Annotated in this window: 103 protein-coding genes and 2 pseudogenes (1 of these 105 running past the window's edge); 50 read left to right on the top strand and 55 right to left on the bottom strand. The window is 63.8% G+C overall.

Annotated elements, in window-relative coordinates:
- From AC57B1_RS25225 to AC57B1_RS25210, 4 genes are all read left to right on the top strand, one after another.
- Nucleotides 1-819, top strand: partial view of an FAD binding domain-containing protein gene (locus AC57B1_RS25225; protein WP_496419033.1) — the 3' portion only. It extends 405 nt beyond the left edge of the window; the window shows 819 of its 1224 coding nt (coding positions 406-1224); its start codon lies off the left edge, out of view; its stop codon occupies nt 817-819.
- Between the two features lie 72 nt (nt 820-891).
- Nucleotides 892-1254: a DUF485 domain-containing protein gene (locus tag AC57B1_RS25220; RefSeq protein ID WP_408184251.1), complete on the top strand. Its 363-nt coding sequence runs from the start codon at nt 892-894 to the stop codon at nt 1252-1254.
- On the top strand, nt 1251-2900 hold the full coding sequence (gene actP / locus AC57B1_RS25215) for a cation/acetate symporter ActP (RefSeq protein WP_496419032.1): 1650 nt from the start codon (nt 1251-1253) through the stop codon (nt 2898-2900). Before AC57B1_RS25220 ends, actP begins: the two co-directional genes overlap by 4 nt.
- A gap of 37 nt (nt 2901-2937) precedes the next feature.
- Nucleotides 2938-4071 carry an amidohydrolase family protein gene (locus AC57B1_RS25210; protein ID WP_496419031.1) on the top strand — a complete coding sequence of 378 codons (1134 nt, stop codon included), beginning with the start codon at nt 2938-2940 and terminating at the stop codon, nt 4069-4071.
- Here AC57B1_RS25210 and AC57B1_RS25205 read toward each other — a convergent pair.
- Nucleotides 4068-4553, bottom strand: coding sequence for a DUF3331 domain-containing protein (locus AC57B1_RS25205; protein WP_496419324.1), 486 nt, complete (start codon nt 4551-4553; stop codon nt 4068-4070). The two genes, AC57B1_RS25210 and AC57B1_RS25205, sit on opposite strands and share 4 nt — an antisense overlap.
- 57 nt (nt 4554-4610) lie before the next feature.
- Complete coding sequence (locus AC57B1_RS25200) at nt 4611-5603, bottom strand: MBL fold metallo-hydrolase (RefSeq protein WP_496419030.1); 993 nt, start codon at nt 5601-5603, stop codon at nt 4611-4613.
- 282 nt (nt 5604-5885) lie between these two features.
- On the opposite strand from AC57B1_RS25200, the gene AC57B1_RS25195 reads away from it, so the two are divergent.
- The 3 genes from AC57B1_RS25195 to AC57B1_RS25185 all read left to right on the top strand — a co-directional run bounded on the left by AC57B1_RS25195 (nt 5886) and on the right by AC57B1_RS25185 (nt 10101).
- The gene (locus tag AC57B1_RS25195; RefSeq protein WP_408353624.1) at nt 5886-6848 is read left to right on the top strand and encodes a LysR family transcriptional regulator; all 963 of its coding nucleotides are present in this window, start codon (nt 5886-5888) and stop codon (nt 6846-6848) included.
- 188 nt (nt 6849-7036) lie between these two features.
- Nucleotides 7037-7951, top strand: a complete 915-nt coding sequence (locus AC57B1_RS25190; protein ID WP_496419029.1) for a helix-turn-helix domain-containing protein — start codon at nt 7037-7039, stop codon at nt 7949-7951.
- Nucleotides 7952-8265: 314 nt separating this feature from the next.
- On the top strand, nt 8266-10101 hold the full coding sequence (locus AC57B1_RS25185) for an ATP-binding protein (protein WP_496419028.1): 1836 nt from the start codon (nt 8266-8268) through the stop codon (nt 10099-10101).
- Here AC57B1_RS25185 and AC57B1_RS25180 read toward each other — a convergent pair.
- The 12 genes and pseudogenes from AC57B1_RS25180 to AC57B1_RS25125 form a co-directional block, all read right to left on the bottom strand.
- The gene (locus tag AC57B1_RS25180; protein WP_091803400.1) at nt 10091-10912 is read right to left on the bottom strand and encodes an alpha/beta fold hydrolase; all 822 of its coding nucleotides are present in this window, start codon (nt 10910-10912) and stop codon (nt 10091-10093) included. The genes AC57B1_RS25185 and AC57B1_RS25180 overlap by 11 nt on opposite strands.
- Before the next feature lie 178 nt (nt 10913-11090).
- Nucleotides 11091-16676, bottom strand: a complete 5586-nt coding sequence (locus tag AC57B1_RS25175; protein WP_496419027.1) for an ATP-binding sensor histidine kinase — start codon at nt 16674-16676, stop codon at nt 11091-11093.
- 1 nt (nt 16677) lies between these two features.
- Nucleotides 16678-17064 (bottom strand): response regulator transcription factor, encoded by a 387-nt coding sequence (locus tag AC57B1_RS25170; protein ID WP_408353616.1) that lies wholly within the window; start codon nt 17062-17064, stop codon nt 16678-16680.
- Between the two features lie 289 nt (nt 17065-17353).
- Nucleotides 17354-19075: an FAD-dependent oxidoreductase gene (locus AC57B1_RS25165; protein WP_496419026.1), complete on the bottom strand. Its 1722-nt coding sequence runs from the start codon at nt 19073-19075 to the stop codon at nt 17354-17356.
- A 99-nt stretch (nt 19076-19174) separates the two neighbouring features.
- The gene (locus tag AC57B1_RS25160) at nt 19175-20644 is read right to left on the bottom strand and encodes an alginate export family protein (RefSeq protein WP_408353612.1); all 1470 of its coding nucleotides are present in this window, start codon (nt 20642-20644) and stop codon (nt 19175-19177) included.
- Between the two features lie 34 nt (nt 20645-20678).
- Entirely contained in the window at nt 20679-21626 is a 948-nt protein-coding gene (locus tag AC57B1_RS25155; protein ID WP_496419025.1) for a VOC family protein, read from the bottom strand.
- Between the two features lie 84 nt (nt 21627-21710).
- Nucleotides 21711-21953, bottom strand: a complete 243-nt coding sequence (locus AC57B1_RS25150) for a DUF1427 family protein (protein ID WP_408353608.1) — start codon at nt 21951-21953, stop codon at nt 21711-21713.
- A gap of 28 nt (nt 21954-21981) precedes the next feature.
- Nucleotides 21982-22623: an HD domain-containing protein gene (locus tag AC57B1_RS25145; RefSeq protein WP_496419024.1), complete on the bottom strand. Its 642-nt coding sequence runs from the start codon at nt 22621-22623 to the stop codon at nt 21982-21984.
- Between the two features lie 189 nt (nt 22624-22812).
- Nucleotides 22813-24285, bottom strand: a complete 1473-nt coding sequence (locus tag AC57B1_RS25140; RefSeq protein WP_408353604.1) for a mechanosensitive ion channel domain-containing protein — start codon at nt 24283-24285, stop codon at nt 22813-22815.
- A gap of 39 nt (nt 24286-24324) precedes the next feature.
- Nucleotides 24325-26193, bottom strand: coding sequence for an amidohydrolase (locus tag AC57B1_RS25135; protein ID WP_496419023.1), 1869 nt, complete (start codon nt 26191-26193; stop codon nt 24325-24327).
- A gap of 71 nt (nt 26194-26264) precedes the next feature.
- Nucleotides 26265-26954 carry a hydrolase gene (locus AC57B1_RS25130; protein WP_095422423.1) on the bottom strand — a complete coding sequence of 230 codons (690 nt, stop codon included), beginning with the start codon at nt 26952-26954 and terminating at the stop codon, nt 26265-26267.
- A gap of 365 nt (nt 26955-27319) precedes the next feature.
- Nucleotides 27320-28236 (bottom strand): annotated as a pseudogene (locus tag AC57B1_RS25125) (LysR family transcriptional regulator).
- Between the two features lie 118 nt (nt 28237-28354).
- Between AC57B1_RS25125 and AC57B1_RS25120 the strand changes: the two are divergent.
- From AC57B1_RS25120 to AC57B1_RS25090, 7 genes are all read left to right on the top strand, one after another.
- Nucleotides 28355-29008 (top strand): DsbA family oxidoreductase, encoded by a 654-nt coding sequence (locus AC57B1_RS25120; RefSeq protein ID WP_496419022.1) that lies wholly within the window; start codon nt 28355-28357, stop codon nt 29006-29008.
- On the top strand, nt 29005-30153 hold the full coding sequence (locus AC57B1_RS25115) for an FAD binding domain-containing protein (protein ID WP_496419021.1): 1149 nt from the start codon (nt 29005-29007) through the stop codon (nt 30151-30153). The genes AC57B1_RS25120 and AC57B1_RS25115 overlap by 4 nt, the downstream gene beginning before the upstream one ends.
- Nucleotides 30154-30190: 37 nt before the next feature.
- The gene (locus AC57B1_RS25110) at nt 30191-31405 is read left to right on the top strand and encodes an MFS transporter (protein WP_496419020.1); all 1215 of its coding nucleotides are present in this window, start codon (nt 30191-30193) and stop codon (nt 31403-31405) included.
- Between the two features lie 146 nt (nt 31406-31551).
- Nucleotides 31552-32694, top strand: a complete 1143-nt coding sequence (locus AC57B1_RS25105) for an alkene reductase (protein WP_496419019.1) — start codon at nt 31552-31554, stop codon at nt 32692-32694.
- 75 nt (nt 32695-32769) lie between these two features.
- Nucleotides 32770-34053, top strand: coding sequence for a c-type cytochrome (locus AC57B1_RS25100; protein WP_496419018.1), 1284 nt, complete (start codon nt 32770-32772; stop codon nt 34051-34053).
- Nucleotides 34050-34562 (top strand): (2Fe-2S)-binding protein, encoded by a 513-nt coding sequence (locus AC57B1_RS25095; protein WP_408353590.1) that lies wholly within the window; start codon nt 34050-34052, stop codon nt 34560-34562. The genes AC57B1_RS25100 and AC57B1_RS25095 overlap by 4 nt, the downstream gene beginning before the upstream one ends.
- Complete coding sequence (locus AC57B1_RS25090) at nt 34559-36823, top strand: xanthine dehydrogenase family protein molybdopterin-binding subunit (RefSeq protein WP_496419017.1); 2265 nt, start codon at nt 34559-34561, stop codon at nt 36821-36823. Before AC57B1_RS25095 ends, AC57B1_RS25090 begins: the two co-directional genes overlap by 4 nt.
- Before the next feature lie 18 nt (nt 36824-36841).
- Here the strand turns inward: AC57B1_RS25090 and AC57B1_RS25085 are convergent, their stop codons facing one another.
- From AC57B1_RS25085 to AC57B1_RS25050, 8 genes are all read right to left on the bottom strand, one after another.
- Entirely contained in the window at nt 36842-36970 is a 129-nt protein-coding gene (locus tag AC57B1_RS25085) for a hypothetical protein (protein WP_408353586.1), read from the bottom strand.
- Between the two features lie 2 nt (nt 36971-36972).
- Complete coding sequence (locus AC57B1_RS25080) at nt 36973-37500, bottom strand: DsbA family protein (RefSeq protein ID WP_496419016.1); 528 nt, start codon at nt 37498-37500, stop codon at nt 36973-36975.
- Entirely contained in the window at nt 37497-38009 is a 513-nt protein-coding gene (locus AC57B1_RS25075) for a peroxiredoxin (RefSeq protein WP_496419015.1), read from the bottom strand. The genes AC57B1_RS25080 and AC57B1_RS25075 overlap by 4 nt, the downstream gene beginning before the upstream one ends.
- Nucleotides 38010-38351: 342 nt before the next feature.
- Nucleotides 38352-39458: a trypsin-like serine peptidase gene (locus AC57B1_RS25070; RefSeq protein ID WP_496419014.1), complete on the bottom strand. Its 1107-nt coding sequence runs from the start codon at nt 39456-39458 to the stop codon at nt 38352-38354.
- A gap of 439 nt (nt 39459-39897) precedes the next feature.
- Nucleotides 39898-40176, bottom strand: coding sequence for a hypothetical protein (locus AC57B1_RS25065; RefSeq protein WP_091808875.1), 279 nt, complete (start codon nt 40174-40176; stop codon nt 39898-39900).
- Nucleotides 40177-40392: 216 nt separating this feature from the next.
- Nucleotides 40393-42315 (bottom strand): putative bifunctional diguanylate cyclase/phosphodiesterase, encoded by a 1923-nt coding sequence (locus AC57B1_RS25060; protein WP_408353578.1) that lies wholly within the window; start codon nt 42313-42315, stop codon nt 40393-40395.
- On the bottom strand, nt 42312-42842 hold the full coding sequence (locus AC57B1_RS25055; protein ID WP_496419013.1) for a YfiR family protein: 531 nt from the start codon (nt 42840-42842) through the stop codon (nt 42312-42314). Before AC57B1_RS25055 ends, AC57B1_RS25060 begins: the two co-directional genes overlap by 4 nt.
- 1 nt (nt 42843) lies before the next feature.
- Entirely contained in the window at nt 42844-44886 is a 2043-nt protein-coding gene (locus AC57B1_RS25050; protein WP_496419012.1) for a TonB-dependent receptor plug domain-containing protein, read from the bottom strand.
- A gap of 375 nt (nt 44887-45261) precedes the next feature.
- Between AC57B1_RS25050 and AC57B1_RS25045 the strand changes: the two genes are divergently transcribed.
- A complete protein-coding gene (locus AC57B1_RS25045) occupies nt 45262-45528 on the top strand; it encodes a hypothetical protein (RefSeq protein WP_091803471.1) in 267 nt (88 codons plus the stop codon).
- Between the two features lie 102 nt (nt 45529-45630).
- Here the strand turns inward: AC57B1_RS25045 and AC57B1_RS25040 are convergent, their stop codons facing one another.
- From AC57B1_RS25040 to AC57B1_RS24970, 15 genes and pseudogenes are all read right to left on the bottom strand, one after another.
- Nucleotides 45631-46293: an ankyrin repeat domain-containing protein gene (locus AC57B1_RS25040; protein ID WP_496419011.1), complete on the bottom strand. Its 663-nt coding sequence runs from the start codon at nt 46291-46293 to the stop codon at nt 45631-45633.
- A gap of 15 nt (nt 46294-46308) precedes the next feature.
- Nucleotides 46309-46929, bottom strand: a complete 621-nt coding sequence (locus AC57B1_RS25035; RefSeq protein WP_408353655.1) for a c-type cytochrome — start codon at nt 46927-46929, stop codon at nt 46309-46311.
- A 2-nt stretch (nt 46930-46931) separates the two neighbouring features.
- The gene (locus tag AC57B1_RS25030) at nt 46932-48665 is read right to left on the bottom strand and encodes a pyrroloquinoline quinone-dependent dehydrogenase (protein WP_496419010.1); all 1734 of its coding nucleotides are present in this window, start codon (nt 48663-48665) and stop codon (nt 46932-46934) included.
- Between the two features lie 271 nt (nt 48666-48936).
- The gene (locus AC57B1_RS25025) at nt 48937-49890 is read right to left on the bottom strand and encodes a vWA domain-containing protein (RefSeq protein WP_408353568.1); all 954 of its coding nucleotides are present in this window, start codon (nt 49888-49890) and stop codon (nt 48937-48939) included.
- The gene (locus tag AC57B1_RS25020) at nt 49887-50471 is read right to left on the bottom strand and encodes a tetratricopeptide repeat protein (protein WP_496419009.1); all 585 of its coding nucleotides are present in this window, start codon (nt 50469-50471) and stop codon (nt 49887-49889) included. The genes AC57B1_RS25025 and AC57B1_RS25020 overlap by 4 nt, the downstream gene beginning before the upstream one ends.
- Nucleotides 50468-51455 (bottom strand): annotated as a pseudogene (locus AC57B1_RS25015) (vWA domain-containing protein). Before AC57B1_RS25015 ends, AC57B1_RS25020 begins: the two are co-directional and overlap by 4 nt.
- The gene (locus AC57B1_RS25010) at nt 51452-52288 is read right to left on the bottom strand and encodes a calcium incorporation protein MxaA (RefSeq protein WP_496419008.1); all 837 of its coding nucleotides are present in this window, start codon (nt 52286-52288) and stop codon (nt 51452-51454) included. The pseudogene AC57B1_RS25015 and the gene AC57B1_RS25010 overlap by 4 nt, the downstream one beginning before the upstream one ends.
- A gap of 119 nt (nt 52289-52407) precedes the next feature.
- Nucleotides 52408-53271: a DUF58 domain-containing protein gene (locus AC57B1_RS25005; protein ID WP_408353560.1), complete on the bottom strand. Its 864-nt coding sequence runs from the start codon at nt 53269-53271 to the stop codon at nt 52408-52410.
- Nucleotides 53272-53274: 3 nt separating this feature from the next.
- Nucleotides 53275-54294, bottom strand: a complete 1020-nt coding sequence (locus tag AC57B1_RS25000; RefSeq protein ID WP_408482352.1) for an AAA family ATPase — start codon at nt 54292-54294, stop codon at nt 53275-53277.
- A 210-nt stretch (nt 54295-54504) separates the two neighbouring features.
- On the bottom strand, nt 54505-55089 hold the full coding sequence (locus AC57B1_RS24995; protein WP_496419007.1) for a DUF3280 domain-containing protein: 585 nt from the start codon (nt 55087-55089) through the stop codon (nt 54505-54507).
- A complete protein-coding gene (locus AC57B1_RS24990; RefSeq protein ID WP_408353556.1) occupies nt 55086-56048 on the bottom strand; it encodes a LysR family transcriptional regulator in 963 nt (320 codons plus the stop codon). The genes AC57B1_RS24995 and AC57B1_RS24990 overlap by 4 nt, the downstream gene beginning before the upstream one ends.
- Nucleotides 56049-56063: 15 nt before the next feature.
- Nucleotides 56064-56837, bottom strand: a complete 774-nt coding sequence (locus AC57B1_RS24985) for a hypothetical protein (protein ID WP_496419006.1) — start codon at nt 56835-56837, stop codon at nt 56064-56066.
- Nucleotides 56834-57745, bottom strand: a complete 912-nt coding sequence (locus AC57B1_RS24980; protein ID WP_091803502.1) for a substrate-binding domain-containing protein — start codon at nt 57743-57745, stop codon at nt 56834-56836. Before AC57B1_RS24980 ends, AC57B1_RS24985 begins: the two co-directional genes overlap by 4 nt.
- Nucleotides 57746-57775: 30 nt before the next feature.
- Nucleotides 57776-58195 carry a c-type cytochrome gene (locus AC57B1_RS24975; RefSeq protein ID WP_091803505.1) on the bottom strand — a complete coding sequence of 140 codons (420 nt, stop codon included), beginning with the start codon at nt 58193-58195 and terminating at the stop codon, nt 57776-57778.
- A gap of 171 nt (nt 58196-58366) precedes the next feature.
- Entirely contained in the window at nt 58367-60184 is a 1818-nt protein-coding gene (locus AC57B1_RS24970; RefSeq protein WP_408353552.1) for a methanol/ethanol family PQQ-dependent dehydrogenase, read from the bottom strand.
- 423 nt (nt 60185-60607) lie between these two features.
- On the opposite strand from AC57B1_RS24970, the gene AC57B1_RS24965 reads away from it, so the two are divergent.
- The 9 genes from AC57B1_RS24965 to AC57B1_RS24925 all read left to right on the top strand — a co-directional run bounded on the left by AC57B1_RS24965 (nt 60608) and on the right by AC57B1_RS24925 (nt 68600).
- The gene (locus AC57B1_RS24965) at nt 60608-61006 is read left to right on the top strand and encodes a 4a-hydroxytetrahydrobiopterin dehydratase (protein ID WP_091803514.1); all 399 of its coding nucleotides are present in this window, start codon (nt 60608-60610) and stop codon (nt 61004-61006) included.
- A 179-nt stretch (nt 61007-61185) separates the two neighbouring features.
- Entirely contained in the window at nt 61186-62214 is a 1029-nt protein-coding gene (locus AC57B1_RS24960; protein WP_496419005.1) for a beta-ribofuranosylaminobenzene 5'-phosphate synthase family protein, read from the top strand.
- Nucleotides 62215-62329: 115 nt separating this feature from the next.
- Entirely contained in the window at nt 62330-63271 is a 942-nt protein-coding gene (locus AC57B1_RS24955; protein WP_408353546.1) for an NAD(P)-dependent methylenetetrahydromethanopterin dehydrogenase, read from the top strand.
- Nucleotides 63272-63314: 43 nt separating this feature from the next.
- Nucleotides 63315-64517, top strand: coding sequence for an ATP-grasp domain-containing protein (locus tag AC57B1_RS24950; protein WP_496419004.1), 1203 nt, complete (start codon nt 63315-63317; stop codon nt 64515-64517).
- The gene (gene mch / locus AC57B1_RS24945) at nt 64492-65532 is read left to right on the top strand and encodes a methenyltetrahydromethanopterin cyclohydrolase (RefSeq protein ID WP_496419003.1); all 1041 of its coding nucleotides are present in this window, start codon (nt 64492-64494) and stop codon (nt 65530-65532) included. The genes AC57B1_RS24950 and mch overlap by 26 nt, the downstream gene beginning before the upstream one ends.
- Entirely contained in the window at nt 65529-66563 is a 1035-nt protein-coding gene (locus AC57B1_RS24940; RefSeq protein WP_408353541.1) for an ATP-grasp domain-containing protein, read from the top strand. The genes mch and AC57B1_RS24940 overlap by 4 nt, the downstream gene beginning before the upstream one ends.
- Nucleotides 66556-67494, top strand: coding sequence for a triphosphoribosyl-dephospho-CoA synthase (locus tag AC57B1_RS24935; protein WP_496419002.1), 939 nt, complete (start codon nt 66556-66558; stop codon nt 67492-67494). Before AC57B1_RS24940 ends, AC57B1_RS24935 begins: the two co-directional genes overlap by 8 nt.
- A gap of 101 nt (nt 67495-67595) precedes the next feature.
- Entirely contained in the window at nt 67596-68105 is a 510-nt protein-coding gene (gene fae / locus AC57B1_RS24930; protein ID WP_091803533.1) for a formaldehyde-activating enzyme, read from the top strand.
- Nucleotides 68106-68192: 87 nt separating this feature from the next.
- A complete protein-coding gene (locus AC57B1_RS24925; RefSeq protein WP_496419001.1) occupies nt 68193-68600 on the top strand; it encodes a hypothetical protein in 408 nt (135 codons plus the stop codon).
- A 79-nt stretch (nt 68601-68679) separates the two neighbouring features.
- Here the strand turns inward: AC57B1_RS24925 and AC57B1_RS24920 are convergent, their stop codons facing one another.
- On the bottom strand, nt 68680-69204 hold the full coding sequence (locus AC57B1_RS24920; RefSeq protein ID WP_408353535.1) for a dihydroneopterin aldolase: 525 nt from the start codon (nt 69202-69204) through the stop codon (nt 68680-68682).
- 439 nt (nt 69205-69643) lie between these two features.
- Here AC57B1_RS24920 and AC57B1_RS24915 point away from each other — a divergent pair, with 439 nt between their 5' ends.
- The 3 genes from AC57B1_RS24915 to AC57B1_RS24905 all read left to right on the top strand — a co-directional run bounded on the left by AC57B1_RS24915 (nt 69644) and on the right by AC57B1_RS24905 (nt 73781).
- Nucleotides 69644-71734: a sigma-54-dependent Fis family transcriptional regulator gene (locus tag AC57B1_RS24915; protein ID WP_496419000.1), complete on the top strand. Its 2091-nt coding sequence runs from the start codon at nt 69644-69646 to the stop codon at nt 71732-71734.
- The gene (locus AC57B1_RS24910) at nt 71731-72309 is read left to right on the top strand and encodes a flavoprotein (RefSeq protein WP_091803545.1); all 579 of its coding nucleotides are present in this window, start codon (nt 71731-71733) and stop codon (nt 72307-72309) included. The genes AC57B1_RS24915 and AC57B1_RS24910 overlap by 4 nt, the downstream gene beginning before the upstream one ends.
- 89 nt (nt 72310-72398) lie before the next feature.
- Nucleotides 72399-73781, top strand: coding sequence for a DUF6513 domain-containing protein (locus AC57B1_RS24905; protein WP_496418999.1), 1383 nt, complete (start codon nt 72399-72401; stop codon nt 73779-73781).
- Between the two features lie 22 nt (nt 73782-73803).
- Here the strand turns inward: AC57B1_RS24905 and rpe are convergent, their stop codons facing one another.
- The 8 genes from rpe to AC57B1_RS24865 form a co-directional block, all read right to left on the bottom strand.
- The gene (gene rpe, locus AC57B1_RS24900) at nt 73804-74523 is read right to left on the bottom strand and encodes a ribulose-phosphate 3-epimerase (protein WP_496418998.1); all 720 of its coding nucleotides are present in this window, start codon (nt 74521-74523) and stop codon (nt 73804-73806) included.
- A gap of 29 nt (nt 74524-74552) precedes the next feature.
- On the bottom strand, nt 74553-75590 hold the full coding sequence (gene fba, locus AC57B1_RS24895; protein ID WP_496418997.1) for a class II fructose-bisphosphate aldolase: 1038 nt from the start codon (nt 75588-75590) through the stop codon (nt 74553-74555).
- 64 nt (nt 75591-75654) lie between these two features.
- The gene (tkt, locus tag AC57B1_RS24890) at nt 75655-77709 is read right to left on the bottom strand and encodes a transketolase (protein WP_496418996.1); all 2055 of its coding nucleotides are present in this window, start codon (nt 77707-77709) and stop codon (nt 75655-75657) included.
- A 46-nt stretch (nt 77710-77755) separates the two neighbouring features.
- Nucleotides 77756-78628, bottom strand: a complete 873-nt coding sequence (locus AC57B1_RS24885; RefSeq protein WP_091803556.1) for a phosphoribulokinase — start codon at nt 78626-78628, stop codon at nt 77756-77758.
- A 64-nt stretch (nt 78629-78692) separates the two neighbouring features.
- The gene (locus AC57B1_RS24880; RefSeq protein WP_496418995.1) at nt 78693-79820 is read right to left on the bottom strand and encodes a class 1 fructose-bisphosphatase; all 1128 of its coding nucleotides are present in this window, start codon (nt 79818-79820) and stop codon (nt 78693-78695) included.
- A 26-nt stretch (nt 79821-79846) separates the two neighbouring features.
- Nucleotides 79847-80896 (bottom strand): CbbX protein, encoded by a 1050-nt coding sequence (gene cbbX / locus AC57B1_RS24875; protein ID WP_408302604.1) that lies wholly within the window; start codon nt 80894-80896, stop codon nt 79847-79849.
- Between the two features lie 55 nt (nt 80897-80951).
- Entirely contained in the window at nt 80952-81380 is a 429-nt protein-coding gene (locus AC57B1_RS24870; RefSeq protein WP_496418994.1) for a ribulose bisphosphate carboxylase small subunit, read from the bottom strand.
- 109 nt (nt 81381-81489) lie between these two features.
- On the bottom strand, nt 81490-82989 hold the full coding sequence (locus AC57B1_RS24865; RefSeq protein ID WP_408302600.1) for a form I ribulose bisphosphate carboxylase large subunit: 1500 nt from the start codon (nt 82987-82989) through the stop codon (nt 81490-81492).
- 469 nt (nt 82990-83458) lie between these two features.
- Between AC57B1_RS24865 and pqqA the strand changes: the two genes are divergently transcribed.
- From pqqA to AC57B1_RS24850, 3 genes are all read left to right on the top strand, one after another.
- A complete protein-coding gene (gene pqqA, locus AC57B1_RS24860) occupies nt 83459-83533 on the top strand; it encodes a pyrroloquinoline quinone precursor peptide PqqA (protein ID WP_013342881.1) in 75 nt (24 codons plus the stop codon).
- 101 nt (nt 83534-83634) lie between these two features.
- Nucleotides 83635-84234, top strand: a complete 600-nt coding sequence (locus AC57B1_RS24855; protein WP_408302598.1) for a DUF447 domain-containing protein — start codon at nt 83635-83637, stop codon at nt 84232-84234.
- A 26-nt stretch (nt 84235-84260) separates the two neighbouring features.
- Nucleotides 84261-85004, top strand: a complete 744-nt coding sequence (locus AC57B1_RS24850) for a (5-formylfuran-3-yl)methyl phosphate synthase (RefSeq protein ID WP_496418993.1) — start codon at nt 84261-84263, stop codon at nt 85002-85004.
- A gap of 100 nt (nt 85005-85104) precedes the next feature.
- Here the strand turns inward: AC57B1_RS24850 and AC57B1_RS24845 are convergent, their stop codons facing one another.
- The 3 genes from AC57B1_RS24845 to AC57B1_RS24835 form a co-directional block, all read right to left on the bottom strand.
- Nucleotides 85105-85695, bottom strand: coding sequence for an amino acid kinase family protein (locus AC57B1_RS24845; RefSeq protein WP_091803572.1), 591 nt, complete (start codon nt 85693-85695; stop codon nt 85105-85107).
- 152 nt (nt 85696-85847) lie between these two features.
- Nucleotides 85848-86987: a hydantoinase/oxoprolinase family protein gene (locus AC57B1_RS24840; protein ID WP_496418992.1), complete on the bottom strand. Its 1140-nt coding sequence runs from the start codon at nt 86985-86987 to the stop codon at nt 85848-85850.
- Entirely contained in the window at nt 86984-88048 is a 1065-nt protein-coding gene (locus AC57B1_RS24835) for an ATP-grasp domain-containing protein (RefSeq protein ID WP_496418991.1), read from the bottom strand. The genes AC57B1_RS24840 and AC57B1_RS24835 overlap by 4 nt, the downstream gene beginning before the upstream one ends.
- A gap of 14 nt (nt 88049-88062) precedes the next feature.
- Between AC57B1_RS24835 and AC57B1_RS24830 the strand changes: the two genes are divergently transcribed.
- From AC57B1_RS24830 to AC57B1_RS24775, 12 genes are all read left to right on the top strand, one after another.
- On the top strand, nt 88063-88821 hold the full coding sequence (locus AC57B1_RS24830; protein ID WP_496418990.1) for a HisA/HisF-related TIM barrel protein: 759 nt from the start codon (nt 88063-88065) through the stop codon (nt 88819-88821).
- Nucleotides 88822-89107: 286 nt separating this feature from the next.
- A complete protein-coding gene (locus AC57B1_RS24825) occupies nt 89108-90484 on the top strand; it encodes a formylmethanofuran dehydrogenase (RefSeq protein ID WP_496419323.1) in 1377 nt (458 codons plus the stop codon).
- On the top strand, nt 90481-92181 hold the full coding sequence (locus AC57B1_RS24820; RefSeq protein WP_496418989.1) for a formylmethanofuran dehydrogenase subunit A: 1701 nt from the start codon (nt 90481-90483) through the stop codon (nt 92179-92181). The genes AC57B1_RS24825 and AC57B1_RS24820 overlap by 4 nt, the downstream gene beginning before the upstream one ends.
- A 21-nt stretch (nt 92182-92202) precedes the next feature.
- A complete protein-coding gene (gene fhcD, locus AC57B1_RS24815; protein WP_496418988.1) occupies nt 92203-93162 on the top strand; it encodes a formylmethanofuran--tetrahydromethanopterin N-formyltransferase in 960 nt (319 codons plus the stop codon).
- Entirely contained in the window at nt 93159-94004 is an 846-nt protein-coding gene (locus AC57B1_RS24810; protein WP_496418987.1) for a formylmethanofuran dehydrogenase subunit C, read from the top strand. The genes fhcD and AC57B1_RS24810 overlap by 4 nt, the downstream gene beginning before the upstream one ends.
- Nucleotides 94005-94082: 78 nt before the next feature.
- Nucleotides 94083-94649, top strand: coding sequence for a cytochrome b (locus AC57B1_RS24805; RefSeq protein ID WP_091803597.1), 567 nt, complete (start codon nt 94083-94085; stop codon nt 94647-94649).
- The gene (locus AC57B1_RS24800) at nt 94646-95659 is read left to right on the top strand and encodes an alpha/beta fold hydrolase (protein WP_496418986.1); all 1014 of its coding nucleotides are present in this window, start codon (nt 94646-94648) and stop codon (nt 95657-95659) included. The genes AC57B1_RS24805 and AC57B1_RS24800 overlap by 4 nt, the downstream gene beginning before the upstream one ends.
- Entirely contained in the window at nt 95656-96576 is a 921-nt protein-coding gene (pqqB, locus tag AC57B1_RS24795) for a pyrroloquinoline quinone biosynthesis protein PqqB (RefSeq protein WP_408302582.1), read from the top strand. Before AC57B1_RS24800 ends, pqqB begins: the two co-directional genes overlap by 4 nt.
- 78 nt (nt 96577-96654) lie before the next feature.
- Entirely contained in the window at nt 96655-97407 is a 753-nt protein-coding gene (pqqC, locus tag AC57B1_RS24790) for a pyrroloquinoline-quinone synthase PqqC (protein WP_408353500.1), read from the top strand.
- Nucleotides 97404-97694, top strand: coding sequence for a pyrroloquinoline quinone biosynthesis peptide chaperone PqqD (gene pqqD / locus AC57B1_RS24785; RefSeq protein ID WP_408302580.1), 291 nt, complete (start codon nt 97404-97406; stop codon nt 97692-97694). Before pqqC ends, pqqD begins: the two co-directional genes overlap by 4 nt.
- Before the next feature lie 4 nt (nt 97695-97698).
- A complete protein-coding gene (pqqE, locus tag AC57B1_RS24780) occupies nt 97699-98913 on the top strand; it encodes a pyrroloquinoline quinone biosynthesis protein PqqE (protein WP_496418985.1) in 1215 nt (404 codons plus the stop codon).
- 2 nt (nt 98914-98915) lie between these two features.
- Nucleotides 98916-99578, top strand: a complete 663-nt coding sequence (locus AC57B1_RS24775; RefSeq protein WP_091803612.1) for a response regulator — start codon at nt 98916-98918, stop codon at nt 99576-99578.
- Here AC57B1_RS24775 and AC57B1_RS24770 read toward each other — a convergent pair.
- The gene (locus tag AC57B1_RS24770) at nt 99548-100558 is read right to left on the bottom strand and encodes a histidine kinase (protein ID WP_408184191.1); all 1011 of its coding nucleotides are present in this window, start codon (nt 100556-100558) and stop codon (nt 99548-99550) included. The genes AC57B1_RS24775 and AC57B1_RS24770 overlap by 31 nt on opposite strands.
- 219 nt (nt 100559-100777) lie before the next feature.
- Between AC57B1_RS24770 and AC57B1_RS24765 the strand changes: the two genes are divergently transcribed.
- A complete protein-coding gene (locus AC57B1_RS24765; protein ID WP_496418984.1) occupies nt 100778-103144 on the top strand; it encodes a TonB-dependent receptor in 2367 nt (788 codons plus the stop codon).
- Between the two features lie 53 nt (nt 103145-103197).
- Here AC57B1_RS24765 and AC57B1_RS24760 read toward each other — a convergent pair whose 3' ends face one another.
- Entirely contained in the window at nt 103198-104328 is a 1131-nt protein-coding gene (locus AC57B1_RS24760) for a YVTN family beta-propeller repeat protein (RefSeq protein ID WP_496418983.1), read from the bottom strand.
- A 215-nt stretch (nt 104329-104543) separates the two neighbouring features.
- On the opposite strand from AC57B1_RS24760, the gene AC57B1_RS24755 reads away from it, so the two are divergent.
- The 5 genes from AC57B1_RS24755 to gph all read left to right on the top strand — a co-directional run bounded on the left by AC57B1_RS24755 (nt 104544) and on the right by gph (nt 108222).
- Nucleotides 104544-105317: an energy transducer TonB gene (locus AC57B1_RS24755; RefSeq protein WP_496418982.1), complete on the top strand. Its 774-nt coding sequence runs from the start codon at nt 104544-104546 to the stop codon at nt 105315-105317.
- A 27-nt stretch (nt 105318-105344) separates the two neighbouring features.
- Nucleotides 105345-106148 (top strand): MotA/TolQ/ExbB proton channel family protein, encoded by an 804-nt coding sequence (locus AC57B1_RS24750; protein WP_496418981.1) that lies wholly within the window; start codon nt 105345-105347, stop codon nt 106146-106148.
- On the top strand, nt 106139-106561 hold the full coding sequence (locus tag AC57B1_RS24745; RefSeq protein WP_408353486.1) for an ExbD/TolR family protein: 423 nt from the start codon (nt 106139-106141) through the stop codon (nt 106559-106561). The genes AC57B1_RS24750 and AC57B1_RS24745 overlap by 10 nt, the downstream gene beginning before the upstream one ends.
- A gap of 165 nt (nt 106562-106726) precedes the next feature.
- Complete coding sequence (locus AC57B1_RS24740) at nt 106727-107491, top strand: HAD family hydrolase (RefSeq protein WP_496418980.1); 765 nt, start codon at nt 106727-106729, stop codon at nt 107489-107491.
- A 29-nt stretch (nt 107492-107520) separates the two neighbouring features.
- On the top strand, nt 107521-108222 hold the full coding sequence (gene gph, locus AC57B1_RS24735) for a phosphoglycolate phosphatase (protein ID WP_496419322.1): 702 nt from the start codon (nt 107521-107523) through the stop codon (nt 108220-108222).
- 173 nt (nt 108223-108395) lie between these two features.
- On the opposite strand, the gene AC57B1_RS24730 is transcribed toward gph, so the two are convergent.
- The gene (locus AC57B1_RS24730; protein ID WP_408302565.1) at nt 108396-108686 is read right to left on the bottom strand and encodes a DUF1330 domain-containing protein; all 291 of its coding nucleotides are present in this window, start codon (nt 108684-108686) and stop codon (nt 108396-108398) included.
- 281 nt (nt 108687-108967) lie between these two features.
- Here AC57B1_RS24730 and AC57B1_RS24725 point away from each other — a divergent pair, with 281 nt between their 5' ends.
- Complete coding sequence (locus AC57B1_RS24725) at nt 108968-109873, top strand: LysR family transcriptional regulator (RefSeq protein ID WP_496418979.1); 906 nt, start codon at nt 108968-108970, stop codon at nt 109871-109873.
- A 116-nt stretch (nt 109874-109989) separates the two neighbouring features.
- Here AC57B1_RS24725 and AC57B1_RS24720 read toward each other — a convergent pair whose 3' ends face one another.
- Nucleotides 109990-111582 carry a methyl-accepting chemotaxis protein gene (locus AC57B1_RS24720; RefSeq protein WP_496418978.1) on the bottom strand — a complete coding sequence of 531 codons (1593 nt, stop codon included), beginning with the start codon at nt 111580-111582 and terminating at the stop codon, nt 109990-109992.
- Nucleotides 111583-112579: 997 nt separating this feature from the next.
- Here AC57B1_RS24720 and AC57B1_RS24715 point away from each other — a divergent pair.
- The gene (locus tag AC57B1_RS24715; protein ID WP_496418977.1) at nt 112580-112852 is read left to right on the top strand and encodes a hypothetical protein; all 273 of its coding nucleotides are present in this window, start codon (nt 112580-112582) and stop codon (nt 112850-112852) included.
- Between the two features lie 686 nt (nt 112853-113538).
- Here AC57B1_RS24715 and AC57B1_RS24710 read toward each other — a convergent pair.
- Together AC57B1_RS24710 and AC57B1_RS24705 are read right to left on the bottom strand one after the other, a co-directional pair.
- Nucleotides 113539-113814, bottom strand: coding sequence for a GlsB/YeaQ/YmgE family stress response membrane protein (locus AC57B1_RS24710; protein ID WP_408184180.1), 276 nt, complete (start codon nt 113812-113814; stop codon nt 113539-113541).
- 29 nt (nt 113815-113843) lie between these two features.
- Entirely contained in the window at nt 113844-114125 is a 282-nt protein-coding gene (locus AC57B1_RS24705; RefSeq protein WP_496418976.1) for an ElaB/YgaM/YqjD family protein, read from the bottom strand.
- Between the last annotated feature and the right edge of the window lie 93 nt (nt 114126-114218).

The raw sequence follows: 114218 nt of genomic DNA, 5'->3' as shown, positions 1-114218 counted from the left end.
CTCGGCGACGGCACCCTGCTGCACGCCGATCTCGTGATCGCGGCGGACGGTTTCAAGTCGCCGATTCGCGAGCGCTTGCTGCCTGACGTCAAGCTTCAATACGCGGGCTATGTGGCATGGCGCGGCCTCGTCGAAGAAGCCGCGTTGTCGCGCGAAACCCGCGACGCGCTGTTCGACAGGTTCGCCTTCTGCCTGCCGCCGCGCGAGCAGATTCTCGGCTACCCGGTTGCCGGCCGCGGCAACAGCACGACGCCGGGCGAACGCCGCTACAACTTCGTCTGGTATCGCGCGACGAGTGAAGACGTGCAGTTGCCTAACCTGCTCACCGATGCGGCCGGCAAGCGTTGGGAAGGCGGCATTCCGCCCACGCTGATCCGCGAGGACGTGCTCGCCGATATGGAAGACGCGGCGCTCACGCTGCTCGCCCCGCAATTCGGCGAAGTGGTGACCAAGGCGACGCAGCCTCTGTTCCAACCGATCTTCGACCTCGAAGTCCCGCAGATGGCATTTGGCCGGATCGCGCTGCTCGGCGATGCGGCGTTCGTCGCGCGTCCGCATTGCGGCATGGGCGTGACGAAGGCGGCAAGCGACGCGATGGCGCTCGTCAAAGCGTTGCACCAGCACAGCAGCGTGCAGGACGCGCTCACGGACTACAGCCTCGAACGCACCCAGGCGGGTGCGGCGATCGTGCAGCACGCGCGTCATCTCGGTGCCTACATGCAGGCGCAACTAAAGAACGACGTGGACCGTGAAATGGCCGAGCGCTATCGCACGCCTGACGCCGTGATGCGCGAGACCGCGGTGCCCGCACGCTTCTGATATCCGTGGCGGTTGCGGCGAATCCGAACCGCTGCGCAAGCACGGCAAAAAGTCGTTTCGAAAGGAGACAAAGTGGAACATAGCGCCCCAACCTATTCGCTGAGCGCGCAATACGCCGCCACCGAAGCGCCGCCCGCGGCGAATCCGCTACTCGACGATCCGCGCTTTCGCGCGCTCGTGCGCGAGCGGCGCGCTTTCTCGTGGCTGCTCACGATCCTGATGCTGGCGGTGTACTTCGCCTTCATTCTCACGCTCGCGTTTGCCCCGGCGCTGCTCGGCCGGCCGATCGTGGAAGGCTCTCCCGCAACGTGGGGAATTCCGGTCGGCTTCGGCATGTTCGTCTTTACGTTCGTGCTCGTCGCGGTCTATGTGGCGCGAGCCAATACCTTCCATGACCGCGCCGTGAACGAAATCCGGCAAGGAGCACGGCAATGAAACGCATCTTTCTCCGGCATGCTCCGCTCATCGGCGTCATGCTGACGAGCGCGCTGCCCGCCGCTGCCGCCGAAACCGCGGCGCCGACACGTTCGCACAACCCGATCGCGATCGGCATGTTCCTGCTGTTCGTCGCGTCGACCCTGCTCATCACGCGCTGGGCCGCGAGGAAGAACAACAGCGTATCCGACCACTACGCGGCGGGCGGCAAGATCACCGCCTTCCAGAACGGCTGGGCGATCGCCGGCGACTATATGTCCGCCGCTTCGTTGCTGGGCATTTCCGCGCTGGTCTTCACGAGCGGCTATGACGGCCTGATCTATTCGATCGGCTTTCTCGCCAGCTGGCCGATCATTCTCTTTCTGATCGCCGAGCCGCTGCGCAACCTCGGCCGCTATACGCTCGCCGACGTGGTGTCGTACCGGTTGAAGCAGCGGCCGATTCGCGCCTTCGCCGCGACGAGTTCGATCGTGATCGTCCTGCTCTATCTCGTCTCGCAGATGGTCGGCGCCGGCAAGCTGGTCGAACTGCTGTTCGGCTTCAACTACACGGTCGCGGTCGTGATGGTCGGCGTGCTGATGGTGGTGTACGTGTTCTTCGGCGGCATGCTCGCCACCACGTGGATTCAGATCATCAAGGCGGCGTTGCTGCTGGCGGGCGCGGCTTTCATGGCGTTCATGGTGCTCAGCCGCTTCGGCTTCAGCATGAATGCGTTGTTCGCGCAGGCGATTCTCGCGCACCCGAAACACGCCGCGATCATGAGCCCCGGCGGCCTCGTATCGGATCCGGTGTCCGCCGTTTCGCTGGGCCTCGCATTGATCTTCGGCACGGCCGGACTGCCGCACATCCTGATGCGCTTCTTCACCGTGGGCAACGCGAAAGCGGCACGCAAGAGCATTCTGTACGCGACGGGAATCGTCGGCATTGGGTACGCGCTGATCATTATCATCGGCTTCGGCACGATTGCGCTGGTGGCGACCGATCCGCAATATCACACGGCCTCGGGCGCGGTGACGGGCGGCGTGAACATGGTGGCGATCCATCTGGCGCACGCGGTAGGCGGCAACGTGTTTCTCGGCTTCATCTGCGCGGTGGCGTTCTCGACCATTCTCGCGGTGGTCGCGGGCCTGACGCTCGCCGGTTCCTCCGCGGTGTCGCACGATCTCTACGCGAACGTGATTCGCCGCGGCGCGGCCACGGACCGCGAGGAAATGCATGTGTCGCGGATCACCACGCTCGTGCTTGGCGTGCTCGCGATCCTGCTCGGCATCGCCTTCGAAAAACAGAACATCGCGTTCATTGTGAGCCTGACTTTTTCGATCGCCGCCAGCTCGAATTTCCCGGTGCTGCTGCTGTCGATCTACTGGCGCGGGCTGACCACGCGCGGCGCGGTGCTCGGCGGCTCGCTCGGCCTGGTCTCGGCAGTGACGCTGACGATTCTCAGCCCGACCGTGTGGGTTCAGGTACTCGGCCATGCGCATGCGATCTATCCGTACGAATATCCCGCGCTGTTCTCGATGATCGTCGCTTTCGCCGGCGTGGTGTTTTTCTCGATCACCGATACCTCGGCGCGCGCCGCCCGCGAACGCGCGCTGTACGGCAACCAGCTCGTCGACTGCGAACTCGGCATGGTCAAACGCGGATAAAACCCGACACTCAAATCATAAACAAGGAGACTGAAGCATGGATTGCAGTTGCTGCATTTCACCGAAGCGCCGCCGCCTGCTCGGCACGATGGCCGCACTCGCCGGCGGCCTCGCCTCGGGCGTGCCGGCCACGGCCGCCACCGCCAACCCGGCCGCGGGAACGACCAGCACGGCCGACGCTCTCCGCAAAGGCCGCTCGATCGACATTCACGCGCACTACTACCCCGAGAGCTATTGCGAACTGGTAGGCAGCGAAGGCCAGAAGTTCGGCGGGAAGTTCACCTGCGACGCCAGCAGCTTCAGCTTCCAGACGCCGGCGGGCGGCCTTGGACCGCTGCCGCTCAAGTTCATCAACATCGACGAACGGCTCGCCGACATGAACGCGTCCGGCGTGGACATGCAGGCCTTGTCGTTGAGCGTGCCGATGGCCTACTGGGCCGACCGCGACTTCAACGCGAAGCTGGCGAAAGCGTGGAACACAGCGGCCTCCGCTGTCCACGTCAAGCATCCGGACCGCTTCGTCGTGCTCGCGACACTGCCGATGCTCAATCCGCACGACGCGATCGACGAACTCGAACGCGCGTCCGAATTGCCCGGCGTGCGCGGCGTGTACATGGGGACCAACATCAACAACCGGGACCTCGACGATCCCCTGTTCGAACCGGTCTTCGCACGGATCGAACAGCTGGATCTGCCGGTGTTTCTCCATCCGCAACAGACGGTCGGCGGTGCGCGGCTGGGCGACTTCTATCTGAGCAATCTGCTCGGCAATCCCTTCGACACCGCGATTGCCGGGTCGCATCTGATCCTCGGCGGCGTGATGGACCGGCATCCGAAACTGAACATCACGCTGCCGCACGCCGGTGGCGCGTTGCCGATCCTGATGGGCCGTATCGACGCAGGCTGGACCGTGCGCCCCGAAACGCGGCGGCTGGCGCAGAAACCGAGCAGCTACCTGCGCCGTTTCAACTACGACACGGTCTCGCATTCCGGCCCGGTGCTGGACTTTCTGATCCAGAACATCGGCATTGACCGGCTGGTGCTCGGCAGCGACTACTGCTTCGACATGGGCTACGAGCAGCCGGTCACGTTCCTGGATCGCCTCACGCTGCCGCCCGAGCAAAGAAATCTGATTCTCGGCGGCAACGCGGCGAGGTTGCTGAAGATCTAAAGCAAATCGCCCGCTGTCACCATAGCGGGCATTTGCTCGACCACCGAGGCGAGGATCATCGCGGTGGCGTTGGCCGGTATGCTCGCCCGCACTCTCGGCTTATAGATCAGATCGTCACGACGGATCACGGTTCCGCTCAGCGCACAGTAACCCTTCAGACGCGCGCGGCAAACGATCCAGACCTGGTCGTCGTAGCGGCAGCGGGTTGCATCCTGCCAGAGCACCGCGACCGACGTATCGGACAGACGCTCGATGACTTCCACCTGCACGTGCGGCGACGGCACGCAAGCGGCCATGCGGGACGTCCGCCGCGCGCGGGACGCGTCGCCGCCCACGCTGCGATAGCTCGGCAACAGCCCGTGGATCACGTGGTCCCACACGGAGGCGGGCCCGTCCTGAGTCGTGCGGGTCTGCTCGGGCGGCGCGCAACATGCTTCGCGGCTCGTCTCGACGCGTCGCTTCAAGTGGGTTTCGCTATGCATCATGCTTGCTCCCATCGCTTGCTCCCATCAACTGACCGTGGGCACCGCGAGCCGGCTTCAATGCCCCGGCTCGGCTTCGTAGTTGACCGGCACCCAGTCGTACGCGTTACCGTTTTTCCTGACATGCCCCAAGCCTGGAAAAGCAATATGCGCGGCGCCCACGAGATAGCGTTTGTCCGCTGCGAGCTTGAGTGCATAGCGCCGCGAGCGTTGCGCCGCGGCGGCATCGGTGTCGTATTCGACGGATGCCGTGGGGTTTTGCAACTGGATCGCCGCGACATGGATGACGTCGCCCCACACGAGCAGATCCTTCAAATCGCTCTGCACGAGATACGCGGTGTGGCCCGGCGTATGACCGGGGAGCGTGACGGCGCGAATACCCGGATCGAGTTCGACGTCGCCGCTGAACGGCCTGAAGCGGCCGGCCGCGACATACGGCGCGACGCTAGCGCTCGCGGCGTCGAAAAATGAACTGAGGAAAGCGGGTGCCGTGGATTTGTTTGCCGGATTCAGCCAGTAATCCGCTTCGGCCTGGCTCACCCGCACGACCGCGTTGGGAAACGCCATCGCCCCGTTCACGATGACACCGCCGACATGGTCCTTATGCAAATGGGTGAGCAGAATTTCGTCGACCTGTTCGGGCTGGTAGCCCGCGGCGCGCAAGTTACCGGTCAGCCGGCCACAACAGTCGCCATAGAGCACGCCCGCGCCGGAGTCGATCAGAATCAGCTTCGAACCGGTGTTGATCAGGAACGCGTTGATCGATCCCTGCACCGGTGCTTGCAGAAAGTCGCGCGACAGGTCGTGCTCGATTTCGGACTTCGGTACGCCTTGAACGACGGTATCGATCGGAAAGGGATGCGTGCCGTCGAGCAATGCGGTCACTTCGAAGTCGCCGACCATGATCCGGTAAAAGCCCGGCCCCTGCGTCTTGACCTGCGGCGCGGCGGCCAACGCGGCGTGCGGCCCTATCGCCGCGCAAACGCTCAGGATGAGTGCGCACCACCAGCCAAAGTGCGTGAGCGATATGCGCCGAATCAGTGCCAACATTCCGTTTCCCGTGCCAGTTGCGATCATGAAAAAAGCATACGACGGCGCGTTCGAAACCGTTGCTAATTTTTATTAATTGTCCTGAGTGGACGGTGCTCAGGGCCGCGCCCTGCATGTCCACAGGCATTGCATGCGCTCATACGAGCGGATTAGAGGCGTGAATGCATGGATGAACGCGCCACCCGTATGTAGGGATGGCGCGAGCCTGCCGCGGGTCGTATTGTTTCCACATCAGGCAAACCGTGTTGCCGGATTCAACCGGATCAAGAGGTCACAGCGGCTATGGACAGAATCTTCAGCATGCGCGTGTTTTCGCGAGTGGCGGAAACCGGCAACTTCAGTGAAGTTGCCAAACATATGAAACGCAGCGCCGGCAATATCTCGCGAGCGGTGGTGTCGCTCGAAGAACATCTGCACACGCGGTTGCTCCAGCGCACCACGCGCAGCGTGTCGCTCACCGAGTGCGGCGAGCGGTACTACCGGCGCTGCAAGCAAATCCTCGCCGATATCGACGAAGCCGACGCTGAAGCCAGCGACGCGCACACGCTGCCACGCGGCAAGTTGAGGGTTCACGCCGTGCCCGACATCGGACTGAAACAGCTGACGTCCACCATTGTCGAATACCGGCATGCGTATCCCGCGGTCTCCGTCGACCTGAAGCTGCTGCCGCACATGGCGAATCTGATCGAAGACGAGTTCGACGTATCGATCGTGTCCGCCTCGTCGTTGCCGGACTCCCGCAATGTGAGCAGGCTCATCGGCCGTTGCGAGCGCATTCTGGTCGCCTCGCCGGACTATCTCTCGCGGCATCCCGTGCGCAGCGTGGAAGACCTGCCGAACCACACGCTCATGCAGACCAGTTCGTCGTTCGACCCGCCGTCCGAACTGGCGGGCCGGGCCGCGCGCAATCCGGAGCAGTCCGGCCATTTCGTCGTCAACACCATGCAGGCGCTCAGAGTCGCATTGCTGGCGGGCGCGGGCGTAGGCGCCGTGCCGACCTATTCGGTCGCGGACGAACTCCGGGAAGGCAAGCTGATTCCTCTGTTTCCGGACTACCCCCTGCAAACGACCAACGTGTTCGTGGTTTATCCCTCGCGCCGATTTGTCGATGCAAAAATAAGAACGTTCGTTGAATTCCTTATAGTGACACTGAAACAGAAACTCGATTTGCGTATTGCGAATCTGGCGTTGACCGACCGACCCGCGGTCCCGTCAGAACGGCCTCAAGCGGTGCATCGAGCTTGAGCAGCGCGACCCTTATTCAGCCATCTGGTTAATTTTTCGCTTGCAACGCTCAAACCTGAACGAAAATTAATATTCAACGAAAATAATTTCCGAGATAATCGCGCCACTCCGCCGGTTATTGACATCTCTTGATTTTGGCAACGCGAACGGGCATGCGCATGTACCGCGACGACCAGAGGTGACGGATCATGTTGAACCAGACTGAAATTGCCTCCCCTACGGCAGCTCGCAAGAAGGATTCGCTCGGCTGTCTTTCGAACCAACTGCACAAGGACCTCGAACTCGAAGCCGGCGACTTCACGTTTTATCGCAAGTGCCGTCGCCAGGAAAAGACCAGCGAAGTGGTCACGCCCGCGTCCGACCGCGGCGTCCTGATCGGCGTGTCGCTCGGCACCGGCCATCGCCGGCGCATTATCTCGGGCAGCCGCTCGGCCATGCACGAGTTCGACCGCGACTCGGTCTACATTCGCAATTTCGAAGAGGACTACCGCGCCGACCTGCACGGCGCATTCGATTTCGTGCTGGTGGAATTTTCGCGCGCGTTCATCGCGAACACCGGCTACGAACGAAGCGGCACGAACATGACCGGCTTCTCGGCACGGCCGGGCCTCAAGGACCCTATCTTCGGCCACCTCGCGCAGGTGCTCGCGCTCGCGCTGGATCGTACGAGCGAGGCAAGCCCGTTGTTCATCGAGCAACTCGGCGTCGCCATCGGAACGCATCTGGTCGATCGGTACGGCAGAGCGCCGGCGCAATCGGTCAGGTCGGGCCGGCGACTCTCGAGCCTGCAAGAGGCGCGTGCCAAAGACATGCTGCTCGCGAAGACCCAAGGCAGTGTTTCGCTCGAAGAGATCGCGAACGCCTGCAACCTGTCGCGCAGCTATTTCATCCGTGCGTTTCGCGAGACCACGCATCGCACGCCGCATCAGTGGCTGCTGGAGCAGCGTATCGAACGCGCTCGCCAGCTGCTTCGCGGTTCCGATTCGTCACTGTCGGAGATTGCCATCGCCTGCGGCTTCGCCGATCAGAGCCACTTCACGCGCACCTTCACGCAACTGGTCGGCACGCCGCCGGGAAGCTGGCGCCGACGCGCCGGCAACTGAGCGGATCGCGGGGCGCCCGACTCGCGCAAGGGGCGACTGAGCCGGGTGGTCATTGGGCGCGGGTGCAGCCGCGGCCACTGGCGCAGCCTTAGCCTCAGTCACCGCCGCAGCCGCAGCCTCAGCCGCAGCCTCAACCACATCCGCACCAATAGACTTTCCTACAAACCATCGCACTAACATGCAAGACACGCGGGCCAGGGGCGCGGTACCTTCCCTCCTACCAGCCCCGGCGCATGCAACCCCTCTCCCCTATCTCCGCCGGCCCATCGACGTCGCCTCCGTACCTCGCTCGATATCCTCAACCGGTCAACGCCATGATGGAAATAGGCAGCTTTCAGATCGATCTGGAAATGCGCACTTTGCGGCGCAACGGCGAAGTCGTGCGTCTCGGATCGCGCGCGTTCGACATTCTTGTCGTGGTCGCTTCGGCGGGCGGCCGTCTCGTTACGAAAGACGAGTTGATGAACGCTGTCTGGCCCGACACCATCGTCGAAGAGAACAACATTCAGGTCCATCTATCGGCACTGCGCAAGGTGCTCGGGACGGAGCGCGACCTGATCCTCACCGTGCCCGGGCGCGGCTATCAGTTGGTGCCGCGCAAGAAAAACGCACTGCTCGATGAAGCCCGTTCGCCGACCGCCTGTGGCCGCCGCCTTCCCCCGTCCAAGTCCGGCTTGCTGGGGCGCGACGCCGAGATCGAACTGATCCGCTCGATGCTGCGCCGGGCGCATGTATTGACGCTGGTCGGCGCGGGCGGCATCGGCAAGACCCAGCTTGCGATCGAAGCAGCTCGCCATAGCGCGGCCGAGTTTGCCGACCCGGTCTGCTTTGTCGAACTCGCTGCGTTGACCACGCCGGAAGCCGTGCTCTGCGCCGTTGCCGAAAGCTGCGGACTGGCTCTCCCCAGTGCGCAGATCGACGTGAGGCGCGTGGCCGCGGCGCTTGCCGGCAAGCCCAGGCTTCTTCTGCTCGACAACGCGGAGCATGTGGTGGGCGCCGTGGCGCAAATCGTCGACGCGCTGGTGGCCGGCAACCCGGACCTGCGTGTGCTCGTCACGAGCCGGGAGCCGCTGCGCATCATGGCCGAGACGTTATTCCGGGTCGAGCCGCTCGATGTGCCGCCGCCGGATGCCGGCGACGCGGACATCCTGCGATGCGCCGCGGTCAGCCTGTTCGTTCTGCGCGCCAATTCCCTGCAGAGGACCGTCGCCACCGATAGCGCGGAGCTACGCCTCGTCGGCGAAATCTGCCGCCGCCTGGACGGCATTCCGCTCGCGATCGAACTGGCCGCCGCACGCGTCGTCGCACTCGGTGTGGAGGGCGTGTGCCGCCGGCTCGACGACCGCATGGCGATTCTGGCGGGCGGTTATCGCACCGCGCTGCCGCGCCATCAAACCTTGCGCGCCACGTTCGACTGGAGCTTCGCGCTGCTCGACCCGGTCACGCGGGCCGTGTTCCGCCGTCTCGCGCTATTTAGCGGCACGTTTTCTTTCGAGTCGATGTGCGCAGTGGTGTGCGACGAGGAACATACAACGGCGAATGCGATCGGCGGCATCACCGAGCTGGTGGCGAAGTCGCTCGTGAGCGTCGAGTTCGCCGGGGCCACGGCGAAATACCGGCTCTCGGAATCGACCCGGGCCTACGCGCTGGAGCAGCTCAAGGCCGAGGGCGAGCTGCGGGAGATCATTGCGCGCTACGCGTACCACGTGTCGCGCCGCTGTCAGGCCAAGTTGCCCGGTGGGATGCGAAACATCAAAAACGAGCCCGCTACTTCCCCGGATCGACAGCAAATGTTCGAGGATGCGCGGATCGCTTTCGACTGGGCGTTTTCCGCCGACGGCGACCTGCGCGTCGGGATCGAGCTGGCGTCGAATCTGGTCGATGCACTGCTTGACGCCCGACTGTTCGAAGAGTGCTGCGCACGCGCCGCACAAGCCGTCGATGCATTGGCCAGGCTACCATCGGGAACAGTGAGCGCCGCCAGCGAGAAACGCTTGCGCGCCGCGCTAGCCTCGGCTTCGCGGGCTGTTCGCGAGCCGCCGCCGGCGCCCGCGAAACCGGCACGCGCAGCGCAGGCGGCGAGGAAGCCGGTGCCGCACGCGCCGACGGCCGCCGCAACAGCGTCGCCGGCCTGCTCCATTACGACTTGATGAACTCCAGCAGGTCCGCATTCACGCGGTCCGCATGCGTCGTGCACATACCGTGCGGCGCGCCTTCATACACCTTCAGCTTCGCGTTCGGCATGATCTTCGCCGACAGCTTGCCGGAATCGTCGAGCGGTACGATCTGATCGGCATCGCCTTGCAGCACGAGCGCGGGCACCGTCACCTTCTTCAGGTCTTCATTGAAGTCGGTTTCCGAGAACGCCTTCACGCAGTCGTACAGGCCTTTGATCGAACCCAGCATGCCGATCTGCCAGAACGAGTCGATCGTGCCTTGCGAGACTTTCGCGTCCGGGCGGTTGAAACCGTAGAACGGCACGGCCAGATCCTTGAAGAACTGCGAACGGTTATTCTGCACACCCTCGCGAATGCCGTCGAACACCGACATCGGCAGGCCGCCCGGATTCGCTTCCGTCTTCAGCATGATCGGCGGCACGGCTGCGATCAGCACCGCTTTGGCCACACGCTTCGTGCCATGACGGCCGATATAGCGAACCACTTCGCCACCGCCGGTCGAATGGCCGACCATCACGATATTGGTCAGATCGAGTGCTTCGATCAGTTCGGCGAGATCGTCCGCATAGGTGTCCATTTCGTTGCCGTTCCACGGCTGCGACGAACGGCCATGGCCGCGACGGTCATGCGCAATCACGCGGTAGCCCTGTTCCGCGAGGAACAGCATCTGCGCATCCCAGGCGTCCGCATCGAGCGGCCAGCCGTGGGAGAACGTGATCGGCTGGCCCGTACCCCAGTCCTTGTAATAGATCTGCGTGCCGTCTTTGGTGGTGATATAAGCCATCGCTGTTGCTCCATTCGAGGTGATTGACCGGCATGTGCCGGCTTCCGATGCGTCAACTGAGTATTGCTGTTCTTCAGTTTTCGCCTCTTTCTGATTGCCCACATTTTTCAGATTCGCACGGCCGGCTACGCGGGCTTGTCACTCATTCCTTTTCGGTGATGCAGACGATAAGCCCATGCTAGCCGGCGACCGGCAAACTGAAAACGAACACCGTCCCGCGCGGCTCACCCGGCGCGGCCGACAACGTGCCGCCGTGCGCTTCGACAATCGATCGGCAGATGGCGAGCCCCATGCCCATGCCGGTCGACTTCGTTGTGAAGAACGCATCGAAAATACGCGGTGCGATATCCTCGCTGATCCCGCTGCCGTTATCCTGCACGGACACGATCACCACGCCCCGATCGTCGACGGAAGACGTGACGGCAAGCAGGCGCTGGCGCGCGTCGAGATGGCTCATCGCATCCGCGGCGTTCATGACGAGATTGAACAGCACCTGTTGCAATTGCACCCGGTCGGCCAGCACCGAACGGTTGGCGGCCAGATCGAGCCTGACCACGAGTCTGCGCTGTTCAATTTCAGCCGCCGCCAGTTCGAATACTTCGCGCACGACGTTGTCGACATAGGTCGGCACGAAGCTCGGCTTGGCCTCCTTTGCAAGCGACTGCAACGCGCGGATGATTTCACCCGCGCGCTTGCCGTCTTTCACGATATCGCGCAAGCCGCCCAATGCTTCCGGAATGTCCGGCACCGGCCGGTTGAGCCAGCGCACGCCCGCGCTCGCGTTCGACACGATCGATGCGAGCGGCTGATTGATCTCGTGGGCGATCGAGGCGGCGAGTTCGCCCATCGTGGAGGCGCGCGAGGCTTTCGCCAACTCGAGCTTGGCATTCTGCAACGCCAGTTCGGTGGTATGCCGGTCGGTGAAATCCGTGACCACGCCGACAAAGCTGCTCACGCCCGAGGGCTCGCCGAGCACTTCGAGATATTTGACCGTACCGTCCGGCACGACGACGCGGAACTTCTGCCGGAACGGCGTGCGATCGCGCGCGGCCTGCTCGACGGTCTGCTGATAGAAGGCGACGTCTTCCGGATGAATCCGCTCGAGGATCGCCTGGGTGCCAGGCCCCACGTCTTCCTGCGGCAGGCCGAACACGTTGTAAAGCTCTTTCGACCAATACCGTTCGCCCGTCAGACTGTTCCAGATGTAGCTGCCCGAGCGGCTGATCCTTTGTCCGAGCGCGAGCGCCTCTTCGCTCATGCGCAAAGCCATTTCGGTTTCCTGGCGGCGCCTGTTTTCCTCCACCAACTCGGCATAGAGGCGCGCCGTTTCGAGCGAAATGGCCGCTTGCGACGCCAGCATTTCGAGCACCGACGTGCGGGTCTCCGTGAACACGCCCGCGCTCAGGTTGTTCTCCAGATACAGCGCACCAATGGCATTACCCTGCTTGACGAGCGGCAGACAGCATACGGAACGAACCAGCCGCTTCGAAAAGGCCACGTCGAACGAAAAGCGCGCATCGCGTTGCGCGTCTTCCACCACGACCGGCTTGCGCGTGCGCAACGCCGTGTAGTACACCGAGGCGGGCAGATCCTCGCGCGTGAGCCTGTCGCCGCCCAACGTCACCTGAACGCCGTCCGCCGTATCCCGCCCGCTCGCCTCGATGACCGGCACATTGCCCTTCGACAGGATCAGCATGCCGTTCTGCGCGCCGGCGTGAACGATGGCCAGTGTCACGAGCGTGCGGATGAGTTTCTCGAGCACGATCTCCTCGGACAACGCCTGCGACGACTTCAACACAGCCACGAGGTCGAACTGATGCTGGGCATCGGCGATTTCAATCGAGGGGCGCGACGCTACCGGCTGTTCGGCCGGGAGGCGCGCCGGACCATCGCCGCGTTCGAGTTGCTCGACCTTGGCGAGCGCGCCCCAACGCGTGTAGCTTTCGATCGCGCGCCGGCGGTGGTGACGCGCCGCGCTGACGAGGCCGTTCGCCTCGCAGCATACGGACGCCAGTTCGTGGGCGAGCGCGTTGCTGTGATTGAAGCCGCTTTCGGAGGCCGCCGCCGCGGCCTGTTCGTAGAGCGCCATCGCCGCGAGCGGCGCGCCGTTCAGACGCGCCACCTCGGCCTCGATCAGCAGCAGCTTGTCCTGGAAGGTCGCGGGATTGAGGCGCGCCCAAATTTTCAGTTTCGCGAGATGCGGTTCGATGCGTGCGACGGCGCCGGCTGCATCGGCATCGCCCGAGTAGACCTTGGCGAGATTCAGCGCCGTGTAGAAGTGATAGTCCAGCAGATGGATATGCGCGGGGGTCGACCACTTCAACTCGCCAGCTTCGGCAAGGCAATAACGCGCGTTCGGGTAGTCACCGTGGGAATAGCAGGAGATGCCCTTGAACAGCCAGATCCAGAAACGCAGCGTCGTCATCTGGGTGTCGAGCAGATCGGCGTCGAACGTCATGCGGCCGTCCACCACGACGCCGAAGTTGCCCGGCAGTCCAGGGCCGCCCGTCAAACTGTGAACGTAGCGCTTCTGCAGTTCCAGAATGTCTTCCACGTCCTTGAAACGCACGCGCCTCGCGAATGACAGGCCGAGATCGATTTCCCTGTCGACCTGTTCCAGCGGCGCGCCGATCGTCAGCAGATCCGACACGATGTGGTTGCACGAGTAGCAGCTCATGGTCAGATCGCCGCTCGGGCGCGCCGATTCGAAGGCATCGCGCGCGCAGTCCAGCACGTAGGGCAGCGGCTGCGTCCAGACGGCGACCGTGTCGAGCGCGACCAGCACGCTCGTGGCGACTGTGTTGAAGCCGCGCTCCTTCACCAGCGTGCGCGCGAGCCGCGAGAACTCGAAGCCTTCCTCGTAGCGGCCGAAAAATTCCGCCACGCACACACCGAACCACGATAGACAATGCGCCGAAGCCGCGGTGATGCCGTGATCGACGGTGAGCTGCACCATCCGGCACAGATGCAGGAAGCCCAGACGTTCGTTCACGAACGATGCAGGCGCATAGACGCTCGCCAGCAGATTCATTTCCGATTCGATTTTCTCGTCGCGCAACCTCGGTAAATCCGCGAGCGAGGCGATGCTTCGCGTCTTGAGCGATTCGTTGAGCCGGCTGTATGCGGCTTCGACATCGGCGGCTTCGGGATAGCGCGGCAGATACGTGCCGAAGAGCTTGACGCCTTCGAGCGCGGTCTCGACAGCTGCTTCATAGTCCGACAGATGCTGCTGCATGTCGACCTTCAGCTTGTAGACCGATACGCGAGCGACGACCGACAGGTCCTGGCGCAGCAGCCTCGCGATCTCCGCGCCGGCGGCATCAAAGTTCGCATTCAGGATGTGGCACTGCACCCGCAGCACCCCGATCTCGTAGCCGAACGACTGCGCGTAGTCCACCTCGCTCGCGTCGAGCAGTGTCTGCGCGACGTCGAGATAACTCAGTGCGGACTGGATGGCGATCGCTTCTTTTGCGTGGCGCGCCGCCTGCAGACAGATCTTCGCGAACCCAGCCGTTTCGTCCGGATCCAGGCCGCGCAGCGCGCCGGCCGCCTGAGCCCGTTCGATATGATGCGCGATGTCGAAGGCCGACTGGCTCATCGCCCGCGCGTCGAAATCTTCCGTCAGAATGGCGGCGATGCGGGCATGTTCGATACCGCGCCCGTCAGCGGGAGTCAGCGCGTATGCGGCTTCCTGAACCCGGTCGTGGGCGAAAGCGAAACCGGTCCGGTCGGATACCACCAGGCCGGCCTCGATGGCCGGTTGCAGCCGCCGCTCCAGTTCCGCGCCACCGTCATGATCGATCCGCGTCAGCGTCGAGCGGTCGAGCCGGCGGCCCATGAACGCCAGCAGCCTGAGCACGGCCTGGGCCTCGCGCGGCAAGCGCGACAGCCGCGCCACCATCAGATCGACCACGTTATCGGACGATTCGTACTCGCCGATCCGGTCGATATCGTAGGTCCAGCGCCCGGCCATGCCGTCATAAGCGATCAGTTGGTGATCGGCCAGCGCGAGCAGCAGTTGCTTGATGAAAAACGGATTGCCCCCGGTCTTCTCGTGGACGATCACCGCCAGCGGATAAACCTGCGCGGCGTCGCAATGCAGCGCGTCGGCGAGCAGCGCCATGACATTCGCGATATCGAGCGGGCCGACGGCGAGCGTGGCGACGTGCGCAGCGGCGCTCGGCAGCGAGTTGAGAAATGCCTTGAACTTCGGCGACCGGTCCACCTCGTTATCACGATAGGCGCAGATCAGCAGCACATGGCGGATCTCGACGGTCGCCAAGAATTGCGCAATGAACTTCAACGTGGCGTCGTCGAACCAGTGCACGTCGTCGAAGAACAGGACCAGCGGATGCGCCTGCGTCGCGAACACGGACAACAGGCGCGTGATCAGCGCCTGGAAACGCAGTTGCGCTTCGACCGGCGGCAGATCCGGCACCTCCGGCTGCTCGCCGAGCACCAGCTCCAGTTCCGGAATGAAGCTCACGATCAGTTTGCCCTGCGCGCCGACCGCCTCGCGCAGCACGTCGCGCCAGCGCGCGAGTTCGCTGTCGCTCTCACCCAGAATGCGCTGGAACAGCGAGCGTATCGCCTGCATCAAGGGCGCGTAGGGAGCGTTCTGCCCGTACTGTTCGAGCTTGCCCGAGGCGAACAGCGTAGGCGTTTGCGCGGTCGCACGGTGCACGCTTCGCACGAGTTCGGACTTGCCCGCGCCCGAGTAGCCGGACACGAAAATGAGCTGCGCCGCGCCCTGCTGCGCATTGCGCTCGAAGGCTTCGAGCAGCGCGTTATATTCGTGCGCACGGCCGAACAGGCGATGCGTGACAGCAAGGTTCCTGACGTTGTCTTCCGCGGCCGGCTCGAATGGCGCGATGTGCTGCATCTCGTTCCAGTCGGCCAGACAACGCCGCAAATCGGCTTCGAGACCCGACGCGCTTTGATAACGATCCGCCGGGCTTTTCGCCAGCAGCTTGAGGACGATCGAACTCAGCACCGTGGGCAGCGACGGACGAAACTGCCGCGGATCGGCGGGCTGACGGGCGACGTGGTTGTAGACCCATTCGAGCGCATCCGCTGCTTCGAAAGGAAGGCGGCCGGTCAAGAGTTCGTATAACGTCACGCCGAGTGAATAGAGATCGCTTCGCTCGTCGGCCTGGCCTTCGGCGCGCCTCGCCTGCTCCGGCGACATATAGGCGAGCGTGCCGTACAGGATATCCGGCGACTCGGCGCAAGGATCCGCCGCGAGATGGAAGGCGTCGCGAAATCCCAGCAAACGAACCGTACCGTCAGGGCCTTCCAGCAGATTGGACGGCTTGAGGTCGCGATGCAAAACGCCGCGCCTATGCGCGAGCCGCAGAGCACGCGCGGCACCGACCGCGATGCGCAGGAAACGGCCGAGCGCGATCGTGCCGTCGGCAGGCGGCAGAAGCAGCGCGCCGCCATTGTCTTCGTACACGAGTATCGGGCCGCGCGCGAGCTGGACGAGCGCGAGTGGTCGAACGCCCCACGCCGAGTCGAGTTTGTCGGCCGGCGCGAACTCCTGCGCGAGACGCCGGGAGACGGCCTCGGAGGGCGCATCAGCCGGCACCGCGACCAGCCACGACTGCGCGCCGTCCTGCCTGCTCGCGCGATAGCGCACGATATTGCCGTCGACCAGCAGCGCTTCGAGCATGAGCTGATCGAACCAGACCTGGTCGAAATGCGCCGTGGCGCCGGCATCAGGCGACACTGCACGCAATCCGTCGGCAAATGCCTCGGTGCTCAATTCACTTCCCCTTCCTTCTAATGGCTAGCTGGATCAGCTCTAGCAGAGTGTCATCCGCAAACGGTTTGCGCACGAACCCGACGGCGCCGCGTTGCATCGCACGCCGAACGGTTTCGTCGTCGCCATGCGCCGACATGAGCACGACGGGAATTTGCCTATGATCCTCTTGCAGTCGACGTTGCACGTCGAGACCCTGCATGCCCTGCATTCTGAGATCGAGCAACACGCACAACGCGTCGTCGACCACCGGCGAGGCGAGAAATGCCTCGCCCGACGCAAACGTCATTGTCGTGTAGCCCACCGACCTGAGAAGGTTGCCGAGAGCGCTGCGTAACGACGCGTCGTCGTCGACGATGCAAATAAAGCTCATAGCTGCGGATACCCACATTGCACCAACGTCATGCCGCCACTCGATTTCTGGCGCGAACTTCAATGTTTCAGGTGCGCCCCGCCCGGCGTCATGCTGACCTTGCGCCGCGCTTGCACGCGACGCACGAGCAGAGGCACGATCCCATTCCTTTGCATGTTAGGGGCCGGCCGGCGCTTCGCACTATCACACTTAGGTATGACGCCGTGATGCACGCCGGCGCTCCCGGCCACGTCCTGCATCGGCTGTTCCGTCATCCGCATGCTGGCTGGCATCGCGCTCGCGAACCCTTCCATCTGAACCGTTTGCCTCAAGCCGCCACCTTCGTGAGCTGGCTCAGATACGCGTGAATCTGACTCACTACGGCAGCCCCGTCGCCCACCGCCGCCGCGACCCGTTTCGCGGACTCCGATCGCACGTCACCAACCGCGAACATGCCCGGCACACTGGTTTCGAGCGGATAGCGCGCGCTCGACTCGGAGAAGCCGTGCTCGCTGCGCGCGAAGCCGGTCACGACGAAGCCCCGGTTGTCGAGTTCCACGCCGCTCGAACCGAGCCAATCCGTTTTCGGGTCCGCGCCGATGAAAAGAAACAGGTGGCGCGTGGAAATCACTTCGTCCGCGCCCTCATCCTCATGGCGGATATGCACCTCGGTCAGTCCGCTTTCGTCGCCGCCGAGTTCGCGTAGCACGCAGCGCGTGCAAAGCGTCACATTCGGCAAGGACCCGATCCGGTCGATCAGGTATCTGGACATGCTCGCGTTGAGATCCGCGCCGCGTATCAGCACGCGAATGCTGCGCGCGAAGTTAGCCAGAAACACGACCGCCTGGCCCGCGGAGTTGCCGCCGCCCATCAGCACGATGTCTTGCCCTTTCACGAGCTTGGCCTCGATTGTCGATGCCCAGTAGAACGTGCCGCGCCCTTCGAAACGGTCGAACCCGGGCACCGTCGGCTTGCGGTACGCCGCACCGCTCGCCACCACGACGGTGCGCGCGCTGATGCGCTGCTCGTCCTCCAGCGTGAGCATGAAGATGCCGTCATGGCGGCTCACGTCCATGACCTTGCCGGGAATCGCCAGATGCGCGCCGAACTTCAAGGCCTGCTGGAACGCGCGGGCCGCGAGCGCCTGGCCCGAAATGCCGGTGGGAAAGCCCAGATAGTTCTCGATACGGGAACTCGCGCCGGCCTGGCCGCCCGGCGCCCGCTGGTCGAACACGGCGACCGACAGGCCTTCGGTGGCCGCATACACGGAGGCGGCCAGTCCCGCCGGTCCGGCGCCGACGATCGCCACGTCATAAACGCGCGATTGCTCGAAGGTCGGCACAAGGCCGAGGCACGACGCGAGCTGCGCCTCGTCCGGCGCGCGCAGCACGTAGCCGTTCGGACAGAATACCAGCGGGAAATCGCCCGGACCGGTCGTCATGCCGCCCAACAGCTTCATGGCTTCGGGATCGGTGCGGGCGTCGATCACCATCGCCGGATAAGCATTGCGGCGCAGGAAACCTTGCAGCCGGATCAGCCGCGCGTCGTCGCCATTGCCGACGATCACCGGTCCGAGCCCCTGCTCGATCAACCCGAGCCGCCGCAGAATCAGCGCGCGCATGATGTGCTCGCCGAGTTGTGCATCGGCGACGATCAGCGCGCGCAAGCGCTCCGGCTCGATCACGAGCGTCTCGACGTCCGTCAGCGCGATGCCGTCGATCAACGCCGGCTTGCCGGAGAGCTGCGCCATTTCCGCCATGAAGTGGCCGTCGTCATGTTCGGTGACGACGGTCGAGCGCCCGAAGCTGTCGCGCGACTCGATCCGCACGCGGCCATGCAGCAGCACGAACAGGCCGAGCGCCACCTGCCCGGTTTCGAAGATCAGTTCGCCGGCCCTGAACGACATCGGCCGCGCGAAGCGCCGCAGGCTAGCGATCTCCGCGGCGGAAAGACGGGGGAACATCTGATGCCTGCGATATTCCAGCGAGGAATACGGAAACTCGAGTTCCGAGGGCGTGGTTGCGTCGACGGAGATGTCCGGAGTGCTCATAGCTTGACCTCATCTGGCCCGTTGCCGTAGCGACGGTTTGCCGATAGCGCGTGCGCTACCGCTTGCTGTTCAATACCCTCTTGCTGCTGCCCAATACCTCTACCAGCCGAACTTGAGTTCGGCGCCCACGTAGTCGGCGTTGCGCGCGCCCAGATCGCGCAGTGACGGACCGACCTGAAAATGCACGGCTTCCAGCGCCGCCGCAAGATTGGCGGCAACCGCATAGTCGGCGCGCAGTTGCGTATAGAAACCGGTCCACGGGGTGCCATGCCCCGCCGTCCCCGGCACGACCGACGACCCCTGGCCGTACACTGCGTCCGCGGTGGTCTGACGCCATTGCAGGCCGACGCCGGCCAGCAGCGTGAGCTTGCTGCTCGGCTTGAGGATGAGCGTCGGCTTGACGTGCACCAGATTCGTGTAGCCGGTGTAGCCGGCCAGCGCGAAGTAGTAGCCGTTCGGAAAGAGCGGATTGAAGGTGCCGATGCGCCCGTCTCCCGGATGACTATCGCCCGAAGCGGCGTCCACCTGAATGCCGAGGCGCGGCGTCCACGGCAACGAGGTCAGCGTATAGCCGGCCAGCGAGCCGACCGCCCACGCGCCGATGGTCTTGCTGCCGACATGTCCGGACTGATACATCGCCTCGACGTCCCAGTCGATCGGCGCGACATTGCCGGCGTAGCGCGCGTCGAACACGTCGCGGTGTTCGTCGCCACTCGCGTCGAGGAACTTCGCGTTATTGCGGTTGTAGCGCGAGTAATACGCGGACAGATCGCCCGGCCCGACGTTCTTGCGCTCCACGCGCACGCCGCTGAATGTCAGATCGCGATTGGAGACGTCGTCGAAATCCGAGTTGTCGCGGTATTGGACCGGCTGCGTTGCGTAGGCGATCCAGCGCCACGGGCCGGTTTCATAGTCGGCCCAGATCGCGTCGAACGCCTGACGCACGTTCGGGCCGTCACGCACGGACACGAAACGCTGCAAGTCGAACGCCATTTCCTGGCGGCCGACGCGAAACTTCACCGTACCGGGCCCGAGTGGCTCGGTAATCGCCACGAACGCCTGGCGCAGATCCAGCGGGTTCTTGTCGACCGGCGTAACGACATCCTTGCCGTAAGGCCGCGCGTCTTCGAATTGCGTGAAGATCTGCACATGAGGGCCGAGGCGCACGTCCGCGTGAACTTCGAGCCGCTGCAGCAGGTAGGTGTCGTCGTGCGCCGCGCCGAGGCCGAACAGCGGCGCGTCGTTGATTTCGAGCCGTTCGCGCAGCACCATGCCGAGCGAAATATACGCGTCCGGATTGCCGAACAGCGGAATGTACTTCAGCGAATCAAAGGGCTTTTTCGGCACGCAGGGATTGGCCAGCGCCGACCAGTTTTCCTGCCAGCGATTGAACATGATCGCGGGCCGCGTGCACGAGGTTGCGGCAGCGCCGGCTGCGGTCGTCGCGGCCGCCGTGCTGCCGGTCGTGGACGTGTCGTCCGCGCCGCCGAGCGCGGTGTCCGCAGCCACAGCCGGCAGCGCCGCCGCCAGCCCCGTGCTGATCAGCAACGCGCGGATGGCGCGGCGCATGCGCCGCACTCTGAACGGCGCCACGACGTTTGCCTCACTTGCCATCATGCACTTCGGCAATGTACCCACCCGGGAATTCGAGCATCGCGGTCTTGCCCGCTCCGCTCGCATACGCCGGGTACACCACCTTCGCGCCGGCCGTTTGCGCGCGCTCCAGCGTCTGCGCCACGTCGGCGACGCCGTAGCCGGTGGTTTCACGCCCGAACGGGAACGGCAGCTTGCCGTCCGTCACGAACACGACCATGCGGCCGAAGCCCGACGTGATACGGATCTCGCGCACCGTCTCGCCCGGGCGGCCGATCACGCCGGCATCCGCGCGCGGGTTGTCCGACACCACCTTGCCGTGCGAGAAGTGCAGCCAGCGGCGCACGAAGTTGTTCGCTTCATAACGCGACACGTACACGCGGTTGTCGGGCACGCTTTGCAACGGCGCGTAATTCGGCGCCTTGGTGTGCCAGTAGAGCTGCATCGTCAGGCCGCCCGGCCATTGAATGATCGCGTCCTTGCCGATCGGATCGTCGAACGGCTCGACCAGCACGTCGGCTCCGGCCGCGCGCGCCGCTTTCACGCCCTGGTCGATATCCGTGACGAGGTAGCCGGTGCGCTCATTGCCGAACGGATAGGGAACCGGCGTCTCGAAGCCGAACACCGACAGCATGCCGACCGGCGTCTGCACGTATTGCGAGGCCGTCTTGCTCGGCGTCGGCGTCACGGTGAAGACCGCGCGCGGCGAGGCCTTGCCGCCGAAGGTCGCGAGGAAACTGTTGACGAACGCGTCGAGGTCGGCGGAGGCGACGTACACATGCGTGGTGTCGTACTGCGAACCGACCGACACGTCCGGGTGTTTCACCAGCGCGGCCTTGCTGCCTGGCACTTCCGGCGGCCCCGCATCGGCGAGGGCTGACGAAACCGGCGTGAACCCGACCAGCAGCGCGGCGCACACGAGCGCAATGGAACGGTAACTATGAAGCGACTTGAACATTTGACTATCCGTTTGAGTGGGCAAAAATTTGAGTGACGGTCCCCGCACGGCACCCCGTCTGGCGAACTGCACGCGCCTCGCGCATCAACCGCCTTCCTTGCTCGCGTCAGGCTTTTGCACGGCGGCGCCCTTGAGCGGTTCGGCGAGCTGCGCCGTGGCCGTCTGCGTGAAGAGTTGCGCCTTGACGACCGGGATCGCGTGCTCGCCCAGCACCATGCCGAGCAGGCCCGCAAGCGCGATCAGCGGCGGCGCCGGTGACTGAACCTTGAGCAGCCAGTAGAGGAGCCCGATGCCGAAGCCGACTCCGAGTGAAATGATGTAGCCCATGCCTGTCTTCCTTTCTGTCAACCATTCATCAATTCGGCCAGTCGGATCCCAGCACCAGTCCGCAGAAATTCAGGCGGCGATAGTTCGGATCCCACCGGTCCAGTACGTCGGCATTCACGGTCCCGAAGGTCGTCTCGGGCCGATGCGCCATGCCGTGCGCGTATGCGTCGATCAGCTTCTTCTTGAAGCCGGATTCGCGCGGATACGCCTGGACGATTTCGTCGCGCTGATGCGCGGTGAATTCGTCGTATCGCGCGCCCCGCACGTCCATCTGTACGCCGGCGCTGATGAGCGCAACCAGCGCCGACAGGTGTTCCGGAATGCCCGGCGTGGTGTGCAAGGCGATCCCCACCCACACTTCTTCGATCTCGCGCTCGGCCACGCGGTGCTGGCGCAGAAAATCGCGCGCGGCATTCGCGCCGTCCACCTCGAAGCGGTATGGCGAGCGCTCATACTTCGCGTTCAGGCCCACGTTGTGAAACATCGCGCCGACATACAGCAGTTCCGCGTCGAAGGTGAGGTTCTCGCGGTGTCCAATCAGCGCGGCGAACAGGAAGGCCCGCAGCGCGTGATGAAACATCAGTTCGGACTCCGTGCCGCGGATCAGGTCAGTTGCCGCCTCGGCCATGACACCGTCTGGGATGTCAACACCGGCAATGCGCTTCTTCATGTCAACTCCTCCGTGTCAGCCCCTTTCCCGACGCGTCTTCACGCATGCCGACCGGACGTCGCGACCCGCCCGCGTGGCGAATCGATGAGAGTCCAGGGACTATCCACCGCAGCGTAGCGAAATAAATCTATAAAGACTTTGGGGGATTCTTAAAAACCCTTAATCGCTACGCTACTTATGCGAATCTGCTCACAGCGTCAGTTCGTGGAAGCGCCGCACGCCATCACGAATCCATTTCAGCAGGCCGCCGCCGCTCTCATCCAGATTCGACGGCGAGGCCAGCAGCATTTCCTCCGTCGCATGGTGTTCCGACAGCAGCCGGCACATCTCCTTGACCACTTCCGGCCGCTGTGTGAGAACGGGCGTCAACGCGCTCTTGTCGAGCCGGAAGACCGTGGCGCGCGTCAGCGCCCGCACCACCACCGCAGTCTTGACACCCGCAAGAATCCCCGACTGACCGATCGAGTCGCCCGGCGCGAGCCTGCGCAGTTCGATCTCGCCACCGTCTTTCTGCACGACCACTTTGGCCACGCCCTGCGCCAGAATGTGCAGCTCGTGGCCGCTTTCATCCGCCGCGGTGTAGATCGTGTCGCCGGCATCGAACTCGTGCTGGGTCAGCTTCGTGGCCAGTTCGGCGAGTTCGTCGCGCGCCAGCGTCTGGAAGATCAGCACGTTGCGCAAGAGCCGCAGCTTCTCGTCGGCGGTGCCGCCCGTCACGGGTTCGGGCACCGACAACGGCCGCAACACCACCCCGCGCGAAAGCAGATGGCGGTGTGCGAGATCGAACAGGTCGTTGCGCACGGTGATTTTCTTGGCCAGCTCGCTGACGAAACAGACGATCTCGTACTCGATCGCGTCGTTGGTGGCGCGCCGCACGCTCACCACCGGCTTCGGATCGTCCAGCACATCGCGCGAACTTTCGGCGGCGCTCGCGAGCGCCTCCAGCACGAGCGCCGGCCGGATCGACGGCTTGATGGGCAGCACCACGCTAATGCCGTGCGTATGCGACGGTTCGTTGGCGTTGACGATGTGCGCGCGCGCCGCCACGCTGTTCGGAATCACGACGATGTTGCCCTGCCCGTTGAGCAGGCTCGTTGCGCGCCAGTTGCTCTCTACCACCTTGCCTTCCACGTCGCCGATCGTCACCCAGTCGCCGAGGCGAAATGGCTCGGTCGCATTCAGCACGACGCCGGAGAACACGTCGTTGAGCGTGCTCTGGATCGCGAGGCCCAGCACGACCGCGAGCGCGCCCGAGGTGGCAAGCAGGCCGCGCACCGGCAACTGCAACACGAAGGCAATCGCGCCGACTGCGGCGGCGAGAAACACCAGCGCGCCGAACACGTCCTGAAACAATCGCTCCTTGTGCCATGCCTCAGGCAACACCACACGATCGAGCAGAATCGTGACAAGCCGCGCCCCTTGCAGCCACCACACGATCTCCAGCACCTGCGCGAGCAGATGACGCAGCGGCTCGTCCGGCCACGGCGCCGCGCGCAGCGGATTCATGCCATAGCTGAACAGCACGTAGCTCGACAGAGCGAACATCAGCGCGCGAAACGCGAGCCGGGTCTGGTCGCTCTTGCGGCTCATGAAACGCCACGCGAGAAAATCGAGGACCAGAATGACCAGTCCAAACAGCACGCCGTCGGTCAGGGTCGGCATAAAGGTCCTCGCTCGCGTGGTGCCACGAAACGGGCGTGATCAGAACGCGAAGCAGCTACATCCCAACGCGCCCCAGAAACCATTCGAATCGCTGACCGGCACGTTCTTGCGCCACGCCCAACCGTGCGCATGCGCATGCACGCCGCACAGATTCACGCAGCCGTCCACGCATGCCACCGCCGTCGGCTTGTAGCGGCTATAGCCGCCGAATTCCGCCACCGGTGACCATGACGGGCTGACCGGCAGATCCGGCGGCGCGAGCGGCGCGAACTCATCGTCCGCGTAGACGACCTTGCCGCCCACCACCGTCATGTTCGAGGTCAGGAACTTGATGCGGCTCTCGTCGACGGTGAAAAAGTCTTCGCTCAACACCGCGAAGTCCGCGAATTGACCCGGCACCAGCGCGCCCTTTCTGTCATCTTCGTTCGAGAACCAGGCGCTGCCCACCGTATAGCGGCGCAATGCCTCCATGCGATCGAGTTTGTTCTCGCTGCCATACATCGCGGTGCCGCCGACCGTTTTGCCCGACACCATCCAGTACAGCGACACGAACGGATTGAAACTCGCGACGCGCGTGGCGTCCGTGCCCGCGCCGACCGGCAGGCCGGCGTCGAGCATGTGGCGGATCGGCGGCGTGCGCTTCACCGCCTCTTCGCCGTATTGATGAATGAAGTACTCGCCCTGATACGCCATCCGGTGCTGGATCGCAATGCCGCCGCCGAGCGCCTTCACCCGATCGATGTTCTTCTGCGTGATGGTCTCGCAGTGATCGAAGAACCAGCGCAGGCCATTGAACGGAATATCGGCGTTCACGCGTTCGAACACGTTCAGGAAGCGCTCGATCGATTCGTTGTAAGTGGCGTGCAGACGGAATGGCCAGCGGTTCGCCACCAGCAGCCTGACGACTGCTTCCAGTTCGGTCTCAAGCGACTCGGGCAAGTCCGGGCGCGGTTCGAGAAAGTCTTCGAAGTCCGCGGCGGAGAACACCAGCATCTCACCAGCGCCGTTCACGCGCAGGAAATCGTCGCCTTCGCCGGGCTTGGTCATCTTCACCCATTTGGCGAAGTCCTCGATTTCCTTCTTCGCGTTCTGCGTGAACAGGTTGTAGGCAATGCGCACGGTCAGTTCGCTGTGCTTCGCCATTTCCATGATGACCGCGTAGTCATCCGGATAGGCCTGATAGCCGCCACCGGCGTCGATTGCGCTCGTCACGCCGAGGCGGTTCAGCTCACGCATGAAATGGCGTGTGGAGTTGCGCTGGTCTTCCAGACCGAGCTTCGGCCCCTTTGCGAGCGTGGCGTACAACAAGCCGGCGTTGGGACGGGCGATCAGCATGCCGGTCGGGTTGCCGCGCTTGTCGCGCTGGATCTCGCCGCCCGGCGGGTTCGGCGTGTCTTTGGTGTAGCCGACCGCGCGCAGCGCCGCGGCATTGAGCAGCGCGCTGTCGTACAGATGCAGGATGAACACCGGCGTGTCCGGCGCGATCGCATTGATTTCTTCGAGCGTCGGACCGCGCCGCTCGGCGAACTGGAATTCGTTCCAGCCGCCCACCACCCGCACCCATTGCGGCGCCGGCGTGCGGGCCACCTGTTTGCGCAGCATGTCGAGCGCGTCGGCAAGCGACGGTACGCCGTCCCAACGCAACTCCATATTGAAGTTCAGGCCCCCGCGGATGATGTGCAGATGCGAGTCGTTGAGTCCGGGAATGACCGTGCGCCCTTTGAGGTCGACATGGCGCGTGGCGTCGTTCGCGTGACGCATCACGGCCTCACGCGAGCCCGCAGCGAGGACGCGGCCGTTCGCGACGGCGAGCGAATCGGCGAATGAACGCTTGTCGTCCTGCGTGGCGATCTTGCCGTTGAAGAACACGACCTCGGCCGGCGTCGATTCGGAAGTACTGGAATTCATGACGATCCTCATAGGGAGCGCTCCGCTCTCAAGCGCGGAGCTATTCATGGGAAGCGGGCGCTCGTCGCTGCTTACTTCTTTGCAGGCACCGGAGCCAGAACCTCATGCGTCCCCGCCGCGCGCTGGGGAGCCTTGTGCACCATGGTGTAGGCATAGTCCACGCCCATCCCGTACGCGCCCGAATGCTCTTTGGCAATCGCCATGACTTCGTTGTAAGTCTCCTTGTGCGCCCAATCGCGTTGCCATTCGAGCAGCACCTGTTGCCAGGTCATCGGAACCACGCCGGCCTGAATCATCCGCTGCATCGCGTAGTCATGCGCGTCCTTCGAGGTGCCGCCCGACGCGTCGGCGACCATATAGATTTCGTAGTCACCTTCGGCCATCGCGCACAGCGCAAACGTGTTGTTGCAAACCTCGGTCCACAGACCTGCCACCACTACCTTTTTTCGGCCATTCGCAGCAAGCGAGTCACGAACCTTCTGGTCGTCCCACGAGTTCATGGACGAGCGTTCGAGCACCTTGTGCTCCGGAAATACGTCCAGCAACTCCGGGTACGTATAGCCGGAGAAACTTTCGGATTCCACGGTCGTGATAGTGGTAGGGATGTTAAACACCCGCGCTGCCTTCGCGAGTCCTACTACGTTGTTCTTGAGTACCTGACGGTCAATGGACTGGACGCCAAAAGCCATTTGCGGCTGTTGGTCGATAAAGATGATCTGCGAGTTTGCAGGCGTGAGGACTTCGAGTTTCGGATTTGCCATGGCGTTGTACTTCCTAAAGGTTTGGTGAACATGGGAGGACAGGCCGCACTCGCTTGAAGTGCGAGAAAAGCTGGAGCCCATTCTAGCCACGGGTTTTTGCCGAGTCCTTGGCGAACGACCTTAATAGTTCTTAAACAATATGGTCGGCCAGGCGCGTTCCGGCGCGCACGCCCGCGGCGCGTTCACACCGGCGCGGCCGAACGCCGGCACCCGCTCAGAACATTTCATGTTTTCTGCAGGACTTTATGGGCGCGGCATTCCTACACTGCAATCAGCCTTGAATCACCCTTTCGCGACTTCGATCAGTCAGACCGACGCAACGCACGGTGAACGACGCACTGAGTCAGCGCGACGCGCGCAACTGTTCAACCTTCGAGCGACACGCGAAGGCGCGTCTCGAGAAACTGAACCAGCGCGCGCACTTTGCTGGACTGGCGGCGGTTGGGTAGATACGCGGCGTAGACGACGGCGTCGCCCGCATGAGGACTCGCGTCGAAGTGTTCGAAGAGGCGCAGCAGGCGGCCCGCGCGAATTTCGGCCGCCACCTGCCATTCGGGTAGCAATGCGATGCCGCGCCCGGCCATCACCGCTTCGAGCAGGATGTCGAGATTGTTCGACAGCAGATGGCCGTGCACGTCGACGCGTTGCTCCACGCCCTCGCGCTGGAAAGTCCAGGCCTGGCGAGTGCGGTAGCCGCCGCCATAGGCGAAACGCAGGCACTCGTGGTCAGTGAGTTCCTGGGGTGTTTGCGGCGTGCCGCTGCGTTCGAGGTAGTCGTGGCTCGCCACCACGTAGCGCGGATTGTCCGCCAGTTTTTTGACGATCAGGTTGGCGTCGCGATCGGCGAGACCGATCCGGATCGCGACGTCGATCCGGTCGAGCGCGAGATCGGCGAAGTGATCGGCGACCACGACGTCGAGGAACACCCGCGGATTGTCGGAGAGAAAGGCGGCGAGATGCGGCGCGAGGCGCAGGCGGCTGTAGGTGGACGGAACCGAAATTCGCAGCGCGCCGACCGGCGACGCGCCGCTGTCGAACACGCTCTCGTCCGCCTCGGCCAGATCGTCGAGCACCTTGGCGACCTGTTCGACATAAGCGATGCCGGCGTCCGTGAGGCTGACCTTTCGCGGCGTGCGCGTCAGCAGCGCGGTGCCGAGCGAAGCCTCCAGCGAGTCCATCAGGTGACCGACGAGGTCGCCACCCCGAGACGTTGCGCGGCCTTCGAAAAGCCACCGGCGTCAGCCACTTCGAGCAAGGTTTTGACGGCGAGGAATTTGTCCATGTTCGGCCTGATTGACGGTTTGGTTGCAAAAAACGCAACGTCAGCTTGCATTTTATCCATATTCAACAACGATAACGCAACGGATAAGCTGCATGCGTTACCTAGTGAGGGAAGCGACATGCAAGCCATTCAGGTCGAAGTCAATTACGACTTCATTTGTCCGTGGTGCTGGATCGGCCAACGGAACCTCGCGTCGGCGCTGACCGAGGCCGGCGCGGACACGGTTTTTTCGATCCGCTATGTGCCGTTCGAATTGAATCCGGCCATGCCGGCCGAAGGGATGGACCGGCGCGCGTACCGCAGCGGGAAATTCGGCAGTTGGGCGCGCTCGCAGATCATGGATGCGCAGGTCACCGCCGCCGGCCTGGCGGCCGGCGCGCGCTTCCATTACGACAAGGTGCTGCGCACGCCGAATACGCGTCTTGCGCATCGTCTGATGCAGTTCGCGCAGCAGCGCAATGACCCGCGCGCGACGGCCGCGTTGTATCAGGCGATCTACGCCGCTTACTTCTCCGAAGGCCGCGACATCGGCTCGCTCGACACGCTGGTCGCGCTTGCCGCTCAGCACGGCTTCGACGCGGACGAGGCGCGCGCGTATTTGCTGAGCACCGCAGGCAATCAGGACATCGACGCGGCGCGCGCGCGGGCCGACAGTTTGGGCGTTCAGGCCGTGCCGACCATTCGCATAGACGGCGACGTGATCAGCGGCGCGCAACCGCCCGTGGTCTTCATCAACGCGCTGCGTTCGGCAGGGCAAAGGAAAGCAGCATGAGATCGCTCGAAAGACCGCGTGCCGTCGTGATTGGCGGATCGCTAGGCGGCTTGCTGACGGCCAATACGCTGCGCTCGGCCGGCTGGGACGTCGACGTGTTCGAGACCTCGCCGAACCAGCTCGAAAGCCGCGGCGGCGGCGTGGTGCTTCAGCCGGACGTGCTGGACGCGCTCGCCTTCGCCGGCGTCGAACTGCCGGACCCGCCCGGTGTGGCCTCGGGCGATCGCATCTACCTGGACCGCGAGGACCGGGTGGTCGAACAACTCCACATGCCGCAGATGCAGACCTCGTGGAGCCTGCTCTACCGCGCCATGAAGAACGCGCTGCCCGCGTCTTACCTGCATGCGGGCGAGACCTTTACCGACTTCCACATGGAAGGCGAGCGAATCGTCGCGCTGTTCGAGAGCGGTCGCAGCGAACAGGCCGATCTGTTGATCGGCGCCGACGGTATCCGCTCGACGCTCAGGCAGCGCCTGTTGCCCGAAGTCGCGCCGCAGTATGCGGGTTATGTCGCATGGCGCGGCCTCGTCGACGAAGCCGATCTGCCGTTGCATGCAGCGGACATGCTGCGCGGGCGCTTCGCGTTTCAGCAAGGCGACGGGCATTCGGGGCTCTCCTATCTGATTCCGGGCGAGAACGATTCGACCGTAGCCGGCGAGCGCCGCTTCAACTGGGTGTGGTATCGCAAGTACAGCGCGGCAAGGCTCGAAGCGTTGCTGGTCGATCGTCACGGCATACGGCGCGCGTTCTCGCTGCCGCCCGGCTCGACCAAGAGCGCCGACATCGCGCAGCTCCGCGAAGACGCGCAGGCGTCGCTTGGGCCGACGTTCCGCGCGCTGGTCGACGCCACCGACGCGCCCTTCATGCAGCCGATCGTCGATCTGCGCTCGCCGAAGATGGTGTTCGGCCGCGCGGTGCTGCTCGGCGACGCCGCTTCGGTGCCGCGCCCTCACACGGCGGGCAGCACGGCGAAAGCGGCCGCCAATGCCCATGCGCTGGCGCTCGCGTTGTCCTCGACCTGGCAAAGCGGCGCGACGATCGATTCAGCCCTGAAACGTTGGGAGAACCAACAGTTGCAACGCGGCAGGCTGATGACCGATCTGGGCATTTCACTCGGCGACCGCGTGATGAACCTCGCGCGCTGAGTCCACGTATTCCGTTTCTTTTCTTCAAGGAGTTGTCATGTCAACCCAGGCATCCACCTCGGCGGCCGCCAACAGCCCCGTCAAGCTGACACGCGGACTGATCGCGTTGTTCGCGTTCTGCTGCGGCGCCATCGTCGCGAACCTGTACTACGCGCAGCCGATCACCGAACTGATCGCACCGGCCATCCACATGTCCGGTGGCACCGCCAGCCTGATCGTCTCGCTCACGCAGATCGGCTATGCATTCGGCCTGTTCTTTCTGGTGCCGCTCGGCGACCTGCTGGAAAACCGCAAGCTGATGATCACCACCGCGCTGGTATCGATCGCCAGTCTTGCCGCCGCGGCGTTCGCGCAGCAACCGGCCGTGTTTCTCGGCATCTCGCTGCTGGTCGGCTTCAGTTCGGTTGCCGTGCAGATCCTGATTCCGCTCGCCGCGCATCTCGCGCCGGACGAATCGCGCGGCAAGGTGGTCGGCACCATCATGAGCGGCCTGCTGCTCGGCATCCTGCTGTCGCGGCCGATCTCCAGCGTGGTGGCCGGGCACTTCGGCTGGCGCGCGGTATTCGGTTCCGCCGCCGTGCTGATGGCGATCGTCACCAGCGTGCTCGCGCTGACCATTCCGCGCCGCCAGCCCGATCACCAGGCCACGTACTTCGAACTGATCGGCTCGCTCGGCCACCTGGTTCGCACGATGCCGGTGCTGCGTCACCGTTCGTTTTATCAAGCGCTGATGTTCGCTTCGTTCAGCCTGTTCTGGACCGCGATTCCCGTCGAGCTGACCCGCCAGTTCGGGCTCTCGCAAACCGAGATCGGCATCTTCGCGCTGGTCGGCGCGATCGGCGCGACCTCGGCGCCGGTGGCGGGCCGACTCGCCGATGCCGGCCATACGGTGCGCGCGACGCTGATCGCACTGGTGGTAGGCGCGTTCGCCTATGCGCCCGCACTGATCCATCCCGCGTGGGGCGTGCTCGGGCTTGTCGCGACCGGCATCGTGCTCGACTTCGCCGTGCAGATGAACATGGTGCTGGGTCAACGCGAGATCTATGCGTTGCACGCGGCGAGCCGCAACCGTCTGAACGCGCTGTATATGACGAGCATCTTCGTGGGGGGCGCGTTCGGTTCGGCGCTCGCCAGCCCGCTTTACGAACACGGCGGCTGGCCGCTCGTCGCCGCGGTCGCCACGGCCTTCCCGATCGTCGCGCTGGCGCACTACCTGGTGATCGGCCGTCCGTACGCCGCCCGCCACGCCTGATACACGCATTGCTTCGCAACCGGACGGTTCGCTGTCCGGATTAACAACATTTCAGCGTGGCTTCAGGAAATTTCGCGGGCTCGGCGATACGCTGACCAGCAGAGTCATTCACCTGAACGACGCTCGATTGCTCACAAGGAATCACCATGTCCTCCCTTTCGCCCCTGCTCGACGGCTACAACCTGTCGGGATTGAGCTTGCCGAACCGCGTCGCGATGGCGCCCATGACCCGCTCGCGCGCGCCGTTGCGCGGCCGGCCGACCGAAATGATGGCCGAGTACTATGTGCAGCGCGCGTCGGCCGGCTTGATCATCACGGAAGCCACCAATGTCAGTCCGGCCTCGGCGGCGTTCGACCTGACGCCCGGCATCATCACTGCAGAGCAGATCGACGGTTGGCGTCATATCACGAGCCAGGTGCATGCCGCGGGCGGCCGCATCTTCATGCAGTTGTGGCATGGCGGGCGCGTCAGTTCGTTCGCGCTGCTCGGCGGCGCAGCACCGCTCTCCCCTTCGGGCGTGAATGACGACCTCGAACAGCTGCAGGTGTGGGCGCAACTGCACAACGGCCAGTACACCAAGATTCACGCCACGCCGTCGCGCGCCATGTCGCTCGACGAAGTGAAGCTCGCCGTCGACGCGTTCCGCCAGGGCGCGGCCAACGCGATCGCCGCCGGTTTCGACGGCGTGGAAGTGCACGCGGCGAACGGCTATCTGCCGCATCAGTTCCTCTCGTCGACCACCAACACGCGCAATGACCGCTACGGCGGCTCGGTGGCGAACCGCGCGAATTTCCTGCGCGACATTCTCACGGAGATCGGCTCGGTGATCCCGCTCGACCAGGTCGGCGTACGTATCTCGCCGTACGCGCACTACAACAACGTGCGCGACGCGGACCCGGACACGACCTACGACTACGTCGGCAAGATGCTCGACGAGTTCGGCGTCGCCTACGTGCATGCCGCGGATACGAACGGCTGGAGCGGCCAGCCGGATTTGCCGCGCATTATCGAACGCATGCGCCGCGCGTTCTCGGGCACGTTGATGGTCAACGGCGGCATTTCCGTCGAGCATGCCGAGACCTTGATTCGCGGAGGCCAGGCCGACCTCGTGGCGTTCGCTCGCGCGTATATCGCGAATCCCGATCTGGTCGAACGGATTGCGGCCCACGCGCCGCTCGCGGCCCCGAAGCCCACTGGCTGGTATGCAGGCGACGCGGCCGGCTATATCGACTATCCGTTCCACGGCAGCGCCGGCCAGGGCGTAGAAGCAGGCGCGGCACGAGCATGACGCGATCGATGCGGCAAACGTCCGGCGCGAACCACGCGGCCGGTTCGCTCCAGGACTTTGGTGAGAGGTGCGCGAATGACTCGCAAGTCTAGACTGCTGGCGGGAGGCGGCGTGGTTGTCGTGGCCGCGCTGGCCGTCGCCTTCCTGCTGATGTGGAAGCCCGCCATCGCGCCGGTCAGCCCGCCCGGGCCGACCTCGTTCGACGCGCAGACGAGGCTCGCGGGTGCGCGTGTCGTCGCGTTGGGCGACTGCATCGTGTGCCACACCGCGAAGGGCGGCAAGCCATTCGCCGGCGGCCTGCCGCTCGCCACGCCGTTCGGCACGATCTACGCGACCAACATCACGCCGGACGCCGACACGGGCATCGGCAACTGGTCGCTCGAAGCCTTCACGCGCGCGCTTCGTCATGGCGTCGCGCGCGACGGGCATCTGCTGTATCCGGCGTTTCCGTACATTCACTTCACGCGCATGTCCGATACCGACATCTCGGCCGCCTACGCGTATCTGATGACACGTGAACCGGTCAACGCGGTCGCGCCCGCCAACGAACTGATTTTCCCGCTGAACTTCCGGCCGCTGCTGGCCTTCTGGAACGTGCTGTTTCTGCATCCCGGCGCGCAGCAGCCGGATGCGTCGAAGGACGCCGAGTGGAACCGCGGCAAATTGCTGGTGGATGGCCTCGGCCACTGCGCGTCGTGTCATTCGCCGCTCAATCCGATCGGCGGCGAGAAGTCGGGACACGCATTCGACGGCGGCGTGGTCGACGGTTGGGAAGCGCCCGCGCTCAATGCGCTCGGCGCGGCGCCCAAGCCGTGGACCCAGGACCAGTTGGTGACGTATCTGCGCTCGGGCCGCGCCAGCGAACACGGCGCCGCGGCCGGGCCGATGCTGCCCGTCACGCGCGATCTCGCCACCGTGCCCGTACAGGACGTGCAGGCCATCGCCACCTATCTGCTGTCGATCCAGAAACCGCAGCCGGCCCCGGCGAGCGTGTCCACTGCCAACCAGGGGGTCCAGTCCGCCGAGGCGCAACGCGGCGCGACCCTGTTCGCCGCCTCCTGCGCGCAATGCCACGGACCCGCTGCGCCGATGCAGTCGATCGGCGAGCGCCCCACGCTTGCGTTCAGCACCGCCGTCAATGCCGCGACGCCGCGCAACGCGGTCCAGATGATATTGAGCGGCAACGGCTGGCATGGCGAAGACAGCGAGAACTACATGCCCGCCTTCAGCCAGATCTACGACGACCAGCAGATCGCCGATCTCGCTGCCTACGTTCGCGCGACCTATTCGCAGCGCGGCCCGTGGCAGGACGTCGAGACGATGGCGGCCAAGGTCAGAAAGGAGAACAACGCGCGATGATCAATCTAACCGTGAATGGCGTGCAGCACGCGCTCGATATCGATCCTTCCACGCCACTGCTCTACGCATTGCGCAACGACCTGCAACTGCATGGCGCGAAATTCGGCTGCGGCCTCGGACAATGCGGCGCCTGCACCGTGATCGTGGATGGCAAAGCGGTGTTCTCGTGCCTGGTTCCGGTCTCGTCGATCGGCAAGCGGCCCGTGCGCACGATCGAAAGTCTCGGCACGATCGAACACCCCGGTGCGCTGCAAAAGGCGTTCATCGATCACCAGGCGGCACAGTGCGGGTATTGCATCGCCGGCATGATCATGCGCGCGCAGGCGTTGCTCGATCGCAATCCGCGGCCTACCGAGCGCGAACTGCTCGATCATATGGAACCGAACCTGTGTCGCTGCGGCACGCACACTCGCATTCTCGCGGCGATTCGCGAAGTCGCGCACCTGCCGGCAAGTGACGCGACGGCGGCGAAACCCCAAGGCGTGGCAAGCCACGGAGGCGCGCAATGACCGTCAAGGAAGAGGAAATCAACGAAGGACGCCGACGGTTTCTGCTGTCCGGCGCGCTCGTCGTGAGCTTCAGCATGGTTCCGGGCGTGAGCGCGATGGCGCAGGAAGTGATCGCGGACGAAGGCGCCGCCGTGCATATCGGCAAGGCAACCCAGACGCTTGCCGGCAGCCTGAAGACCAACCCGTACCTCGATTCGTGGATCAAAATCGATCGGGCAGGCAACGTGACCGTCTACACCGGCAAGGTGGAACTGGGCACCGGCGTGCGCACCGCGCTGTTGCAGATCGCAGCGGAGGAGCTGGACATGGCGCCCTCGTTGATCACGTTTCTGACCGCCGACACGGGCGCGTCGCCCGATGAAGGCCTCACCGCGGGCAGCCACACGATCGCCGACAGCGGCAGTGCGCTGCTGAACGCTTCGGCTCAGGTGCGCGGGCTGCTGGTCGATGCCGCCGCCCAGCACTTCGGCGTCGCCAGCACGGTGCTGAGCGCGCGCAACGCGGTGATCAAGGCGCCGGATGGCCGCAGCATGACTTATGGAGAGGCGGTGGGCCTCGTCGACCTGCATCGCATGGCCTCGCCCGTCTCGCCGTTGAAGAACCCCGCGACGTTCGACATGATCGGCACCTCGTTGCCGCGCGTGGATATTCCCCGCAAAGTGACGGGCGGCGTGAGTTATGTGCAGGACATGATGATGCCGGGCATGGTGCACGCCCGTGTGGTGATGCCGCCCGTCTACGAGGCGCGGCTTGTGCAAACGAACACGCCCGAGATTCTGAAGATGCCGGGCGTCCTCAAGGTCATCAGAAACGGTAGCATGCTCGCCGTGGTTGCCAAAGGCGAGTGGCAAGCCGTGCAGGCGCAACGCGCGCTCGCCGCGGGAAGCCAGTGGACGGCCGGGCGCGCGCTGCCCGATCCCGCCACCGTGCATCGCGATCTGAAGACGATCTCCACCCAACACATCGAAATCGCCAACACGCATACCACCACCGGCACTGCCGTGAAAACGCTCGGCGCGAAATACACCAAGCGTTACATGATGCACGGCTCGATCGGGCCGTCCTGCTCGGTTGCGCTCTTCAAGGACGGTGCGCTGACCGTCTGGACCCATTCGCAAGGGGTCTACCCGTTGCGTGACGGGCTTGCCGAAATGCTCGCCATGCCGAAAGACAAGATCCGCTGCGTTCATGTGGAAGGATCGGGTTGCTACGGCCACAACGGCGCGGACGACGTGGCCGCGCACGCCGCGTTGATCGCGCGCGAAATGGACGGCCAGCCGGTGCGCGTGCAATGGATGCGTGAACAGGAGAACACGTGGGACCACTACACGCCCGCGATGGTGACCGAAGTCAGCGCCTCGCTCGACGCGAGCGGCAGCATCGTCGACTGGAACTACGCGCTGTGGAGCAGTTCGCACAACGAGCGCATCGTCAACGCCGGCCGGCTCATTCCGGCGCAGTTGCTGGAGCAGCCATTCGCGCCCGCGCCCTCCGTGCCGATGGTGCAGCCCGAAGGCGGCGGCGATCGTAACGCGATCCCGCTGTACGCGTTGCCGAACATGCACGTGATGAACAACTTCTCGCCGACCATGCCGCTGCATACGTCGGCCATGCGCTCGCTCGGCGCGCACATGAACATCTTTACGATCGAGACGTTCATGGACGAACTGGCCGCCGCTGCCGGCAGCGACCCCGTGGCGTTTCGGTTGAAGCACATGCAGGACCCGCGTGCCCGCGACGTGATCAAACTCGCCGCCACGAAATTCGGCTGGCCGCGTGCGCCGCGCAAGCGCAATCACGGTGTCGGCTTTGCGTTCGCGAAGTATAAGAACCTGATGGCGTATGTCGCGATTGCCGTCGAGGTATCCGTCGTGCCCGAAACCGGTCAGGTGATTCTCGAACACGCAGAAGTCGCGGTGGATTCCGGACAGATCGTCAATCCCGACGGCATCCGCAATCAGATCGAGGGCGGCGTGATTCAGTCGGCAAGCTGGACGCTGTATGAACAATTGCAGTTCGATACGAAGCGGATTCGCAGCTTCGACTGGAGCAGTTATCCGATCCTGCGCTTCTCCGCGGCGCCGCGCAGCGTCAATGTGCATTTGATCGACCGGCCGGGCGCACCGTTTCTCGGCGCGGCGGAAGCGTCGATGGGACCGACCGCGGGCGCGCTCGGCAATGCGCTATTCGATGCTACCGGCAAGCGCCTGCGCGACATGCCGCTTGCCGGCGAAAGCCTGCGCAAACTGATCGACGTTTGATCGAGGTTTGATCGACGTTTAACGGGTTGGGGAATCCGTCATCCGCATCGCGCCGAGCGTGCGGATGACTTTTGTTTCCGACGCTTTCGCTTGCTCGTGAAAAAGGGCGGCAAGGTTGACCTTGCCGCCCTTTTCTTCTATCCACACACTCACACGTGACGGGCAACGGCGCGCAGCGCTTCAAGCAGAGTTTCGGCGTCGTGCTCGCCGTCATAACGCTGGCCGTTGATGAACAGAGTGGGCGTGCCGTTCACACCGCTACGCAAGCCACTGTCGAAGTCATGCTGGATACGCTCGTCGTAAGTGCCTTCGAACGCCGCGGCCAGATCGCGCGCATGCAGGCCGAGTTGCGCCGCATACCGCGCCAAATCCGTATCGCTCAGTGCCGTCTGATTTTCATACAGGATGTCATGCGCTTCCCAGAATTTCCCTTGAGTCGCCGCAGCTTCCGAAAACTGCGCGGCGTGCAGCGCGTGGGCGTGCATATCCGTCAACGGGAAGTGCCGGAAAACGAATCGCAGTTGTGGTCCCATGGCTTGCTGCATCGCTTTGATCACACCGTACATCGCCCCGCAATAAGGGCATTCGAAATCGCCGTATTCGATCAACGTGACGGGCGCGCCGAACGCACCCTCGATATGGTCCAGAGATCCGACGGGCGCGGAGAGATGGCTCATGGTGTGTCCTGTTGCGTGGAATTGTTCATTTGTTCGAGTGCGCCGAGTATTCCGTCGACGCCCGGGTTCACGGTGATGGGAGAAACATAGGCCCACCGCACAATGCCGTTCCCATCGAGAACGAACAACGCGCGTTCGCAAACACCCTCCTTTGCGCGGTACACACCATAGCTTCGTGCGACTTCACCCTTCGGCTCGAAGTCCGAGAGCAGCGGAAAGTGAAGCTTGCGTTGTGTTGCATATGCCGTGTGCGACCACGCGCTATCCACGGAAATGGCGATCAGCTGCGCCCCCAACCGGCGGAATTCACCGAGCGCGGCGTTGAAAAGACCGAGTTCGTCGCCACACACAGGGCTCCAGTCGGCCGGGTAGAACGCGATGACCACCGGCGTGCCGCGTAACTCGGACAGGGTGATCCTCTGGTCGGGTGTGGCTTGCAACGTGAAATCCGGCGCCGGCATGCCGGCTTCGAGAACGGGAATGGCGGGGCGAGAAAGCGGTACGGTCATGTCGGATAATCTCCACTCGAAGCATTTCGGGCCACGACTTCGCTGCGGCTCGTTGTGTTCAGCAGAATAGGCCGGATGGGATCGCCGGAATAGTTATGCGTTGGGATCGGCGGATCAGAGAAAGGGAGGTGTGGGTCACACCTTTGTATGGTGGGATTTCAAGCGAGGGGAGTTTGATTCGGGCGGCCGGCGATTCGACGCCGATGGCCAGATGCCGGGACTGCTGCTGAAAGACCATTCCCGTGTTTCCAGGCAATTGATGCGGTTCTATCGAAAACGGGTGGCCGCTCGTCATACTGCCCCGAGCCACCCGGATCCGGATTGCCTCGCGCATTTAGCGCCCTACAACGGCCAATTCGCTCGCGCCCAGTCAACCAGGTTGACCAGATTGTCTCCGCCGCTGACCGAATTGTCCGCGTCGCCGTCGAAACTCACTTCGCTCGACACTACGCCGCACGCGCGAACCTGACTGCCGTTTTCGAACCATGCGAAGAACGGGCCACCGGAGTTGCCGTGGTTCAGGCTCGCCTCCGTTTCCAATGTCTGTCCGTCATCGTCTTCATAGTCGTCTTCGAAGGATTGCCAGCTTTGCACCGCGGGTCGCTCCCCACCCGCGACATCGAATGGGTAACCCACGTTCTCCCATACGTTCAGCCATCTCCAGCCGTCGTCGAAACTCGTCGTGCCGATATAGCCTAACCGGTTGCCCAAGGGCTCATATAGCCGTAATACCGCATAGTCGTGCGACAGGTTGAAGTCCGTGTCGTCGGTCCCATAGTGGCGGGCGTCGCTGACGTAAGACGACCCGAATGGCTCTGTACCGTCAAAATAGTACGGCGTGAATTTCATCCACCAGTTGCCGGTTCCGATGCTATTCCAAGGCATGACGTGGCGTGCTGTCAGAACGAGGCGATCGCCGATCAGCACGCCCGAACCGGATGTGCCGTCGCTCGTAACGATCTTTCCCGTCAGCAACCATGGCCAGCTTGTATCGAACAGAACCTGGCGTGCATCGCCGGGAAAGACCGTGAGTGGTTTGACCTTGCGCCCTTTTCCGTCTCGCATCTGCGGCTGCGGGCGGCGGATGCCGGTTTTGGGAATGAATCGAACGTCCATCCATTCTGGCCGGAACGACGGGTGGCCGGATATCTGTCCCATCGTATCGGTTTTTTCGTGCCTCTGAACCGTGCAGCCCATGGGCAGTCCGGGCGTCGAACCGGCGCTCATCTCGACGCCGATTTTCCACAGGCTCTGACCATCCGGGCGCATATCAACTCGCTCGCTTTTCACTTTTGGCGCTAGCTCCACGCCGGGGGGCACAGTCACGTAGGTAGCAGACCAGATGGATTTCGCGGTCACACGCAGGTTTTCTCTGGTTGCCTTGAGAGGACTGAGGACTTCCAGTTCCGCACGGGTCAACGGCCGCTGACGGTTCGCATGATAGGGCATCACGACTCTCCTGAAATAGTCGAGGGGGCTGGAGCAAAGAGACCATTGCGTATCGCTTCCATCACACCTCAGCAACTCGGCGTGACGGGTGCCTTCCACTCAATTGTCCCGCCGCGTCCTGTGCTTCTCAGGGCGACCGGGGAAAGTCTGCTCTGTATCTAGAACGAACCGTACGCTTGCGTTTCAAGTACGGAAGGTGAAGCCGGGAAATCCGGTCTTTTTCGGGCCCTGCTCTCTAGCCGCTCATCCATTCACGCGCCATTCGAAGGCGCGCGCGTGCATGCAACCCGTGACGAACCAAAAAGCACGACGGCAGGCCGTACGCGAACGTACGGTGCCTGCCGCCGATAATGGTAGACGCGACGCGAGCGAATCTACACTTTGTTCATCCACATCCATGTCTCTGGCGGAGCGCCAGAGACATGGATGGTTGCGCGGTTCAGCATTCGCCCTTCTTTGCGTGTCCGGGCGGGCAGTGACCGTCCTTATGTCCGTGATGATGGTGGTGTTCCTCCCATTCGTCGCGATCCCAATAGCGGTGGCCGTCCCAATAGCGGTCGCCGTGCCATCCAGGCGACACGACAACGACCGGGGCCGGCGCGACCACGACAGGTGGCGTACCGATGTTAATGCCGACGCCAATATCCGTCGCATGCGCAAATCCCGATGCGGTGATGCCCATACTCACCAGCGCTGCGCCAACGAAAAAACTTTTCATCTCACCCCCGATTCTGCGACGCTCGCGCCGCGTGTCGGCCGCGTCGTTAGCGGCCACTATTCAAGATCGCAAGCAGCGCGATTCGGTACTTTGACGCGATCAACGCCAATTCGTATCGAATCGTTTTGCAAGCCCTAACTCCATCTCCTGCACATGGATGATACTGAAGCTGCGTCAGGACTAAGCCTGAGAGTCGCAACGTGAAGTTACATGTTTCTACGCGACGGGTCCAGCCGACTCAGTGCGCTCGGCGGCGAGGAAATGCTCGCGCTCTTCCTCCAATGCCTCCATCAATGCGGTAAATGTCATTGGCCGGCCCGTGAGATAACCCTGAACGAAGTCGCACCCGCTATCGCATAGCCACGCCAGTTGCGCCGGATATTCAACCCCTTCCGCGACGACAGTGAGCCCAAAACTGTGCGCCATCGAAATGATGGCGGTAACAATTGGCTGCCCCGAATAGGGTAACGCCTTCACAAAGCTGCGATCGATTTTCAGTTGATTGAGCGGAAACGACTGCAGGTACGACAGGGACGAATAGCCCGTGCCAAAGTCGTCGATCGACAGGCGCACACCTCGTGCACGCAGCGTTCTCATGACCTCCGCCGACACCGTGACATTCTCCATCAACAGGCTCTCGGTCAGTTCAAGTTCAAGCAACTCCGGTCGCAAACCGGTCTCCTGCAGTGTTGCAAGCACGTCGGCACCGAAAGTGTGATGCCGGAGCTGTCGGGCCGATACATTCACCGAGACGCTAACAGACGTCGCCGCATCGCTATTCCAGCGCACGGCATCCTGACAGGCTCGGGTCAGAATCCATCGGCCGAGTGACAGAATCAAGTCGCTACTCTCCGCAATCTGCACGAATTCGGCGGGAGAAATAGCCCCTTGTGAAGGGTGATCCCAACGAGCAAGCGCTTCCACGCCGACTAACCGCCCGGTGCGACAATCGAATTGCGGCTGATAGGCAATGTCCAGGCCATCGCGCTCGACCGCTTCGCGCAGATCGCGCTCAAGCGACGCACGCCGCTGCGCCTCTGCCGTCATTTTCGGCCGGAACTCGACCGCAAGATTTTTACCGCCGCCTTTGGCCGCATAGAGCGCAATGTCCGCGCTACTCAAGAGGGACGCAATATCGCCGGCGTCATCCGGATACCGCGAAAAGCCCACGCTCACGGTGACGGGCACCATCGTCCCTTCGAGTTCGAACGACCGTCCAAGGCTGCGCACGATTTTCTCCGCGGTCCTTCGGCTCTGGATCCGGTCGGTATCCGAAGTTGCCAACACCGCGAATTCGTCACCGCCGATACGGCTCACGACGTCCCGTTGCTGAACAGTGCCCCGCAGGGTGTGCGCTACCGCGCGCAGTAGTTCGTCCCCGGCACCGTGTCCGAGCGTATCGTTGATCTTTTTGAAATCGTCGAGATCGATCAGGACAAGCGTCACCTGCGGGGAAACACCAGCAGCCGGACGCAGACAGCCAGCCAGTTCGTCATAGAAGGCGCGACGATTGGGCAGATCAGTCAGCGGGTCGGTCAGAGCGAAATACTCCAGTTGTCGTTCTGCCTCCACGACGCGCGCTCTGGTACGCGACATGACGAACGACGCAATCCATAAAGCACACGCGGACGCTAGAAGCAGGAAGCAGGCATAGCGCATGAATTCCGCCTTCATCCCCTCCGTCGTCGCAACGAGAACCACGCTGCCGACCCGCGCGCCACCCTGAACCACGGGTGCGGCGACGACGACGTCCTTGAAAGAAAGGCGCTCTTGTGTCCGCGCCGCGGCCTCAGTGCCTTCGTCCTGCTCAGATTCCGATAACCCTCGCTGAATGTAGCGGGCAAAGCGGCCGCCCTTCGCATCGAAGACCGCAACGCTCTCGATATAGGGGAGATTGCCCAGGTGCCCCAACACTTCGCTCGCCACCTCGCTGTCACGGAAAAGCAGTGGGGCCGACATATTTTCCGCGACCATTGCGGCCTGAAGCCGGGCGTTGTCCGCAAGCGCGCCTCGAAGCGAAACCGCCTCATAGACGAGCAGGACAACGCTCGAAATCACCAGAGCGACCGCCACTCCGATGATGTTGACCCGTCCCAATGCTCGCGTCAAACTCGGCTTGTTGCGTTCGATCTCGCTCATAGGACAGTCCTTGCCAGTTGAAGCAGCTTCGAGCTGAGCGAAAGATGTCGCCGAGCCGCCTCGCGGTTGTTGATATCGAAACGCAAATGGTTTCCGTCCGTGACCAGGCGAATCACCGTGTCTTGTGTATCCAGCGTGGAATTGGTGATGACGAGTACGGGCCTGTCGGAGTTGAGCACTTCTCTCGTTTGCTTCGACAATGGCTTACCTTCTTCGACGAGAACGACGTTGCATCCTGACGGACCATCACCGTGGCTCAGCGAGCCGAAAGTCCACGCGCGTCCGCTCACCATCTTTCCGTTGAGACTGGCGAGCGCTATTCCCAGCGCGCTCTCACCGTTCGCGCAGACGACCAGCTTCGAATCGGAGAGCCCTCCTGCCGGCCAGGTGGTGAACTGGGTAAAGTTGTAGATGTATGCTGCGCTCAGCATCGCTTCGTCAACCTGTGCGTTCGACGGCCCGGCAATTACCGCGAGGACTAACGAGCCCAACACGGTGAATGAGCGGAGTGTGCGATTGAACCGCATACTAGAATCCGTACACCATTTTGACGAGGAAGGTGCGGCTTTGCTGCGCAATGACCTCCTGCGTATAGCCGGGGCCCGCCGGATCCGCATACTGTGTGTTGGCTACGTTGTACACCGAGAACGACACGTCGGCATGCTGGATCAGGCGCGTCGAGCCGACGGACAGATTGCCCAGGCAGTACCCTGCTGCGTGGCCACTTTCGGCGAGTCGGCTTGATACACAGCGCAGTTCGGTGGCGAGCCGCGCCGCATTGCCAAAGAGCGGCAGTACCAGATTGAGTTTCGCGAGATGCCGCGGTGAATTTTGCAGAATGTCTCCGGTGGCGCCGTCTCGGGCGATCTGCCACGAATAGCTGGCCCGGACTCGGGTTTCACCGAATCGTTGCTCATAGCTTATTTCAGCGCCGTTCGCTTTCGCCCGGTCGAGGTTCTCGAAAACGTACAGCCCGGCCGGCGAAGTCGTTTCCGAGATCAGGTCGCGAATGTCGTAATGGAACAGAGAAAGTGTCGCGCGACCCGTCGCGCCAAACTGTCTCTGGTAGATCAGTTCGGTGGTCGTGATGTGCTCAGCCTTCAATGAAGGATTCGCGGACTGTCCACCCACCCCCGGTACAGCGTAATAGAGTTCATAGGCGTTCGGTGCGCGATAGGCGCGACCGTACACCAGTTTCACTGTGTCGCTGTTGGTCGGCTTGTAGGCGAGCGCCACGCGTGGACTCACGTTGCCGCCTGCCGCTGTCTCCACGTCGTAACGAAGTCCGACATTGAGCGAAAAATTCGCGGGCAATTGCAGTTCGTCTTCGCCGTAGATTCCAGTGCGGTTACCGGAGCGCCGGTCGTCGAGAAAACTCTCGTAGGGTTCGACGTTGAAGTTGTACTGATCGCGATGAGCGTCGCGCGTATAGTCGAAACCCAGCACGACTCTATTTTTCGGAAGGGACGTGAACGTGGTGTGAACGTCGACACCGTACCAGAGCGCGTGGTCGCCATCGACGTTCTCCACCGGCCCTGGCGCATAAAGACTCGGACTGCGATAGTCGTAACGTCCCCAGTACGCGCTCGACGCCAGTTGTATGCCTTCCGCGATTGTGTGCTGAAAAGTGCCGTCGATAAAACTATGCGTATCGGTCGTGCTGAACGGCGCGTTGAATATCGCGCCATACGGCGCGGTGGGGACGCCCTTCGTCCGGTTGCCATAGCCCATGCTAAGGCCGAACTCGCCGTACGTGAACTTGGCGAGCAACTTCTGACTGCGATCGTAGTCGAGTCCTTGTGCCACGCCATTGTTCTGGTCGGGCGTATCGAACTCCGGATAAAACAGGCTCTGCCCGTTGCTGACAAAAGAACTCGCCGACAGCAGTACGTCCGCGCCATTCGTGCCATGCCAGCCGTAAGTTGCGCGCGCCTGCTTCTCGCCAAAACTCCCTGCTGCGACTGCGACCTGAGCACCGCGGAGACTTTCGCCGGTCTTTGTAATCACGTTCACGACGCCAAATAGCGCGTTCGAACCGTACACAGCCGATCCTGGACCGGGCACATACTCAATACGCTCGACAAGATCCAGGTCTACCGGAAAATCGGTGCCAATGGCAGCCTGGTCGAATACCGAGTCGTTGGTTCGTACTCCGTCGATCAGCAGCAAAAACCGGCTGTTGTAGTCGCCCGGGCGCTGAAAGCCCCGTGCGCCGAGATACGAATAGGTCCGGTCGTAGGTTGTGTAGAGTCCGGGAAGCGACGCGAGCGCATCCGCGAGGGTCTTCCATCCGAAATCGCGGATATCGGCGGCCGTCAGAATGAAGACCGCGGCCGGTGCGTCGGATATCGGCTGGGCAAGCCGGCTGGCGCTACTCACCGTGACCTGCATCAACGCCTCCAGCGGTAGCGCGGTCAGATCGTCCGGCGCATGCTCGCTCGTGGATATCTCCGGCTTCGCCTGCGCGGCCGCTCGAACGTTGTGTGCTGGGATAACAGCAGACGCTGCGGCAAGTAATGTGAGGCGCAACGTGCACTTAACACCGCGCGCAAAGTTACGCAAATCGGACATGGGAGTAAAACTTACTAACGTAGCGCAGGAAATGGTGCATTCATCCAGCTTCTTATCGGCTTTTCCGGCGCAAACTTGAATCGGGCGCAAAGCGCCGCGTTCAGCCGTGGGCCCGTTATGACAAGCGCTAAGGGTTGATACTGATGCCGATATCCGATCGGTAACTTCTTCGCGCGTGAATTCGCTGACGAAGAAAAATGTGCACCCTGATTTCTGGCCTCCGGTTTTAGAGGGGGCACGTCATGTCTGCTCTATTCCGCTCCCTTAAGATTTCCTTCAGCATTTCCCCTTAAATTCGAGGTAGACCGTTTTCCCGGTTCGCATGAACGGACCTAAAAAGGCCTGCGGTCGGCCCACAAAAAAAAGAGAGATTAGATGGCAAGGGGAAAAATTAGCGCGGCCGTCGGGAATGCTCGCTCTGCGTATGCGCTCGAGCTTGCAAGAGGGCGCTCATACATTGGCAGTACGCTGACGCCGGCGACACGCAGCAATGCCATTACCGAAGTATTCGCCGAATTCGTCGAACTATATGGAGATCGAGAATTAGCCTTGTTTCAAAAGCTTCTAGCGGAGGATCTGCAACGGCAAGGTCAGCCCGACGCTTCGTTGGCCGTGCTTGAATTCAAGCTCCGTATTCGGTGAGCGAGCGCTTCGTTCGAGCGATGAGCGCCGCCTAACTTCAGCGTCAACGCGCTCACTCTTCTCAACGCATGTGCGTCCGCTCATGCCGGACTCATTCCCGCACTATCCGGCAGATAACAGACGAGCCACCTGGTCCGACTTCGTCTGCACCGCGATATCCTTCGCCGTCAATCCCCGATTATCCTTCATCGCCCGATTCGCGCCGCGTGCGATCAGCAGCCGGACAGTATCCGCGCGATCGTATCCCGCAGCCCACATCAGCGCAGTGAGGTCGTTCTTATAAGGACGATTCACGTCGACCCCGGCATCGAGCAGTTGACTCACCACTTTCGACTGTCCCTGGCCGGCCGCATACTCCATCGCAGTCTTGCCGATGCGATCCGTGGCAAGCGGATCGGCGCCGTGCGCCAGCAGCAGCGCGACGATTTCATCAAAGCCGCCGTACGCCGCGGCCATCAACGGTGTGACGCCCGGCGCGTTGGCGTGCTGGACGTTCGCGCCGTGTTCGATCAGCATGCGCGCCGTTCCCAAGTCGCCTTTTTTGCACGCGGTAATTAGCGCAGTGTCGCCGATGCGGTTCATGGCATCCACTGCGGCCCCGCGCTGAAGCGCCGCGAGAGCCGACGGCTCGTCTCCGTCTTTCGCGGCTGCAAGCAGTTGCCTGTTTGTTTCTCCGTCGCCTTGCGCATGCGCGGACATGCATGCGCCGAATGCGCCAGCAAGCAACACGACAACAGCAGTGGTACGGATGAGAGTTTGTTTCACGGCATCGCCTCCCTGCTACTGGAGATTGTTGATGTATGCGGCGAGATTGCGAATGTCGTCGTCTGTCAGATTGCGGGTCACACTGGCCATGTTGCCGGCGTCGTTGGTCCGCGTATGCGAACGGAAGTCCTGCATTTGCTTGACGATGTACGGATACAGTTGACCCGAGACGCGCGGAATCTCGTTCTGACCAGAAAAGCCGCCCAGGTGGCACATCGTGCATAACACCTCGGCAGCTTTATTCTTTCCGGCTTCGATGCTGGCGCTATCCGCCTTGAATGGAACGGACACCAGCTTTTGCGCGGCGAAGTAGTCGGCGAGATCCTGCATGTCGTCGCGCGAAAGGTTCGCCGCCATCGGCGACATGCGCGGGTCGCTGCGCCGCCCTTCCTTGAAGTCCTTGAGTTGCAGATAGAGATAGCGCGCGCTCTGACCCGCGAGAATCGGATAGTCCGGATTCGTCGAATTGCCCATCGGCCCATGACAGGCCACGCACACCTGCGCTTTCGCCTTGCCCGCCTCGGCGTCGGCGTGCGCGTTCAACGGCAGCCATGCGGCGGCGAACCAGCCGCACAGCCATGCCGTCCATGAGCGGCTCGCCGCTCCCCGGGTTCCCCGTAGCATCGGCATGCGCATCGTCATGGCAGCGCAAAAACCACCACGGTGTTGCCGCGCTTGAAGTCGAGCTGGGTATTGCCGCCCGCCGCGACCGCGACGTATTGCTTACCGTGCACCATGTACGACACCGCGGGCGCATTGACGCCGGCGCCGCACTGGAACTCCCAGAGCTTCTTGCCGGTGGCGGAATCGAATGCGCGGAACAGGCCGTTGCCTTCGCCGTTGAATACGAGACCGCCCGCCGTCGCCAGCACGCCGCCTATCAGCGGTTGTTCGGTCTTGAAGTCCCACGCCACCTTACCCGTATCGACGTTGACCGCGGAGAGCTTGCCCCATTGCTGTTCGGCCGCGATCGTCTTGAACGCGCCGCCCAGCCAAAGCTTGCTGCCACCCGGATAGGCCGCGTCCTCGACCTGATACGTCATCGGTTGATGCAGATTGGCCGCATACACGAGGCGCGTTTGCGGATCGAACGCCATTGGCGACCACTCGACTCCGCCGTTCGCGCCGGGCAGCATCCGCGCGCCCGCGGCTGTCGGCAACGTCCACATGTTCTCCTGGGGAATCATCGCCTGCGAATAGCGGATCAGCCGCCCGGTGGCCCGATCGTGAACGTACACGTGGCCGGTCTTGCCGCCGTGCACCACGCCCGGAATCATCTTGCCGTTGGTGTCGCGCACGTCGATCAGCATCGGCGGGCTCACGGCGTCGAGATCCCACACGTCATGCGGCACATACTGGTAGTGCCATTTGTACTTGCCGCTGTCCAGATCGATCGCGACGAGTGAATCCGTATAGAGGTTGTCTCCCGGGCGGATTGCGCCATACAGGTCCGGCGAGGGATTGCCCACCACGAAGAACACCGTATGCGTTTGCCGATCGACGGCGGGCGCCATCCACACACCGCCGCCGAGCGTTTTGTAGAAATCGCCCCCCTTCGCGGCGAGCTGTTTTTTCTCCGCGTCGATATCGCGTTTCTCGTCGCGGCCAGTCGCATCTTTCGTGGCCCACACGCCTTCCTGCCCGGTTTCCGGAATCGTATAGAACGTCCACAGCAATTGACCGGAGTTTGCATCGAACGCTTTGAGGAACCCGCGAATGCCATATTCGCCGCCGTTCGTGCCAATCAGCACCTTGCCGTCGACGACCGTCGGCGCCATCGTTTCCGAGTAGCCCTGATCGGGATCGGCAATTTGCGTTTGCCACAGCACGTTGCCGGTTTTCGCGTCGAGCGCGACGAGTTTCGCATCGAGCGTGCCCATGAAGAGCCGGTCGCCGGCTATGGCAACGCCGCGATTGTTGGGCCCGCAACAAAACGTCGTGACCGAGCCCATCTTGTGCTTGTAATGCCAGAACTCTTTACCCGTGACCGCGTCGACCGCATACACGTGGTTAAACGAGGTGGTAATGAACATCACACCATTCGATACGATCGGCGCCGTTTCCATCGACTCGTTGACGGCTGTCTGGAAGATGAAAGCCGGTCTGAGTTTCGCCACGTTCGTCTTGTTGATTTGTGCGCCGCGGTAGTAGCGCGTCTGCTCGTAGGAACCGTTCGAAAGCAACCAGTCGTTCGACGTGGTGGCCGCCTTGTCGAGTTGATCCTGACTCACGGGCTGCAGCGTCGACGGCACGGGTGAGCTCGTCGTAGTCGAAGTGTTCTGAACTTCGTCGGCGGCAAAAGCAGAAGGTAGGCCGAATGCAATGGCGAGCAGGGAAAGACCAATAGCATCTGGAATGCGAACGAATGGCATGAGCGTCTCCTTGGCTTTTTATTGTTCAAGAATTTCAGCGCTGGAGTGCGGCATTCATCCACGCCAGCAATGGCGTAGAAAAGCAGGATGGCACAACCCTCTCAAACAACAAAAGCGTACGATTTAGAACCGTTGATTGCTTTGTCAGAATGGGTCGGCTGCGCACAGACGGGCGAAGGTCATGCCCTCGCCCCAAAAGGCCGGCTCGCTTAAGCGTAGGCGATACGCTCCAAATTTTCCAGACCCTCGACAGGTATTGAGCAGAGCGGATTTACCCGTATGACGAGTTCGCACGTCCGGCGCTCACGCGACGCGTGGCCGAGTGAAACTCCGGTGCGAATCGCCAGGCGAGCAACAGCAGCGCAAGCAGCGCGGGACACCAGCGCAAATCCGTCGGCACCGGTTCGCGGTGAGCGAATCGCGCATCGAGCAGGGCCTCGCTCAAGGACGCGGTGCTCGACAGGCGGCGATATCCGAAGCCGATCTGTTCGGCCACGGCGGCAAGGTAATGCCCGTGCAATTCGGACAGCTCCTCGTGGCTTTCCGCCCGCGTTTCGGATCCCGGCCGCGTAGGTACCTGAATCACGTCCTCTGCCTGCCAGTAGCCGTCACGCCGGCCGTCGGAATCGGTGCGCGGAATGGGCGCGGCCTGATCGCCACCAACGCCGATCAGCCAGCCCTTGACCTGAGCGGGGTTGATGTCCCGCGCCGGCGCATCCGAAGGCAGGATTGGCGGCGCCTCCTGTCCATCGGTGACGAACACGACAGCCGCGCCATGACCGATGTCCTGCGCCACGCGAACCGCGGAATAGACGCCGCCCTCGGCAATGCGGCTCCAGTTGGTCCAGCGCATTCGCCAGTCGATCCTGTCGAGCGAGGACAGTAACGCATCGTAGTTGCTGCAGACTTCGACGGGCGGCAGCAACAGCAACGTCCGCTGACCGGTGAACACACTCCACCCAAGCTTCGACCCGCATGGCAATCGCCCCAGCGCGTCGCGCGCCGCAGCCCGCGCGAACGCCAGGCGGCTCACCGGTGCGTCATTCAGTGCGATGTCCTCGACATCCATGCTCTGCGTAATGTCGAAGGTGACGATGTAGCTGAACGTATTGCGTGGGAGTATCACGCGAGGCATGGCGACCGCTGCGATCAACAACACGAGCGCCACGGGCGTCGTCCAGTGCCGCCGTCCGGAAAGCCCACGCTTCGGCGCGCCGAATCTCATGGCAGATCCTTGCTTTGCGGATCGCTCACCTTGACGTTGTGCTGCGACTTGACCTCCGGCGATTCCGCCGCGGAGTGCGTTTCAGGCGCGAGCCACAGCGCCCGTTCGAGGTTATAGCGCGCATCCCAATCGTCCGGCGCGGCACGCAGCAAGGTCCGGTAGCGCGCCTTGGCCTCCTCGATCATGGCGGCCGACCGGACCGTGCCGGAGCGGCTGTCGCCCATGCTCTCACGCAGGTACATGTTGCCAAGATCGAACAGCGCCGCGCGCCCTACCTCGCCAGATTGCCCGTCGCGGATCAGGTCCTCGAAGAGCGGGCCTGCCCTGTCGTAGGCACCCGCGTTCGACAACGCGATGGCGCGCGCGAGTCGAACCTGGCCGTCCTCGCGTCGACCCTGTTCGTCGCGCGGAGCGCCCGTCGCGGCCGCTTTGCCTGCTGCTTTGGCTGTTTCAGCCGCGACTGCCGCGACGGCCTGATTGACGTGCTGCGCGTGCCGCAGGCGAACCCCGTCATACGCCGCGACACCGGCGCAACACAGCGCGACGGCCGCGAAGATGAGATGAATCGACGCGCGCTTCATGACCAGGCCCGCACCTGAAGCAGCCGCAAAGCCAGCAACAGCGCACAACCGGCCAGCGCGAGCGCGAAAAAATACGGGCTGAGATCCTGCCGTGGCAAATGCTCGACAAACGAAGTCCGCGCGTTTTGCTGGCGATTGATCTCGGCCATCGCGTCCTTCATCGCTCGCGCATCGCCGGCCTGAAAAAGCCGGTACGGGGTCTTCAGCGAGAGGAAGAAGCGATGCAACTCGGCTTCGGCCGAAGACTCACTCGCGGGAACCGCAGCGTTCAGATCGGGACTGTAGGTGCCGCTGCGCAAGTAGATAAAGTAAAGCGCGATCTGGTTGCGCGTCAGTCCATCCTGAATGAGACGCCGTACTTCCGCGTCGAGTCTCGCACCACCGTCCGAGACGAGCACGATCGCCCGGCGCCCCGACGATGCCCAGCCATTGAACTCGCCGATGGCCGCCAGCAACCCATGGTCAAGTTGCGTGTCCGGCATGCCGCGACCCACCGCCGTACCTGCAATCGCGGCTTCGATCGCACGGGAGTCGTAGGTAAACGGCATCGCCAGCACCGAGCTCGTGCCGAACATCATGAACGCAAGCCGCGTCGTTGGGCCGTTGAGCCACGAAGTTCGTCAACGAAGCGCGCGCCACCTTGTTCTTCGATTCACCCGCCGGCGACTCCACGCCTTTGCTATTCATCGTTTCGTCCATGCTCGCACTGCGGTCCATCAGGATCAGGATCTGGGCTCCGCTGCCGGTACGCAGCACTTGCCGTTGCGAGCGTCCCGGGCCGGCGAGGCCAACCACAATCGCCGCCATCGCCAGCACGGCACTGCCGCGCACGACGAAGCCGAGCCATTGCCCGACGCGATCCTCCGGAAGCCATGCGACCCAGGAGAAGGCCAGCGTGTCGCCGCGTCGCGGCAACAACGGCAGCGCGGCTAACGGCACGAGAACAAGCAGCCACGGATAGGCGAAGTCGAATGCCGTGTTCATCGCTGATGGCGCTGCTCTGCGCGATACAGTGCGCGGCACAGCCCTCGCAGCGGATAAGGGGCGAGCACCGGTGCAGGCGTGAAGAAGCGCTCGGTCGATTGCTGATAGAACTGTTCGAGTTGCGTGCGTAGCGGCTGCAAATACGGCGCTCGCGCGAACAGGCTGGGCAAAGAACCCGCGTGAACGACATGGCCCGCTGTTTCATTCAGTGCGCGGTGCAGGCAGAGCCATGCATCGGCGGACGTGTCCGCGTTCGGCGGGTCCAGTCGCCGCATCTGCCGCCACGCGCGCGCAAACGGCAACCGCGCCGACTCGTGCCAGTTGCGCCACCGCCACCAACCCGCCCACGACAGCAGCGTCAGCAGTAGCAGGCCAAGCGCGAAACTCGCCTGCCGCCGCAGCGGCGCGGTCGGTAGCGCAGGAGCCTGCCGGTCAGGCCGCATCAGTTGCAGGTCACCGGCATCGAAGGCATCGACCTGTGTCATCGGGCCGATGCTGAGCGGCCACTCCGCGACCTGCAGCGTCGCGCCGGACGCCGAGGTCAATGTCAACGCCGGCAGAGCAATCCTGGTGAGCGTGGGCGCGACGTTGACGATCTGGTAGTCGATTACCATCCAGCGACGACCGTCGGCATCGGTTTCGAACCGGGCGGGCCGCCGTTCCAGCCACTCGTCAGTGCGGCCGACGGAAGGCGGCGCCACCGAACCCGCATCGTGATCGCCGGCGGACAGCAGAATGCGTTGCGTGAGGATATCGCCGAGCAGGTGGCCGAATGCGCGCGGCTGTTGAACCGTTGGCTGAAACACAACGGTCGGCCCTGCGGCGACGCTCATTAACGGCATCGGTGCCAACACCACCACCAACAACCACGCTAGCGAAGAGACAAACCTCTTCGCGACAGATGTCCCGCGCAGCGAACTATATGATCTGCCAGCGCAGCGCCCATCGAGTCTCATGCGATCGTCTCCAGAAAATAGCGCGACATCGCCTCTGGATCAAAAGCACTCTCGATGTAAAACGGCTGCATGCCACGCTTGCCGAACATCGTCGCGAGTTCAGCACGCCGCCGCGCGACAGCCTCGCGCCAACGCGCGCGCACGCTGCCACGCAGCCATAGCGTGCGCTGCCGGGCGGACTCGGCGTCACGGACCGCAAGCAGCGGCGCGCCGTGCGGTGGTGCGATCTCAGCGGTATCCCAGACCACCATCGGCACCACACACGCATGAACCAGCAGGTCGAGTACGGCGGGCAATTCCGCGAGCGGCCAGTGAAAATCCGAAACAAGGAAGATCAGCGCGCGCCGCCCGGCCAGCGTCGAAGCGGCGCGCTGCAGCCCGGCAATGCCGCCGCTTCCGGCTGTGTCGCTCGTGCTGTCACGCAACATCGTCGCGAGCAGGTTGCCGACACCCCGCCCGTATCGCGCCGGCATGAATAGATCGTCACGCGCGGCGTTATCGAAGGCGAGCATGCCCAGCTGATCGCCGACGCGAAACGCGCTATATCCCAACGCCTCGACAAAGTCGGCGGCAACCTGCAATTTCGTCTGGCGCGTGCCGAAGTGCATGGAAGCGGAAACATCGACGATCACCTGCACCGGCACCGCAGCGCGCTGCAGGTGAACCCGCACCAGCCATTCGGAGCGTGCGGCGCGCACGCTGGCGCGCAAATCCAGGCGGCGCGGATCCGGGTAGTCGAAAAGGCGGCCGTGCATTGCGAATTCCTGGCCGGCGCCGAAGCTCGATCCCGGATGCGAGCCGGGACGAGAACCGCCTGCGCGCATCGGCAAACGGTAGTGAAATTCGGGGGTCGCGTTCATGGCTCAGGGTACGGCCAACCTGTTCATGATTTGCGCCGTGAGCGCTTCGGCGAGCTCCTGGCGGCGCAGTTCGTAGATCGGCGTGAAGAACACGCGATGCCCGAGCGCCGGCATCAGCACCGCATGAATATCCTCCGGCACCAGATGCGTACGGCCGGCCAGCCACGCCACCACGCGCGCGGCGCGCAGCAGCGCGCTCATGCCGCGAGGGCTCGCGCCCGCCAGAATGAGGCGATCCATATCGACGCCGTCGAGCGCAATGCCGAAACGCTGTGGCGTCTCCGTTGCCTGCCAGATATCCAGAACGTAGCGCTCGATCGTCTCGCTCGACTGCACACTCTCCTGAATGACCGCGCCGACCTGGTTCAACTGTTCCCAAGGAACGATCGCGGGTGGCAGTCGCGCAAGCAGCATGTCGACGTCATGGAACGTCGGATCGAATACCAGCGCCCGCCGCACGTCGGGCTCGGTCGGCGTGGGCATGCCCAACTCGAACAGGAAGCGATCGCGCGCGGCCGATGCAAGCTCGAAGGTCTCTTCCTTCTCGACCTTGTTGCGGTCGGCGAAGACCGTCATATGCGGAAAGCGGAATTCGCGATCGAACGCCCACACCGAACGCTCCGCCATCGCACGCAAAAGAAGCGACTGAACCTGCGGGCGCGCGCGATTGATCTCGTTGAAAAAGAACGTGGTCAGCCCCTCGCCGTGTCGAAGCAGCGGACCGGGGTCGATGCGCGGCCTGCCCTCGGCGTCGACGTACGTGTGATAGACGAGATCGCCCGGCATCAGATCGATGGTGCCTTCCACGCGCTCGAACTCCCCGCCCACCACACGCGCAAACGCGCGCAATACGGTTGTCTTGCCGACACCGACTCCGCCTTCGAGGAGCACATGACCGCGGGCAAACAGGGCGACGGTGATGAGACGAATGATCTGCGGCTGGCCGATCACGACGCGCGAGACTTCATCTTCGATCTGCAGCGCATGCACGCGCCAGTCCTGAAGCAATTCGCCAGCACCCATCGATGCAATCCCCTATAGCAGACAATTCAGGCGCGAGCTCGCCATGAACCCACGAAATGAATGTGCTTCTCATGGCTATGAGCGGACGTCGCCGCATACTCTGTGCCAGTACGCTGCCGGGCGCAGCAGGCACGCCCGCGCGCGGAACGATGTCAACGTGTCACGTATTCGAGTACACAGTGTGCCGCCGCTGACGAGTCCCGGACCCTCTCACGGTGAAATGCTGCTCGCTGCCGAACCCGCCGCCGCACTGCCGGCAAGCAGTCCGGCCAGCGCCGCGGCGCCGCGGCGCCAGGATACGTCCGTATTGCCGCGGATATCGACCGAACGCTGGAAGACGGTTGCGCCGCTCGCGACATCCTCGACATGCAGGTTGATATTCAGAATCAGGTTGCTGACTTTCTGGACCCAGCACCGGCCGACCTGTTCGACGACGAGTTTGCGTCCCACTTGCCGGGCACAGTCGGCGCACGCGTTCAGATCTTGCGACGCGCCGAGTTCGGCGATCAGACCAGTGGCGGGCGCATTGTCGGCGACACGATAGCGCTGGGTGCCGCGCAACTGTTCGCGCAGCGCCTCGCTGACCATTTGGATGCGAGTCTGCTGGATGCGGTTGGTCACGGCATCGTTGTAGGCCGCGTTATCGTCGATCAGCACGCAATTCATGACCGCGATCGAGGTCGGCGCACCGAACGCCTGCGAGCACGCGAACGCCACGCAGATCACGCCGAGGGTCCGCACGTGTCGCACGTACCGCACGTACCGCACAACCGCCCCACGTCCTGTCATGCTCATCTCACCACTCCTGATTTCGCGGGCAACGTGGTGTATGGCGCATACTCGCGCTCCAGATAGACGGCGGCCTGCTCCAGCAGGAACTGCCGGAACACCGTGCAGGTCGGCGACAGTTGTTTGGCCCGCAAATGCACGACTTGCCACGTCCGTTCGATTGGCGTGCCATTGACGTCGAGCAACGCAATTTCCTTGGTACGCAGTTCCAGCAGCAGTGTATGCAGGGAAATCAGACTCACCCCCATGCCGGCCATGACCGCCTGTTTGATCGTTTCGTTGCTGCCGAGCGTGACGACCTTCGCGGGCGTGAAGAGATGCTGCCTGAACATTTCCTCGGCTGCCATACGCGTTCCCGAACCGTGCTCGCGCAGCAGGAATGTGTCGCCGCGCAGCTCCTGCAGATCGAAGCGCCGCGCGCCGCATAGCGGATGGTCGAGCGGCGCGATCACTACTTGCGGATGCCACGCGAGCGGCTCGGTCGTGGTGTCGAGTTCCGGCGGCGGCCGACCCATGATGGCGAGGTCGATCGCATTGTCCTGCAAGAGGCGCAGCAGCGCGTCGCGATTGCCGACGGAAAAGTGCACATCGACCTTGGGATACAGGTGCGAATACATGGCGAGCAGCTTCGGCGCGAAGTATGTCGCGGAACTGACTATACCCACCGCGATCGAGCCGCTATCGGCCTGCTTCAGCGAGGTCATCGCGTCTTCGGCATCCTTGATCTCGCCTAGAATGCGGCTCGCGTGGTGGCTCAGCATTTCACCCGCTTCGGTCAACGTGAGCTTGCGCGCAATCCGCTCGAACAGCCGCAGACCGACCGCCTCTTCGAGCTGATGAATCTGCATCGACACCGCCGGCTGGGTCAGATGCAGTTCCTCCGCGGCCCGTGCGAAGCTCGTGTACCGGCTCGCCACCACAAAGATCTGCAACTGACGCAAGGTCAGCGAGCGGATGAAATTCACCTTGGCGCGGCCTCGCTAACGGCTCGCGCGAGGCGCGTCGGAAGGCTTCACCGGCGTAGTCGGCGCGTGCGGCGCGTGCGGCGGCGACGGCAGTTTTTGCAACGCCGCCTGGAAGCTGAGCGTCTCGGTCTGCACCGGATGTGCAAAATCGTTGTTCGCGCCGGGCACGTCGGTGCGGATCAGCGCGACCCGGCCGGGCAACGAATCCGCGATCAGGAACGTATAGCGCTTGCCGGTGTATTGCGCGAAGCGTTCAGCATTGGGGTCTCCCAGATACGGCTGCACGACGATCTGCCGGGCCTTGACCGTCTTACCGCCGATCTGACTGGTGACCGTCTCGATCTTCGGCCCCGCGGCGAGCGCGAGCCGCAGACGCTGCTGGAAGTAGCGCCGTTGCCCGCCGGTCAGGTTCTGCATCTCCGTGATATCGCGTTCGAGGAAATAGATGATCACCGGATTGCACTGCAACCCGGCATTCGGCAAGGGCACGGCTCCGCTGTGATCGGACACCTGGGCATCGCCTTTGGCATTGTCCGCGCTGAGCACCAGCACCTTGACGACGTCCGTGCTGTGCGCCGGTTGATTCGAGCTGAGGAACGTGTAGTCGATCTCGGTCTGCTGCTGCACGCCCTGCAAATGATCCGTCGTGAAGATGAGCCGCTCGGCGGCCGAGATTTCATCGGCGTTCGCGGCAAACGCCGCGGCATGCATCCCACACGCCACGCACGTGACACCGACCGCAAGCACTTGCCGCCACGCGCGGCGCAACCGCATTCGCGCACCCTTCATGGCGACCCGTCCGCGGGCTTGCCGGCCGGCGTGTCGACGGGCTTCAGAAGCGGCACTTCGTAACTCGTGAGAATGCTGTCGATCTTGTCGTGGTTCGCGCCGATCCATTGATCGACCTTGTCCTTCCACGCTTTCTCGCCGTAGCGCACGCCCATCGAGATCGTATAGTCGAAGCGGATCCCCGGCGTGGCGGGGAATGGCACGAGCTTGACCGTATCGCCGGAACGCTTGGCGAAGTAACCCGCAATCGGCCCCCACAGGAACACCACATCGACATTGCCCGCCTGCAGATCCTTTTCGATCATCTGGCCGGGATATTCTTGCGGATCGCCGCTTTGCACCTGATACGAAACCGCCTGATCGATCAGGTCATGACTGAGCAGCCAGTCGACCGCGGGCGTCTGCGAAAAAATGCCGAAGCGCAGTTTGTGCAACTGGTCCGGCGGCAGCTTGAGCAGATCGTCCGGCGTGTTGATGCCGGCGAGTTCAGGCCGCTTGGTAAACACCATCGCATACGTGGAACGCAGGTAGGGCTGCGTCGTGGAGGTCATGTCGTAGCCTTTCGGCACGCCGATGATCAGGTCGCACTTGTAGCGCTCCGTCTCGGGCACCTTCTCGCGCAACGTGTGACGCACGAAGCCCATGCGCTGCGGAAAATAGGTGTACTCGAGCTTGTAGCCGAAATCGCTCGCCATCTGGCTTGCAATCCGGTTCTCGTAACCTTCGCCTTTGTTGTTGGACAAAGGCATGTTGTTCGGGTCCGCACAGACTCGCAGCACGCCGTCGGCGCCATCGTTATTCGGCATTGCCTCGCCTTCGGCACGCACCGCGCCGCCTGCAATCACCGCGTAGCACAGCGCGGCGGCGACGAGCGCGACGTGCGTGGGCATTCGTTTGCCATGACGCATCGATAACCTCCTGAAGTAGAGACGCGGGCGCTATTTCGCGTCGATGGCCTGCAGATCGCCGGGCTTGATCTGGCCGTCGGAGCGCCCTTTCAGATAGGCGTAAAGGTTCTCCCAGTTCTTCTGCATCATCTGGCTCGAACTGAAGTCGGGCATGCCCTTGTCGACCCGGCCGCCGAATACGGTGCGGTGAAACTCCGTTTTGTCCAGCGTCTTGAACGCTTCGACCAGCGACGGTCCGACCATGCCCTGCTGCTGCGCGCCGTGACAGCGTTCGCAGGCCAGCGCGCGCCAGGTCTTCCATCCTTGCAGCGTATTGCTGTCGACCTTGCTGCCATCGACCACCTTGTACGCCACCTGGGCAATCGCGGGATTGGTCTGGGCGAACGCAGCGGGCAGTACGATGAAAAAGGCGGGCAGAGCCGCCCGCAACAAGATTGATCGGCCTTTCATATGCACATGTCTCCTTCAAAGTGGGGCCGCGCCTCGGCGCGTTTCATCGACGCGTGGACGAAATGGCGCGCCCCGGATAACTCGTAGACGACTCGTGGGATCGAAGGCGCTGCCGGCTGCCCGAACCTTCACAGGGCAAACCGGCCGCGCGTTTCAACCCGACCCGGCCGTTCAGCCGTTGCCGCCGGGAATGGCGAACACGAACAGCGTGCCGCCCAGTGCCGTGTACTTCGCAAGCTCGCGATAACCGCCCACCGCGCCGAGGCCTTCATTCGACTTCTCGAGGCCCGCCGCCATGCCGATACCGGCCCAGCCGCCAATACCCGAATAGACACCGATGAACTGCTTGCCCTGATACTCGTAGGTAAACACGTTGCCGATGATTCCCGACGGTGTCTTGAAGCGCCACAGTTCCTTGCCGTCCTTGATGCGCACGGCCTTGATGTAGCCTTCCAGCGTGCCGTAGAAGGCCACGCCGCCCGCGGTCGCGAGCACGCCCGACCATACCGAGAACCGCTCCGGCTTGGACCAGACGATCTTGCCCTTCGAAGCATCCCAGGCAATGAAGTTACCCATCGAGTTGTTGTCGTTCGGGCCCGGATACATCGACAGCGTGGCGCCCACATACGGCTGGCCCGACACGTAGTCGACATCGAACGGCTCATAGTCCATGCAGACGTGGTTGGTCGGCACGAGGAACAAGCTCGAGCCCGGGTCGAACGCTGCCGGCTGCTGGTCCTTCGAGCCGAGCGCCGCCGGACAGATGCCCTTCACGTTGTGATCCGAGCCGGCTGCCTGCGTCGAATAGGCCGCGTTGCGAATCGGCTTGCCGCTCTTCATATCGACGCGATCAGCCCAGTTCACAGCCGGATCGAACTTCTGCGCAACCAGCAGTTGTCCGGTTTCGCGATTCAACGTGTAGCCGAAACCGTTACGATCGAAGTGAACGATAGCCGGAACCTTCTTGCCGTCGATCGACAGGTCCGACAGGATCATTTCATTCACGCCGTCATAGTCCCACTCGTCGTGCGGCGTCATCTGGTAGACCCACTTGGCCTGACCGGTGTTCAGATCACGCGCGAAGATCGACATCGACCATTTGTTGTCGCCCGGACGTTGCGTCGGGTTCCATGTACCCGGATTGCCGGTGCCGTAGTAGACAAGGTTGAGTTTCGGATCCCACGCGTACCAGCCCCAGGTGGTGCCGCCGCCCAGTTTCCACTGATCCCCTTTCCACGACTTCAGCGACGAATCCGCGCCCACCGGCACCATCTTGCCGTCGGCATAGGTCGTCGTCTTGTCGGGGTCGATCAGCATGTCCTTGTCCGGACCCGTGCTGTAGGCCGTCCAGGCCGGCTTGCCGGTCTTGATGTCATACGCGATGAGACGCCCGCGCACGCCGAACTCGCCGCCGGAGATGCCGGTCAGCACCTTGTCGCCGAACACGTGCGGCGCGTTGGTGTTGGTTTCACCTGCCTTGGGATTGCCGTTTTGCGCGGTCCAGACCACATCGCCGGTTTTCGCGTTCAACGCGACGAGTTTGGTATCCGCCTGCTGCAGGAAGATCTTGCCGTCGCCATAGGCGAGCCCGCGGTTGACGGTATCGCAGCACATCACGGAGACCACCGACTCGTCCTGCTTCGGCAGGTACTGCCAGATGAACGTTTGATCCTTCAGGTTGATGGCGATGACCTTGTTAGGGAACGGCGAATGGATATACATGGTGTCGCCGATCACGAGCGGCGAGCCTTCGTGGCCGCGCAGCACGCCGGTCGACATGGTCCAGGCGACCTGTAGTTTCCCGACGTTGTTTTCGTTGATCTGCTTGAGTGGGCTATAGCGACGGTTGGCATAATCACCCGCCTGCGCCGCCCAGTTTGACGGATTCTTCATGAGCCCGTCGAGCTGCGAGTCGGCCTGTGCAACGAAAGAACTCAAGGCTGCCGACGCGAGGATCGCGAGCCCAAGAACCGTGGTGCGTAAGTTCATGTCTCCTCCAGAATGGTCTTGCTGTTCAACTCACGAATGACCCACGCTACCTCGTCGCATCGGGCGCGCCTCCTCGAATGCGGGTAACGATCAGCGCCGCTTCCCGATCGTTGCCGGGCTTTATGGCGCATGACGGCCAACGCATATTCCATGCCGGAATCGAACCACCGTGCGCATCCTTCGCCGCCACAAGCTCGTCCGGGCGCGCCGCGCGCCGAAGCGCGCCGCGCTTCGGCAGCGTGGCCGCAACGGCTGCGCCGCGGCAGGTGGGACATACTGTGTCACCCGGCGGTACGAAGCGTGTCCGTCGCGAAGCAGGCAACAACAGAACGCGCGCACCTACGGCGCGACCCGTTCACTGGCCCGTCATTTGCAGCGCATCATGTGGTTAAGGGTGGTTCCAACACGTGTGGAGCAACGGTCATGGCAAACGCAGAACAGGTCTACTCCGACGAGGAGATCCAGCAACGCCTCGTCGGCCCGCTACAGCACTGGTATCTGGAAGACGGGTGGCTGCGGCGCAAATACCGCACCGAAGGCTGGAAGGGGACGTTGATGGTCGTGAACGCGGTGGGCCATCTCGCGGAAGCAGCCTGGCATCACCCCGATCTGACGGTCTCCTACGCATTCGTCACCGTGAAGCTCAAGACGCATTCCGCAAAAGGCATCACGGACAAGGACTTCGCGCTCGCCAGCAAGATCGAGTCGTTCATTCAGTGGCAGCCGGGCACTGAAGGCGGCCCCCTCGAAGGCACACCGACGGACGATCAACGCTTCCGCTATATCAAGTACGACAAGCCGAAAACCACCCCGAGCGATTGAAGCGCGCTGCCGCGTGCTGCGGGCCTGGTACGGCTTTCGCTTGAAGTCCCCCGCCGGGCCGCCGCGCCGCGGCACGCGCGGTCGCCGCGGCGGCCTCTTCGGGTATGCCCGCTCATGCGCGGCAACTCATGCACTGCAAGTCATGCGCGGCCACTCAAGCACGAACAAGGACACTCGCAATGCAGCTTCACGTTCGCCGCCTTCCGCCTCAAGCCACCGTGTCGGTCGACTCGCCCGCGCGGCTGCATCTGGGGTTTCTCGATCCGAACGCCTCGCTCGGACGCGCGTTCGGCAGTCTCGGGCTGGTCATCGACGGCGCGGGCACCCACGTCGAAGCGCGGCTCGCCGAGCGTGACCGGATCGACGGTGTGGTGACCGATGCGGAACGCGAGCGCATTGCGATCTGTCTGGAACGGCTGCACGCGGCCTACGACCCGACGCCCGTCGCGATCGAAGCGGTCCGCACGCCGCGCGCGCACAGCGGCATGGGATCGGGCACGCAACTCTCGCTCGCCGTGGGCAGCGCCTTCGTTCGTCTGCTCGGCCACGTGGCGACCACAGCCGAGCTTGCCAGTCTGCTCGGACGCGGCGCCCGTTCGGGCATCGGCGTACTCGGTTTCGATGCGGGCGGCCTGCTGGTGGACGGCGGACCGTCCGGCGATCTGCATGCGGGCGTGCCGCCTCTGCTCGCGCGCCAGCCGTTTCCCGATAGCTGGCGTGTGCTGCTTGTCAGCGACAACGCCCGCGAGGGCCTGCATGGTGCTGAAGAGCGCCGCGGCCTCGCCGCGCTCGCGCCGTTTCCCCAACAACTCGCCGCGCATCTGTGCCACCTCGTGCTGATGAAGATTCTGCCGGGCGCCGCGGAACGCAACATCGTGCCCTTTGCGCAGGGTCTGACGCAGATGCAGCAAACCATCGGCGAATACTTCGCGCCCGTGCAAGGCGGCGTGTTCGCGAGCCCCGATGTCGAGCGCGCGCTGCGCGCCGTGGCCGCCGAGCAAACCGCGGGAATCGGCCAGACCTCGTGGGGACCGACGGGCTTTGCGATCGTCGCCAACGCGCGCGAGGCCGAAGCTGCGCTCGCCACGGCACGCGAGGCCACGCGCGGACTGCCGCACATCGAATGCACGATCGTCACCGGACGCAATCGCGGCGCGACGGTGCGCTCCGCCGAAGCACGGCAGCAGCAGCACATCGACGCCGCATGATGCGCCTCGGTCCCGAGCTCCGGCCCGCCGATCCGCCAGCCGCGGACAACCCCGCGCCGCCACGAGCCCTCCCCTGCGGCTTGCATGAGAAATGTCACTGAACGAGCCTTCCGCCATGTCCGACACCACTGAAAAGCCCGCTGAAAGACCTTATATCCTGCACATGTTCACGGCCACGCCGCAGATGAGCCCGTTCGACGTGAACATGGCCGCCGACGCCGGCTACCAGATCATCGTGCCGTACTGCGGCGTCGATGCGGGGATGGTCGCGAACCTGACCCAGGACGCGATTTTCTCGCGTGGTCCGAAGGGTGTGTCGCGCACCGGCATCTTTATCGGCGGACGCGACGTCATGCTTGCGGCCGACATGCTCGACAGCGCGCGCAAAGCCATGGTGCCGCCGTTCGAAGTCTCCGTGTTCGCCGATCCGAGCGGCTCGTACACGACCGCCGCCGCGCTCGTCGCGTTGGTGGAGCGGCATCTGGCCAAGGCCTTCGGCATGGAACTGGGCGGCAAGCGCGTGCTGATTCTCGGCGGCACCGGCGCGGTGGGACGTGTGGCCGCGGCTATGGCGGCCTCGCTCGGCGCCGACGTGTCGATTGCAAGCCACAGCGACCCGGCGCGCGCGATGCATGTCAGCGACGACATCAATCAGCGCTTTGGCATCGTCACCAAGGGCGTGGGCACGGCAACCCCGGCAGAACTGCGCGCCGCGTTGGGCGAGGCCGAAATCGTGCTCGCCACGGCCATCGCCGGCGTGCAGGTGGTCGGCACCGAGGATCTCGCGCATGCCCGGCATCTGCTGATTGCCGCGGATGTGAACGCCGTGCCGCCGGAAGGCATTGCGGGCGTCAACGTGATGAACGACGGCAAACCGATCGAAGGCGTGCCGACGGCGGGCGGCGCCATCGGCATCGGCGCGCTGGCGATCGGCAATGTCAAATACCAGGTGGAGCATCGTCTCTTCATCCGCATGCGCACCGGCGGCAAGCCGGTCTACCTGGGTTTCCCGCAAGCCTTCGACGAGGCCCGCGCCGTCGCGGCCGGCCTCGGTTGAGTGCGCTGCGTCGCACCCGCGCGTTACCACGACCCGAGTCGCCATGAAGCCGCGCCCATTGCTCCCGCACGCGCCGTTCGTCGTCGTGGCGGGACTGTCCGCCCGCATGCTCGCGCAGTCCGCCGCGCGCGCCGGCCTGCGCGTCGCCGCGCTCGATGTGTTCGGCGACCGCGATACCCGCGAGGCGTCCGAGTTGTGGTTCGACATTGGCGGCGGGCCATTGGCGATCGACGGGCAGCAACTCGCCGCGGCGCTCGAACGCACCGCGCGTTTGCCGGGCCTCATCGGCTGGATCGACGGCAGCGGGCTCGAGCCGTTCGTCGCGCGCTTGTGCGCGATGCCCGGCCTGCCCCGCTTCATTGGCAATCCTGTGGAAGCGAGCGCCGCGGTGCGCGAACCGCAGCGGTTTTTCGCGCTACTGGACGCGCTGGATATTCCGCATCCGCCGGTCGCCTTCGCGCCGCCCGCTACCACGCAAGGATGGCTGGTCAAACGCGCGGACGGTTGCGGCGGCACCCATATCGAGCCGGCCTCGGCGTTCGGCGATGCGCGCGTGCCCGCGCAAGCCTATTTCCAGCGCCGGCGTGACGGGCGCTCGCTATCGGCGCTTTTCATTGCCGCTCGCGGCAGTGCGTGCGTGCTTGGCTTCGCGGAGCAACTCACCTGCGCAATGGGGCATCTGCCCTTCGTTCATACCGGATCGATCGGTCCGATCGATCTGCCGCCGAGCGTGGTGGCACGCGTGCACGCGGCCATCGCCGCGCTTTGCGCGCAGACCGGCCTCACCGGCATCAATAGCTGCGACTTTCTGCTCGACGGCGACGCGTTCGAACTGCTCGAAATCAACACCCGCCCCTCGTCGACGATGACGCTCTACGAGACCGCGTCGCCGCACGCGTGGCCGCACGGCCTGCTCGCCTGTCATATCGAAGCCTGCCGCCACGGCCGCCTGCCGGCCGCGCCCGCTGCGTCACCGTGGCGGGCGGGTCAACAGGTGCTATTCGCGCCGCGTCCGTTCGCCGTCTCCCAGTCCTTCAGCGACGCGTGCCTGCGCGACCCGCTCTGCCGCGACGTGCCGATGCCCGGCATGCGGATCGAAGCCGGCGACCCGGTGTGCACGCTGCTCGTGCGCGCAAGTTCGGTGGACGCTGTGCGGTACGCGCTCGCCGCGCAGCATGCGCTCGTTCTGCAACGAATCGAAACCTGTCATGAGCCCGACTATGCCTTCATCCAATGCCACTCCTGACGCGCCGCAACCTCCGCAGCCGCCGCTCGCCGGTGCTGCCGCGCTAAGCGTCAACGCGCTGAGCGAGCGTCTCGTCAGCCGTCTGGTCGAGGACGCCGTGCGCTTCGGCGCGGCCATCACCCACACGGAACACGGCACCGTGCTGGTCGACGCGGGCGTCACGGCGCCCGGCAGCGTCGCGGCCGGCGTGCTGATTGCGCGCATCTGCATGGGCGGCCTCGGCCACGTCACGGTGCGCGAAAGCCAGGACGCGCAGCCGCTGTGGCCCAGCATGATCGAAGTGCGCACCTCGTGGCCGGTGCTCGCCTGCCTCGGCAGCCAGTACGCCGGCTGGAGCCTGTCGGCGACGAAGGAACAGACCGGCGGCAAGAAGTTCTTCTCGCTCGGTTCGGGTCCGGCGCGCGCGCTGGCGGTGAAGGAGCCGCTGTTCGCCGAACTCGGCTATCGCGACCGGCACGAGCGCGGCGTGCTGGTGCTCGAGGTCGATCGCCTGCCGCCGCAGGTCGTGATCGACAAGGTGGTGCACGACTGCGGCCTCGCACCTGAGCGGTTGACGCTCATTACCACGCCGACACACTCTGTCGCGGGAACGGTACAGGTGGTGGCGCGTGTCGTCGAGGTTGCGTTGCACAAAACGCATGTGCTCGGCGTCGCGCTGGACGAGGTGGTGGAAGGCGGCGGCTCGGCGCCGCTGCCGCCTCCCGCGCCGGACGGCATTCAGGCAATGGGGCGAACCAACGACGCGATCCTGTACGGCGGCCGCGTGCATCTCACCGTAAAGCACGATGCCGTGGCCAGACAGCTCGCCGAGGAATTGCCCGCTTCCACTTCACGCGATTACGGCCGCCCTTTCGCGGACATCTTCACGTCGTTCAATTACGACTTCTATCAGATCGATCCCGCGCTGTTCGCGCCCGCCGAAGTGTGGGTGAGCAGTCTCGAGAGCGGCGCGACGTATCACGGCGGGCGCGTCGACGCGGCATTGCTGCACGACCAATGGGGCGGCAAGCCATGAGCTTCCCCGAGCCTCACGCCGAATCCGTCACCCCGCGAGCGACTCTGCGCATCGCGATCATGACCGACGAAACGGGCTGGCATACCGGACGCCTGAAAAAAGCCTTCCGCGCGCGCGGCGCGGAAGCACGCTGCATCGATCTGGCGGATTGCCGGATCGACACGACGTGGGAACCGCATGGCCTGGTGCTGCCGGGCTTCGGTCACACGCTGCCGGACGCGGTTTTCGTGCGCGGCATTGCCGGCGGCACCTTCGAGCAAGTCACGTTGCGGCTGGGCATCCTGCATGCGCTGCGCGAGTCCGGCGTGCCGGTCTACAACGACGCGCGCGCGATCGAGCGCAGCGTCGATAAATCGATGACGAGTTTTCTGCTGCACCGCAACGGCGTACCGACGCCCGCGACATGGGCCGGCGAATCGGCGGCATTCGCGCAGCGTGTGCTGATGCGCGAAGCGGCGGCCGGACGCCAGGTCGTGCTCAAACCGCTGTTCGGCTCGCAAGGCCACGGACTCAAACGGCTCGGCGCGGGCGGCCCCCATTCTGGCGCGCTGGCCCCTCTGCCCTCGCTCAAACCGTATCAGCAGGTTGCGTATCTACAGCGCTATATCGATGGCGGCCGCCCGGGTTTCGACTGGCGCGTGCTGGTGATCGGCGGCCGCGCCGTGGCGGCGATGCGGCGGGTCGGCGGCAAGGGCTGGATTCATAACTTCGCGCAAGGCGCGACATGCGAGGCGGCCGAACTCGATCTGCCGCTCGCGCAAACCGCGGTGCGCGCCACCGAGGCACTCGGACTCGACTATGCGGGCGTCGACCTGATTCCCGATCCCCAAGACGCTGCCCGGCCGCTCGTGCTGGAAGTGAACGGCGTGGCGGCATGGCGCGGCCTGCAGTCCGTCACGCCGGTCGATCTCGCCGCGGCGCTCGCCGACGACCTGCTGCAGCGCAAGCTGCCCGCGCAGCGCCGCGCCGTCAGTGAGCCCGCGCAAACCGGCGAGGCCGCCGTCGTGGCGTTGCATGGACGTCATGGCTGAGCCTCCCTGTTCCGTCGCAGTCGACGACGTTCACGCCGCTTTCCTCGCGGCGTGCCGGCTCGATGTGGAAACGCCCAAGCCCGGCAACGTCAGCGTGCAAAGCGCAGGCCACGGCATGCGAGCAGCGCAGTTCATCACCAGCGCAGAGGCCGCCGCCGATGCGCTGCTCAAACGCGGCGCGCCGGTCGGCCAGCGCGTGCTCGATGCGCTGACCCGCACGCGCGACGCGGTCGGCTGCAACACGAACCTCGGCATCCTGCTGCTCGTCGCCCCGCTCGCCGCGGCGCTGGAGGACACCGTGCGCCCGCTGTCGGCCAACGCCTGGCGCACGGCGACCGCGCGCGTGCTCGCGCGGCTCGATATCGACGACGCGCGCCTCACGTACCGCGCAATTGCGCTCGCCAACCCCGGCGGTCTCGGCGAAGCCCCCGAGCAATCGGTCCACGAGCCGCCGACCGTCGACCTGCGCGAGGCGATGACGCTCGCCGCCGGACGCGACAGCATCGCCCGTCAATACGCGGAGGGCTTTCGCGACATCTTCGAAACCGGGCTCGCCGCGTATCGCGAGATGCCCGCCGATCAGCCACACGTCGCGACCCTCAATGTGTTTCTCACCTTTCTCGGCCACTGGCCCGACTCTCACATTGTGCGTAAGCAAGGTCGCGCCGTGGCGCAGAGTGTCACGCTTGCGGCACGCGAGCGGCACGCGCAATGGCGCCTCGCGCTCGCGCAAAAGCACCCTGACGCGGCGGCTCAACCGCTCGATGCATGGGATGCCGAACTGAAGGCGAGCGCGATCAACCCGGGCACCAGCGCGGACCTGACCGTGGCGACGCTGTTCGTCGCCGGCTGCCTCGCCTGCGCCTGCAACGCCGGCGCATCGCCACGCGAGCGGCGCGAACCGCGCACTGGCACGGATCCTGTTAGTTAGTGCCACCGTGCATCAACCAGCCGCCCGGCGATCGGGCAATACGATCGCCACCGGCGGCATGTCAGTCAGCAAGTCCGTATTCCACTCATCGGAGGAACAGAATGGCCAAGATCAATCGCGTGCTGATAGGAGAGTCGCTCGTCGGCGACGGCAACGAGGTCGCACACATCGACTTGCTGATCGGACCGCGGGGTTCGGCTGCGGAAACCGCATTCTGCAATGCGCTCACCAATAATAAGGATGGCTTTACATCGCTACTTGCCGTCATCGCACCAAACCTCCTCACCAAGCCGAACACGATTCTGTTCAACAAGGTGACCATCAAGGGCGCCAAACAGGCCGTGCAGATGTTCGGCCCCGCGCAGCACGCCGTTGCGCTCGCTGTCGCGGACAGTGTCGAGGACGGCACGATCCCGAAGGACGAGGCGGACGACCTGTTCCTGTGCGTCGGCGTCTTCATTCACTGGCAGGCGGAAGACGACAAGAAGATTCAGGAGTTCAACTACAAGGCAACGCGTGAGGCGATCCAGCGCGCGGTTGCCGGTGAACCGACTGCCGCGGAAGTCGTGGCGAAGAAGGGCAGCGTCGCGCATCCGTTTGCCCCGAACTGAGTGTGCGCGAGTTCGCGTGGATGCGACGGGCGCCCGCCGTTGCGCAGGACCCGGGCCGAAGCGCGAACTCTTCGATAGAGGCATGAGATGACCATACGATGTCGTGCGCTGGCGGCCTGTGCCTGCATCGCGCTCGCGGTACCGCTCGCATGGGCGGACGGCGACACGCCCACGGCGCCTGCCCCGGCGGGGGGCTACAACTACCCGACGCAGGGCCGCGTCGAATACGTGTTGAGTTGCATGGACGACAACGGGCACGATTTCGTGAACGTCTATAAATGCTCGTGCGTGATCGACAAGATGGCCGCCAAGCTGTCCTACGATGACTTCGTCGCTCAGTCGACGTTCTCGAAGTACGCAACGTTGGGCGGCGAAGGCGGCTCGGAATTTCGGGTCGACCACGCGAAGGCGCAGACGAAGAAATTCCGCACGTTGCAGACGGACGCCTATCGCCGTTGCGGAATAGGCTCCGACAAAACGGCGTCGGCGAAATAGCCGAGCGTGTGACGCATGTCAGGCGTGTGAGGGCCTTGGCGCGCGGAGCCGGCAACGGCGCCGCGCCGCCCTGTCGCGCTCAGTTCGGAATCAACCCTGCTCCAAGCGACGCATACCCCACGAGACTCGTGGCCGGTTGGGCCATATCGCTGCGCTGCCGCTCGATCTGCACGCCGACGGCCGCCACGTCATCGAACTTGGCCGGCTTGGCGAGCGCCACACGCACCCAATGAGCACCAAAGTCGTTGATCAGCAGGCGCGCCACCGCTTCAGCAAGCGCTTCGAGCAGGCGCACGCCGTGCGAGGCGAGCAACGCATGCAGCGCATTGCGCACCGCCGCATAGTTGATCGTGTCCTCGATACGATCAGTCGTGCATGCACGGATCGCGGGAACCCCGATCGCGAGGTTCATCCGCACCGGCTGCAGCACATGTTGCTCGCTGCTGTCGATACCGATAATCGTCTGACCGATGAATTCCTCGATAAAAACGATGTCCATGCGCCCGGGCCGCGTGCCGGTAGCGGGCGAATCGGACGGGACAGTGGCGCCCGGCGCGCCGGCAGCGGAGAAACTGGCAAGGCGAACGGCATCGATACGGTCCATGGTGTACTCCGCCGCAGTGCGGCAAAAAATTGAGCAAGACGAGTTAGACGACGGGATTCGGGTAAACGCAAACGGGTAAACATACAGCAGGTCGGGTGACAGCACGCGCAGCACTCTGCGCCGAACCTGCAACACTCTCCCTGCTGCCGGCGAGCTGGAAACGTTCTTCACGGCATGGCTTCGGGAAAAGCAAAAATCGGGCACGCCATGTAGGGTTATGGCGACTTCTTATTGAACGGGAGCGACATCCGGCGTACAGTTTTAAGCCGACGCCTGACATAACGGCGAATCACTCGGTGCGCATACGGACCGCAGAAGCCGCGGCGCAAGGGGAAGACAGTATCGATAAAGCGGCACTCGTGGCGCACATCGCGAAGCAGAACTCATGCAACGCAATGCGGACCGGCGCGCACGAACTGACGCAACGGAGACAGGCCCTATGTCGTTGCTTGCTGACAGCACGCTGCACGTCCGCGAAGTTCTGAACGTCGTCAACCATCAGTTGGCAACGCGACCGACGAGCGAACCCGTCGCTCAATCGTGGGCGCGCTGCATGAACGAATTCCAGCTCGACCCTTCCCGTTTTGTCACGCCCCCGGTCCTGACGGACTACGAACTAAGCTCGCGCCGCGATGCCATGGGCGATCTGATCGCGTGCTCGAAGCTCGAAATGACCACGCTTTATCAGCAACTGGCCGATCCCGAACTGGCGGTCGTGCTGGTCGATGCGGGTGGGATGATCGTCCATCAGGTTTCGTCGGTGCCTTTCGCTGAAGCCGTGGCGGCAGACGGCTTTCGCGTCGGCGCCCTGTGGAGCGAGCGCGAAGCCGGCACGAACGGCATGGGCACGTGTCTGGCCGAACGCGACTGCATCGCCGTGTGCCAGCACGAACATTTCTATCCGCGCTATACGTCGCTCACCTGCTCCGCCGCGCCGATTTTCGACGACCGCGGCGAGATTGCCGCCGTGCTGGACGTGACGAGCCGCTCGAAGCTGCTCCAGCAGCATTCTCTGGTGCTCGTGGGCATGTCGCGGCAAATGATCGAAAACCGCCTGCTGGATGCGCGTTACCGGCACGCGAACATGATCCACTTCCACAGCCGCCCGGAATTCGTCGGTACGCTGCACGGCGGCAAACTGGCGGTCGCGGACGACAGCACGGTGCTCGCCGCGAATCGCAGCGCCCTCTTTCAGCTCGGTTTCCGCACGCTCGGCGAATTGCGTGGCCGGCGCATCGAGGAAGCGTTCAATGCATCGCTCGAAGACATGATCGCGCGCAGCATTCGCGGGTCGTTTCATCCTGTCACCGTGTATAGCGCGAACGCGACCAACCGCTTCTTTCTCGTCGCGCAAACGCCGCAAAGCAGCGCGGGGCGCGGCACCAGGGTGGCGATGACAGCGCCGGCCGCGCGCGCCAGCGCCGTCGACAAACGGCCGGCGCCGGCCCGGCTCGACGAAATCGCGCACCTCGAATTCGGCGACCCGCGCATGGCTTCGCAAATCCAGCTTGCGGCGCGCGTGGTCCAGCGCAAAATCCCGGTCATCATCCGCGGGCAAACGGGCACCGGCAAGGAAGTCTTCGCGCAGGCGCTGCACAGCATCAGCCCGCACGCGGCGGGCCCGTTCGTGCCGGTGAACTGCGCGTCGCTGCCCGAAAACCTGATCGAAAGCGAACTGTTCGGCTATCGTGCCGGCGCCTTCACCGGCGCGCAGCGCGAAGGGCGGCGCGGCAAGATCGTGCAGGCCAACGGCGGCACACTCTTTCTCGACGAAATCGGCGACATGCCGCTCTCGTTGCAGGCGCGGCTTCTGCGCGTGATCGAGGAACACGAGGTCACGCCGCTCGGCGCCGAAACGACCATCAAGGTCGATTTTCAGCTCATTAGCGCGAGTCACCGCAATCTGCTCGAACTCGTGCATAGCGGGCAATTCCGCGAGGATCTGTATTACCGGCTCAAAGGCGTCGAACTGAATCTGCCGCCGCTCGCGGAACGGATCGACAAGCTCGCGCTCATTCATCATCTGCTCGAAAACGAATCCGACGATGAACCACCCGAGTTGACCCCGGAAGCCGAACACGCGTTGCTGACCTATGCGTGGCCCGGCAATATCCGCCAGTTGCGTCACGTGTTGCAGATGGCTATCGCGCTGTGCGACGGGCAGCCGATCCGCTGCGAAGACCTGCCTGCCGAAGTCACGCAACGTGGGCCGGAAACCGGACTGGTGGCGGCTTCCCGCACGGCGGTAGTGGACCCCGAACCGCATCTCGCCGACGAAGCGGATCTTTCCGCGCTCAATGCGATCCAGTTGAACGAACGCGGAACCGTTCTCACGCTGCTCGACGAGCATCGCTGGAATGTCAGCAACGTCGCCAAGGCGCTCGGCATCAGCCGCAACACGCTGTACCGGAAGATGCGCCGGCTGCACATCCGTCTGTCGCACGACGGCTCGGCGCTCGAAGGCGCGCCGCCCGACGGACTGTCACCCGACGATTCGCCCTCCGAAGAATCGCCGCCCTGTAACGCATGACCCAGGCGCCCGCTCGCAATCTCGCGGACTTCAAGCCCGATGCGCGCTTCGCATGGTGCGTAACCGGCTCCGGCCACTTGCTCGACGAGTCGATTGCGCTCGCGCTCGAGTTGCCGCGCGTCGACCTCTTCCTTTCCGCAGCCGCGGAAGAAGTGCTGCCGCTTTACGGCTGGCCGCTGCCGACCTTGCGCAAGCACTTCCGCGTGTTTCGCGACAATAGCGCGAGTGGCGTGCCGGTCGGCATGCTCTATCACGGTATGTATCACACGGTCGTGATCGCGCCGGCCACCAGCAATACGGTGGCCAAATGCGCGTTCGGCATCTCCGATACGCTGCCGACCAATATGTACGCGCAGGCGGGCAAGCAATGCATTCCGGGCATTGTCTTTGCATGCGACACGGAACCGACCGTGGTCACGCAAAGCCCGAACGAATGGGTCGAACTGCGTCCGCGGGCGATCGAACTCGACAACGTTGAGCGCCTGTCGCGCTTCGAATACACGACGCTCGTCCGCTCGCTGGATGAACTGAAAGCGGCGCTCGCTGAACGCTTGTCGACTCTCGATCTCGCATAAATCTCGCATGAAACAGCCCCCACGCGCCTTGCGGTCGCGGCTCGCCGAGTGGGATTCAATACGCCTTGCGCGGACCGACCCGTACTGACATGGACCACATTGTCTTCCTGACTGGCCGGCTCGCCGAAAAGAGCCTGATCCGCGTGCTCGAAAGCATGGCGCCGACGCCGTTCAGTTGGGAGATTCGCGAAATCGGCCTGCAGGTCGCGGCACTCATGACGGCCGACATGATCCGCCGCCGAGTGCCTCTTCCGCTCGCGGCACAGCGCGTGATCGTGCCGGGTCGCTGCCGTGGCGATCTCGCCGCGCTGGCCGAACACTACGGCGTGCCGTTCGAGCGCGGCCCGGAGGAGGTCAAGGATCTGCCGCAATTCTTCGGCCGCGAGGCGCAGCCTTTCGACCTGACGCGCTACGAGACCGATATTTTTGCGGAGATCGTCGATGCGCCTCGGCTCGACCTGGACGGCATCGCCGCGCGGGCGCGCGAGTACGCCGCACAGGGCGCCGACGTGATCGACATTGGTTGCCTGCCCGAAACGCCTTTTCCGCATCTGGAAGACGCGGTGCGCCTGCTGAAAGACCAGGGGTATCGTGTGAGCGTCGATTCGATGCGTAGCGAAGAACTGCTGCGCGGCGGCCGGGCCGGCGCCGACTATCTGATGAGCCTGAACCTCGATACGCTATGGATCGCCGACGAGGTGCCGTCCACGCCGATCCTCGTCGCCCGCGAACCGGGCAATCCGGCCTCGCTCGACGCCGCGATCGAGCTGCTCGCCGCACGCGGACGCGCGTTTCTCGCCGACCCGATTCTCGATCCGATTCCATTCGGCCTTGCCGCGTCGATTGCGCGTTATGTCCGGCTGCGCGAGCGTTACCCGGATATTGCCATCATGATGGGCATCGGCAATGTCACCGAGTTGACCGAGGCCGACACCAGCGGCATCAACGCCGTCCTGCTCGGCATGGCCGCGGAGCTTCGCGTGAGCGCGGTGCTCACCACGTCAGTCAGCCTGCATGCGCGGCGCGCAGTGCGCGAAGCCGACGTAGCCCGCCGGGTGATGCACGCCGCCCGCGAGGCGCAGGTGCTGCCCAAAGGCATCAACAGCGATCTCGCGACCGTTCATGCCAAACGCCCGTTTCCGTACAGCGCCGCCGAAATCGACGAGTTTGCCCGCGACGTGCGCGACCCCAACTTCCGTGTCCAGGTCAGCGCCGACGGCATTCATGTCTACAACCGCGACGGCCATCGCCAGGCAGGCGACCCATTCGCGCTCTACCCTGACCTGCATCTCGAAGCCGACGGCGGCCACGCATTCTATATGGGCGTCCAGCTCGCGCGCGCGGAGATCGCATGGCGGCTCGGCAAGCGTTTCGATCAGGACCAGCCGCTCGACTGGGGCTGCGCGGTCGAGCGTCCCGAGCAGGACCTCACGGCGTGGCACGCGCCGGGCGAGACGATGAAAAAGCGCTGAAGGCCAGCGCCCGAGCGTCCATTCATTGCGCCATCGCCAACGCGCCGGCACCTTCGCTGTCTTCGTTTACCTGCTCCAGTTCGTCGCGCATCGCGGCGATCGCCCGCGCGTAGTCGCCGGCGCCGAACACCGCGGAACCCGCCACGAATACATCCGCGCCCGCCGCCGCGATCTGCGCGATATTGGCCGCCTTCACCCCGCCGTCCACCTCGATCAGCAATCGCTTTCCGGTCCGCTGCATCGTCGCATCGACCCGTTCGCGCAACGCCCGCAGTTTATCCAGCGTTTGCGGAATGAACGCCTGCCCGCCGAAACCGGGATTCACCGACATCACGAGCACCACGTCGAGCCGCTCGATCACGTGGTCGAGCACCGTGAGCGGTGTGGCCGGATTGAGCGCCAGTCCCGCGCGCGCGCCGCTCGTCTTGATGAGCTCGATGGTGCGGTGTACGTGCAGCGACGCTTCCGGATGAAAGCTGATGGTATTCGCGCCCGCTTCGGCAAAGCTGGTCACGAGCGAATCGACGGGTATCGTCATCAGATGCACGTCGATCGGCACGGACGTATGCGGGCGAATGGCCGAGCACACGAGCGGCCCGACCGTGAGGTTCGGCACGTAATGATTGTCCATCACGTCCAGATGAATCCAGTCCGCGCCGGCCGCGGTCACGTCGCGAATCTCGTCGGCCAGGCGGGCAAAATCCGCCGACAGCAGCGATGGGGCGATCAGGAAATCACGCATGGGCGTCTCCTTGGAAACAGGTCAGTGGTTTAGTGGTAACGGCGCGCCATCGCATCGAGCGGCAAGGGCTTGATGCGCGACGCCTGGCCCGCGCAGCCGAACGCCTCGAAACGTTCGACGCAGATCGCGCTCGCCGCCGCCGTCGCCGCCTTCAACGCGGCGCGCGGGTCGAATTCGGCCCGTGCATTCGCCATCGACTTGCGCATCGCACCGCTCATCGCGAGCCGGATGTCGGTGTCGATATTGACCTTGCGCACGCCATGCGCAATGCCGCGCTGGATTTCCTCGACGGGCACGCCGTATGTGGTGGGAATCTCGCCGCCGTATTCGCGGATCACCGCGAGCCACTCCTGCGGCACCGACGAGGAACCGTGCATGACGAGATGCGTGTTCGGAATCCGTTCATGAATTTCGACGATCCGGTCGATCGCGAGAATATCGCCGGTCGGCTGGCGGCTGAATTTGTATGCGCCATGCGACGTGCCGATCGCAATCGCCAACGCGTCCACGCCGGTCGCCTCCACGAAAATCTGCGCCTCGCGCGGATCGGTGAGCAACTCGCCGCGCGAGAGCTGGCCTTCGGCGCCCACACCATCCTCGTCACCCGCCGTGCCGGTCTCGAGCGAACCGAGACAACCGAGTTCGCCTTCGACGGAAACGCCCACCGCGTGCGCCGCCTCGACGACCCGGCGACTCACGTCGACGTTGTACTCGTAGGCTGCGGGCGTCTTCTGGTCGGGCAGCAAGGAGCCGTCCATCATCACCGACGTGAAGCCCGAGCGGATTGCCTGCTGACACACCGCCGGGCTCGCGCCGTGATCCTGGTGCAGCACGAGCGGGATATCCGGATGCGCCTCCAGCGCAGCCAGCACGAGATGGCGCAGGTACGGTTCGCCCGCGTACTTGCGCGCGCCCGCCGACGCCTGCAGGATCACCGGACTGGCGGTCGCTTCGGCGGCCTGCATGATCGCGTGGATCTGCTCCATGTTATTCACGTTGAAGGCGGGCACGCCGTAGCCGTGCTCGGCCGCGTGGTCCAATAGTTGCCGCAGTGCTATGAAGGGCATCGCAAACTCCTCGAAGTCGAATCGGATCTGAACGTATTGGGTCGCGGCGTCCCGCATGGCGGCGTTATCGCGCGCGTTGCGCGACGCGGCGGGCTTCATCCACCACGGCCCGCGCGGTCAGGTCGAAATGCTCGAACAGCGCGGCAGCGGGGGCGGATTCGCCGAAGGTATCGATACCCACCACGCCGCCTTCGAGTCCCACGTATTGCCGCCAGAACGCCCGCACGCCCGCTTCGACCGCGACGCGCGGCACACCCGGCGGCAGGACCGCGTCGCGCCATGCACCGGGCTGCCGGTCGAACACGCTGGTGGACGGCATCGACACGACCCGCGCGGCGATGCCCGCTTCGGCGAGCAGCACGACGGCATCGAGCGCAAGTGAGACTTCCGAGCCAGTGGCGATCAGCACGACCCGCGCTTGCCCAGCCTGCGCCGGCCAGTCGCGCAACACATAGCCGCCGCGCTCGATCGCGTCGATCTGTTCGCCGCTGCGTGCGGCGAACGGCAGATTCTGGCGGCTCAACAGCAGGCACGACGGGCCGTCGCGTTCCACCGCGCTCGCCCACGCGCGAGCGGTTTCGACGGTGTCGCACGGACGCCAGACATCGAGTCCGGGAATCAGCCGCAAACTCGCCGCGTGCTCTACGGGCTGATGCGTCGGCCCGTCTTCGCCGAGGCCGATCGAGTCGTGCGTGAACACGAAAATCGAACGGGTCTTCATTAACGCGGCCATGCGTAACGCGCTGCGCGAATAGTCGGAGAACGTGAGGAAGGTGCCGCCGAACGGAATGTGCCCGCGATGCAGCGCGATGCCGTTCATCACCGCGCTCATGCCGAATTCGCGCACGCCGTAGTGCAGATAGTTGCCGCCTCGCAGTCCGTTGTCGTCGGCGTGCACGTCGACCGAGGCTTTCCAGTTGGTGAGGTTCGAGCCGGTCAGGTCGGCCGAACCGCCCAACAGTTCGGGCAATGCGCGAGCCAGCACGGTGATTGCCTGCTGCGAGGCATTGCGGGTTGCAATCGATTCGGCCGCGTGGTCCGCGTCGCGCACCATCGCGCGGACCGCATCGTGCCACTGCGCGGGCAGCGTGCCTTGCGTGCGCCGCTCGAACTCGGCCGCTTCATGCGGATAGTGCTTGCGATAGGCTGCGAAACGCGTGTTCCAGTCGCCTTCAGCGCTCGCGCCTCGCTCGCTCGCGTCCCACAGCGCGCGAACCTCTGTGGGCATTGCGAACGGCGCATGCGGCCAACCGAGCACCCGCCGCATGTTCGCGACTTCGTCGGCGCCGAGCGGCGCGCCGTGTACATCGTGCGTACCCGCTTTTGACGGCGACCCCTTGCCGATCACCGTGCGGCAGCAGATCAGCGTCGGCCGGTCCGTTGCGCGTGCGCGCGCCAAGGCCTGGTCGACCGCGTCCACGTCGTGCCCGTCCACTTCGCGCACGACATGCCAGCCGTACGCCGCGAAACGCGCCGGGGTGTCGTCGCCGAACCACTGCGCGACGTGGCCGTCGATCGAGATGCCATTGTCGTCGTACAGCACCGTGAGCTTGTCGAGCTTCAAGGTGCCGGCGAGCGAAGCCGCCTCGTGCGAAATGCCCTCCATCATGCAGCCGTCGCCGGCAAATACATACGTGCGATGATCGACGATGGAATGGCCGGGCCGGTTGAATTCGCGCGCGAGCAGCGCCTCGGCGAGCGCCATGCCGACCGCGTTTGCCAATCCCTGCCCGAGCGGGCCAGTGGTCGTTTCGACGCCGGGGGTCACGCCCACTTCAGGATGCCCGGGCGTCTTGCTGTGCAATTGCCTGAACCGCTTGAGTTCCTCGATCGGCAGGTCGTAGCCGGTGAGATGCAGCAACCCATACAACAGCATGGAGCCGTGCCCGTTCGACAACACGAAGCGGTCGCGGTCGGGCCACGCCGGATGACGCGGATTGTGTTTCAGATGCCGGTCCCACAGCGCGACGGCAATCTCGGCCATGCCGAGCGGCATGCCGGGATGACCGGACTTCGCGGCTTCGACCGCATCGATCGCGAGCATGCGCAGCGCGTCGGCCATCAGCCGGGTTGCGGGTAGTGGGACGGGTCGTGCGACGGATTCTGCGACGGCACTCATCGAATGTCTCCTTGCTCGAAATGGACGGACCGTGTTGCGCGGCGCCTCAGGCGCGCGCCCGACGGTCGACCAGTTGCAGAATCATCGGCGTGAAAATCAGTTGCATCGCCAGACCCATCTTGCCGCCCGGCACGACGATCACATTCGGGCGCGACATGAACGAGTCGTGCAGCATGGTCAGCAGATACTGGAAGTCGATTCCCTTCGAGCGAGCGAAACGGATCACGACGAAGCTCTCGTCTGGCTGCGGAATCTCACGGGCGATAAACGGATTCGATGTATCCACCGTCGGCACGCGCTGGAAGTTCACATGTGTGCGCGAGAACTGCGGGCAAATGTAGTTCACGTAGTCAGGCATGCGCCGCAGGATCGTATCGACCACGGCCTCGTGCGAGTATCCGCGCATGGTCTGGTCGCGATGCAGTTTCTGGATCCATTCGAGGTTGATGATCGGCACGACGCCGATCAGCAGATCCGCGTGCCGCGCAATGTCGATATCGTCGGTCACCACCGCGCCGTGCAGCCCTTCATAGAACATCAGGTCCGTGTCGGGCGTCACGTCCTCCCACGGCGTGAAAGTTCCGGCATCCTGCTTGTAGAGCCGCGTTTCGGGTTCGTCATGCACGTAGTGGCGCAACCTTCCGGTGCCGTTCTCGCCGTAACTGGCGAACAGAGACTCGAGTTCTTCGAGGAGATTCGCTTGCGGTCCAAAATGGCTGAAATTCGGCGCGCCATCCCGCTCGTGCTCTTTCATGGCCTCGCGCATGCCGTTGCGGTCATAACGATGAAAAGCATCGCCTTCCACGATCTGCGCGTTGATCTTTTCGCGCCGGAAAATATGGGTGAAGCTCTTCATCACGGTCGTGGTGCCGGCGCCGCTCGAACCGGTTACCGCGATGATCGGGTGTTTGACTGACATGCGCTTGTCTCCGGATAGTAGTGTTCTGGTCGGCCGCGCTTCGCGAGCCTGGGTATTCGGACCGCTAGGCGGTGAAACCCGGCAGGAACAGCGAGCGCCGGCTGAAAAGCGGTGAGCTGAAGGGCTGATCCTCGCCACGGTCGTATTCACCGTGATAGCGGCCGATGCGCTCCACCTCGTTCTTCGAGCCGAGAATCACCGGCACGCGTCCATGCAGCGCGCGCGGCACCACGTCGAGAATGCGCTCGCGCCCGGTGATCGACAGACCGCCCGCCTGTTCGACGAGAAAGCTCATCGGGCTGGCTTCATACAGAATCCGCAAGCGCCCTTCCATAGCCGCCGTCTTCGAGTCGCGCGGGTACATGAACACGCCGCCGCGCATCAGGATGCGATGCACCTCGGCGACCATCGAGGCGATCCAGCGCATGTTGAAGTCGCTCGCGCGACATCCGCTGCGCCCGTCCTTGCATTCCTGCACATAGCGGCGCACCGGCGGTTCCCAGAACCGTTCGTTCGACGCGTTGATCGCGAACTCGACGGTGTCTTCGGGAATGCGGATATTCGAATGCGTGAGCACGAAGTTGCCGATGTCGCGCTCCAGTGTGAAGCCATGCGTACCGTTGCCGACCGAGAGCACGAGCATGGTCGATGGGCCGTAGACGGCGTAACCCGCCGCCACCTGTTCGCGGCCCGGCCGCAAAAACGCGGACTCGCCGATCGTGCCGCGCGGCTCGCCCGCGTTGCCGTCCACGTTGCCGTCGCCATTGCGCAGCACCGAAAAGATCGACCCCACCACACCATTGATGTCGATATTCGACGAACCGTCGAGCGGATCGAAGGCGAGCAGATAGTCGCCGCGCGGGTAGCCAGGCGGAATCGAATAGACGCTCTCCATTTCCTCGGACGCCATCGCCGCCAGCAGTCCGTCCCATTCGCATTGCTGCACGAAGATTTCGTTGGTCGCGACATCGAGTTTCTTCTGCTCTTCGCCGTGCGTGTTGAGACTCTGCGCGGAACCGTAGTTGCCGCCGAGCGCGCCTTTGGTGAGCATCGCGGAGATCGACTTGATCGCGGCGGCGACGTCGATCAGGAGCGCCGAGAGGCCGGCGTTACGTACCGTCCCCGCCGAACTGGGCTGGCGGTCGAGGGTGTCGATCAGAAACTTCGAAAGCGTCGTACGTCCGTCTTGCATGGCGTTCTCCTGAGGATTGTTTTCGTTTAGCCTGGCGGCGCCGGCACGGCGCGCGTTGCATGAGAGGACGCAGGCGCCCCGGCGTTTGCGGCGAGCGGTTCAGTGAACACGCGGCTCGCACGCACGTCGGCTGCGGCGATCAGGGTGAGCGCGGCTGCGTCGATCGGCGCGCCGCCTTGCATCGCCGTGGCGAACAGACGATTGGCCTGGCGCAGCCGTGAGCGATCGAGTGCATTGCGTACCGAGCGGGCGTTGGCGAAATTCGCCTGGCGGGTGCGCAGGGCGAGATAGTCCGCGAAAGCGCGCCGCGAATCGCCGTCGAAACGGTAGTGCATCGTCGCGAGCATGCGCTCGGCAATGTCGAGCAGTTCCGCGCCGTCGTAGTCGGGAAACGTGATGTGATGCGCAATGCGCGAGCGAAAGCCCGGATTGCTCTCGAAGAATACTTCCATGCGATCCGCGTATCCGGCCAGAATCACCACCAGATCGTCGCGCTGGTTCTCCATGGTCTGAAGCAGGATTTCGATCGCCTCCTGACCGTAATCGCGTTCGTTTTCCGGGCGGTACAGGTAATACGCTTCGTCGATGAACAGCACGCCGCCCATCGCGCGTTTCAGTACATCGCGCGTTTTCGGCGCGGTATGGCCGATGTACTGGCCGACCAGATCGTCGCGCGTTACTGAAACCAGATGATTGCGGCGAATGTAGCCGAGCCGGTGCAGCACTTCGGCCATGCGCAGCGCGACGGTGGTCTTGCCCGTGCCGGGATTGCCCGAGAAACACATATGCAAGGTGGGCGCGCCGCTCGCGAGACCGAGCGAATCGCGCGCGCGCTCAACCAGCAGATGCGCCGCGATCTCGCGAATGCGGGTCTTCACCGGAACGAGCCCGACCAGATCGCGGTCGAGTTCGGCGAGCACGTCGCCGATGCCGGAATCGCGATAGAGCGCGGCGAGATCGACCTGCGGCGCTGGCGCGCGCCTGTCGTGGGGCGCGACAGCGGCAGCGGCCCGCTCTGCGGAAACCGGCGCGTTCGTGTCCGGCGCGTTCGTGTCGACGGCGGCAGCTTCGGTCATGGCCACTCCTTCTGCTCATGGCGGTTCATCGAGCCTCGCATTGCGAGGCCATCTTCTAACGCGCCGGCCCGTATCGCTCACCCGACGGCCGGTCGCCCGCGTAGCCCGACAACCCGTAACGCTGCACCCGTCCCGGGCCGTCCTGACGCGTCAGGCGGAACCCTGGCTCCCCGTCCGGACGGTTGACGATGAACGACAGCCGCATCGTCTCGAAGCCGCGCACCGAGTCGAATGCGTTGATCTTGATGTAGTGCTGCGGCTGCGCCTCGCGGCACGCCTTCACTTCCTGCATCACGCCGGCCGCATCGTGCAGATCGAACATCGGCAGGCCCCACATTTCCCAATAGGTGTTGCGCGGATGCGGGTCGTCGGTGAATTCGACCGAACAGGCCCAGCCCTGGCGCAGCGCATAGTCGATCTGCAAGCCGATCTCCTCGTCGGTCAATTCCGGCAAGAAGGAAAACGTGCCCTGTGTAATACGCATGACGTACCTCGTTGATGAATGCAGCGTTCGGAACGGCGCCGACAGTCTCCCGCGCAGTGCGGCGGCACTGCGTTCAGACCTGCGCGGAGAATCTTCAAATGCCCGCCGCTCAAGCGGCGGTCGGCGTGGCGGCGAAATCCGGCGTGTCGGTGGACGCGTAGTTGAAGGTCACGTCCCGCCACGTATCGAGCGCCTGCTTGAGCGGCGTACACCAGCGCGCCGCGGCTTCGAGAATGTCCGGCCCTTCGTGAACGATGTCGCGGCCCTCGTTGCGCGCCTTCACCATGGCTTCGAGCGCGACGCGATTGGCCACCGCGCCCGCCTGAATCCCGGCCGGATGGCCGATCGTGCCGCCGCCGAACTGCAGGATCGCGTCGTCGCCAAACAGATCGAGCAGTTGATGCATCTGTCCCGCATGAATACCGCCCGAGGCCACCGGCATCACTTTGCGCAGGCCGGCCCACGGCTGGTCGAAGAAAATCCCGCGCGACAGGTCGACCTCGTTGTGCGCCTCGCGGCACACGTTGTAATAGCCCTGCACCGACAGCGGATCGCCTTCGAGCTTGCCGACCGCCGTGCCCGCATGCGCGTGATCGACGCCCGCCATACGCAGCCACTTCGCGATCACGCGAAACGAAATGCCGTGATTGCGCTGGCGCGTATAGGTGCTGTGTCCCGCGCGATGCAGGTGCAGGATCATGTCGTTCCTGCGCGCCCAGCGCGCCATCGATTGAATCGCGGTCCAGCCGATCACCAGATCGATCATTACGATGCATGAACCCAGTTCCTTCGCGAATTCGGCGCGCTCATACATGTCCTCCATCGTGCCGGCCGTCACGTTCAGGTAATGCCCTTTCACTTCACCCGTCTGCGCTTGCGCGTGATTCACTGCTTCCATCGCAAACAGAAAACGGTCGCGCCAGTGCATGAACGCCTGCGAATTGATGTTCTCGTCGTCCTTCAGAAAATCCAGCCCGCCACTCAATCCTTCGTACACCACGCGACCATAGTTCTTGCCCGACAGTCCCAGTTTCGGCTTGACGGTGGCCCCAAGCAGCGGCCGTCCGTACTTGTCGAGTCGTTCACGTTCGACGACGATACCGGTCGGCGGCCCCTGGAAGGTCTTCAGATAAGCAACAGGTATGCGCATGTCTTCGAGACGCAGCGCCTTGAGCGGTTTGAAGCCGAACACATTGCCGATGATCGACGCGGTCAGGTTCGCGACCGACCCTTCTTCGAACAGATCCAGTTCATAGGCGATGTATGCGAAGTACTGCGGTTCCCCGGCGTTCGAGGCCGGCACCGGATCGACGCGATAGGCTTTCGCGCGGTACATGTCGCATGCGGTCAGCCGGTCGGTCCACACCACGGTCCAGGTCGCCGTGGACGATTCGCCTGCCACGGCCGCCGCCGCCTCCTCCGGATCCACGCCGGGTTGCGGCGTAATGCGAAAGAGCGCGATCACGTCGGTATCTTTCGGCGTGTAATCCGGCTGCCAGTAGCCCATCTCGCGATACTTCATCACGCCCGCGGCGTACCGTTCGCGAGGGTTCGCCGCATCGCGCGGCTTGTGTATGGAATCGATCACCGGTTGACTGAAATCGTTCATGACGTATCCTCGAGTGTGAACAGGCGCGCTGCCGGAAGAACGAAGCGCTTGTGTGCACTGTAGGCATGAACGCAGTCATTGAGAATTCACGATTTTATTTGGCAGACTTAACCGATCCGTTATCCATCATGGAAACGCGAAGCGAATTTTCAACACCCGCGCTCGGAACGGTGGACAATGGGTCATATGGGAACTGCAAGCATGGCGTGACAGGAGGACAGCAAGCGTCTGCCCATCATGGAACACTTTGCTGCATTCCCGGAACAGTGCGCGGCGTCACAGTTTCGTGCCGCCCGGTCGCCGCGCCGGTGCAATTCGGCAAACGCTGTATTGCGGCGCGTCACTGCGCGGTTCACGCCGCGTGGTCGAAAACCCGGCATGGAGCTTGCGTGGTAATGAACGCCAATGCAGTTCGGCATCACGCCGGACCGACGGCGCAACGCTGTATCACTACATGGAGGAAGCACATATGCAATGGACGACTCCGAGCTACACCGATATGCGTTTTGGTTTCGAAATCACGATGTATATCGCTACGCGTTAAGCCCGCAAGGGCCGCGAGACGCGGCCCTTCTGCGGATTGGTGTGTTAATCCCTAGCTAGACGGCCGGCCTTTCGGCGCTGCCAGGACACGCGTTCCCAGCCATGATCCACGAAACGATCGTCACCACGGCAGCGTGCGATGGCCGTCCTCATATCGCGCCGATGGGAGCCCGTTATGAGGGCGACTTCGTCATCCTTTCCCCTTTTCGTCCTTCGGTGACGCTCGACAATATCGTCGCATCGCGCGCGGCGGTACTGAACTTCACCACGGACGTTCGTATCTTCGCCGGCTGCGTCACGCATTGCGCCACCGATTGGCCGACACTCGCGGCAAGCCGCGTGGCTAGCGTCAGGCTCGCCGAGTCGCTCGCGCATACGGAACTCGAACTCGACGAACTCCGCGACGACAAGGAGCGCCCGGTGCTGCGCATGAAATGCGTGCACCGCGAAAACCATGCGCCGTTCGGCGGCTTTAACCGCGCCCAGGCCGCGGTGGTGGAAGGCGCGATTCTCGTCAGCCGGCTTTTCATGCTGCCCGCCGACAAGGTGGACCGGGAAATGGCCTACCTGCAGATCGCCATCGACAAAACCGCGGGCGAGGTCGAACTCACCGCCTGGAGCTGGCTCACGGCCGCGATCGCGCGGCACCGCGAGAATCTCGCAGCTTCCGGCGGTTCGGCCGCCGAACTCGTATCCCACTAGCCTTTCCCGTGTTTCGGAGAATCTCGATGACCGCATTGCTCGCGAGCGTCCGCTCGGACGACGAGGCGTTCGACGCCGCCCAGGCCGGCGCCGACCTGATCGACCTGAAGGAGCCGAACGCGGGCGCGCTCGGCGGTGTGTCGATCAGCGATATCACGCGGATCGCGCGCCGGCTGCGCGCCCATTACCCGGTCAAGCCGATCAGCGCGACGATTGGCGACGTGCCGGCGGAAGCGCTGGGCGAGATCGCCACACGCGTCATCGAAGTCAGCGGCGCGGGCGTCGATTATGTGAAAGTGGGCGTGACGCCCGGGCCGGCAGCGCGGCGCTGCCTCGATCAACTGGCCAGCCTGCCGGCGGCGGTCGTGCCCGTGCTGCTGTGCGACGGCGGCATGGACGGCGAGCTGGTCGCTTACGCGGCCACGCTCGGCTTCGTGGGCGTGATGTTCGACACGTCCGGCAAAGACGGCAGCACGCTGTTCGACCATGTGGATAGCGACGCCCTCGCGCAGTGGCTGCGGATCACGCGCGAGCGCGGCGCCATGAGCGGCATTGCCGGTTCGCTCGGCTGGGCGCAGTACGACCAGATTCGTGCGCTCGCGCCGGATGTGGCGGGTTTTCGCACGGCGCTCTGTGTCGATGGACGGCGCTCGCGGCTCGATCCGCAACGCGTCGCGCAATGGGCCGCCGCGCTGCATCGTCCTGCGGGCGAGGTAAGCGGCGCCGTTGCCGCAGCGGATGCGAGCGCCGCGGGCGTGGCCCATTTCTAAGGCGCGCTTGCCGCTTGCGCATGTCGTTGCAAGTCGTTGCAAGTCGTCGCATTTCGTCGCATCTCGCCGCACGGACGGCGACACGCAACGCGGCCGGGCGCTAGCTCACCGGCGTATTCAGCAGCCGGTCGCGCATCAACGCGACATTGTCCTTGTTGAGCAGTTCGACCACGTAGTTGGCTTCGTTCACATAGTCGACGAAACACCGGTCGACCACGCCGCTCGCGGCCAGCGTCTCGAGCCGCTCGCCCTCGGAGATCGGGCATGACTTCACCACGATCAGCCGCTCGGCGTTGAGCATCGTCGAGAGCCATGCGGCGAGGCTGTCCGAGGTGGTGTCCCAATTGCTCATCGCGTCCGGCGTGTCGCGCATCAGCGCGGTCGGCACCCATACGGCGACATGGCCGTCGCGCAGCGCGCGGCGGATCTTCGCCTCGCTCGAAGCGAGCACGAGTTCAGGCAACACCCCTTGCATGAGAATCGCGTATTGCGTCATGGCGAGCAGACACATGTTATGGGCGGCGAGATCGTCGAAGCGCCACTCGCTCTGGTATTGCCGCACCTTGTCCGCGAAATCGCCGCCACCGGGCACGATGACCACGCGCCCGCCCCCCACTTCACAGAGCTCGGTGAGCCAGTGGCGCAGCGTCGGCTCGTGACTCAGGCTGCCCCCGATCTTGACCACCCACATGACCGTTGTCCTCGCTTCCGATTGACTGCATTTGCCTGCTGTTTGCTCAATTGCGTGACACGTCTGCCTGTTGCGCCGCGTCTGGCAGCGGCTTTTCCGCCTCGCGCGGCAAACCTGCGCCACGCCGAGTCGTTCGCCTCAAGTCGTTCGCCTCACGCCGCCCGCGGCGCCGCGCTGCGGTTTCCGTCGATGGCTTCGCTCTGCTGCAACGCCGCCAGCAATGCCACCGCCACACTCGGCGCGCACGTCGCGGCCCAGTCCAGGCGGCTCTCCGGCACCGCCGCCAGCGCGCCGAAATCGATGTAGCCACGCGCCTCTTCGCGCGCCAGCGCAGCCGCGAGAAAACGTCCGCAGCCGGCGCCCACCAGCGGCGCGGCGGCGAGTTCAGGGTGCGCCGCCGTGACGCGCGCCAGATTCACGCCGATTTCGCGCATCTGCAGCTCGCGCCAGCGGAGCGCGAACCTGCGCCATTCGGCCGGGTCCGCTTCATGGGCATCCCGGCCGATCATCCGCGCGAGCCGTGTGCGGCTTGCGCTCTGCGTCTTCGGTCCCTGGTCGGCGCTCGGGTACAGGTCGTACTGCGGCGCCAGTTCACCCGTGAGCCGGTAGACGTCCGCCGTGGTCGCAAACCATTCGTTCATCACGTTGACGGCCGCCCCGGCGAATTCGATGCGCTGCGCGACACCGCACAACGGCGTGCGCACCACGCCCTGGTACACGAGTTCGCCCGTGGCGAGCCGCCCGGCATCGGTCGCGGCACGCGCGACGACACAGCCGCCCGCGAGCGGAATGATGTCGGTGGTGGTGCTGCCGATGTCGACGAGCAGCGCGTCGGATACGCGTGCCGCCACCCAGCGCGCGGTCGCGAGCCAGTTCGCCGAGGCGACGCTGCGCCAGCCGGCCGCGCAGGTCTGCGGCGTAAGCCAGCCGGCGTCGCCGGCGTAGAAGCGCAGCCGCGGCCCGAGCCGCTGCGCCAGCGCGGCGGCGATCGCCCGCACGCCTTGCGCGCGGTCCTCGAACAGGTCGACCATCTCGCCGGTCATTGTCACCGCGTGTTGCGCGGCCGCTGTCTGCGCGGCGGGCCAGCGTTCGAAGACGAGGTCGATGGTTCGCTCGAGATGGTCGAGCCCCTGCCACAGCGGACACGCCCATTGCGCGATGTCGAGCACGGCGCCGTGGCCATCGGTCAGCGAAACCTTGACGTGCGCGCCACCGACATCCCAGCCGAATATTGGCGCGCGTTGTTCCGTCGCGGGGGTTGCATGCTTAACGTTGACATGCGCGGCACTCATGGCTGGGCTCCGCAGGCACACGGCGCGCCATGGTTGCGCGCCGCCGGACCGGATCGTTCGATGCGCACCCCGTGCGCGGCGAGCAGCGTGCGTGCGAGATTGCCGCCCAGCGCCTCGGAAAGGCCGGCATACGCGACGGTCAGCCGCGGATTGACCTCGATCACAACCGGCCCGCGCTGCGGATGCCACACCACGTCGATGCCGACAAAGCCGCGCAAGCCCGGCATCGCCTTCGCGACGCGTTGCGCGAGCACGTCGAGCATGCGGCCCTGGTCGCCGGCCGGATCGATCTGGTTGACCGTCACGCCGTCGAATTCGACTATGCGCGGTTGCTGCCCCGCGTCGCCTGCGCTCAAGCTGATTTGCTGACGGTTGATGCTCACGAGTTCCACGCCCTCGGCGCGGCAGACAAGCGAAAGGCTGAGCGGTTCGCCTTCGACCCATGCCTGCAGTACGGGGTTGCGTGCGGCGGCCGCGCGGGCTTCGTATTCGGCGCAGGCGTCGACGAAATTGTCGAACACGAAGGTATCGAGACCGCCCGCGCCGTCGTCGGGTTTCACGACCCAACGCTCGCCGCGCCGCTCATCGGCCTGTGCCGGTTCGATCTGTCCGGGTTCGATAGCAGGCGTGGTGGCGATGCCATGCGCCGCGAGGCACGCCGCCGTCGCGCTCTTGCTCGACGCCACGCGGATCGCTTCTTTCGCGCAGCCGAGCCAGCGCGCCGCGCCCACCGCATCGTACAGACGCAGCAGCAGCCCATCGCATTCCGGCGCGATGATCCACGCGTAATCGTGTTCACGCGCCACCCGTGCGACGAAAGCCGTCATCGACTCCCCTTGCGCGGCCCTACAATGAGCGAGCGCCGGGTCGACGGTTTCGAAGCGCGAACTCGCGAAGCTTACTCGCACACCGTCGAGTTCGCGCAAGTCGTTCACGAGCGCGTCGCGCATCACCCGGCCTTCGACGATCAGCGCGCTCAGGTCGGCAAGACTCGCCGCGCCGGCATGCGCCGGGTCGATACCGCCGCCGGTGAGATACTCGAAGACAAAGATCTTGGTCAAAGGAACGCGCCCCTATGCAGGTGATACCGGTTCTCGATCTGCTCGACGGCCACGTGGTGCGCGCGGTGCGCGGCGAACGCACGGCCTATCGGCCGATCCGCTCGTCGCTCGCCGCCACCAGCGAGCCGCTTCACATCGCTCGTGCGCTGCTTGCCGCAAGCGGCGCACGAACGCTCTATATCGCCGACCTCGGCGCGATCCTTCAGCAAGGCGCTCATGTCGAGACGCTCGCTGCATTGCGTGCCGCCCTGCCCGGCACTGACATCTGGCTCGACGCGGGCTATGCCGACTACTCGTCGATGCATACGCTGTTCGAACGCATCGAAGCCACCGGCAAGCGCAACAGCCACATCGGCAATCCACCTCCTGCGCACGATCTTGCGACTCTCGTACCTGTCTTCGGCACCGAGTCGCTCCACGACCTCGACGCGCTCTGCGCCGCCGACGCTGCCGGACTCTCGCCGATCCTTTCGCTCGACCATCGCGCCGGCCAACTGCTCACCGCTACCGCATTCGAACGCACCGCCGCATGGTGGCCTCGAAGAGTGATCGCGATGACACTCGATCAGGTGGGCAGCTACGACGGCCCCGATCTCGCCACCGTCGAACGCATTCGTGCCGCTGCACCCGCGCAAACCGCCGTGATCGGAGCAGGCGGCATTCGTGATCGCGACGATATGGCGGCAGCAGCCCGCACTGGCGCTTCTGCGTGGCTCGTGGCGTCCGCGCTGCATGATCGCCGGATCGGCATGCCACTCACCGAGTCCACCTAAGCGAGCCATACAAATTCCATGCCAATCGGCGGAGAGGGTGTGCATGTAAACGAACGGCAAGCTGTTGTGGCAGTTCGTGACACTCTGCTCCAGGTTGACACACAACCTGTGCGGCGCAGCCGGCAGGCGCGTCGCCGAATCAGCGCCACGACTGCGCAATGCGGCGAAAACCGCGACCGTATCGATTGCTTTAAGCGCAGGGCCACATAAGCCACGCGCGACGCGTCGCACACCCACGCCACCGGCTTGTATTCAGATCGGCATGGAGCTTGCTAAAAATGCGGCCATGCACCTCTCGCCCAATGATCCATCGTCCCCGAGCCCGTCGGCCGCGGCCAACGTGCCCGCCTCGACGGCGACGCGCGATTGGACCTGCCCGTTCTGCCCACTGCTGTGCGACGACCTCGTCGTCGAGTCGCGCGAAGACGCCACGCTCGCCGTGCCGGATACGGAATGCCCGCGGCTCGCGCAAGCGCTTGCGTGTTACGGCAATGCGGACGCAGCATGCCGCAACAGCGTCGACGGACACGACGCGGATCTCGATACCGCAGTGGCGAGCGCGGCGCGGATCCTGTCGTCGGCACGCCGCCCGTTGTTCGGTGCGCTGACCACGGACGTTGCGGGCACCCGCGCGCTGTACACGCTCGCCGCCGGCTGCGGCGCGATCCTCGACCATCTGCATGGCGATGCAATGAGCGCGGCCACGCTGTCATTGCAGGATCGCGGCTCGTTTTTCACGACGCTTTCCGAAGTGCGTTCGCGTGCGGACCTGCTGGTGTTTTTCGGCTGTCAGCCGTCGCAGCGTTATCCGCGCTTTTTCGCGCGTACGCTGGAAGGCACGCCACAGCAACGCGAGCTGGTGTTCGTCGGTTGCACGCCCGACCCGGCTGCGAGCGGCCTGGCGAATACGCGCATCGAAGCGCTCCTGCCGCACGCCGATCCTTTCGATACGCTCGCGCTCTGGTCCGCGTTAGCCGAAGGCCGTGAAGCCGGCACGTTGCAAGACGACGGCACCGGTGCGGCACGAGCACTGGCCACGCTGCAGGCGCGCATCGCCGCCGCGCACTACACCGTGCTCGTCTACGAGCCTGCCGCACTGCCCGGCCCGCACGCCGCATTGCTGATCGAAGCCTTGAACCGAATCGTCAAAGCGGCAAACCGCACGGTACGCGCCGGCTGTCTCGCGCTCGGCGGCGACGACGGCGCATTGACCGTCAACCAGACCGTGACCTGGCTCTCGGGTCTGCCGCTCCGCACGCGTGTCTCGACGCCCGCACGCATCGCCGGCGCGGCGCCGCTCGACTACGATCCGTATCGCTATCGCACGGCCAGACTGCTCGCCGAGGGCGAAATCGATGCCCTGCTGTGGGTCGCCAGCTTCGCGCCGCCGGCATGGCCGCAAGCGCTCGAGGAGAACGTGCCGGCGATCGTGCTCGGCCATCCCGCTCTAGCCGGCGCCGCCAAAGCGCGCGGCGGCGCCACTGTCTTCATTCCGGTCGCGACGCCAGGCATCGATAGCGGCGGCCATCTGTTTCGTGTCGACGGCTCGGTCGTCATGCCGCTTGCTCCTGCGCGAGGCGCGGCGCTGCCCTCGGTGGCGGCGATCGTCTCGCAACTGGCCGCGCGACTCGCCGCCGAGCCCGCCGCACAGGTGCAGTCATGAGTCTCGTCCGGCTCAAAGGCGGCACGATCTACGACCCGGCGAACGGCGTCGACGGCGAGCGCCGCGATCTGACGTTCCGCGACGGCCGCGTTGTCGACCTGCCCGCCACCACGCCGGCCGATCATGAATACGATGCCACCGGCATGATCGTGATGGCAGGCGGTATCGACATGCACTCGCATATCGGCGGCGGCAAGACCAATCTTTCGCGCCTGCTGCTACCCGAGGATCATCGCGACGATCCTGTGCGGGACGCCGCCTACGAAGCGGTACAGGACGCGAACGGCAGCTACCTGCGGCTGCCGTCGTGCGGCGTGTGCACGCCCGGCACGCTCGCGACCGGCTACCGCTACGCCGAGATGGGCTACACGGCCGCGTTCGAACCGGCCATGATGCCGTCCAACGCACGCCACACGCACCTCGAAATGGGCGATACGCCGATCATCGACCACGGCGCGTATGTGATGCTCGGCAACGACGAACTGTTCCTGCAGATGCTCGCTGCACGCAATGACTTCGAGCGTCTGCGCGACTACATCGGCTGGACGATTCACTCGAGCAAGGCGCTCGGCGTGAAGGTCGTCAATCCGGGCGGCATCTCCGCATTCAAATTCAACCAGCGCTCGCTCAACGTCGACGAGCCGCACGTGCACTACGGCATCACGCCGCGCGATGTGCTGCACACGTTGTCGCGCGCGTTGACCGAACTGCGCGTGCCGCATCCGCTGCATGTGCACGCGAGCAATCTCGGCGTGCCCGGCAATATCGACTCGACGATCGCCACCATGGATGCCGCCGACGGGCTGCCGATCCATCTCACGCATATCCAGTTTCATAGCTATGGCACCGAGGGTCCGCAAAAATTTTCGTCGGGCGCGCGGCAGATCGCGGAAGCGGTGAACGCGCGGCCGAACGTGTCGATCGACGTCGGCCAGATCATCTTCGGACAGACCGTCACGGCCTCCGGTGACACCATGATGCAGTTCCGCAACACGCCGCTCGCGCGGCCGCACAAATGGGTGGTCGGCGATATCGAATGCGACGCGGGCTGTGGCGTGGTGCCGTTCCGCTATCGCGAGCAGAGCTATGTGAATGCATTGCAGTGGATCATCGGGCTCGAAATCTTTTTGCTGGTCGACGACCCGTGGGGTGTCGCGATGACGACCGATCATCCGAACGGCGGCCCGTTTACGAGCTATCCGCATCTGATCCGTCTGCTGATGGACAAATCGTTTCGCGACGAGCAGCTCGCGAAGCTCAATGCCGACGCGCAAGTGGCGAGCGCGTTGCCGCAGTTGCAACGCGAGTTCTCGCTGTACGAGATCGCCATCATCACGCGCGCCGGTCCGGCTCGCCTGCTCGGACTGCGCGACCGGGGCCATCTGGGCGTAGGCGCCGCGGCGGATATTGCCGTCTATCGCGATGTCGCGGACCGCGAGCGGATGTTTACGTCGCCCGCTTATGTGTTCAAGGACGGCGAACTGGTCGCGCGCGACGGCACGCTCGTCGCCACGCCCACGGGCGGCATCCATTTCGTCTCGCCCGAATTCGATCGCGGCATCGAGAAGACGCTGCGCGCCTACAGCGACGCTAATCTCGCGAGCAACTTCGCGCATGCGGCCATCAGCGACGACGAGATCTGCAATTGCTGCCGCGGCGGCAGATTGCTGCCGGTCGAATGTCTCGCGAACGGCTGAGCACAAAGTGAAGCGCACACAATGAGCGAACCGGCGACCCTGCAGATCAACGGCACCACGATCGACGCCACCTTCGCGGAAGCTTTTCCGATGAAGGCGACCCGGCTCGTCATCACCGCCCATACGCCGGCGTGGGCGATGCATGCCGCCCACTCGCTGACGGGATTCGCAACCTCGGTGATCGGCTGCGGCTGCGAGGCCGGCGTCGAGCGCATGCTGCCGCCCGCGGAAACGCCTGATGGCCGGCCGGGTGTGACGGTGCTGCTGTTCGCGGTGTCGTCGAAGGAATTGGCCAAACAGATCGAGCGGCGCGTCGGACAATGCGTGCTCACGTGTCCGACCACCGCCGTGTATGGCGGCATCGATCCTGACACGAGCCGCGCGCCGCTGTCCGATCGCGCGTCGCTCGGCAGCGGGCTGCGTTTTTTCGGCGACGGCTGGCAAATCTCGAAGATGCTCGGCGACACGCGTTACTGGCGCGTGCCGGTCATGGACGGCGAGTTCGTCTGCGAAGACACCGCGCTGACCGTCAAGGCCGTGGGCGGCGGCAACCTGATCCTGCTCGCGCGCGATATCGACGCCGCGCTCGCCGCCTCGGAAGCGGCGGTCGCCGCCATGCGCAAGCTGCCGAATGTGATCATGCCGTTCCCGGGCGGCGTGGTGCGCTCGGGTTCGAAGGTCGGCTCCAAATACAAAGGCGCGAGCGCCTCCACCAACGACGCGTTCTGTCCCACCCTCACGGGTCTCTCGCCGCGTAGCGAACTGAGCGCGGAAGTCGGCTGCGTGCTCGAAATCGTGATCGACGGGCTCACGGATGCGGATGTCGGCGCCGCGATGAGGGCGGGGATCGCCGCCGCCACCGGACTCGGGCGGGCGGCAGGCCTGCTGCGGATTTCGGCGGGCAACTACGGCGGCAAGCTGGGGCCTTACCACTTTCACCTCCACAGCCTTGCCGCAGGCCTCGACGGGAGCCGCGCATGAGTCAACACACCACGCTGCGCGTGAAAACGGCCCCGGGTTTCCGCGTCGACGCTTCCGCGCTGCAGCCGGCATCGCTCGCGGCGATGAGCGTGGCGCAGATCGAGCGCCTCGCCCTGCCCGCGGGCAATGACAGGTGTATCGTGGGCGATATATTCGAGGTGTCGCGCCATGAGGCCGCCACTGAACCCGCGGCGCCTCACGCTGGCGCCATGCTGGTGATCGAGAACGCGGCACCCTGGCTCGACCGTATCGGTGCGCGGATGGCGGACGGGCATATCGTCGTGCACGGTTCGACCGGCGACTTTAGCGGTTTCCAGATGGCGGGCGGCACGTTGCAGATTCACGGCGACGCCGGTCATTTCACCGCATGTGAAATGCGCGGCGGCCGCCTCACCGTGACCGGCCATAGCGGCGATTTTGCCGCCGGCGCACTCGCCGGCGACATGGAAGGCATGACAGGCGGCACGCTGACGATTCATGGCAACGCGGGCGCACGGCTTGCTGATCGCATGCGCCGCGGCCTCGTGCTGGTCGGCGGCAATGCGGGCGATTTTGCCGCGTCGCGGCTCGTGGCCGGCACCATTGGTATCGCCGGGCAACTGGGCGCGCATTATGCGTATGGTATGAGACGCGGCACGCTCGTGCTTGCCCAGCGGCCCACGCGCTTGCCGCCGACGTTTACCGGCGGCGGTCGCGGTTTCGACGTGTTCTGGGCGCTCCTCGTGCGAAGTCTCGCCGATGAAATCGCGCCCTTCTCGCAGTGGCGCACGGCGAGCTTGCCGACGCGCCATACGGGTGATCTCGCAGTCGACGGACGCGGCGAAATACTGGTCGTGAGCTAGCCGCCGAAACCGGTCGGCCCGCAAAGCGGCCAGGCAAACGGTGTTCGGCAGAAACACCGGATAACGAAGGAGACAGGCATGACGATGGCGCATTCTCCCCACCTATCTGCGGGTGCCGACGCACCCGCACCGCGCTATGCCGGCGCGATGATCGCGTTGCACTGGCTGATTGCCGTCGGCATTATCGGCCTGCTCGCGCTTGGACTGTATATGGTCGGACTGCCGAAGGGGCTGCCTCTCAAGGCGACGCTGCTCAACCTTCACAAGTCGGTCGGACTGACGGTTTTCCTGCTGGTGCTTCTGCGCATCATGGCGCGTGCGGCCTTCAAAGGGCCGCCCTTGCCGCCGATGCGACCGTGGCAACGCGCCGCCGCGCGCACTACGCAGGGCCTTTTATATGTAGCCATGGTCGCGATGCCGGTGTGCGGCTATCTCGGTTCGTCGTTCAACCGTTATGGGACGCGCTTCTGGGGCATTGCGCTGCCAAAGTGGGGCTGGGATGACGCGAGCTTGCGCGAACTTTTCTTCGGGCTTCACCAGGCGATCGGCTATGCGCTGATCGTATTGATCGTGCTGCATGTGGCGGGTGCGCTCAAGCATCAGTTGATCGATCGCGACAATCTGCTCGCGAGGATGTTGCCATGATGCGGCGCGCTTCACGGCAGGCGTCGGCACCTGCACCGCTGAAGGTCGATACGCTGCGTACGCGCGACGGGCATCGTGTGTCGTTCACGGTGGCGGGCGCAGTTGACGGCGTGCCAGTGGTCGTGTTGCACGGTGGTCCAGGCAGCGGCAGCCAGCCAGGCGCGCTGCGGCTTTTCGATCTGACGCGCTTCAGGGTCGTGCTGATCGACCAGCGCGGCACGGGCGCCTCGACGCCGCACGGCAGCGTGCGCCATAACCGCACGGATAGGCTGATCGAAGACATTGAAGCGATCCGCGTTCGCCTGGGCGTGCAACGTTGGGGCGTACTCGGCGGCTCGTGGGGCGCCGCGCTCGCGCTCGCTTACGCCGGCCGGCATCCGCACTCGGTGACGGGCGTGGTGATGCGTGGGCTGTTTCTCACTTCGTTGCGCGAGGTCCGCGGACTCTTCGTCACGGCGCGCAAACACGCACCACGGGCATGGACGCAGCTCTGTGCGGCCGCGCATTGCGACCGGCCCGCCGCGTTGCTGGCCCGCTGCCATGAGCGCTTGCAACGGGGTGGCGACGCAAACGACACGACGCAACATGCAATCGCGCTCGCATGGCGCGGCTATGAAAATGCCGTGCTCGCCAGCGCCGACTCGCGCCGCGCACACTCGCCCGCAAGAACTTCGCGTCGAGACGTACGCAAGCTGGTCGGCAAATACCGCATTCAGGCTCACTACCTGATGCATCGCTGCTGGCTTGGCGAAACCCGTCTGCTCGCGCTGGCGCGCCACGCTGCCGCGGCCGGCGTGCCGCTCGCCGCGGTGCATGGCTCACGCGATCCAGTCTGCCCACCGGGCAATCTGCGACGTCTCGTGCGTGCCGTTCCCGCGGCCCACGTCGAATGCGTGCGCGCGGGCCATCTCGCGATCGACCCAAGACTGCACGAACGTGTTGCCCACGCACTCGCAACGATGTTCCTTCCAACCGCTCACGAGGGGCGCGTTCTGCGCCGCGCGGCATGAAAATCAAGGTACTCGGCTCGTCGGCGGGCGGCGGTTTCCCGCAATGGAATTGCAATTGCCACAATTGCGACGGCGTGCGGCGCGGCACGCTGAAGGCGACGCGCCGCACGCAATCGTCGATCGCAGTCAGTGCGAATGGCGAGGACTGGCTGCTCGTCAACGCGTCGCCCGATCTGCTCGCGCAGATCGCCGCCAATCCGGAATTGCAGCCGGCCCGCCGCGTGCGCGATAGCGGCATTGCCGCAGTGCTCGTCATCGACGCGCAGATCGACCACGTCACCGGCCTGCTGATGCTGCGCGAGCGCGACACGCCACTGCCGCTCTACGCAACCGATGCCGTTTGGCAGGACCTGTGCAGCGGTTTTCCGGTCGCACCGATCCTCTCGCACTATTGCGGCGTCGAACATCGCCGTATCGCACTCGACGGCGCGCCGCTCGCCGTGGACGCACTGAACGGCGTACAGATCGACGCGCTGCCGCTGTCGAGCAAGGCGCCGCCCTATTCGCCGCATCGCAACGCACCCGAGCGCGGCGACAATATCGGGCTCGTCATCACGAACCGGCAGACCGGCAAGCGCGTGTTCTACGCGCCCGGACTCGGCGCGATCGAAGCGCACGTGCTCGCCGCGATGCGGGAGGCTGACCTGCTGCTAGTCGACGGCACGGTGTGGACCGGCGACGAAATGATCCGCCTGGGTCTCTCGAAGAAGACTGCTGCCGATATGGGCCATCTGCAGCAGTCGGGGCCGGGCGGCATGATCGAGGTACTGGATTCGCTCGACGCGCACAATGTCCGCAAGGTGCTGATTCACATCAACAACACCAATCCGATTCTCGTCGAGGATGGGCCAGAACGGCGCACGCTGACCGAACACGGCATCGAGGTAGCGTACGACGGAATGACGTTCGAAATATGACGTTAAGCATGACTGCAGAAGTCAGGTTATGAAGCGTCAATTCAAAAGCATAGCCATGAAGCAGAAAACGGAGACGGCATGAACGCGAAAGACACCTTGGGCACGGCGCCGCCGCACGACACGCAGACGAACGGACGCGGCGACAGTCCCGCCTGGACCCGCGAAGAATTCGAAGCACAGTTGCGGGCGAAAGGCACCGCTTACCATATCCATCATCCGTTCAATGTGAAGATGAATAGCGGTGGCTGCTCCCGCGAGCAGATACGCGGCTGGGTCGCAAACCGCTTCTATTATCAGATCAATATTCCGCTCAAGGATGCGGCCGTGTTGTCGAATTGCCCCGATCGCGAGACACGCCGCCGCTGGGTGTTGCGCATTCTCGACCACGACGGCTATGGCGATCAGGAAGGCGGCATCGAAACATGGGCGCGCCTGGGCGACGCGGTCGGCCTCTCGCGCGACGACCTGTGGTCGCTGAAACGGGTGACGCCCGGCGTGCGCTTCGCCGTGGACGCCTATGTCAATTTCGCGCGCCGCGCGCCGTGGCAGGAATCGGTCTGCTCGTCGCTCACGGAAATGTTCGCGCCGCAGGTTCATCGCGACCGGCTCGCGACCTGGCCGGAACACTATCCGTGGATCGAGTCTTCTGGCCTCGCGTATTTCCGCTCGCGCATCTCGCTCGCGCAACGCGACGTGGAGCACGGGCTCGCGGTCACGCTCGATCATTTCACACGGCGCGAACAACAGGAACGCGCGCTGGAGATCCTGCAATTCAAGCTCGATATCCTGTGGACCATGCTGGATTCGATCGAAAAGGCCTTTCCGCAATGAACGACCTGCCACGCGCCGGCGGCGCCATGCAAACCGCCGATCGTCCGACCATCAACAAGCTCTTTCGTCTGCAATGGGAGCCCGCTCAGAACGCGCACGTTCTGCTCTACCCGGAAGGGATGGTGAAGCTCAATCAGAGCGCGGCGGAAATTCTCAAACGTTGCGACGGCACGCGCGATATGAACGCTCTGATCGCCGACCTGGAGCAGGCGTTCAATACGACCGGACTGGGTCCGGACGTGCGGGCGTTCGTTGCCGACGCGCAGTTGCGCGGCTGGCTGGAGTAGCGCGATGACCGATCTCTCACAACCTGCAGCCGCGGCGCAACCTCAAGCAACGCCGGACGGTGTGGCGCCGCCGCTCTGGCTGCTCGCGGAACTGACTTACCGCTGCCCGCTGCACTGCGCGTTCTGCTACAACCCGGTCGACTATACGGATCACAGCCGCGAGTTGAGCACCGAACAATGGATCGGCGTGCTGCGCGAGGCACGCGCGCTCGGCGCCGCGCAACTGGGGTTTTCAGGCGGCGAGCCGCTGGTGCGGGATGATCTCGAAGTGCTGGTCGCCGAGGCGCGCAAGCTCGGCTTTTATACGAATCTGATCACCTCCGGCGTCGGTCTCACCGATAAGCGGCTCGGCGACCTGAAAGCGGCCGGCCTCGACCACATCCAGTTGTCTTTCCAGGATTCGACGCAGGAACTGAACGACTTCCTGAGCAGCACCCGCACCTTCGATCTGAAACAGCGCGTCGCCGCATCGATCAAACGGCACGGCTTTCCGATGGTGCTCAACTGCGTGCTGCATCGATATAACCTGCCGCACGTCGACAAGATCATCGAGATGGCGCTCGCGATGGGCGCCGAATACCTGGAGCTCGCCAACACACAGTACTACGGCTGGGCGCATCAGAACGAAGCGCAGTTGATGCCGACTCAGGAACAGCTCGACGAAGCCGAAGCGGTAGTCGAACGCTACCGCCGCACGCAGGGCGAGCGCTGCAAGATTTTCTTCGTCGTGCCGGACTATTTCGAACGACGCCCGAAGCGCTGCATGAACGGCTGGGGCGCGGTGTTTCTCGGCGTCGCGCCGGACGGCGCGGCGCTGCCCTGCCACGCCGCACGCAGTCTGCCCGGACTCGTGCTGCCGAATGTCAAAGACACGCCGCTGCGCGAAATCTGGTACGAGAGCGACGCCTTCAACCGCTTTCGCGGCATCGCGTGGATGAAAGAGCCGTGCCGCAGTTGCGACGAAAAGGAACGCGACCTCGGCGGCTGTCGTTGCCAGGCGTATCTACTCACCGGCGATGCGGCCAATGCCGACCCCGTCTGCGACAAGTCGCCGTCGCATGACACGGTCTTGAAGGTGGTGAACGTAGCGCGGCGCGCGGCCGCCGCAGTTGAACCGCGCGAGCAGCCGATCCTGTTTCGCAACGACGCCAACTCGCGCAAGCTGGCGTCCGTTGCGGCATGCGGGAAGACCGGCGAACGCGGCGGCACAGGAGGCTGACCATGACAGCGGGAGACATTTCCGTCTTGCTCGTCGACGATCACGCGGTGGTGCGCGAGGGCTACCGGCGTCTGCTCGAACAGAATGCCGACGTGCATGTGTGCGGCGAGGCCGCCGACGCCAGTCAGGCCTATCAGCGTTTCTGCGCGCTGCGCCCGGATGTGGTGGTAATGGACGTGTCGTTGCCGGGCGCGAGCGGCATTGAAGCGATGCGCCGTATGCTTGCGCGCGAGCCGGACGCTCGCGTGCTGATCTTCAGCGTGCATGAGGACGCGATTTTCGTGCGCCGCGCGCTCGATGCGGGCGCCCTCGGTTACGTGACCAAGGCCAGCGCGCCCGACGTGCTGGTGGAGGCGGTGCGCACCATCGCCCGGCGCGCCGGTTATCTGAGCCCGGATATCTCGCAGGCGCTCGCGCTGCGCAACGCGTTCAGCGAAGGTCCGCCAGGACGGCAGTTGTCGGCGCGTGAGTTCGAAGTGCTGCGACTGCTCGTGCAAGGTTATACGCTGCCGAGCATTGCCGAGAAGCTGGGGTTGAGCCAGAAGACCGTGGCCAATCATCAGTCCGTGATCCGGCAGAAATTCGGCGCCGACAACGGCGTGCAGCTCGCCCAGATGGCAAGCCGCCTCGGGCTTCAGTTCACCGGTTCGGCAAGCCCTGCGTGAGCGGGCACCCGCGCGCAGAACAGGAAACCGCCTTCCGGCTTGCTCGCCACGTGAAACTCGCCGCCTAGCGCCTCGACCCGCTCACGCATGCCGATCAGGCCGAGCCCGCCGCGCGGCTTGTCGAGGTCGACGCCGGGGCCGTCGTCGGCCATGGTGACGACGATCTCATCGATGAGCCCGGCGTCATGCCCTTCGTGCGACTCGCGCGGGGCACGCACCATGAAAACTTCCACACGTGCCGTGCGGGCAAACTTCGACACATTGGTCAGCCCTTCCTGCACGAGCCGGTAAAGCGTGATGGTCAGCGCATCGCTCAGACCGGCAAAGTCCCCTTCGATCGTCAGCGAGAACGACGCGTCCGGCAGACGCTCCCGCCAGCCGTCGACGCAATGCTCCAGCGCGCTCGGCAAACCAAACTCATCCAGGCCGATCGGCCGCAGTCGCCGGATCATGCCGCCAATCTGCCGATAGACGTGGGTCGCGCTCTGCATGAGGCCGAGCGCGACGCGATGTATCTCCGGCTCGCGTGTGCTGGACAGATCGCGGATGCGCGCGGCGTCGAGCGAGATTGCGTTGAGGTACTGGCCTAGCTCATCGTGCAGCTCGCGCGCCAGATGGCGGCGCTCCAGTTCCTCTGCTTGCAGCGCCTGATTGGCGAGACGCCGGTTGTCGGCGAGCAGGCGCTCAGCCTGCTCTTCCAGTGCGCAGCGCCGGCTCAGTTCGCGGCGCGCGTCGCGGTAACGGCGCCATGCAAACCACGCGAGGCCGATAGAGAGCACGCACAGCGTGCCCGGCAATTCGTCGAGCTGGAAGCGCTCGAGGCCCCGCGTCCAGCGGTAAGCGTGCTCGCTGAAATCGAACCTCGCGCTCAGCACGGCGGCGAGCACCGACAGCGCAAACACCCACGCAAGGTCGCGCCACACCGCCGAATGCGGTGGTACGGAGCGCACTGAAGAAGGGTTCGAGGGGTCGCTTGCCATCACGTTTGCATTCGTCACGTTTGCATTCTACTCAGACCGATTGCACACAGCGGTGTGTCGCAGCGCGTTTGGGAACGCTTCCCCCCGATATCGGGAAAAGCTCCCGGGTTTCGCGCGCCGGCGTATGCGAAGCTTTGCACACACAGAAAGAAAGCGCTACGCACGCCGCAACGCGGTGGCGCTCATGAAGATAGCGTCGATCCGGCCGGAGACAGAACGATGAACACGCCATCCAGCGCGCACCGCGCATCTCGCTTACCGGACTTGCCACGTTTGCGCCGGCGGGCCGGCCTCACGCTCTGCTTCGGCGGCGCCCTCGCGAGTTTGTCCGTTTCGGCGTGGGCCCAGACGGAAGCAGCTACGCCCTCAGCGGCGGCGGCGGCCGCCGCGCCGGCCGGCGCGAATCCGGAGGCTGATACGGTGAAGCTCGCGCCGATCGTCATCGTCGGCACCACGCCACTCCTCGGTATCGGCACGCCGCTCTCGCAAGTGCCGGCCAATGTGCAGACCGTTCACGCACCGGATCTCGAACAACAGCACCGCAGCACGCTCACCGATTACTTCGCGAAGAACCTGCCGAGTGTCGATATCGCCGACGCGCAAGGCAATTCGTATCAGGTCAACGTCAATTATCGCGGCTTCACCGCGTCGCCTTTGCTCGGCACGCCGCAAGGCCTTTCCGTGTTCGTCGACGGCGTGCGCGTGAACGAGCCGTTCGGCGACGTGGTCAACTGGGACCTGCTGCCGCAACAGGCGATCGATACGATCCAGCTGATTCCCGGTTCGAACCCGACCTACGGTCTCAACACGCTGGGCGGCGCCATCGCGATCACGACGAAGAACGGCAAGACGAGCCCCGGCGGCGAGGCCGAGGTGCAAGTGGGCTCCTGGGGCCGCAAGTCCGCCCAGATCGAACAGGGCGGCACCATCGGTCAGAATCTCGATTACTACGTGACCGGCAACGCGACCAACGACAACGGCTGGGCGGAGCAGAATGCCAGCCGCGTGCGGCAGGCATTCGGCAAGCTGCGCTATACCGACGCTGATACGACGCTGTCGTTCTCGGGCGGCGGCGCGGACAACGATCTGCACGGCACGCAGACCATTCCGCGCTCGTTCCTCGGCAATCCAAAGCAGCCCTATACCTATCCCGACCAGAATCTGAACAGCGCCGCCTACGCGACGCTGTCGGGCGATCATTATTTCAACGATCATGTCGAGCTGAGCGGCAACGTCTATTACCGGCACTTCCGCAACGACAACGTCAGCAGCAACACCAATCCGAATTTCGGCGCGGTGGACGACGACGGCAACGTCGATACGACCCAGGCGACCAACGAAAGATCGATCGTCTCGACCGACAGCTATGGCGCGAGCCTGCAACTCACGCTGCTCGGCAAGCTCGGCGGGATGGAGAATCAGTTCGTCGCGGGTATGTCCGCGGATATCGCCAACTCCCGGTACACCCAGTCTTCCCAGAATGCGGTGTTCACCGCTTCACGCGCGACCATCGGCATCGGCGATTTCGAGCAGGAAACCGCCGCAAAAACGCATAACGGAAACTACGGCATCTATCTGCAGGATACCTTGTCGCTCACGAAGCAATGGACGCTGACGCTCGCCGGACGCTATAACTGGGCAGACGCCACGATCGGCGACTCGAGCGGCACGCAGCCTCAACTCGACGGCCACCATACGTTTTCCCGCTTCAATCCGGCGATCGGCATCAACTGGAATCCGACTTCCGCATTCACGGCCTATGCCACCTATAACGAAGGCATGCGTTCGCCGACCGCCATCGAACTGGCCTGTGCGGATCCGTCCGCGCCCTGCTCACTGCCGAACGACTTCGTGTCGGATCCGTCGCTCCAGCCGGTGATCTCGAAGACCTTTGAAATCGGCGCCCGTGGACGGATAGGCCAGGCGACGACCTGGAGCGCCGCCGTCTACAGCACGACACTCGACAACGATATCGAGTTCATCAGCACCAATGGCGCCACCAGCAACCAGGGCTTCTTTCAGAATGTCGGCCGCACGCGCCGGCAAGGCCTCGAACTCTCAGGACACAGCCAGCTCGGGCCGCTCGCCGTTACGGCCAGCTACAGCTACGTCGACGCGACCTACCGGTCGAGCTGGACAGAAAGCAGTCCGAGCAATTCCAGTGCGGATCAGAACGGCAACATCACCGTCAAGTCGGGCGATCATATCCCCAGTATCCCGGCGAACACCGTCAAGCTGCAACTCGACTACGCGGCCACCGCGAAGTGGAACATCGGCACGAACCTGACCTGGCGCGGCAGCGTCTATGCGCAGGGCGACGAGAACAACCAGGATGTGAACGGCAAGATCGCAGGCTACCTGCTGATCGATCTGGACACCTCGTACCAGGTGACCAAACAGCTTCAGGTCTTCGCGAGCATCACGAACCTGCTGGACAAACGCTATGCGAGCTTCGGCGCGCTCGGCGAGAACTTCTTCAACGGCCCGAACCATACGTTCGACGGCGCCAACCCGATCAACGAGCAGTTCGTCGGGCCGGGCGCGCCGCGCGGTTTCTGGGTCGGGCTGCACTACGCGTGGAAGTAACGCGTAATGCGCGTGAGCCGACCGACGCGTCGATCGGCTCTCAGGCAACGCGCTCAATGCGATTCGATCGAGCCGTCGCTATGCGGATACGTGACGATGCCCCACGCCAACGGCAGTTCGCCGATCTGCTTGATCGGCTGATAATTCTGCGCATCGAGCACATAAACCGCATCGGAGCGGCCACATGCCACCAGCAGTTTCGCGCCGTCCGGCGTGAAGCTGAAGTGCCAGCAACGCTGGCCCACCGGCACGTCCGCGACATGTTCGTAGCTGTGCCCGTCGAACACCTGCACCGTCTTGTCGCGCGCCGCGGCGAAGAAAAGACGCTTGCCATCCGGTCCGAACGCTACGCCGTACGGGCCGAGCTTCGTATCGACGGTCTTCACGACCTGGAATGTGCGCGCGTCTATCACCACGAACTTGCTCAGCGATTCGAGCGTGACGACATAGTCCTTGCCGTCGGGTGACAGGCGGATGCCGCGCGGCCGGCCGCCTGCCGCGAGCTTCACGGTTCGGACCGGCGCGCCCGTGCGGACGTGATAGACCGAGACCGTATCGTCGCCCTCGTTGGTCACAAGCATGGTGTTGCCGTCGCGCGAAAATTCGATCCCCTCGGTTTCGTGGCCGCTCGTGACCGAACGAATCACGCGCCAGGTCTTCATATCGACGATCGCGATTTCAGCGGGCGGCTTGTTGGCGTCATCGTCGTCGGCGCCCGGCTTGCCGTTGGCGGCGGGCGGGCTATCAGCACCTGGCTTGCCTTTGGCGGCGGGTGGGCCGCCGTCTTCGCCGGGCTCGTAGGTCACGTATGCGTACCCGTTGTGCACGCGCACAAATTCCGGGTTCTTGCCGATCTTCACACGCTGGACGACCTGACCCGAAGCCGTGTCGATCACCGCCAGGTCCCCGGTATTCTTGTTCGCCACGAGAAGCCGTGTGCCATCCGCATTCAGACTCAGGCCGCGCGGGCCGTCGGCGCCGACCGGAAACGTCTTCGTCAACGTCATCTGGTCCAGATCAATCACGCCGACACCGGCCTTCTCGCTCGTCACGTAGGCTATTGGGGCCGCCGCGTAGGCGGTACTCGCGGCGAGCGCAAGCGCCGCGACGGCGGTGGCCAGGGTGGTGACAGCGAAAGCGAGGGGCCGTCCTGGTGTTGCGATACGAAAGCTTGTCTCCAGCATTGTTGTACTCCGTAGTGAAATCGCCACGCCGCGAAAGCTCGCGCCATTCAAGCAAAGTAGTTCATCGGAGGATCGTTTGACAACGCACATCGGGCGGGAGATTTTCCCGAATTGACTCGTTGAGACCAGCGGCAGTACTAAAACGCGCTGTAGGGGTGGAAAATGAGCGCGGAGGTGGCCAATGCGAGGCCTCGACCGCAATGCTCGAACGTGCAATGGCGACGGCTGGATATACCGCGATCGATACGGCATCGCGGCGTCGTATCGTCATGGCGCTGGGCGCCGTCATCGCCGCTCATGCGGGCTTGCTTGGGTGGGTGTTGGCGACGCGAGACAGGACAGTCGAGCGAACGGTCGAAGCGACGCCCATCGTCGCGATGCTGTTGAGGGATGACTCGCAAGTCCTTGCACCTGTCGAACCTGTCGAACCTGTCGCGCCTGTTCAGCCTGCCGTGCCCGCTCCGGCCGCCGCTGTTGTCGCGCCGCAAGCCGCGCACCCCGCAGTACGCAGCAAACTCCTGCCGCAGCCTCATCCCAAGCCGCCGCGCGCGAGCGCAGCGCCGGCGCCGAGCGTGCCGTCGCCATCCGGTGATTCCGCGCGCTCGCCTGCACCGGTGGCTGCGCCCATTGCCGCTGCGCCATCGCCCGCAGCACCGGCGGCGAATGCTTCTGCAACCGCTGCCGAGCGCACCGTGCCTGCATCGAGTACCCCAAGGAGCGTGTCGCACGTCGACTGCGCTATTCCCAAGCCGGACTATCCCGAGGTATCGAAGCGCCGCGGTGAAAGCGGCACTGCGATCGTCCGATTCGTGGTTGGTCTGAGCGGCCACATCGAAACCGCTCAAGTTCAAAAGAGCAGTGGCTATCCCCGGCTCGACGACGCGGCGCTCGCTGCGATCCATGCGGGAGCGTGCCAACCCTACCGGGAAAACGGCGAAGCGGTGCGTGCCGCTTATTCGGAATCGTTCATCTTCGGATTGGCCGAGTAGCCTGTCTCCGAATCAAAGGAAAACACCATGCAACACTATGGCCTCGCGAATGTCTGGGAAAACGGCGATATCATCACGCGCTGCATTCTGAGCGCGCTGCTCATCATGTCGGTCCTGTCGTGGACGGTGATCCTCATCAAGCTATGGACCATCATGCGGATCAAGCGCGTGACGCGCCAGGCCGAAGCACAATTCTGGAAAGCCGATCGTTTCGAAGACGGATTGCGCAGCCTGGGCGCGCACGCATCGGGGTCGACTCCCCGCGACAATCCGCTTCTCGCGCTCGCTCTCGCCGGCGAGGAAGCCGCTGCCCACCATCAGCAGACGCAATCGCATCTGCACGACCGCATCGACGTATCCGACTGGATTACGCGCCGCCTGCAGGACACGATGGACGACGCCATTGCACGCATGCAAAGCGGCCTCGCGGTGTTGGCGTCGATCGGCAGCACCGCGCCCTTCGTGGGGCTGTTCGGGACCGTCTGGGGCATTTATCACGCGTTGATCCTGATTGGCGAGACGGGACAGACGTCGATCGATCATGTCGCCGGACCGGTCGGCGAGTCGCTGATCATGACGGCCTTCGGCCTGTTCGTGGCGATACCGGCGGTGCTGGGATATAACGGCCTGACGCGCGCGAACAAGTCGATCGTGACGAGACTCAAGCGTTTCGCGCATGGACTGCACGCGTATTTCGTAACCGGTTCGCAACTGCCGTCGAGTACCGGCCCTGACATGCGAATCGTGCCGCGCGGTGCACCCCTGGCGGCGGGCGGAGCGAATGACGGCACGAGCGACGACACACGCGATGGAGCGCTCAAATGGCAATGACCCCGTTCTCCGACGACGACGAAAGCGGCCTGATGAGCGAAATCAACATGACGCCGCTTGTCGACGTGATGCTGGTGCTGCTGATCATCTTTCTCGTCACCATTCCGGCCATGCAGCACGCGGTGAAAATCGATCTTCCGCAAGCGAGCAGCCAGCCGGACAATGTCAAACCCGCGCATCTCGACGTCGCCGTGCAGGCGGACGGCTCGATTCTCTGGGACGGCCATGCCGTGGCGGACGATGTTTTACGCGCGAGGATCGCCGAGGCTGCTCGCGCGCAACCTCAACCCGAACTGCATTTACGGGCCGACCGCAAAGTGCCCTACGAGCGCGTCGCCGACGTGATGTCGGCGGCACAGGCCGGAGGGCTGACGAAAATCGGCTTCGTGACCGATCCCCGGGCGAAGAAGTGAAGACCACCGCACTTGCGCTGCCTTGCGCTGTCCTGCGTTCGCGCCGCCGCGCGGCGCATGCCACGATCACATAAAGGATGCCTTAACGAAGTCCAAAGAATCTCTGAATTCAAATTGGCATCCGGCTCCGCTATCGTGGCTGCATGAAACCAGGAGCACCGGACCATGCAAGCCTTGATCTTCGACGTCGACGGCACGCTTGCCGATACCGAGACCGCTCATTTGCAGGCCTTCAATGCCGCATTCGCCGAAGCGGGTCTCGACTGGTTCTGGGACGAGCCCCTTTACACGCGCCTTTTGAAGGTGGCGGGCGGTAAGGAGCGCCTGCTGCATTACTGGCACGTCGCCGATCTGGAAGAAGCGGACGGCACGCGCGTGAGCGACGTGATCGACGCCGTGCATGCGATCAAGACGCGCCATTACGCAGCGCGCGTGCGCAATGGCGGTTTGCCGCTGCGGCCAGGCATTGCGCGTCTGATTGCCGAGGCGCATGCTGCCGCCATTCCAGTCGCGATCGCCACGACCACGACCCCCGCAAACCTCGATGCACTACTGCAAACACCGTTCGGACCCGCGTGGCGGACCCGCTTCGCCGCAATCTGCGATGCCGGCACGACCCACGAGAAGAAGCCCTCGCCCGAGGTCTACCTCGACGTGCTTCGGCAACTCGGGCTCAAAGGTTCGGACTGCGTTGCCTTCGAGGACTCATCGAATGGTCTGCGCGCGGCACGCGCGGCCGGCGTTCCTACGATCGTGACACCCACCGCATACACGTCGCAGGATGACTTCGACGGCGCGTTGGCCGTGCTGCCCGACTTGGGTGAGCCGCACGCGCCGATCCCTTCGTTGGTCCCGAATGAAGAGGCTCGCTGGGTCGATCTGGCCACCTTGCGTCATTGGCATCGCCACGCGCTGACCGAGTCGGCCTGAGCATGCATCAGGAACTTCTCGTGAGAGGCATGCGACCCAAAGCCGTACTGATCGATCTCGACGGCACGATGGTCGACACCGCGCCGGACATCGTCGAAGCAGTCAGCCAGATGCTCGAGGAGTTCCGTTCGGCGCCTTTGCCGTTCGCGACTGTCAGCGGCTTTATTGGCAAGGGCGTGCCCAACCTGGTTCGACGCTCGCTGGAAGCAGCCGGCTTGGCTCGGCGCGTCGACGCCGAACATGCGGTGAATGTGTTCCATCGCCACTACGCGCAGACCAATGGACGCCTTGGCCGCGTTTTTCCCGATGTGGGGAGTGGGCTCCGCGAGTTGCAGCGGCGTGGATACCGGCTCGCCTGCGTCACCAACAAGCCGAAGGAACTCGCCGCGCCACTGCTGCTCGCAACGGGGCTCGCCCGCTACCTCGATGTGCTGGTTGCCGGGGATTCTATCGACAAAATGAAGCCCGATCCCGAACCGCTGTGGCACGCGTGCCGGCTGCTCGACGTGGAACCTGAGCACAGCGTATTGGTTGGTGATTCGCCGGTCGATGTGAGTGCCGCGCGAGCGGCCGGTCTGCCGGTATTCATCGTAAGCTATGGCTATGCCGGGCCGGCGGGGTCGGCGGCGCTGGAGTGTGATGGTTTGATCGATTCGCTGATGGCGATGCCCGCGATTCTGGCGTCGTGGGGTGTGAGTGGTAGGCGTCAAGGTCGTCGGGGAGAAACTTGAATGGATTTAGATTCAGTTAATTAGTTAGGCATCTTAATGTAATGCGTCGGCAAGCTTTATTTCCCGCTTTCGCACACTGTGTCGCCCTAAAAGAGGGGCAGCAGGGATTCGTGTGAATGCCTGCCGCCTGGTCGAAGCGGTGGGCCTGGTGTTCGAGCGCTTCGCGCTCAGAGTTATGAAGTCCCTTCGAGAATGACAAACGTCCCGGCCGCTGCTCCGGCGCGGAGCGCTTTGGCCGCCTGGTACTCGGGGCTCTCGTAGAAACGCTTGGCGTCGGCGAACGAATCGAACTCAAAGATCACATGCCGCTCGTGTGCTTCGCCTTCGAGAATTTCATACTGTCCCGAGGACGCAATGACCTTCGGGCTGAAATTCTTCATTGCATCGCCTGCGGCTTTTGCATAGGCGGCGTAAACGGTTGCATCCGAAATGCTGACGTGTGCGATCAGATAACCTTTTGGCATGTTTATCTCTCTGGTGTGGTAAGCGCATTCAATTCAACGCTGGGTGCGTGCTGGCAATCGCCCACGTAGAAGGTGTGGGTATGCAGTAGCCTGTCCTAATTCGACGTGCCGACCCTGATATGGAGGGGATTCTGCTCGCGTCCTGATGATCGATCATCCAGCCGCCGTCGCTCCCATTCGTTCAGGTTGTCCTGTGGACGACACGAGAAGCTAGTCTACTGAGTCGCAATTGAGCTATAAATGACGTCAAACATAACGCTCCGTTACTCCTCAGGTGAACAATGCAAAACCTGGATGCACTTCTGATTTTTTCACGTGTCGCTGAAATGACGAGCTTCACGCGTGCAGCCGAAAGCCTCGGTATCCAGAAAGGACGTGTCTCTATGGTGGTCAGTGCGCTTGAGCGGGATGTGGGGGTCACCCTCCTGCATCGGACCACGCGAAGTGTGCAACTCACCGAAGATGGACGCGCCTTTTATTCACGCGCACGCGACCTGCTGGCCGAAGTAGAAGAATTGCAGTCAATGTTCGCGAGTAACGGCGCACCACTACGGGGAAAGTTGCGCGTCGACATGCCAACCGAGTTGGCACAAAGCGTCGTGATTCCCGCACTCCCTCAACTGATGGCGGCGCATCCAGAGTTGGAACTGGAAGTGTCCAGCACCGATCGGCGTGTCGATCTCGTTCAGGAAGGGTTCGATTGCGTGGTGCGGCTGGGTCCGATCGTCGACGAGACGCTGATTGCCCGACCGCTTGGCAAGCTGCGCATGATCAATGCGGCGAGTCCGAGCTATCTGGCACGGTACGGCATACCGCACACGCTCGACGATCTGCGCGACCAGGGGCACCAGATGGTTCATTACACGCGCACGCTCGGCGGCAAGCTTGCTGGATGGGAATATCCCGACGGCGATGGATACGCGACGCTTACGTTGCCGGGCGCGATGCAGGTCAATAGCGTGCAGACTTATCATGCAGCAGGGCTTGCGGGCATCGGGTTGATTCAGGCGGGATATTCGGCGCTTGTGCATCACATCGAACGTGGCGCGCTAGTGGAGATTCTGCCGGACCTACGTCCTGAGTCTCTTGCCGCGTCGCTCGTCGTGGCACATCGGCGTAACCTGTCGCAACGCGTCCGGGCTTTTATGAATTGGATCGAGAGGGTATTGGAGCCCTATTTTGATTAAACGATATTCGATTCTGCGGCAGTAAAAAACGCGTCCCCCGACTTTTTCGACACGACGCGGTACAAAGGCCATTCGGTACGACATATTGTCTTGTGGCCCCCAGCTTCCGGCGACTTCTAGCTACTCACTCCAGGGGCGTATCCACCTTCGGGATCTTTGACGGCACCGACACGAAATACTGAGACAGTAGTCTCCAGCTGTCCCGCCCGCTCTTTGAGCGATAGCGCCGCCGCTGATGCCTGCTCGACCAGCGCCGCGTTCTGCTGGGTCACCTGATCCATTTGCGCAACCGCACGATTGACCTGTTCGATACCCTTTGACTGTTCTTCAGACGCGGCGGCAATTTCGCCGATCAGGTCGCTGACTCTTCGCACAGAAGTCAGGATTTCTGCCATGGTCCGGGTTGCGCGATCCGCCTGCTGCGCACCGGTTTCAACGCGGCTCAGCGAATCCGTAATGAGCGCCTTGATCTCCCTTGACGCCGTGGCGCTGCGTTGGGCCAATGAACGCACTTCGCTGGCGACCACCGCGAACCCGCGCCCCTGCTCGCCTGCGCGTGCCGCTTCCACGGCCGCATTCAAAGACAGGATATTGGTCTGAAAGGCAATCCCTTCGATTACGCCTGTAATTTCGGCAATCTTGCCGGAAGAGTCGGATAGACCCCGCATCGTCTGGACGACATCCTGCGTCGCCTGATTGCCCTGCTCGGTTAGCATTGCCGTACTGCTCACCACCTGGTTTACCTGCTTCGCGTTGTCGGCGTTCTGGCGAACCGTCGAAGTCAGTTCTTCCATGGACGAGGCGGTCTCCTCTAGCGACGCGGCCTGTTCTTCGGTACGTTGCGACAGGTTCATATTACCGGCCGAAATTTCATGTGCGGCGGTGTCGATCGACCGCGATCCCTCTCGCACGATTCTGATTGTCTGAACCAGTTTGCTTTGCATCGCCTGCAGGCCAGTCATCAGTTGCCCCATTTCATCCCCCGAGTGGACCTCGACCAGTGTAGTCAGATCCCCGTCGGCAATTGCCCCGAAGTGGGACAGTGCCTGGGTCAACGGCCTGCCGATCGCCCGCTGCAGCGACCACCATGCGAGCGCCGCCGCACCAAGCGCTACGACACTACCGGCGATTGCTATACCAACGAACAGGTGGAAGCGTGCTTGCGCGGCATCAAACGTCGCCCTCGCAGCCGCGACTTGAATCTGTTCGAGTGAATCCATGCCGTCGGACACATCGATAAACAACGACGGCGGTACATGCAGCCAAACCTCGAGCATCTTCGCCCCATCACGAGTGGCAATGGCGCTGAACATCGGTTCCAGACCGTTTGCGACGAATGCGTCGAACTTTGCATTCGCGTCGGCCGCACGGTGTGCTTCATCGGGGCTGGAAAACGGCAGCGTGCGATACGTATCCCACGCCCTCTTCGATGCGGTGAGCAGATCTCGGGCGGTCTGAGTTTCCTTGGGCACGTCTGGACTGGCCGGGTCGAGCGCGACGCGATACAGCCACAGACGGGTTCTCGAGAGTGCTACGTTTGCCTGACCGAGAGCCTCTGAAGATGCCAGCCGGCTGGAATACAGCTCCTTCACATCGTTGTTGCCAATTGCCACGCCAACGACACCGATGATGCCACCAGCAACTAGCAGCATTCCAAGAAAACTCATCGCCAGCGCCAGGCGGGCACGAATGCTTAAATTTCTGATCATGGCGATAGAAGGTGTGAATGTGGGCCGACGCATGCACGTCAAGCTAATAGGGTACGGTGTGCGCGAGGTCACTCCCTAGCTAACGGCCCAAAGCCGGTCAGATTAATGCGGGATTTAGCAACAGATGTTTCCCGGGATCGTTGGTTATGGTTTGCGCTGCATGCTGATATAAGGCGCCGCGGCACTGCAAAAACGAAGGCCGCCAAATTGCTCCAACGGCGAGCAACCATTTGACCAACGTCTAAGCCAGAACGAGATTCAGGCTCCGGGCGGCGTGTGTGTGCCGCGAGCATGCCGATCAAACGGCCGCATTCGGAAGGCGGATTCAACCGGCCGACTTCTGGTGGAGGCGAATGAATTTTCGTGCTCGCGCCCGGTCCCTCGCGCGCCTTGATCGTTCGAGGTTCAAGGCGCGTATGCGAAAGGCAGAAGCCGACCCGCAGCCACCGGTCGCGCTACCGGCGCTTTAGCGGCAGCTTATTAGTGCTCCGGCTGTCCAAACCAACCCCTAGGGGACAGCAGTCCCGTTGACGTGTGCCGGTACGGGAGAGGAGCCTCAACCTTGCCCAGGCCCGTGACCGCGGTTCTTGTGCTGACTGCCCTTCCCGATATCGACCTTCAGATAAGATGTTGGGTCGAATCGCAATCTATAGCGTCGCCGCGTCCATCCTCGCCGGATGTGCGCTCGGCCGGACAACTGTCGATGTTTCCGCGCCTCAAGGCACGAACCCCACGACGGGCAAATACGTGCGAATTGATTCCGTTCAGGACAAACGCATTTTTACGGTCAAGCCCCCCAGCGCCGACATGGCATCACTGGATCCTGATGAAGATTCTAGCGATGCGTCGAAAGCTCGCGCGATCGGCAGGAAAAGAAACGGTTATGGCAAAGCACTCGGCGATGTGGTGCTTCCCGAAGGCAAGACGGCCTCCGGCCTCGTTGAAAACGCATTGGCCACGGGCTTTCAGGAGGCGGGTTACATAGTCGTGAAGCAGGGTGACCCCCAACTTTGCCGCCGCCGCTCCGGTGACAGCACAATTAATCGATTTCTGGGCATGGTTCCAGCCCGGCTTCTGGTCCATTACAACGAATCAGAAGTCAGAACTGCAGCTGTCAGGCGATATCGGTGCTCTTCATGGTGCTCAGACCGTCAAGACTCGCGTTAGCGAATCCAAGCAGGTCGTGGTCTCCAGCGACTGGCGGGAGATCGTGGAAAAAGGCCTGTCTGCCATCACCCAGCGGACAAAGGAACTGGTAAGCGGGAAATAGCTCTCTCCAGGAGACAGCCACATCGCTCGTCGTGAAGACGACGGGAGCGCGTGGCTCGCAAGCCGGGCGTGCTAATCGGTATCTGGACCTGCAGATTGGCGGCGTCGAGTGGCATCGGGCGTCGCCACTTCGGTTCCGTTCGATGCTGACATGACGGCACGAACAGGTCGTAATCTGTGCCGTTGCCACCGAGCTTGTGCGAGTTACCTGCAGTACCAAGAAGGCGTGTGAATACCGATACTTCGCCACTTTGCAGATGACAACGGCGATGACGGACGCTTGTCGTTTTGGTTTTGTTCGACGCCTGCGCTTGTCTGCTGCCGCGTGAGCTTACGACGACGCGTGCGGGCAGGCGTTGAACAAACTTCAAGAGGAGCGCCACGCGCGTCGCTCATACAGGCTTGCTCCGGTTGTAAATTGGTTCGGGTGATTTCACCGGCATCGCGTACTCGGATAAGACTGTAAATTGACAGAGCGTCAGCGCCTTCTCGAGTCACACGTATCGACGAGGCAAAATCTCGCCGCCCGGCAGTTCCGGATGACTGACAGGTCAGGCGAAAACAGTCAGTCGATCGGAGTGCGGGTCAGGTCGCCCGGAACGCTTTACGGTACGAAAGCTTCCGCAAAAGCCTATCGTCATAAAACCACAGATAGGCCGGAAACAACTGATACCTGTGTGCGTACTGTCAGAGGGCGCGCCCTCTACCCCCGCTGAAAAGGCGCAAGATGGCAAGCAGAATAACGGCCCCAATAAGAGCTGTAATCAATGATCCGATTATGCCGCTACCCAGGTGTAATCCTAGTGCCCCGCCCAGCCAACCCCCGATGAATGCGCCCACAATTCCCACGATGATATCGACCACAATCCCGAAGCCGCCGCCGTCGACGATACGACCCGCCAAAGCGCCGGCAATGCCACCAATAATCAGCCAGAAAATAATTCCATGAGAAACCGGGTCCATATTCCTTCTCCAGTGAGGTCGAATCCGCGTTAGCGGCGTGCGAGCATTCCGATGATGAGTCCGCCGATGAGTGCCATCGTGACTGCTTTCCATGGCGCTTCATGAACATAATCGTCGGTTGATTCAGAGACGACGCGGTACTTCGTTTTGACGACCTCCTGTGCAGAGGCAAGCTTGTCCTTCAGGTCTGATAGCGTCCGGGTGGGCGCTTCGTCGTTGCCCTGCTGGGATGCCCCAGAGGAACTGGACCGCTCAGATGCGACCGGTGGGGATACCGCTGCGGCAGCGGTGGGTTGCTCGAACTCGGTCATTCCAACCTCCAATTTTGTTTGAATGCCAAGAGGTCGAGCAAGTCTCATACCTCAGAAAAACGAGGAGTCGATTTAAGTCACCAGTCCGAGCGT

This window comes from Paraburkholderia sp. BGA-UO-ETr-F21, assembly GCF_059567925.1.
This window is presented reverse-complemented; position numbering and strand designations above follow the sequence as displayed.

Excerpts from the sequence above, each read along its gene's own strand:
- actP (WP_496419032.1), top strand. The coding sequence starts at position 1,251 with ATGAAACGCATCTTTCTCCGGCATGCTCCGCTCATCGGCGTCATGCTG.
- AC57B1_RS25210 (WP_496419031.1), top strand. The coding sequence starts at position 2,938 with ATGGATTGCAGTTGCTGCATTTCACCGAAGCGCCGCCGCCTGCTCGGC.
- AC57B1_RS25205 (WP_496419324.1), bottom strand. The coding sequence starts at position 4,553 with ATGCATAGCGAAACCCACTTGAAGCGACGCGTCGAGACGAGCCGCGAA.
- AC57B1_RS25200 (WP_496419030.1), bottom strand. The coding sequence starts at position 5,603 with ATGTTGGCACTGATTCGGCGCATATCGCTCACGCACTTTGGCTGGTGG.
- AC57B1_RS25195 (WP_408353624.1), top strand. The coding sequence starts at position 5,886 with ATGGACAGAATCTTCAGCATGCGCGTGTTTTCGCGAGTGGCGGAAACC.
- AC57B1_RS25190 (WP_496419029.1), top strand. The coding sequence starts at position 7,037 with ATGTTGAACCAGACTGAAATTGCCTCCCCTACGGCAGCTCGCAAGAAG.
- AC57B1_RS25185 (WP_496419028.1), top strand. The coding sequence starts at position 8,266 with ATGATGGAAATAGGCAGCTTTCAGATCGATCTGGAAATGCGCACTTTG.
- AC57B1_RS25180 (WP_091803400.1), bottom strand. The coding sequence starts at position 10,912 with ATGGCTTATATCACCACCAAAGACGGCACGCAGATCTATTACAAGGAC.
- AC57B1_RS25170 (WP_408353616.1), bottom strand. The coding sequence starts at position 17,064 with ATGTGGGTATCCGCAGCTATGAGCTTTATTTGCATCGTCGACGACGAC.
- AC57B1_RS25165 (WP_496419026.1), bottom strand. The coding sequence starts at position 19,075 with ATGAGCACTCCGGACATCTCCGTCGACGCAACCACGCCCTCGGAACTC.
- AC57B1_RS25160 (WP_408353612.1), bottom strand. The coding sequence starts at position 20,644 with ATGCGCCGCGCCATCCGCGCGTTGCTGATCAGCACGGGGCTGGCGGCG.
- AC57B1_RS25155 (WP_496419025.1), bottom strand. The coding sequence starts at position 21,626 with ATGTTCAAGTCGCTTCATAGTTACCGTTCCATTGCGCTCGTGTGCGCC.
- AC57B1_RS25150 (WP_408353608.1), bottom strand. The coding sequence starts at position 21,953 with ATGGGCTACATCATTTCACTCGGAGTCGGCTTCGGCATCGGGCTCCTC.
- AC57B1_RS25145 (WP_496419024.1), bottom strand. The coding sequence starts at position 22,623 with ATGAAGAAGCGCATTGCCGGTGTTGACATCCCAGACGGTGTCATGGCC.
- AC57B1_RS25140 (WP_408353604.1), bottom strand. The coding sequence starts at position 24,285 with ATGCCGACCCTGACCGACGGCGTGCTGTTTGGACTGGTCATTCTGGTC.
- AC57B1_RS25135 (WP_496419023.1), bottom strand. The coding sequence starts at position 26,193 with ATGAATTCCAGTACTTCCGAATCGACGCCGGCCGAGGTCGTGTTCTTC.
- AC57B1_RS25130 (WP_095422423.1), bottom strand. The coding sequence starts at position 26,954 with ATGGCAAATCCGAAACTCGAAGTCCTCACGCCTGCAAACTCGCAGATC.
- AC57B1_RS25120 (WP_496419022.1), top strand. The coding sequence starts at position 28,355 with ATGCAAGCCATTCAGGTCGAAGTCAATTACGACTTCATTTGTCCGTGG.
- AC57B1_RS25115 (WP_496419021.1), top strand. The coding sequence starts at position 29,005 with ATGAGATCGCTCGAAAGACCGCGTGCCGTCGTGATTGGCGGATCGCTA.
- AC57B1_RS25110 (WP_496419020.1), top strand. The coding sequence starts at position 30,191 with ATGTCAACCCAGGCATCCACCTCGGCGGCCGCCAACAGCCCCGTCAAG.
- AC57B1_RS25105 (WP_496419019.1), top strand. The coding sequence starts at position 31,552 with ATGTCCTCCCTTTCGCCCCTGCTCGACGGCTACAACCTGTCGGGATTG.
- AC57B1_RS25100 (WP_496419018.1), top strand. The coding sequence starts at position 32,770 with ATGACTCGCAAGTCTAGACTGCTGGCGGGAGGCGGCGTGGTTGTCGTG.
- AC57B1_RS25095 (WP_408353590.1), top strand. The coding sequence starts at position 34,050 with ATGATCAATCTAACCGTGAATGGCGTGCAGCACGCGCTCGATATCGAT.
- AC57B1_RS25090 (WP_496419017.1), top strand. The coding sequence starts at position 34,559 with ATGACCGTCAAGGAAGAGGAAATCAACGAAGGACGCCGACGGTTTCTG.
- AC57B1_RS25080 (WP_496419016.1), bottom strand. The coding sequence starts at position 37,500 with ATGAGCCATCTCTCCGCGCCCGTCGGATCTCTGGACCATATCGAGGGT.
- AC57B1_RS25075 (WP_496419015.1), bottom strand. The coding sequence starts at position 38,009 with ATGACCGTACCGCTTTCTCGCCCCGCCATTCCCGTTCTCGAAGCCGGC.
- AC57B1_RS25070 (WP_496419014.1), bottom strand. The coding sequence starts at position 39,458 with ATGCCCTATCATGCGAACCGTCAGCGGCCGTTGACCCGTGCGGAACTG.
- AC57B1_RS25065 (WP_091808875.1), bottom strand. The coding sequence starts at position 40,176 with ATGAAAAGTTTTTTCGTTGGCGCAGCGCTGGTGAGTATGGGCATCACC.
- AC57B1_RS25060 (WP_408353578.1), bottom strand. The coding sequence starts at position 42,315 with ATGAGCGAGATCGAACGCAACAAGCCGAGTTTGACGCGAGCATTGGGA.
- AC57B1_RS25055 (WP_496419013.1), bottom strand. The coding sequence starts at position 42,842 with ATGCGGTTCAATCGCACACTCCGCTCATTCACCGTGTTGGGCTCGTTA.
- AC57B1_RS25050 (WP_496419012.1), bottom strand. The coding sequence starts at position 44,886 with ATGTCCGATTTGCGTAACTTTGCGCGCGGTGTTAAGTGCACGTTGCGC.
- AC57B1_RS25045 (WP_091803471.1), top strand. The coding sequence starts at position 45,262 with ATGGCAAGGGGAAAAATTAGCGCGGCCGTCGGGAATGCTCGCTCTGCG.
- AC57B1_RS25035 (WP_408353655.1), bottom strand. The coding sequence starts at position 46,929 with ATGCGCATGCCGATGCTACGGGGAACCCGGGGAGCGGCGAGCCGCTCA.
- AC57B1_RS25030 (WP_496419010.1), bottom strand. The coding sequence starts at position 48,665 with ATGCCATTCGTTCGCATTCCAGATGCTATTGGTCTTTCCCTGCTCGCC.
- AC57B1_RS25025 (WP_408353568.1), bottom strand. The coding sequence starts at position 49,890 with ATGAGATTCGGCGCGCCGAAGCGTGGGCTTTCCGGACGGCGGCACTGG.
- AC57B1_RS25020 (WP_496419009.1), bottom strand. The coding sequence starts at position 50,471 with ATGAAGCGCGCGTCGATTCATCTCATCTTCGCGGCCGTCGCGCTGTGT.
- AC57B1_RS25010 (WP_496419008.1), bottom strand. The coding sequence starts at position 52,288 with ATGAGCGTCGCCGCAGGGCCGACCGTTGTGTTTCAGCCAACGGTTCAA.
- AC57B1_RS25005 (WP_408353560.1), bottom strand. The coding sequence starts at position 53,271 with ATGAACGCGACCCCCGAATTTCACTACCGTTTGCCGATGCGCGCAGGC.
- AC57B1_RS25000 (WP_408482352.1), bottom strand. The coding sequence starts at position 54,294 with ATGGGTGCTGGCGAATTGCTTCAGGACTGGCGCGTGCATGCGCTGCAG.
- AC57B1_RS24995 (WP_496419007.1), bottom strand. The coding sequence starts at position 55,089 with ATGAGCATGACAGGACGTGGGGCGGTTGTGCGGTACGTGCGGTACGTG.
- AC57B1_RS24985 (WP_496419006.1), bottom strand. The coding sequence starts at position 56,837 with ATGAAGGGTGCGCGAATGCGGTTGCGCCGCGCGTGGCGGCAAGTGCTT.
- AC57B1_RS24980 (WP_091803502.1), bottom strand. The coding sequence starts at position 57,745 with ATGCGTCATGGCAAACGAATGCCCACGCACGTCGCGCTCGTCGCCGCC.
- AC57B1_RS24975 (WP_091803505.1), bottom strand. The coding sequence starts at position 58,195 with ATGAAAGGCCGATCAATCTTGTTGCGGGCGGCTCTGCCCGCCTTTTTC.
- AC57B1_RS24970 (WP_408353552.1), bottom strand. The coding sequence starts at position 60,184 with ATGAACTTACGCACCACGGTTCTTGGGCTCGCGATCCTCGCGTCGGCA.
- AC57B1_RS24965 (WP_091803514.1), top strand. The coding sequence starts at position 60,608 with ATGGCAAACGCAGAACAGGTCTACTCCGACGAGGAGATCCAGCAACGC.
- AC57B1_RS24960 (WP_496419005.1), top strand. The coding sequence starts at position 61,186 with ATGCAGCTTCACGTTCGCCGCCTTCCGCCTCAAGCCACCGTGTCGGTC.
- AC57B1_RS24955 (WP_408353546.1), top strand. The coding sequence starts at position 62,330 with ATGTCCGACACCACTGAAAAGCCCGCTGAAAGACCTTATATCCTGCAC.
- AC57B1_RS24950 (WP_496419004.1), top strand. The coding sequence starts at position 63,315 with ATGAAGCCGCGCCCATTGCTCCCGCACGCGCCGTTCGTCGTCGTGGCG.
- mch (WP_496419003.1), top strand. The coding sequence starts at position 64,492 with ATGCCTTCATCCAATGCCACTCCTGACGCGCCGCAACCTCCGCAGCCG.
- AC57B1_RS24940 (WP_408353541.1), top strand. The coding sequence starts at position 65,529 with ATGAGCTTCCCCGAGCCTCACGCCGAATCCGTCACCCCGCGAGCGACT.
- AC57B1_RS24935 (WP_496419002.1), top strand. The coding sequence starts at position 66,556 with ATGGCTGAGCCTCCCTGTTCCGTCGCAGTCGACGACGTTCACGCCGCT.
- fae (WP_091803533.1), top strand. The coding sequence starts at position 67,596 with ATGGCCAAGATCAATCGCGTGCTGATAGGAGAGTCGCTCGTCGGCGAC.
- AC57B1_RS24925 (WP_496419001.1), top strand. The coding sequence starts at position 68,193 with ATGACCATACGATGTCGTGCGCTGGCGGCCTGTGCCTGCATCGCGCTC.
- AC57B1_RS24920 (WP_408353535.1), bottom strand. The coding sequence starts at position 69,204 with ATGGACCGTATCGATGCCGTTCGCCTTGCCAGTTTCTCCGCTGCCGGC.
- AC57B1_RS24915 (WP_496419000.1), top strand. The coding sequence starts at position 69,644 with ATGTCGTTGCTTGCTGACAGCACGCTGCACGTCCGCGAAGTTCTGAAC.
- AC57B1_RS24910 (WP_091803545.1), top strand. The coding sequence starts at position 71,731 with ATGACCCAGGCGCCCGCTCGCAATCTCGCGGACTTCAAGCCCGATGCG.
- AC57B1_RS24905 (WP_496418999.1), top strand. The coding sequence starts at position 72,399 with ATGGACCACATTGTCTTCCTGACTGGCCGGCTCGCCGAAAAGAGCCTG.
- rpe (WP_496418998.1), bottom strand. The coding sequence starts at position 74,523 with ATGCGTGATTTCCTGATCGCCCCATCGCTGCTGTCGGCGGATTTTGCC.
- fba (WP_496418997.1), bottom strand. The coding sequence starts at position 75,590 with ATGCCCTTCATAGCACTGCGGCAACTATTGGACCACGCGGCCGAGCAC.
- tkt (WP_496418996.1), bottom strand. The coding sequence starts at position 77,709 with ATGAGTGCCGTCGCAGAATCCGTCGCACGACCCGTCCCACTACCCGCA.
- AC57B1_RS24885 (WP_091803556.1), bottom strand. The coding sequence starts at position 78,628 with ATGTCAGTCAAACACCCGATCATCGCGGTAACCGGTTCGAGCGGCGCC.
- AC57B1_RS24880 (WP_496418995.1), bottom strand. The coding sequence starts at position 79,820 with ATGCAAGACGGACGTACGACGCTTTCGAAGTTTCTGATCGACACCCTC.
- cbbX (WP_408302604.1), bottom strand. The coding sequence starts at position 80,896 with ATGACCGAAGCTGCCGCCGTCGACACGAACGCGCCGGACACGAACGCG.
- AC57B1_RS24870 (WP_496418994.1), bottom strand. The coding sequence starts at position 81,380 with ATGCGTATTACACAGGGCACGTTTTCCTTCTTGCCGGAATTGACCGAC.
- AC57B1_RS24865 (WP_408302600.1), bottom strand. The coding sequence starts at position 82,989 with ATGAACGATTTCAGTCAACCGGTGATCGATTCCATACACAAGCCGCGC.
- AC57B1_RS24855 (WP_408302598.1), top strand. The coding sequence starts at position 83,635 with ATGATCCACGAAACGATCGTCACCACGGCAGCGTGCGATGGCCGTCCT.
- AC57B1_RS24850 (WP_496418993.1), top strand. The coding sequence starts at position 84,261 with ATGACCGCATTGCTCGCGAGCGTCCGCTCGGACGACGAGGCGTTCGAC.
- AC57B1_RS24845 (WP_091803572.1), bottom strand. The coding sequence starts at position 85,695 with ATGTGGGTGGTCAAGATCGGGGGCAGCCTGAGTCACGAGCCGACGCTG.
- AC57B1_RS24840 (WP_496418992.1), bottom strand. The coding sequence starts at position 86,987 with ATGAGTGCCGCGCATGTCAACGTTAAGCATGCAACCCCCGCGACGGAA.
- AC57B1_RS24830 (WP_496418990.1), top strand. The coding sequence starts at position 88,063 with ATGCAGGTGATACCGGTTCTCGATCTGCTCGACGGCCACGTGGTGCGC.
- AC57B1_RS24825 (WP_496419323.1), top strand. The coding sequence starts at position 89,108 with ATGCACCTCTCGCCCAATGATCCATCGTCCCCGAGCCCGTCGGCCGCG.
- AC57B1_RS24820 (WP_496418989.1), top strand. The coding sequence starts at position 90,481 with ATGAGTCTCGTCCGGCTCAAAGGCGGCACGATCTACGACCCGGCGAAC.
- fhcD (WP_496418988.1), top strand. The coding sequence starts at position 92,203 with ATGAGCGAACCGGCGACCCTGCAGATCAACGGCACCACGATCGACGCC.
- AC57B1_RS24810 (WP_496418987.1), top strand. The coding sequence starts at position 93,159 with ATGAGTCAACACACCACGCTGCGCGTGAAAACGGCCCCGGGTTTCCGC.
- AC57B1_RS24805 (WP_091803597.1), top strand. The coding sequence starts at position 94,083 with ATGACGATGGCGCATTCTCCCCACCTATCTGCGGGTGCCGACGCACCC.
- AC57B1_RS24800 (WP_496418986.1), top strand. The coding sequence starts at position 94,646 with ATGATGCGGCGCGCTTCACGGCAGGCGTCGGCACCTGCACCGCTGAAG.
- pqqB (WP_408302582.1), top strand. The coding sequence starts at position 95,656 with ATGAAAATCAAGGTACTCGGCTCGTCGGCGGGCGGCGGTTTCCCGCAA.
- pqqC (WP_408353500.1), top strand. The coding sequence starts at position 96,655 with ATGAACGCGAAAGACACCTTGGGCACGGCGCCGCCGCACGACACGCAG.
- pqqD (WP_408302580.1), top strand. The coding sequence starts at position 97,404 with ATGAACGACCTGCCACGCGCCGGCGGCGCCATGCAAACCGCCGATCGT.
- pqqE (WP_496418985.1), top strand. The coding sequence starts at position 97,699 with ATGACCGATCTCTCACAACCTGCAGCCGCGGCGCAACCTCAAGCAACG.
- AC57B1_RS24775 (WP_091803612.1), top strand. The coding sequence starts at position 98,916 with ATGACAGCGGGAGACATTTCCGTCTTGCTCGTCGACGATCACGCGGTG.
- AC57B1_RS24770 (WP_408184191.1), bottom strand. The coding sequence starts at position 100,558 with ATGGCAAGCGACCCCTCGAACCCTTCTTCAGTGCGCTCCGTACCACCG.
- AC57B1_RS24765 (WP_496418984.1), top strand. The coding sequence starts at position 100,778 with ATGAACACGCCATCCAGCGCGCACCGCGCATCTCGCTTACCGGACTTG.
- AC57B1_RS24760 (WP_496418983.1), bottom strand. The coding sequence starts at position 104,328 with ATGCTGGAGACAAGCTTTCGTATCGCAACACCAGGACGGCCCCTCGCT.
- AC57B1_RS24755 (WP_496418982.1), top strand. The coding sequence starts at position 104,544 with ATGGCGACGGCTGGATATACCGCGATCGATACGGCATCGCGGCGTCGT.
- AC57B1_RS24750 (WP_496418981.1), top strand. The coding sequence starts at position 105,345 with ATGCAACACTATGGCCTCGCGAATGTCTGGGAAAACGGCGATATCATC.
- AC57B1_RS24745 (WP_408353486.1), top strand. The coding sequence starts at position 106,139 with ATGGCAATGACCCCGTTCTCCGACGACGACGAAAGCGGCCTGATGAGC.
- AC57B1_RS24740 (WP_496418980.1), top strand. The coding sequence starts at position 106,727 with ATGCAAGCCTTGATCTTCGACGTCGACGGCACGCTTGCCGATACCGAG.
- gph (WP_496419322.1), top strand. The coding sequence starts at position 107,521 with ATGCGACCCAAAGCCGTACTGATCGATCTCGACGGCACGATGGTCGAC.
- AC57B1_RS24730 (WP_408302565.1), bottom strand. The coding sequence starts at position 108,686 with ATGCCAAAAGGTTATCTGATCGCACACGTCAGCATTTCGGATGCAACC.
- AC57B1_RS24725 (WP_496418979.1), top strand. The coding sequence starts at position 108,968 with ATGCAAAACCTGGATGCACTTCTGATTTTTTCACGTGTCGCTGAAATG.
- AC57B1_RS24720 (WP_496418978.1), bottom strand. The coding sequence starts at position 111,582 with ATGATCAGAAATTTAAGCATTCGTGCCCGCCTGGCGCTGGCGATGAGT.
- AC57B1_RS24710 (WP_408184180.1), bottom strand. The coding sequence starts at position 113,814 with ATGGACCCGGTTTCTCATGGAATTATTTTCTGGCTGATTATTGGTGGC.
- AC57B1_RS24705 (WP_496418976.1), bottom strand. The coding sequence starts at position 114,125 with ATGACCGAGTTCGAGCAACCCACCGCTGCCGCAGCGGTATCCCCACCG.